At 60.5% G+C, this 115,343-nt stretch carries 100 protein-coding genes, 2 tRNA genes and 1 pseudogene (1 of these 103 running past the window's edge); 52 read left to right on the top strand and 51 right to left on the bottom strand.

The genetic code is table 11. The features are described 5' to 3' along the window. Nucleotides 1-341 precede the first annotated feature (341 nt). The 4 genes from JTP94_RS28130 (at nucleotide 342) to JTP94_RS28145 (ending at nucleotide 3,196) form a co-directional block, all read left to right on the top strand. Complete coding sequence (locus tag JTP94_RS28130; protein WP_204853729.1) at nucleotides 342-1,115, top strand: amino acid ABC transporter substrate-binding protein; 774 nt, start codon at nucleotides 342-344, stop codon at nucleotides 1,113-1,115. An 87-nt stretch (nucleotides 1,116-1,202) separates the two neighbouring features. Beyond that, entirely contained in the window at nucleotides 1,203-1,883 is a 681-nt protein-coding gene (locus JTP94_RS28135; RefSeq protein WP_204853730.1) for an amino acid ABC transporter permease, read from the top strand. Next, nucleotides 1,880-2,641 carry an amino acid ABC transporter ATP-binding protein gene (locus tag JTP94_RS28140; RefSeq protein WP_204853731.1) on the top strand — a complete coding sequence of 254 codons (762 nt, stop codon included), beginning with the start codon at nucleotides 1,880-1,882 and terminating at the stop codon, nucleotides 2,639-2,641. Before JTP94_RS28135 ends, JTP94_RS28140 begins: the two co-directional genes overlap by 4 nt. Nucleotides 2,642-2,758: 117 nt before the next feature. After that, nucleotides 2,759-3,196, top strand: a complete 438-nt coding sequence (locus tag JTP94_RS28145; protein WP_204853732.1) for a hypothetical protein — start codon at nucleotides 2,759-2,761, stop codon at nucleotides 3,194-3,196. Between the two features lie 124 nt (nucleotides 3,197-3,320). Here JTP94_RS28145 and pyc read toward each other — a convergent pair whose 3' ends face one another. Beyond that, on the bottom strand, nucleotides 3,321-6,782 hold the full coding sequence (gene pyc, locus JTP94_RS28150; protein ID WP_204853733.1) for a pyruvate carboxylase: 3,462 nt from the start codon (nucleotides 6,780-6,782) through the stop codon (nucleotides 3,321-3,323). 115 nt (nucleotides 6,783-6,897) lie between these two features. Next, nucleotides 6,898-7,638: an autoinducer binding domain-containing protein gene (locus tag JTP94_RS28155; protein WP_034511068.1), complete on the bottom strand. Its 741-nt coding sequence runs from the start codon at nucleotides 7,636-7,638 to the stop codon at nucleotides 6,898-6,900. A gap of 43 nt (nucleotides 7,639-7,681) precedes the next feature. Here JTP94_RS28155 and JTP94_RS28160 point away from each other — a divergent pair, with 43 nt between their 5' ends. Continuing rightward, nucleotides 7,682-7,951 carry a hypothetical protein gene (locus JTP94_RS28160; RefSeq protein ID WP_204853734.1) on the top strand — a complete coding sequence of 90 codons (270 nt, stop codon included), beginning with the start codon at nucleotides 7,682-7,684 and terminating at the stop codon, nucleotides 7,949-7,951. Nucleotides 7,952-8,006: 55 nt separating this feature from the next. Next, nucleotides 8,007-9,776, top strand: a complete 1,770-nt coding sequence (locus tag JTP94_RS28165) for a glucan ABC transporter ATP-binding protein/ permease (protein WP_204853735.1) — start codon at nucleotides 8,007-8,009, stop codon at nucleotides 9,774-9,776. A gap of 403 nt (nucleotides 9,777-10,179) precedes the next feature. On the opposite strand, the gene JTP94_RS28170 is transcribed toward JTP94_RS28165, so the two are convergent. From JTP94_RS28170 to JTP94_RS28235, 14 genes are all read right to left on the bottom strand, one after another. Next, entirely contained in the window at nucleotides 10,180-11,271 is a 1,092-nt protein-coding gene (locus tag JTP94_RS28170) for a porin (RefSeq protein WP_204853736.1), read from the bottom strand. A gap of 344 nt (nucleotides 11,272-11,615) precedes the next feature. Then, a complete protein-coding gene (locus tag JTP94_RS28175) occupies nucleotides 11,616-12,830 on the bottom strand; it encodes an OpgC domain-containing protein (RefSeq protein WP_204853737.1) in 1,215 nt (404 codons plus the stop codon). A 91-nt stretch (nucleotides 12,831-12,921) separates the two neighbouring features. Then, a complete protein-coding gene (locus JTP94_RS28180) occupies nucleotides 12,922-21,432 on the bottom strand; it encodes a GH36-type glycosyl hydrolase domain-containing protein (protein WP_204853738.1) in 8,511 nt (2,836 codons plus the stop codon). 1,234 nt (nucleotides 21,433-22,666) lie between these two features. After that, nucleotides 22,667-22,855 carry a hypothetical protein gene (locus tag JTP94_RS28185; protein ID WP_204853739.1) on the bottom strand — a complete coding sequence of 63 codons (189 nt, stop codon included), beginning with the start codon at nucleotides 22,853-22,855 and terminating at the stop codon, nucleotides 22,667-22,669. Nucleotides 22,856-23,015: 160 nt separating this feature from the next. Then, entirely contained in the window at nucleotides 23,016-23,765 is a 750-nt protein-coding gene (locus tag JTP94_RS28190) for an ABC transporter ATP-binding protein (protein ID WP_204853740.1), read from the bottom strand. After that, a complete protein-coding gene (locus tag JTP94_RS28195) occupies nucleotides 23,762-24,595 on the bottom strand; it encodes an ABC transporter ATP-binding protein (RefSeq protein ID WP_204853741.1) in 834 nt (277 codons plus the stop codon). Before JTP94_RS28195 ends, JTP94_RS28190 begins: the two co-directional genes overlap by 4 nt. Continuing rightward, nucleotides 24,592-25,524, bottom strand: coding sequence for an ABC transporter permease (locus JTP94_RS28200; protein ID WP_204853742.1), 933 nt, complete (start codon nucleotides 25,522-25,524; stop codon nucleotides 24,592-24,594). Before JTP94_RS28200 ends, JTP94_RS28195 begins: the two co-directional genes overlap by 4 nt. Continuing rightward, nucleotides 25,521-26,588: an ABC transporter permease gene (locus JTP94_RS28205; RefSeq protein ID WP_204853743.1), complete on the bottom strand. Its 1,068-nt coding sequence runs from the start codon at nucleotides 26,586-26,588 to the stop codon at nucleotides 25,521-25,523. The genes JTP94_RS28200 and JTP94_RS28205 overlap by 4 nt, the downstream gene beginning before the upstream one ends. A 21-nt stretch (nucleotides 26,589-26,609) precedes the next feature. After that, complete coding sequence (locus JTP94_RS28210; RefSeq protein ID WP_204853744.1) at nucleotides 26,610-28,250, bottom strand: ABC transporter substrate-binding protein; 1,641 nt, start codon at nucleotides 28,248-28,250, stop codon at nucleotides 26,610-26,612. A 28-nt stretch (nucleotides 28,251-28,278) separates the two neighbouring features. After that, nucleotides 28,279-29,355, bottom strand: coding sequence for a dipeptidase (locus JTP94_RS28215; protein WP_204853745.1), 1,077 nt, complete (start codon nucleotides 29,353-29,355; stop codon nucleotides 28,279-28,281). A gap of 177 nt (nucleotides 29,356-29,532) precedes the next feature. Continuing rightward, nucleotides 29,533-30,558, bottom strand: a complete 1,026-nt coding sequence (locus tag JTP94_RS28220; RefSeq protein WP_204853746.1) for an ABC transporter permease — start codon at nucleotides 30,556-30,558, stop codon at nucleotides 29,533-29,535. 32 nt (nucleotides 30,559-30,590) lie between these two features. After that, the gene (locus tag JTP94_RS28225) at nucleotides 30,591-32,132 is read right to left on the bottom strand and encodes a sugar ABC transporter ATP-binding protein (RefSeq protein ID WP_204853747.1); all 1,542 of its coding nucleotides are present in this window, start codon (nucleotides 32,130-32,132) and stop codon (nucleotides 30,591-30,593) included. 72 nt (nucleotides 32,133-32,204) lie between these two features. Continuing rightward, nucleotides 32,205-33,134: a sugar ABC transporter substrate-binding protein gene (locus tag JTP94_RS28230; RefSeq protein WP_204853748.1), complete on the bottom strand. Its 930-nt coding sequence runs from the start codon at nucleotides 33,132-33,134 to the stop codon at nucleotides 32,205-32,207. Between the two features lie 38 nt (nucleotides 33,135-33,172). Continuing rightward, nucleotides 33,173-33,319, bottom strand: a complete 147-nt coding sequence (locus JTP94_RS28235) for a hypothetical protein (RefSeq protein ID WP_204853749.1) — start codon at nucleotides 33,317-33,319, stop codon at nucleotides 33,173-33,175. Nucleotides 33,320-33,504: 185 nt separating this feature from the next. Here JTP94_RS28235 and JTP94_RS28240 point away from each other — a divergent pair, with 185 nt between their 5' ends. Further along, a complete protein-coding gene (locus JTP94_RS28240; RefSeq protein ID WP_204853750.1) occupies nucleotides 33,505-34,011 on the top strand; it encodes a DUF1993 family protein in 507 nt (168 codons plus the stop codon). A gap of 21 nt (nucleotides 34,012-34,032) precedes the next feature. Here the strand turns inward: JTP94_RS28240 and JTP94_RS28245 are convergent, their stop codons facing one another. The 4 genes from JTP94_RS28245 to JTP94_RS28260 form a co-directional block, all read right to left on the bottom strand. After that, entirely contained in the window at nucleotides 34,033-35,604 is a 1,572-nt protein-coding gene (locus JTP94_RS28245; RefSeq protein ID WP_204853751.1) for an alkaline phosphatase family protein, read from the bottom strand. Next, nucleotides 35,582-36,565, bottom strand: a complete 984-nt coding sequence (galE, locus tag JTP94_RS28250; protein WP_034510998.1) for a UDP-glucose 4-epimerase GalE — start codon at nucleotides 36,563-36,565, stop codon at nucleotides 35,582-35,584. Before galE ends, JTP94_RS28245 begins: the two co-directional genes overlap by 23 nt. Before the next feature lie 139 nt (nucleotides 36,566-36,704). Then, complete coding sequence (locus JTP94_RS28255; protein WP_204853752.1) at nucleotides 36,705-37,388, bottom strand: YoaK family protein; 684 nt, start codon at nucleotides 37,386-37,388, stop codon at nucleotides 36,705-36,707. 126 nt (nucleotides 37,389-37,514) lie between these two features. Further along, entirely contained in the window at nucleotides 37,515-37,703 is a 189-nt protein-coding gene (locus tag JTP94_RS28260; protein WP_204853753.1) for a hypothetical protein, read from the bottom strand. A 260-nt stretch (nucleotides 37,704-37,963) separates the two neighbouring features. Between JTP94_RS28260 and JTP94_RS28265 the strand changes: the two genes are divergently transcribed. Beyond that, complete coding sequence (locus JTP94_RS28265; protein WP_204853754.1) at nucleotides 37,964-39,250, top strand: nucleotide sugar dehydrogenase; 1,287 nt, start codon at nucleotides 37,964-37,966, stop codon at nucleotides 39,248-39,250. 31 nt (nucleotides 39,251-39,281) lie between these two features. Here the strand turns inward: JTP94_RS28265 and JTP94_RS28270 are convergent, their stop codons facing one another. Then, nucleotides 39,282-40,217 carry an SDR family oxidoreductase gene (locus JTP94_RS28270; RefSeq protein WP_204853755.1) on the bottom strand — a complete coding sequence of 312 codons (936 nt, stop codon included), beginning with the start codon at nucleotides 40,215-40,217 and terminating at the stop codon, nucleotides 39,282-39,284. Nucleotides 40,218-40,405: 188 nt separating this feature from the next. On the opposite strand from JTP94_RS28270, the gene JTP94_RS28275 reads away from it, so the two are divergent. After that, nucleotides 40,406-40,981, top strand: a complete 576-nt coding sequence (locus JTP94_RS28275) for a sugar transferase (RefSeq protein WP_204853875.1) — start codon at nucleotides 40,406-40,408, stop codon at nucleotides 40,979-40,981. A gap of 159 nt (nucleotides 40,982-41,140) precedes the next feature. Next, a complete protein-coding gene (locus JTP94_RS28280) occupies nucleotides 41,141-42,526 on the top strand; it encodes an O-antigen ligase (protein ID WP_204853756.1) in 1,386 nt (461 codons plus the stop codon). A gap of 5 nt (nucleotides 42,527-42,531) precedes the next feature. On the opposite strand, the gene JTP94_RS28285 is transcribed toward JTP94_RS28280, so the two are convergent. From JTP94_RS28285 to JTP94_RS28340, 12 genes are all read right to left on the bottom strand, one after another. Continuing rightward, the gene (locus JTP94_RS28285) at nucleotides 42,532-43,647 is read right to left on the bottom strand and encodes a glycosyltransferase family 1 protein (protein WP_204853757.1); all 1,116 of its coding nucleotides are present in this window, start codon (nucleotides 43,645-43,647) and stop codon (nucleotides 42,532-42,534) included. A gap of 28 nt (nucleotides 43,648-43,675) precedes the next feature. Further along, nucleotides 43,676-46,531 (bottom strand): glycosyltransferase family 1 protein, encoded by a 2,856-nt coding sequence (locus JTP94_RS28290; protein ID WP_204853758.1) that lies wholly within the window; start codon nucleotides 46,529-46,531, stop codon nucleotides 43,676-43,678. Nucleotides 46,532-47,074: 543 nt separating this feature from the next. Continuing rightward, nucleotides 47,075-48,040: a GDP-mannose 4,6-dehydratase gene (locus JTP94_RS28295; protein WP_204853759.1), complete on the bottom strand. Its 966-nt coding sequence runs from the start codon at nucleotides 48,038-48,040 to the stop codon at nucleotides 47,075-47,077. 28 nt (nucleotides 48,041-48,068) lie between these two features. Beyond that, the gene (gene gmd / locus JTP94_RS28300) at nucleotides 48,069-49,043 is read right to left on the bottom strand and encodes a GDP-mannose 4,6-dehydratase (RefSeq protein ID WP_204853760.1); all 975 of its coding nucleotides are present in this window, start codon (nucleotides 49,041-49,043) and stop codon (nucleotides 48,069-48,071) included. A 352-nt stretch (nucleotides 49,044-49,395) separates the two neighbouring features. Beyond that, entirely contained in the window at nucleotides 49,396-50,529 is a 1,134-nt protein-coding gene (locus JTP94_RS28305; protein WP_204853761.1) for a glycosyltransferase family 4 protein, read from the bottom strand. A gap of 123 nt (nucleotides 50,530-50,652) precedes the next feature. Beyond that, nucleotides 50,653-51,201 carry a dTDP-4-dehydrorhamnose 3,5-epimerase gene (rfbC, locus tag JTP94_RS28310; RefSeq protein ID WP_204853762.1) on the bottom strand — a complete coding sequence of 183 codons (549 nt, stop codon included), beginning with the start codon at nucleotides 51,199-51,201 and terminating at the stop codon, nucleotides 50,653-50,655. A gap of 62 nt (nucleotides 51,202-51,263) precedes the next feature. Beyond that, complete coding sequence (gene rfbA, locus JTP94_RS28315; protein WP_204853763.1) at nucleotides 51,264-52,151, bottom strand: glucose-1-phosphate thymidylyltransferase RfbA; 888 nt, start codon at nucleotides 52,149-52,151, stop codon at nucleotides 51,264-51,266. Between the two features lie 83 nt (nucleotides 52,152-52,234). Then, complete coding sequence (rfbD, locus tag JTP94_RS28320) at nucleotides 52,235-53,134, bottom strand: dTDP-4-dehydrorhamnose reductase (protein WP_204853764.1); 900 nt, start codon at nucleotides 53,132-53,134, stop codon at nucleotides 52,235-52,237. Further along, nucleotides 53,131-54,198 (bottom strand): dTDP-glucose 4,6-dehydratase, encoded by a 1,068-nt coding sequence (gene rfbB, locus JTP94_RS28325; protein ID WP_204853765.1) that lies wholly within the window; start codon nucleotides 54,196-54,198, stop codon nucleotides 53,131-53,133. The genes rfbD and rfbB overlap by 4 nt, the downstream gene beginning before the upstream one ends. Nucleotides 54,199-54,722: 524 nt before the next feature. Beyond that, a tRNA-Gln gene (locus tag JTP94_RS28330) sits at nucleotides 54,723-54,796 on the bottom strand. A 241-nt stretch (nucleotides 54,797-55,037) separates the two neighbouring features. Beyond that, entirely contained in the window at nucleotides 55,038-55,673 is a 636-nt protein-coding gene (locus JTP94_RS28335; RefSeq protein ID WP_204853766.1) for an NrsF family protein, read from the bottom strand. Then, nucleotides 55,660-56,226, bottom strand: a complete 567-nt coding sequence (locus tag JTP94_RS28340; protein WP_204853767.1) for a sigma-70 family RNA polymerase sigma factor — start codon at nucleotides 56,224-56,226, stop codon at nucleotides 55,660-55,662. Before JTP94_RS28340 ends, JTP94_RS28335 begins: the two co-directional genes overlap by 14 nt. Nucleotides 56,227-56,469: 243 nt before the next feature. Here JTP94_RS28340 and JTP94_RS28345 point away from each other — a divergent pair, with 243 nt between their 5' ends. The 5 genes from JTP94_RS28345 to JTP94_RS28365 all read left to right on the top strand — a co-directional run bounded on the left by JTP94_RS28345 (nucleotide 56,470) and on the right by JTP94_RS28365 (nucleotide 59,277). After that, nucleotides 56,470-56,736: a DUF2282 domain-containing protein gene (locus tag JTP94_RS28345; RefSeq protein WP_034510955.1), complete on the top strand. Its 267-nt coding sequence runs from the start codon at nucleotides 56,470-56,472 to the stop codon at nucleotides 56,734-56,736. Nucleotides 56,737-56,783: 47 nt separating this feature from the next. Next, a complete protein-coding gene (locus JTP94_RS28350) occupies nucleotides 56,784-57,068 on the top strand; it encodes a DUF2282 domain-containing protein (RefSeq protein ID WP_204853768.1) in 285 nt (94 codons plus the stop codon). A gap of 85 nt (nucleotides 57,069-57,153) precedes the next feature. Then, nucleotides 57,154-58,008: a DUF692 domain-containing protein gene (locus JTP94_RS28355; RefSeq protein WP_204853769.1), complete on the top strand. Its 855-nt coding sequence runs from the start codon at nucleotides 57,154-57,156 to the stop codon at nucleotides 58,006-58,008. Between the two features lie 9 nt (nucleotides 58,009-58,017). Beyond that, nucleotides 58,018-58,773, top strand: coding sequence for a DUF2063 domain-containing protein (locus tag JTP94_RS28360; protein ID WP_204853770.1), 756 nt, complete (start codon nucleotides 58,018-58,020; stop codon nucleotides 58,771-58,773). 18 nt (nucleotides 58,774-58,791) lie between these two features. After that, entirely contained in the window at nucleotides 58,792-59,277 is a 486-nt protein-coding gene (locus tag JTP94_RS28365) for a DoxX family protein (RefSeq protein WP_204853771.1), read from the top strand. 75 nt (nucleotides 59,278-59,352) lie between these two features. On the opposite strand, the gene JTP94_RS28370 is transcribed toward JTP94_RS28365, so the two are convergent. Then, on the bottom strand, nucleotides 59,353-60,309 hold the full coding sequence (locus JTP94_RS28370; protein ID WP_204853772.1) for a phytanoyl-CoA dioxygenase family protein: 957 nt from the start codon (nucleotides 60,307-60,309) through the stop codon (nucleotides 59,353-59,355). Between the two features lie 480 nt (nucleotides 60,310-60,789). On the opposite strand from JTP94_RS28370, the gene JTP94_RS28375 reads away from it, so the two are divergent. Next, nucleotides 60,790-61,707, top strand: coding sequence for a DUF1003 domain-containing protein (locus tag JTP94_RS28375; protein WP_204853773.1), 918 nt, complete (start codon nucleotides 60,790-60,792; stop codon nucleotides 61,705-61,707). Nucleotides 61,708-61,835: 128 nt separating this feature from the next. On the opposite strand, the gene JTP94_RS28380 is transcribed toward JTP94_RS28375, so the two are convergent. Then, nucleotides 61,836-62,498, bottom strand: a complete 663-nt coding sequence (locus tag JTP94_RS28380; protein ID WP_204853774.1) for a flavin reductase family protein — start codon at nucleotides 62,496-62,498, stop codon at nucleotides 61,836-61,838. Between the two features lie 216 nt (nucleotides 62,499-62,714). Next, nucleotides 62,715-63,176 carry a winged helix-turn-helix transcriptional regulator gene (locus JTP94_RS28385; RefSeq protein ID WP_246755394.1) on the bottom strand — a complete coding sequence of 154 codons (462 nt, stop codon included), beginning with the start codon at nucleotides 63,174-63,176 and terminating at the stop codon, nucleotides 62,715-62,717. Nucleotides 63,177-63,335: 159 nt separating this feature from the next. On the opposite strand from JTP94_RS28385, the gene JTP94_RS28390 reads away from it, so the two are divergent. Then, nucleotides 63,336-64,256, top strand: a complete 921-nt coding sequence (locus JTP94_RS28390) for an alpha/beta fold hydrolase (protein WP_312038196.1) — start codon at nucleotides 63,336-63,338, stop codon at nucleotides 64,254-64,256. Between the two features lie 215 nt (nucleotides 64,257-64,471). Further along, nucleotides 64,472-64,867 carry a cupin domain-containing protein gene (locus tag JTP94_RS28395; protein WP_204853775.1) on the top strand — a complete coding sequence of 132 codons (396 nt, stop codon included), beginning with the start codon at nucleotides 64,472-64,474 and terminating at the stop codon, nucleotides 64,865-64,867. A gap of 64 nt (nucleotides 64,868-64,931) precedes the next feature. On the opposite strand, the gene JTP94_RS28400 is transcribed toward JTP94_RS28395, so the two are convergent. Beyond that, nucleotides 64,932-65,021, bottom strand: a tRNA-Ser gene (locus JTP94_RS28400). Nucleotides 65,022-65,326: 305 nt separating this feature from the next. Between JTP94_RS28400 and rplU the strand changes: the two genes are divergently transcribed. The 11 genes from rplU (at nucleotide 65,327) to modC (ending at nucleotide 74,924) form a co-directional block, all read left to right on the top strand. Then, complete coding sequence (rplU, locus tag JTP94_RS28405) at nucleotides 65,327-65,644, top strand: 50S ribosomal protein L21 (protein WP_034510937.1); 318 nt, start codon at nucleotides 65,327-65,329, stop codon at nucleotides 65,642-65,644. Nucleotides 65,645-65,676: 32 nt separating this feature from the next. After that, a complete protein-coding gene (rpmA, locus tag JTP94_RS28410; RefSeq protein ID WP_034481233.1) occupies nucleotides 65,677-65,946 on the top strand; it encodes a 50S ribosomal protein L27 in 270 nt (89 codons plus the stop codon). Nucleotides 65,947-66,074: 128 nt separating this feature from the next. Next, on the top strand, nucleotides 66,075-66,710 hold the full coding sequence (locus JTP94_RS28415) for a GNAT family N-acetyltransferase (RefSeq protein ID WP_204853776.1): 636 nt from the start codon (nucleotides 66,075-66,077) through the stop codon (nucleotides 66,708-66,710). Further along, nucleotides 66,707-67,294 carry a GNAT family N-acetyltransferase gene (locus JTP94_RS28420; protein ID WP_204853777.1) on the top strand — a complete coding sequence of 196 codons (588 nt, stop codon included), beginning with the start codon at nucleotides 66,707-66,709 and terminating at the stop codon, nucleotides 67,292-67,294. The genes JTP94_RS28415 and JTP94_RS28420 overlap by 4 nt, the downstream gene beginning before the upstream one ends. Nucleotides 67,295-67,563: 269 nt before the next feature. After that, nucleotides 67,564-68,646: a GTPase ObgE gene (gene obgE / locus JTP94_RS28425; protein ID WP_204853778.1), complete on the top strand. Its 1,083-nt coding sequence runs from the start codon at nucleotides 67,564-67,566 to the stop codon at nucleotides 68,644-68,646. After that, nucleotides 68,643-69,812, top strand: a complete 1,170-nt coding sequence (proB, locus tag JTP94_RS28430) for a glutamate 5-kinase (RefSeq protein ID WP_204853779.1) — start codon at nucleotides 68,643-68,645, stop codon at nucleotides 69,810-69,812. The genes obgE and proB overlap by 4 nt, the downstream gene beginning before the upstream one ends. Beyond that, the gene (locus JTP94_RS28435; protein ID WP_204853780.1) at nucleotides 69,805-71,088 is read left to right on the top strand and encodes a glutamate-5-semialdehyde dehydrogenase; all 1,284 of its coding nucleotides are present in this window, start codon (nucleotides 69,805-69,807) and stop codon (nucleotides 71,086-71,088) included. The genes proB and JTP94_RS28435 overlap by 8 nt, the downstream gene beginning before the upstream one ends. A 37-nt stretch (nucleotides 71,089-71,125) precedes the next feature. Beyond that, a complete protein-coding gene (locus tag JTP94_RS28440; RefSeq protein ID WP_234903911.1) occupies nucleotides 71,126-71,707 on the top strand; it encodes a nicotinate-nucleotide adenylyltransferase in 582 nt (193 codons plus the stop codon). A gap of 559 nt (nucleotides 71,708-72,266) precedes the next feature. Further along, nucleotides 72,267-73,064 carry a molybdate ABC transporter substrate-binding protein gene (gene modA, locus JTP94_RS28445; RefSeq protein ID WP_204853781.1) on the top strand — a complete coding sequence of 266 codons (798 nt, stop codon included), beginning with the start codon at nucleotides 72,267-72,269 and terminating at the stop codon, nucleotides 73,062-73,064. 88 nt (nucleotides 73,065-73,152) lie between these two features. Then, the gene (gene modB / locus JTP94_RS28450) at nucleotides 73,153-73,854 is read left to right on the top strand and encodes a molybdate ABC transporter permease subunit (protein WP_204853782.1); all 702 of its coding nucleotides are present in this window, start codon (nucleotides 73,153-73,155) and stop codon (nucleotides 73,852-73,854) included. After that, nucleotides 73,851-74,924 (top strand): molybdenum ABC transporter ATP-binding protein, encoded by a 1,074-nt coding sequence (gene modC, locus JTP94_RS28455; RefSeq protein ID WP_204853783.1) that lies wholly within the window; start codon nucleotides 73,851-73,853, stop codon nucleotides 74,922-74,924. The genes modB and modC overlap by 4 nt, the downstream gene beginning before the upstream one ends. A gap of 7 nt (nucleotides 74,925-74,931) precedes the next feature. Here modC and JTP94_RS28460 read toward each other — a convergent pair whose 3' ends face one another. After that, nucleotides 74,932-75,315, bottom strand: a complete 384-nt coding sequence (locus JTP94_RS28460; protein WP_204853784.1) for a winged helix-turn-helix domain-containing protein — start codon at nucleotides 75,313-75,315, stop codon at nucleotides 74,932-74,934. A 175-nt stretch (nucleotides 75,316-75,490) separates the two neighbouring features. On the opposite strand from JTP94_RS28460, the gene JTP94_RS28465 reads away from it, so the two are divergent. From JTP94_RS28465 to JTP94_RS28495, 7 genes and pseudogenes are all read left to right on the top strand, one after another. Beyond that, nucleotides 75,491-75,790, top strand: coding sequence for a DUF1330 domain-containing protein (locus JTP94_RS28465; RefSeq protein WP_204853785.1), 300 nt, complete (start codon nucleotides 75,491-75,493; stop codon nucleotides 75,788-75,790). A 164-nt stretch (nucleotides 75,791-75,954) separates the two neighbouring features. Then, nucleotides 75,955-76,397: pseudogene (rsfS, locus tag JTP94_RS28470) on the top strand (ribosome silencing factor). Between the two features lie 115 nt (nucleotides 76,398-76,512). After that, nucleotides 76,513-76,995: a 23S rRNA (pseudouridine(1915)-N(3))-methyltransferase RlmH gene (rlmH, locus tag JTP94_RS28475; protein WP_204853786.1), complete on the top strand. Its 483-nt coding sequence runs from the start codon at nucleotides 76,513-76,515 to the stop codon at nucleotides 76,993-76,995. 182 nt (nucleotides 76,996-77,177) lie between these two features. Continuing rightward, nucleotides 77,178-78,635, top strand: a complete 1,458-nt coding sequence (locus JTP94_RS28480) for a murein hydrolase activator EnvC (protein ID WP_204853787.1) — start codon at nucleotides 77,178-77,180, stop codon at nucleotides 78,633-78,635. After that, on the top strand, nucleotides 78,625-79,953 hold the full coding sequence (locus tag JTP94_RS28485; RefSeq protein ID WP_204853788.1) for a S41 family peptidase: 1,329 nt from the start codon (nucleotides 78,625-78,627) through the stop codon (nucleotides 79,951-79,953). The genes JTP94_RS28480 and JTP94_RS28485 overlap by 11 nt, the downstream gene beginning before the upstream one ends. A 227-nt stretch (nucleotides 79,954-80,180) precedes the next feature. Beyond that, nucleotides 80,181-81,356 carry a divergent polysaccharide deacetylase family protein gene (locus JTP94_RS28490; RefSeq protein WP_204853789.1) on the top strand — a complete coding sequence of 392 codons (1,176 nt, stop codon included), beginning with the start codon at nucleotides 80,181-80,183 and terminating at the stop codon, nucleotides 81,354-81,356. Nucleotides 81,357-81,371: 15 nt separating this feature from the next. Further along, on the top strand, nucleotides 81,372-81,911 hold the full coding sequence (locus JTP94_RS28495) for an RNA pyrophosphohydrolase (RefSeq protein ID WP_204853790.1): 540 nt from the start codon (nucleotides 81,372-81,374) through the stop codon (nucleotides 81,909-81,911). Nucleotides 81,912-81,956: 45 nt separating this feature from the next. On the opposite strand, the gene bfr is transcribed toward JTP94_RS28495, so the two are convergent. Both bfr and JTP94_RS28505 read right to left on the bottom strand, forming a co-directional pair. Then, nucleotides 81,957-82,442 carry a bacterioferritin gene (gene bfr, locus JTP94_RS28500; RefSeq protein WP_075853386.1) on the bottom strand — a complete coding sequence of 162 codons (486 nt, stop codon included), beginning with the start codon at nucleotides 82,440-82,442 and terminating at the stop codon, nucleotides 81,957-81,959. Continuing rightward, complete coding sequence (locus tag JTP94_RS28505) at nucleotides 82,408-82,680, bottom strand: (2Fe-2S)-binding protein (RefSeq protein ID WP_312038197.1); 273 nt, start codon at nucleotides 82,678-82,680, stop codon at nucleotides 82,408-82,410. The genes bfr and JTP94_RS28505 overlap by 35 nt, the downstream gene beginning before the upstream one ends. Between JTP94_RS28505 and JTP94_RS35965 the strand changes: the two genes are divergently transcribed. Continuing rightward, nucleotides 82,567-82,809, top strand: a complete 243-nt coding sequence (locus tag JTP94_RS35965; RefSeq protein WP_312038198.1) for a hypothetical protein — start codon at nucleotides 82,567-82,569, stop codon at nucleotides 82,807-82,809. The two genes, JTP94_RS28505 and JTP94_RS35965, sit on opposite strands and share 114 nt — an antisense overlap. A 49-nt stretch (nucleotides 82,810-82,858) precedes the next feature. On the opposite strand, the gene JTP94_RS28510 is transcribed toward JTP94_RS35965, so the two are convergent. The 3 genes from JTP94_RS28510 to JTP94_RS35670 are packed head-to-tail and all read right to left on the bottom strand — an operon-like array spanning nucleotide 82,859 to nucleotide 88,744. Then, entirely contained in the window at nucleotides 82,859-86,329 is a 3,471-nt protein-coding gene (locus JTP94_RS28510) for an error-prone DNA polymerase (RefSeq protein WP_204853792.1), read from the bottom strand. Next, nucleotides 86,326-87,753, bottom strand: coding sequence for a DNA polymerase Y family protein (locus JTP94_RS28515; protein WP_246755401.1), 1,428 nt, complete (start codon nucleotides 87,751-87,753; stop codon nucleotides 86,326-86,328). The genes JTP94_RS28510 and JTP94_RS28515 overlap by 4 nt, the downstream gene beginning before the upstream one ends. Nucleotides 87,754-87,793: 40 nt before the next feature. Continuing rightward, nucleotides 87,794-88,744 carry an ImuA family protein gene (locus JTP94_RS35670; protein WP_246755396.1) on the bottom strand — a complete coding sequence of 317 codons (951 nt, stop codon included), beginning with the start codon at nucleotides 88,742-88,744 and terminating at the stop codon, nucleotides 87,794-87,796. Between the two features lie 163 nt (nucleotides 88,745-88,907). On the opposite strand from JTP94_RS35670, the gene JTP94_RS28520 reads away from it, so the two are divergent. Further along, nucleotides 88,908-89,345: a metallopeptidase family protein gene (locus JTP94_RS28520; protein ID WP_034510894.1), complete on the top strand. Its 438-nt coding sequence runs from the start codon at nucleotides 88,908-88,910 to the stop codon at nucleotides 89,343-89,345. A gap of 53 nt (nucleotides 89,346-89,398) precedes the next feature. Here JTP94_RS28520 and JTP94_RS28525 read toward each other — a convergent pair whose 3' ends face one another. Both JTP94_RS28525 and JTP94_RS28530 read right to left on the bottom strand, forming a co-directional pair. Continuing rightward, the gene (locus tag JTP94_RS28525) at nucleotides 89,399-89,605 is read right to left on the bottom strand and encodes a DUF1737 domain-containing protein (protein ID WP_204853793.1); all 207 of its coding nucleotides are present in this window, start codon (nucleotides 89,603-89,605) and stop codon (nucleotides 89,399-89,401) included. A 28-nt stretch (nucleotides 89,606-89,633) separates the two neighbouring features. After that, a complete protein-coding gene (locus JTP94_RS28530) occupies nucleotides 89,634-90,554 on the bottom strand; it encodes a CoA ester lyase (RefSeq protein ID WP_204853794.1) in 921 nt (306 codons plus the stop codon). A gap of 111 nt (nucleotides 90,555-90,665) precedes the next feature. Between JTP94_RS28530 and JTP94_RS28535 the strand changes: the two genes are divergently transcribed. The 10 genes from JTP94_RS28535 to JTP94_RS28580 all read left to right on the top strand — a co-directional run bounded on the left by JTP94_RS28535 (nucleotide 90,666) and on the right by JTP94_RS28580 (nucleotide 100,218). Continuing rightward, complete coding sequence (locus JTP94_RS28535; protein WP_037195680.1) at nucleotides 90,666-90,896, top strand: hypothetical protein; 231 nt, start codon at nucleotides 90,666-90,668, stop codon at nucleotides 90,894-90,896. Between the two features lie 195 nt (nucleotides 90,897-91,091). Next, the gene (gene leuD / locus JTP94_RS28540; RefSeq protein WP_204853795.1) at nucleotides 91,092-91,700 is read left to right on the top strand and encodes a 3-isopropylmalate dehydratase small subunit; all 609 of its coding nucleotides are present in this window, start codon (nucleotides 91,092-91,094) and stop codon (nucleotides 91,698-91,700) included. A gap of 509 nt (nucleotides 91,701-92,209) precedes the next feature. Next, entirely contained in the window at nucleotides 92,210-93,028 is an 819-nt protein-coding gene (locus tag JTP94_RS28545) for a sugar phosphate isomerase/epimerase (protein ID WP_204853796.1), read from the top strand. A 376-nt stretch (nucleotides 93,029-93,404) separates the two neighbouring features. Next, nucleotides 93,405-94,517, top strand: a complete 1,113-nt coding sequence (gene leuB / locus JTP94_RS28550) for a 3-isopropylmalate dehydrogenase (protein WP_204853797.1) — start codon at nucleotides 93,405-93,407, stop codon at nucleotides 94,515-94,517. 207 nt (nucleotides 94,518-94,724) lie between these two features. Beyond that, complete coding sequence (gene lpxE, locus JTP94_RS28555; protein ID WP_204853798.1) at nucleotides 94,725-95,480, top strand: phosphatase PAP2 family protein; 756 nt, start codon at nucleotides 94,725-94,727, stop codon at nucleotides 95,478-95,480. A 224-nt stretch (nucleotides 95,481-95,704) separates the two neighbouring features. Then, nucleotides 95,705-95,995 (top strand): helix-turn-helix transcriptional regulator, encoded by a 291-nt coding sequence (locus JTP94_RS28560; protein ID WP_204853799.1) that lies wholly within the window; start codon nucleotides 95,705-95,707, stop codon nucleotides 95,993-95,995. A 151-nt stretch (nucleotides 95,996-96,146) separates the two neighbouring features. Next, the gene (locus JTP94_RS28565) at nucleotides 96,147-96,896 is read left to right on the top strand and encodes an SDR family NAD(P)-dependent oxidoreductase (RefSeq protein WP_204853800.1); all 750 of its coding nucleotides are present in this window, start codon (nucleotides 96,147-96,149) and stop codon (nucleotides 96,894-96,896) included. Nucleotides 96,897-97,191: 295 nt separating this feature from the next. After that, on the top strand, nucleotides 97,192-97,701 hold the full coding sequence (locus tag JTP94_RS28570; RefSeq protein WP_204853801.1) for a Dps family protein: 510 nt from the start codon (nucleotides 97,192-97,194) through the stop codon (nucleotides 97,699-97,701). 373 nt (nucleotides 97,702-98,074) lie between these two features. After that, entirely contained in the window at nucleotides 98,075-99,109 is a 1,035-nt protein-coding gene (locus JTP94_RS28575; protein ID WP_204853802.1) for an aspartate-semialdehyde dehydrogenase, read from the top strand. A 287-nt stretch (nucleotides 99,110-99,396) separates the two neighbouring features. After that, nucleotides 99,397-100,218 (top strand): lytic transglycosylase domain-containing protein, encoded by an 822-nt coding sequence (locus JTP94_RS28580; protein WP_204853803.1) that lies wholly within the window; start codon nucleotides 99,397-99,399, stop codon nucleotides 100,216-100,218. Between the two features lie 71 nt (nucleotides 100,219-100,289). Here JTP94_RS28580 and JTP94_RS28585 read toward each other — a convergent pair whose 3' ends face one another. Next, nucleotides 100,290-100,931 (bottom strand): carbonic anhydrase, encoded by a 642-nt coding sequence (locus JTP94_RS28585; RefSeq protein ID WP_204853804.1) that lies wholly within the window; start codon nucleotides 100,929-100,931, stop codon nucleotides 100,290-100,292. A gap of 72 nt (nucleotides 100,932-101,003) precedes the next feature. Next, nucleotides 101,004-101,879: a pyridoxal kinase PdxY gene (gene pdxY / locus JTP94_RS28590; RefSeq protein WP_204853805.1), complete on the bottom strand. Its 876-nt coding sequence runs from the start codon at nucleotides 101,877-101,879 to the stop codon at nucleotides 101,004-101,006. 293 nt (nucleotides 101,880-102,172) lie between these two features. Here pdxY and JTP94_RS28595 point away from each other — a divergent pair, with 293 nt between their 5' ends. Together JTP94_RS28595 and JTP94_RS28600 are read left to right on the top strand one after the other, a co-directional pair. Continuing rightward, entirely contained in the window at nucleotides 102,173-106,963 is a 4,791-nt protein-coding gene (locus JTP94_RS28595; RefSeq protein WP_204853806.1) for an NAD-glutamate dehydrogenase, read from the top strand. Nucleotides 106,964-107,013: 50 nt separating this feature from the next. Continuing rightward, nucleotides 107,014-108,402 (top strand): MFS transporter, encoded by a 1,389-nt coding sequence (locus tag JTP94_RS28600; RefSeq protein ID WP_204853807.1) that lies wholly within the window; start codon nucleotides 107,014-107,016, stop codon nucleotides 108,400-108,402. A gap of 198 nt (nucleotides 108,403-108,600) precedes the next feature. On the opposite strand, the gene purH is transcribed toward JTP94_RS28600, so the two are convergent. The 4 genes from purH to htpX all read right to left on the bottom strand — a co-directional run bounded on the left by purH (nucleotide 108,601) and on the right by htpX (nucleotide 114,579). Then, complete coding sequence (gene purH / locus JTP94_RS28605) at nucleotides 108,601-110,217, bottom strand: bifunctional phosphoribosylaminoimidazolecarboxamide formyltransferase/IMP cyclohydrolase (protein ID WP_204853808.1); 1,617 nt, start codon at nucleotides 110,215-110,217, stop codon at nucleotides 108,601-108,603. 173 nt (nucleotides 110,218-110,390) lie between these two features. Then, complete coding sequence (locus tag JTP94_RS28610) at nucleotides 110,391-112,037, bottom strand: heparinase II/III family protein (RefSeq protein ID WP_204853809.1); 1,647 nt, start codon at nucleotides 112,035-112,037, stop codon at nucleotides 110,391-110,393. A 149-nt stretch (nucleotides 112,038-112,186) separates the two neighbouring features. Then, nucleotides 112,187-113,602, bottom strand: coding sequence for an RsmB/NOP family class I SAM-dependent RNA methyltransferase (locus JTP94_RS28615; RefSeq protein WP_409456641.1), 1,416 nt, complete (start codon nucleotides 113,600-113,602; stop codon nucleotides 112,187-112,189). Further along, on the bottom strand, nucleotides 113,593-114,579 hold the full coding sequence (htpX, locus tag JTP94_RS28620; protein WP_204853811.1) for a zinc metalloprotease HtpX: 987 nt from the start codon (nucleotides 114,577-114,579) through the stop codon (nucleotides 113,593-113,595). The genes JTP94_RS28615 and htpX overlap by 10 nt, the downstream gene beginning before the upstream one ends. A 108-nt stretch (nucleotides 114,580-114,687) precedes the next feature. Here htpX and JTP94_RS28625 point away from each other — a divergent pair, with 108 nt between their 5' ends. Then, complete coding sequence (locus JTP94_RS28625; RefSeq protein ID WP_204853812.1) at nucleotides 114,688-114,915, top strand: DUF1674 domain-containing protein; 228 nt, start codon at nucleotides 114,688-114,690, stop codon at nucleotides 114,913-114,915. Between the two features lie 85 nt (nucleotides 114,916-115,000). Beyond that, nucleotides 115,001-115,343, top strand: the beginning of a protein-coding gene (locus tag JTP94_RS28630) for a hypothetical protein (RefSeq protein ID WP_204853813.1). Its footprint extends 650 nt past the window's final position; only the first 343 of its 993 coding nucleotides appear in the window; the start codon lies at nucleotides 115,001-115,003; its stop codon lies beyond the right edge, outside the window.

Genomic DNA, 115,343 nt, shown 5'->3' on the forward strand with positions numbered 1-115,343 from the left:
GGCCATTGAACGTTCCTCTCGTTGAAGGGAACGTCATGGTCAGGCAACACCAACAGCCTGCCTAGAACCTCAGATAATCATACCAAACTCACCGCGCGCGCCCTCCCGCGTAGCGGGTTCGTGCTTGGGCCGAAAGCGGAAGTATCGACAGTTTCCAAGCGCAGTAAAATACCACAGTGACCCGGTTCCGCTCCCACCCCAAAAAATCACCAACCCCTCCCCTTTGAGAAAAATATTCGCAATTGCCCAATCCTTTCGCAGTTTTCTACGCTTCCGCGATGCAATTTTTCTGCGATGTATGCGACATTGATTGAAACCGCTCTCAGAAACGGAAGAAAACGATGAACTGGTTGAAGACTGTTGCCGCCGCCGCCCTCGTGCAGGCCGCGCTCCTCGTGCCTGCCCATGCCGGCGATAACCTCAAGGCGATCCAGGCTGCCGGCGTGCTGAAGGTCGGCACGGAAGGTACCTACGCCCCCTTCACCTATCATGACGAGAGCGGCAAACTCACCGGCTTTGATATCGAGATCGCCGAAGCCATCGCCGGCAAGCTCGGCGTCAAGGCGCAGTTCCTGGAAGGCAAGTGGGATGGCCTGATCGCCGGTCTCGATGCCAACCGCTACGACACCGTCATCAACGAAGTCGGCATCACCGATGCCCGCAAGCAGAAGTATGATTTCTCCGATCCCTACATCGCCTCGAAGGCCGTGCTGATCGTCAAGGAAGGCAATAAAGACATCAAGGATTTCCCCGACCTCAAGGGCAAGAAGTCTGCGCAGTCGCTGACCAGCAACTTCGGCAAGCTCGCCGAGAAGTCGGGTGCCGAACTCGTCGGCACCGACGGCTTCGACCAGTCGATCCAGCTCGTGCTGACGGGCCGCGCCGACGCGACGATCAACGACAGCCTCTCCTTCCTCGATTTCAAGAAGCACAAGCCGGACGCGCCGGTGAAGATCGTCGCCCAGCAGGCCAATGCCGATTATTCCGCCGCCATCATCCGCAAGGGCGAGCCGGAATTGCAGGCTGCCATCAACAAGGCGCTCGCCGATATCAAGGCCGACGGCACCTATACCAAGATCTCCCAGAAGTACTTCGGACAAGACGTTTCGAAGTAAGTGGGAATAGGCAGAAACACCAATTTGTGAAAAAGATGCGTCCGGGGTCATCTCCGGACGCATTCTCTTATCGAAAGGCGCTTCTCCTTGGAGCACTGGTTGCAACTGATGTGGGACTCGCTGGGCTCGCTGCTTTGGGCAGGGCTCGTCTTCACCATCCCGCTCACCCTCATCACTTTCGTCCTCGGGCTGCTGCTCGGCCTCCTTACCGCCATTACCCGACTGTTCGGCCCCCGTCCGCTGGTTGCCGTCGCGCGTTTCTACGTCTGGGTGATCCGCGGCACGCCGCTGCTGGTGCAGCTGTTCGTCATCTTCTACGGCCTGCCGAGCATGGGCATCCTGCTGGACGCCTTCCCGGCCGCCGTCATCGGCTTCACGCTGAACGTCGGCGCCTACTCATCCGAAATCATCCGCGCCGTCATCTCCTCGGTGCCGAAGGGACAATGGGAAGCCGCCTATTCGATCGGCATGAACTGGCGCCAGGCGATGAGCCGCACCATCCTGCCGCAGGCAGCGCGCGTTGCCGTGCCGCCGCTGTCGAACACCTTCATTTCGCTCGTCAAGGACACATCGCTTGCCGCCGCCATCACCGTGCCGGAACTGTTCCAGGCAGCGCAGCGCATCGTGGCGACGACCTATGAGCCGTTGATCCTCTATATCGAGGCCGCCATCATCTATCTCGTGCTCAGCACCTTCCTCTCGACGCTGCAGGGCTATCTCGAACGCCGTTTCGCCCGCTCCGGCGGCACGCTGGAGGCGCAGACATGATCGAGCTGTCGCATATCGAAAAACGCTTCGGCGACAATGTCATCCTCAAAGATATCAGCCTGCTGATCCCGGAAGGCACAGTGACGGCGCTTGTGGGCCCCTCGGGCGGCGGCAAGAGCACGCTTCTGCGCTGTATCAACCTCCTGGAAATTCCAACCGCCGGCACCATCCGCATCGGCGAGGAGACGGCCACCTTCCGGCCGGGCAAGAAGCCCGCTTGGCAGGAGATCCAGAAAATCCGCCGCCAGACCGGTATGGTCTTCCAGAATTTTCAGCTCTTTCCGCACCAGACCGCGATCCAGAACGTCATGGAGGGCCTGACGACCGTGTTGCGCTGGCCGGCCGACAAGGCCCGCGCCCGCGCCGTCGAACTGCTGACCAAAGTGGGCATGGCGCACAAGATGGATGCCTGGCCCTCGACGCTGTCGGGCGGGCAGCAGCAGCGCGTGGCAATCGCCAGGGCGCTTGCCCCCTCGCCGCGCGTGCTGCTCTGCGACGAGCCGACCTCGGCGCTCGATCCGGAACTCGCCGCCGAAGTGGTCGATGTCCTCGGCAAGCTCGCCAACGAAGGCACGACCATGGTCATGGCGACACATGATCTGCGACTTGCCTCGAAGATCGCCAACAACGTCGTCTTCCTCGAGGCCGGCAACATCGTCGAAACCGGCTCCTCCCGCAGCATCTTCGGCTCACCGTCGCAGGAGCGCACCAAGCAGTTCATCTCGACGCTGAATGCCGGTCATAGCTACGATATTTGAATGGGCATTTCCGGCCGGAGATAAGAGGGGAATTGTGAGAACGAACCAACCCTTCTTGCTGCGGCCGGTGTGACAGCGGTCATCATAGTAACGACAACAACTTCAGGAGCGAACGACATGCAATCCCCGAAAGGCGACTGCGAGGTTCTATTAGGCGCCGTGATGCCTTTTGCCGAGCAAATGCTGAAATCCTATGGAGAATTTCTCCCCTTCGGCGCAGCAATGCAATCGGATGGCAAAGTCACCCAGGTCGGCGCCTCAGATGGAAATGAACATCCGCAGCCTGCTGATTTGATCGCCCTTCTCAAAGAAGGCTTTGCCGCTGAAGCTCGAAACGGCAAATATAAAGCAACCGCACTAGTCTACGACGCCCGTTACAAAAGTGCCGACGGCTCAGTGAGCGATGCGATCGCCGTCGCGCTAGACCATCGCGACAATTATTCAGTCGTAGTTTTCTTTCCCTATACATTGAGGGAGAGCTCGCTTTCCATTGGCCAAGCAAGAGCGGAAGCCGGCGTGAATGAGATATTCGGGCAATTAAGCTCGCCTAACTAGTCCCCTAATACGGCAAGATCACCTCAGACCGCCGCGAGCTTGGCCGCATGTAGTTCCATCGCATCAACTCAGCCATAAGAAGGCGGCTCAAGAGCCGCCTTTAACGCATCGCGGCGATGGGTGTTCAACCCCCATAAACCACCAGCAGGTCCTTGGCATCGATCTGATCGCCGGCGCGCACCAGCACCTCGGCGATGGTGCCGTCCTTCTCCGCGTGCAGCGCCGTTTCCATCTTCATGGCCTCGATGGAAACGAGCACGTCACCGGCCTTGATGGCCTGGCCGGGCACAATGAAGACGGTGGAGATGACGCCCGGCATCGGCGCGCCTACATGGGCTGGATTGCCGGCCTCCGCCTTGCGGCGGATGGCGCTGCCGGAAGCGCCATGGGCGCGATCCGGCACCTTGATGCGGCGCGGCTGGCCGTTGAGCTCGAAGAACACCGTCACCATGCCCTTGTCGTCGGTCGTCGTCATCGCCTGGTTGACGACGACGAGCGTCTTGCCGCGTTCGATCTCGGCAAACAGCTCGCCGCCTTCCTTCAACCCGTAGAAATAGGCTGGTGTCGGCAGCACGGAAACGGGGCCATAGGTATCGGCGGCCAGCGCATAGTCGGTGAAGACCTTCGGATACATCAGGTAGGAGGCGAACTCGAAGTCGTCGACCTTGCGCTCCAGCTTGGTCTCGATCGCCTTGCGCTCGGCAACGAGATCAGCCTCGGCAAGCAGCGAGCCCGGACGCACCGTATAGGGCTTATCACCCTTCAGCGCCTTCTTCTGCAGGGCTTCCGGCCATCCGGACGGCGGCTGGCCGAGATCGCCCTTCAACATGGAGACGACGGATTCCGGGAAGGAGACTTCCCGATCCGGGCTGACGACGTCGGCAACCGTCAGATCCTGGCTCACCATCATCAGCGCCATGTCGCCGACCACCTTGGAAGACGGAGTCACCTTGACGATATCGCCGAACATCTGGTTGGCATCGGCATAGGCCTGCGCCACCTGATGCCAGCGGGTCTCGAGGCCAAGCGAGCGGGCCTGTTCCTTGAGGTTGGTGAATTGTCCGCCCGGCATTTCATGCAGGTAGACTTCGGAAGCCGGTCCCTTGAGGTCGCTTTCGAAGGCGGCATACTGATGGCGCACAGCCTCCCAATAGAAGGAAATGCGGCGGATCCACTCGGGATCGAGGCCGGGATCGCGCTCCGTGCCCTTCAGTGCTTCGACGATCGAGCCGAGGCAGGGCTGCGATGTATTGCCTGACAGTGCATCCATTGCCGCATCGACCGCGTCGACGCCGGCGTCAACGGCGGCGAGCACCGTAGCAGCGGCAATGCCCGAAGTGTCATGCGTGTGGAAATGGATCGGCAGGCCGGTCGCCTCGCGCAGCGCCTTGAACAGCACCTTGGCCGCCGCCGGCTTCAACAGGCCGGCCATGTCCTTCAGCGCGATGATATGAGCACCGGCCTTTTCCAGCTCGACGGCCAGATCGGTATAATACTTCAGATCGTATTTCGGGCGGGCGGAATTGAGGATATCACCCGTGTAGCAGATCGCCGCCTCGCAGAGCTTGTTCTCCTCGGCAACGGCATCCATCGACACGCGCATGTTCTCGACCCAGTTCAGGCAGTCGAAGACGCGGAAGAGATCGATGCCGCCCCTGGCCGCCTGGCGGACGAAGTACTTGACGACATTATCGGGATAGTTGGTGTAGCCGACGCCGTTGGCGCCGCGCAGCAGCATTTGCAGCAAGAGGTTCGGCGCACCCTCGCGGATCAGCGACAGGCGTTCCCACGGGTCTTCGGTCAGGAAGCGCATGGAAACGTCGAAGGTGGCGCCGCCCCAGCATTCCAGCGACAGCAGCTGTGGCAGCGCCCGCGCATAGGTGCCGGCGACATGGGCGATATCGAAGGTGCGCATGCGGGTGGCGAGCAGCGACTGATGGCCATCGCGCATCGTCGTGTCGGTCATCAGCACCCGCTTTTCATTGCGCATCCATTCGGCGAACTTCTGCGGGCCGAGCTTGTCCAGCAGCTGCTTGGTGCCGTCAGGCGCCTTGCCGTCCATATAGGGCAATACCGGCGCCGAGGCCTTGGGCGAGGGCGCCGGACGGCCGCGCGTTTCGGGATGGCCGTTGACGGTGACGTCGGCAAGATAGGTAAGCAGCTTGGTTGCCCGGTCCTGGCGCTTGACCTGCTGGAACAGCTCCGGCGTCGTATCGATGAAGCGCGTCGTATAGCTGTTGTCGCGGAATTTCGGGTGGGTGATGATCGCTTCGAGGAAGGTCAGGTTGGTCGCCACGCCGCGAATACGGAATTCGCGCAGCGCCCGGTCCATGCGGCTGATGGTTTCCGCCGGCGTCGATGCCCAGGCGGTCACCTTGACCAGCAGCGGATCGTAGAAACGGGTGATGATGGCGCCCGAATAGGCCGTGCCGCCATCAAGCCGGATGCCAAAGCCGGCGGCCGAGCGATAGGCGGTGATGCGGCCATAGTCCGGAATGAAATTGTGCTCCGGGTCCTCGGTCGTCACGCGGCATTGAAGCGCATGGCCGTTAAGACGGATGTCCGCCTGCTTCGGAACGCCCGATTCCGGCGTGCCGATGGCAAAGCCGTCGAGGATATGGATCTGCGCCTTGACGATGTCGATGCCGGTGACGACTTCGGTCACGGTATGCTCGACCTGGATGCGCGGATTGACTTCGATGAAGTAGAACTTGCCGGTATCGGCATCCATCAGATACTCGACTGTGCCGGCGCCGACATAGCTGGTCGCACCGGCAATCTTCAGCGAATAGGCGGCCAGCTCCTGGCGCTGGGCGTCGGTGAGATAGGGTGCGGGCGCGCGCTCGACGACCTTCTGGTTACGGCGCTGAACGGAACAGTCGCGCTCGAACAGGTGAACGACATTGCCGTGTGTGTCACCAAGCACCTGGCTTTCGACATGGCGGGCGCGCTCAACCAGCTTTTCGAGATAGACCTCGTCCTTGCCGAAGGCGGCCATTGCCTCGCGCTTGGCTTCCGTCACTTCCTTGGCAAGATCCTTGGGATCGCGGATGGCGCGCATGCCGCGACCGCCGCCGCCCCAGGAGGCCTTGAGCATCACGGGATAGCCGATCTCCTCGGCCATCTTCGCGACTTCGGCCATATCGTCAGGCAACGGCTCGGTGGCCGGCACGACCGGCACACCGACAGAAATCGCCAGGTTGCGGGCCGCGACCTTGTTGCCGAGCTGGCGCATTGTATCGGCGCGCGGGCCGATGAAGATGATACCGGCGGCATCGCAGGCGTCGACGAACTCAGGGCTTTCCGACAGGAGGCCGTAGCCGGGGTGAATGGCGTCGGCGCCCGAAAGCTTGGCGACGCGGATGATCTCGTCGATCGACAGATAGCTTTCGATCGGGCCCAGGTCGCGGGCCAGATGCGGGCCGCGACCGACCTGATAGCTCTCGTCCGCCTTGAAGCGGTGCAATGCCAGTTTGTCTTCCTCGGCCCAGATGGCGACTGTTTTTATGCCGAGCTCGTTGGCGGCGCGAAAGACGCGGATGGCGATCTCGGAACGGTTGGCAACCAGGATTTTGGAAATGGGCAATGCAGTCTCCTCACGGCATCGAAACGGGCAATGCTGCACCCGCGAAGAGAATTCTTAACTTCTTGTCACGAGAAGTTCAATTTCCCCATCGCATCGGAGATCAAAATAGTTGCCGCTACGGAATAAGTCCGTTTCTGAAAGCAATGGCGACAATATGCTGTCGGTTCCTGGCCTTCAACTTGTCCTGGATGCTGTTCATGTACCAGTCGACGGTGTGGTTCGAGATTTTCAGAAGCTTGCTGATCTCGATCGACGTCAGGCCTTCGGCCAGATGGTTCAGCACTTCCATTTCGCGCTTGGTCAGATTGACGTCGCCCTTGGCGGCCTCTTCCAGCGATTGGGCCTCGTCGCGCAGCTCCAGAAGTCTCCAGAACGCCTTTTTGGCGACCGCATCGAAAAGGGAAAGCTCCGTCGGCGACAGGTCGACCGCATCGCCGCCGATCGTCATGCTTCCAAGCAGGCCGTTGCGTCCGTGAATGGGGAAGATATAGCCGTCGACGAGCCCATTGGCGCGGGCATCCGCCATCATCTGCTCCATCCGCCGCCGCAGAGGGTCTCCCTTCAGCGCAATCATGGCATCGCGCCAACGGAAGGGCCGCTGCGCCCGGCCGAGATGGCGCGCCACCGGGTCGACGAGCAGATATCTCTTATTGACGTAGGTCAGCGGCCAGTTATCGGGCCAACGACCCGCAAGTATGAACTTCTCGATATCGACATTCGGCCGCGGCTGCTTCAGCAGACCATAGAAATTGAACTTGTAGGAGCGGAGCACCAGCTCGAGCTCGACCACGACATTCTTGGCAAGCTTGCATTCTTCGATGACCACAAGCAATTGTAATAACGAATGGATAGACACATGCACCCCTTGGCTTTGCAGCCGAATTGTTGGCGGCCGGACATTGCGGACGATATCAGCTTATGCCCGCAACGCGCGCGATCGCCGGCAACATACTCAGCTCGGCACAAAATTGAACGCCTTTGGCGAAATTTTTATCTTTCAACCTGGAATGGCGGTACTTGCGCGACGCAACGGCGTGGCGGCGAAACCCTTCTCAAATTGTCACATTTCTGCGGCGACCGATAGCGTCACCTTCGCGCGAGTGCGCGCGGCGCGTGAAAATTCCCGTGAAAAAACAGCGTTGGATTCCGTTAATCGCCGGTTCAGGTAGCCATCTGTAGCATCGCAACATTCCTAGTTCTGCTTATGCACAGAGGGTGCCCAACGTGTCGCTGTTCAAAGTCTATGCAAGAGCCCTGAAGTATCTTGGCGCGTATCGCTACCGCGTCTGGATGGTCGTGATCGCAAACATCGCGTTGGCGATGACGACCATCTACGAACCGGTTCTGTTCGGCCGCATCTTCGACGCCATTGCCAAGAAACAGGCAGTGACGCCGACCATGATGCTGTGGGCCGGCTTTGCCGTATTCAGCGCTGTCGCCTTCATCGTCGTGTCCCGCGAGGCGGATCGTCTTGCGCATGGACGCCGCGCATCCTTGCTGACGGAGGCCTTCAGCCGCATTATTTCGATGCCGCTTTCCTGGCATAGCCAGCGCGGCACGGCGAGTGCGCTCAACACGCTGCTGCGCGCCTGCGAAGCACTGTTCGGCCTCTGGCTCGAATTCATGCGCAACCACCTGACGACGGCCGTTGCGCTCGTCGTCATGGTGCCGACTGCCATGGCTATGGACCTGCGCCTCTCGGCAGTGCTCATCCTGCTCGGTATCTTCTACTGGGTCATCGGCCAGATGGTCATGAGCCGCACGAAGGACGGCCAGACTTCGGTCGAAAGCCACTACAATACGGTCTTCTCGCATGTCAGCGACTCTATCAGCAACGTTTCGGTGCTGCATAGCTACAACCGCATCGAAGCCGAAACCAAGGCGCTGAAGTCGTTCACCGAACGTCTGCTTGCCGCCCAGTATCCGGTTCTCGACTGGTGGGCGCTTGCCGGCGCGCTGAACCGCACGGCCTCGACCGTTGCCATGATGGCGATCCTGATGATCGGCACCGTGCTCGTCCAGGACGGCAGCCTGAGCCTTGGCGCGCTGATCACCTTCATCGCCTTCGCAAACGTGCTGATCGGCCGTCTGGAACAGCTGCGCAACTTCGCCAACCAGATTTTCGAGGCGCGCGCCAAGCTGGTAGACTTCTATACGCTGGAAGATTCAGTCCGCGAACGCGAAGAGCCGGCTGGCCTGGCCGAAATCAAGGACGTGAAGGGCGAAGTCGAGTTCCGCAACGTTTCCTTCGGTTTTGCAAGCACCTCGCAGGGCCTGCACGACATCTCCTTCAAGGTGAAGGCCGGCCAGACCGTTGCCATCGTCGGCCCGACCGGCGCCGGCAAGACGACGCTCGTCAACCTGCTGCAGCGTGTCTTCGACCCGCAGGGCGGCCAGATCCTGGTCGATGGCCAGGACATCACCAAGGTGACGCGCCGGTCGCTGCGCCGCTACATCGCCACGGTCTTCCAGGATGCCGGGCTGCTGAACCGCTCGATCAGCGACAACATCCGCCTCGGCCGCGAAGGCGCGACCCAGGAAGAGATGATCCGCGCTGCCCAGGCGGCTGCCGCCAACGACTTCATCGAAACCCGCGAGAGCGGCTATGAAACTCGTGTCGGCGAGCGTGGCAACAAGCTTTCCGGTGGCGAGCGCCAGCGTATCGCGATCGCTCGCGCCATCCTCAAGGACGCACCGATCCTCGTGCTCGACGAAGCCACAAGCGCGCTCGACGTCGAAACGGAGAACAGGGTCAAGGCGGCGATCGACAACCTGCGCCAGAACCGCACGACCTTCATCATCGCCCACCGCCTGTCGACGGTACGCGAGGCCGATATCGTCCTCTTCCTCGACAACGGCCGCGTCATCGAGAACGGCAGCTTCAGCGAGCTCAGCCACAGCAACGGCCGCTTCGCCGCCCTGCTGCGCGCCAGCGGCATCCTGACGGACGAGGAAGTCCGCAAGGCACACACAACGGAAACCGAAGCCGCCTGATATTCGCAAGGGGCCCAAGATCGAAGCCGGGAGAGCACTGCTCTCCCGGCTTTTTGCTACCGAACTTCCGGCTGGGCGACGTTTATCAGGCCACCGCAGCTGCACCTGGCCCCTCACGCCAGCCCTCTCCCCGTTGAAACGGGGAGAGGGGGCTTACCGCACAAAGTCAGCACCTTCCCGTCCACAAGTGCCGCAAACATGAAGTGGGGTCCCCTCTCCCCGCCTGTGGGGAGAGGGTTAGGGTGAGGGGCTTTGCCTGCAAGAAACTTGCGTCCAGAATACGCGGCTAACCAAAAACAAAGAAAGGCCCGGCGGGAAAACCGGGCCTTTCCGCGTTTCTGATCGGAGGTCAATTCGGCTGGATGCTACCAGGAGTTAACATCGGCACCCAACCGAGATCGGATCAGAACTTGCGCTCGAAGCGGAGTACGCCGGCCCACTGGTCGCGGTTGGCGGCATCCCAATCGGTGTAGGAGACTTCCGGCTCGACCAGCAGATCCTTGACCGGGCGCCATGCGACGTTGGCGGTGGCTGCGAAGATCTTCGAGTCGGTGTAGGCCACCTGGGCATTGGCCTGCAGCTTCGGGGTCAGCTGATAGCTGGCGCCCGTCCAGAAGGCCCAATCGCCCCAGCCGCAATCCGCGCCGTTGGTCGGGCAAGCAGAACGGTTGCTGTTGAGGTAGGAGCCGGCATACTTGTTCAGCTTGTCGCCATCCGTATTCCAGCCACCCATGAGGAAGGCCTTGAAGGCGCCGAAGTCGGCGTCGATGCGGGCCTTGACAGCACCTTCCTCGACGACGGAATCATAGCCGCCGATCACCCTCAGCGACCAGGCACCCGTTTTGTAGCCAGCGCCCAGAACGACGTCCGGAGCATAGTGGTTGCCCTTACCGGTCTGCCATGCGCCGCCGTAGGACGAGGTGTCGCTCGAGGAGTTGGAATCTTCCAGCGAGATAATAGCCGTGAAGCCGTTGCCGGCATCATACTTGTAAGTGAGCTGGTTGAGTTCCTTCGGGCCGTCATAGATGACGTCGTCGTTGATGACGTTGCCGGCATAGCCCATGTAATAATTATACTGCGAGTCGGCCTTACCAACGAGGAAGCCGCCGAGGCTGATATTGGCCCAGAGCAGCTTGGTGCTGGTCGTATTGCCGTCATTCCAGTCCCAACGGATAACCGTGTTGGTCTTCAGCGGACCGTATTCGGTATCGGTTGCGGTGTCGACATTCAGCTCTGCGCGCGTGTGCCAGAGCGTGCCGTTCTTGCTGCGGGCGTTATAGGCATCGTACCATTCGCCTTCGGTGCGGACGCGGCCGCCGACTTTCAGGCAGGTTTCAGTGCCGGGAATAAAGAAGTAGCCGGCGCCATAGGCGTCGCAAATGCGAACATACTGAAGCGGTTCCGGCTCGGCGGCCACGATGGCGTCAGCCGCCTGTGCCCCCGATGCGGCTGCCAGGGCAGCGGCCGAACCGAGAAGAAGACTTCTGATATTCATAGATCACTCCAATCCAATATCGATTGGGCATGAGTTATCGCGCCGAAAACTCGACGATCCCTACCCCATTGCCGATTTTGACAATCCCCATGAAAGTGCGGCGCATCCTTTCGGATAGGCCGGCTGCGCGATGGCGACGCTCCCCGAGCGCCGTCACATCGCCGATATAACAATTAAATTTTGCACAACAAGATTTTGGGCACTCTAATTTCTGCTGCGCCGCATCCAAGTCATTTTGCGTTGCAGAAAAATCACGTCACACTTCCATCGCGAAAGTGTCACAAACCGAATTATGAATAAAAACCAAATGATTGAGCCGTACTCATGCACGGCTCGATGAAACGCTAACGGCGCTTTCCGATATGCATGGGCATGGTGATCGCCCTCGCCGGTGCCTTTTCAGGACGTTGGCCAGCCATCTGAAGCCGCTTGTGCTCGAGATGATAGGCATAGGCGAACTGTGCAGCGATACCGATGACGACATAGATCGCGCCGACGGTGGGGCTCTTGTTGGTCACGTAGAGAAGGACCTGGCCGGCCATGGCAAGGATCGTGCCTGCCACGAAGATGCTGAGCGAATGCCGCCCGAGGATCGTCAGCGGATGGTTCGCCGAGCGGCGCAGCAGCGCTGATAGGGATGGTATGCTGACGATCAGATAGGCCAGCGCCAGCACATGCAGCAATCGCGGCAGCGACAGGAACGTCTTGTCGAAGCCGGTGACGACAGTCGGCAGGCCGAACGTCGCAAGATAGTCGCCGATCACCCAGAGCTTGTCGGTCACCCAGATGAAGGACAGGAGCACATAGGCGGAAGCGAGCACGATCAGCACGGGATGAACGAGGATCCGCCCGCCCCGCTTCACATGCATGGTGGCAACGAAACCGATGACGAACAGGAACTGCCAGGACAGCGGATTGAGGAACCAGAATCCATCAAGCAACGTCGTGTGCGGCGCGATGTAATAGATGCCCGATACGAACCAGACGCCGGCGGACACGAGAAGCAGGAGCAGGGGATTTTTCGCCTCCAGCAGCATCATCAACGGCAGCATCAGAAACAGGGCGCCATACATGGGCAGGATATTGTTGTAGCCGATCTGATGCCCGAGCGTCAGCAGCGCCGGAATGCCGCGACCCGGATCCATCAGCAGCGCGAGGATATTCACCTCGCACAACAGGCCCTTCTGATGGAAGATCCACGCGCCGGAGATGAACAGCACCAGCGTCACGAAGGTCGTGATCATATGCGCGGTATAGAGGGTGAAGGCGCGCTTGACCGCCTTCCACATCATTGCCAGCCGATTGCCGGGAAGAAACTTCGTTCCGTAGGCGAGACCGACGGAGATTCCGGAAATCAGAACGAAAGCCTCCGCTCCATCGGAAAAGCCGAAGTTTTTCGTGGTCAGTTGTTCGAAGAACTGCCCCGGCACGTGATTGATGAAGATCATGATCAGGGCCAAGGCCCTGAGGACATCCAACCGAGTGTCCCGCATCGCCGCAGGCTTCGACGAACTGATTCGTTTTGCCGAAGTCGCGTCGATATTCACCCTCGAGTTCATCAAACTCTCCTGTTCCGACAATCAAATGCAATCGGGGCCAAAGAGTTCCCCCCTTGGCCCCGATCATCGAAGCAAAACAGTGCGGAAAGCACTACTGTCCGATCGGATAGCCCTCTTCGGGATGGGCGATTGCCCTGTCATTTATGGTGACCGAGTATCCCTCAGCATCGGGCGCTTTTGAGACGGAAATACGGTATTTTCCGCTCGGCAGTTCAAGGTCTGCCGCAAAGCCGTCCCATGTCGAAGGCAGCGCCGGCTTGACGTGGAGTCGGCCGTTTTTGACGCGAATGCCAAGAATGCCTTCGATTGCTACGCGATACAGCCAGCCGGCCGATCCTGTGTACCAGGTCCAACCGCCGCGGCCGGTCAATTCACCTTCGCCGTAAATATCAGCGGCAACGACATAGGGCTCTACACGATAGGTATCGGCCTGATCACGATCGCGTGCATGGTTGACCGGATTGAGCATATCGAAGCAATGCCAGGCGTCATCGCCGCGGTCCATTTCCGCCAGTGCCATCACGACCCAGGTGGCGGCATGCGTATACTGACCGCCATTTTCACGTACACCCGGCGGATAGGACTTGATGTAGCCCGGATCGCGCGCCGACTTGGCGAAGGGTGGCGTGAACAGCCGGATGATCCTGTTGTCGTCGTCCACCAGTCTGTCGAGAACGGCATTCATCGCCTTCTCGCCGCGTGCCTTATCGCCTTCGCCGGAGAGAATGTTCCAGGATTGCGCGATCGAATCGATCTGGCACTCGAAATTCTCGCTGGAGCCGAGCGGGCTGCCATCGTCGAAATAGCCGCGGCGATAATGACCGCCGTCCCAGCCCGCCGTTTCCAGCGCCTTGCGCAGTTCCGGCAGATGATCCGACCAGCGCTTGACGCGCTCCTTGTCGCCGCGTGCTTCGGCATAGGGCAGGAAGGCGCTGAGCGTGCCGGCCAGGAACCAGCCGAGCCAGACACTTTCGCCGCGACCCTGGATGCCGACGCGGTTCATGCCGTCGTTCCAGTCGCCGCCGAGAATCAGCGGCAGGCCGTTGCCGCCCTTGCGCTTGATCGCGAGATCGAGCGCCAAGGCCGCGTGTTCGTAGACGCTGGCTTTGTTCTCAGACACGGTCGGCTGATAGAAGACGTCGTGCGTGCCGGGCATCAGGGCAGCACCCTCGACGAAGGCAAGCTCCTCGTCCAGGATCGACCCGTCGTCGGTCACCGTGCAGTACTGGTTGATCGCATAGGCCAGCCAGACAACGTCATCCGAGATTTGCGTGCGCACGCCGGCGCCGCTGCCCGGCAGCCACCAATGCTGCACGTCGCCATCGCGGAACTGACGCTGCGCCGCGTTCAGGATCTGCTTGCGGGCAAGTTCCGGTGCATGCATCAGGAAGGCCAGCGTATCCTGCAGCTGATCGCGGAAGCCGAAGGCACCCGATGCCTGATAGAAGGCCGTGCGCGCCATGATACGGCAGCCGAGGCTCTGATACGGCAGCCAGGCGTTGATCATGTTGTTCATCGCCTTGTCCGGCGTCGAAATCTTCACGCGACCGGTGAAATCATCCCAGAAACCGCGGTTCGCCGAAAGCACCGCATCGAAGTCGGCCTTGCGGATATCCGCCACCAATGCACGCGCCTCTTCGAGCGAGGCGGTGTCACCCATATAGAAGCAGATCTCCTTCTGCTCGCCGGCCCCGATCGTCAGATCGAAGGCAAGAGCTGCGCAGGGATCGCCGTCCAGATCGGTCGAATTGGAGAGTGCCGCACCGGAGACGACGGCCTCCGGCAACTGCACCGTGCCATGGCGGCCGATGAATTCGCGGCGGCTTGCCGAGAAGCTCGAATGCGCCTCGCTTGCCGCCATGAAGGCGATCCGCTTGGAATAATCGATGCTGTAGGGGTTGTTGGCAAACAGCGCGCCCGTCTCCTCGTCCAGCGACGAGAGGATGAAGGGCTTGGTCTTGTGCGGATTGATGCCGAGCACCCATTCCGCATAATTGTAGACCCGCAGCCGCCGGCTGCCCGCGCCCTTGTTGCTGAGGCGCAGGCGGAAGAGCTTGACCGGACGCTCGCGATCGACCGTCTGGGTCAGCTCCAGCGCCACGCCATCCTCTTCGCTCGAGAAGACGGAATAGCCAAGGCCGTGACGGGCTTCGTACCGGACCTTCGGGTTTCGGGACTGGCCCGCATAGGGCGTCATGACCCTGTTGCCATCGAGATCGGCCACGTAGAGCGCCTCGCCCGGACGGTTGAGGACCATGTCGTTGGTCCAGGGCGTCAGCTGGTAGTCGCGCGAATTGTGGCTCCAGGTAAAGCCGCCGCCTTCGGCGGGCACGTGGAAGCCGAAACGCTCGTTGGTGATGACGTTGATCCACGGATGCGGCGTCGACTGTCCGCCGGCAAGCCGGACGACATATTCGCGGCCATCCTTGGCGAAACCACCGTAGCCGTTCCAGAAATCGAGATCGTCCTGCGCTTCGAGCGCATCGGCAACAAAGACCGACTTCTGCGGCGCCATCGGCACTGCAAGTCGATTGACCGGCACCGGTCCGTCGGACTGCGAGGAGGCAAACAGCGTCGCTGCACGGGCAATCTGGTCGACGAGCTTGCCGTTTCGTGCGTGGAAGATCACCCGCGAAGCCGCGAGGATCTGCTGGTAGGTCTCGTTCTCGATCAGATCCTTGCGAACCGAGAAGATATTCGGCCGCAGCCCGTCGCCCTGGTTGTGACGGACGTGCTCGACGAGCTTGTCCAACTCGCTCTGCATCTCCTGGACATGATCCGAGGTGCGTTCGTTGACGATGACAAGATCGGCATTGATGCCGCGCGAGCGCAGATAGTCCGCGGCACTCAGCGCTTCTCTCGCGATTTCGAGATCGATATCGTCGTTGATGCGCAGGGTGAAGATCGGGAAATCGCCCGATATGGTCACCGGCCAGAGCGCCGATTGCGAATGCAGGCCGGCCAGCACGGTGGAGCCGTCGGCGCGCAGGTGCATGTCCGGATAGACGAGGTAGCGGGCAAGCTTCTGGAAGGCTGCCGCCTGCTGCGAGGTGACGCCGACATGGCGCATCTGCATTTGCGTGCGCGTCCAGGCCTGCGTGAGCTCGACCCCGAAAGTATCGGGATTGCGATAGCGCTCGACCGCCTTGTCGACATCCTCGCGGCTCGGTGCTGCGATCGTCCAGAAGATCACGCTGACCTTCTTGCCGGCCGGAACGCGCACGACGCGGCGCAGCGACAGGCAGGCGTCCATGGTGAAGCCGTCCGTGCCGGAGAGCGTTGCCCCCGGATCGAAAGCCGCAGCTTCGGCAAGCGTACGGCCGCGGCCGAGGAACTTGCGGCGGTCCGTCTCGAATTCCGTCGGGCGTTCGGAGCCGGCATTGTCGACGACCAGATGGGCGACCGACATATCCGGCTCGTTATAGTCGCGCTTGTTGCGCTCCGCCCGGATCATGTCGCCCTTGCCGCCGATCTCGGTGCGCACGAACATGCGCGCGAAGACCGGGTGGCCCGAATCCACGTCATCGCTGGCGATGGCCGGCTCGAGATAGGAGGTGACTTCGATGAAGCGATCCTCCGAGCCCATGTTGAGCAGCGTCACGCGGCGGCCTTCGGCATCGTGTTCGGTTGCAACGATGCACTCGACCTCGCTGGTGAGATCGCCCACCGTCTTGCTGTACTCAGCCTTTTCGTCGCTGAAAGTGACCTTGACCTTTTCGCCTTCGACACTGCGCGGCTCTGCGGTTGCCGACCACCATTGGCCGGAGGCGGTATCGCGCAGGAAGATGAAGGTGCCCCAACGGTCTTCCGTCGGATCCGGACGCCAGCGCGAGACCGACAGGCTGTTCCAGCGCGAATAACCGGCGCCGGTTGCCGTCAACATGACCGAGTAGTGGCCATTGGACAGGAAGGCGAGCTCGCGATCCTGCGTGGCCGGATCGGCGATCTTGCGGATTTCCGGACGCAGCAGATCTTCCTGGATGTTGGCCGGCTGGTCGCTCTCGTGCTTGGCGGCCATGACCGGGATGTCGCGCGGAGCCTTCTCCTGCAGCAGCAGTTCGGCGGCTTCGATCACCGGATCGGCATGGAAGAGTTCACGCAGACGGCCGTTGAAGGCGACGTTGGCGATCGCGGCAATCGACATGCCGTGATGGTGCGCATAGTAGTTGTAGACAACAGCGCACTTCTTGCCTTCGGGAACACGGGTTGGCGTGTAGTCCACGGCGTCGTGGAAGCCGTAGATGCCGAGCGCGCCGACCTTGCGCAACTTCTGCAGATTCTCCAGTGCGGCGGCCGGGCGATACTGGCTGGCGAGGATCGAGGCATATGGCGCGATGACGGCATTCTGGCCGAGACCGCGCTTCAGGCCGAGCGAAGGCACGCCGAAATTGGTGTACTGGTAATGCATATAATGGTCGCGGGCGTTGAAGGCCGCTTCCGAAATGCCCCAGGGGATACCGGTGCCGAGGCGCTTGGCATAGTTCATCTGTTCCTGGACGATCAGATTGTTCGTCTGGTTGAGGATACCGCCCTGACGCTCCTGCATGACGAGCGGCGGCATCAGATATTCGAACATCGAACCCGACCAGGAGACCAGCGCGCCGCGCGACCCCACAGGCACGACCTGGCGGCCGAGACGATACCAATGCTCGGTCGGCAGATCGCCCTTGGCGATGGCGAAAAGGCTGGTGAGGCGGGCTTCGGAAGCCAGCAGATCGTAGCAGGCGGCATCGAGCTCGTTGGTCTCTACGCGGAAACCGATGGAGAGCAGGCGCCGCTCCGGGCGATAGAGGAAGCCGAATTCCATGCCGAAGGCGATATCGCGCATGCGGTCGCGCAGCTTCGTCAGGCGCTGGCGCAGCGAATCGACATTGGCGAGATCGAAGATGCTGTCGGCGATATGGCCTTCGCAGACCTTCACCAGCGTTTGCGTCCAGGTGAGCACTTCACCGCTCTGCGGAGACTTGACCTCGTGATCGAGGTTGCCCGCCAGCTTCTGGATATCCTGCGCCAGAACCGAAAGGTTGAAGACGCGGATGGACGCGAACTCATGCTCGCGCTTGACGGCCACGAGCGCGTTCTGGAAGCCGACGATGCGCTCCTCAAGGCGACGGCGCAGCGGCCGCACTGTCTTGCGGTCATCCGGGAGCTCGGCAAGCGTTTCGGCGAGAATGCCGGCGACGTCGCCGATACCGTCGAGGTTGCCCTGCATATGCGCGGAGGGCGCTTCCGCCCAGATGCGGCAGGCCGAGGACACCGCGATCAGATGGCCGGCGAAATTGCCGCTGTCGACAGCCGAGACATAGCGCGCGCCCATCGGCTTCAGCGTATCGGTGTGGTACCAGTTGCACAGGTGCCCGCGGAACTTTTCGAGCTTCTCGACGGTCGCCATGGTCTTTTCCATGCGGTCGATGGTTTCCTCGAAGGAAATCCAGCCGAAATGACGCGCCGAGATGACCGACAGGAAGTAGACACCGATATTGGTCGGCGAGGTGCGCGATGCCACAACCGCATTCGGGGTCTGCTGCACGTTGTCAGGCGGCAGATGGTTCTGCTGCTCGACCACGAACGTATCGAAATAACGCCAGGTGCGGCGAGCGATCTTGCGCAGCTCGGCCGAGACGCTTTCCGGCACGTCGAGCCGGTCTTCGGTTTCCGCCGACTGGCTGACATACCAGGCGATCGCCGGCGACAGCATCCAGAGCAGCGCAAAGGGAATGCCGACGAAGAAGGCGTTGTCGCCGGAAAGCGAGGCGAAGGCGAGGGCGAGCAGCGCCAGCACCGGCGCATGCCACATGACGCGGTAATGGCCGAGGATCGTCGTCTGCGCGGCGGCCTGGGCGCTGGCGGCGGTGCGCCATTGCAGCATCAGCTTGCGGCTGACGAAGGCACGGTAAAGCGAGCGGCCGATCGCATCGGCCATGATGCAGGCACTATCGGCGATGAAGACGATGCGCAGCGCCACTTGCGCGTTGGCGGCGCGAATGTCGGTCCAGACCGTATAGAGATGAGCGCGGGCGACGATGTCGCTGGTGCGGGGGATGATGCCGTTGATGAGCGACAGCGTCGGCGCCACGAACAGGCAGAAGATCAGCAGGATCTGCCAGAGGAGCGCGGCAAACGGTCCCATGAAATACCAACCGAGAACGGAGGCGAAGAACCAGGCGATCGGCGTCAGCGAACGACGCAGATTGTCCACCATCTTCCAGCGGCCGAGGCCGGTCACGCCGCGCTTCGGATTGAAGAGATAGGGAAGGAGCTGCCAGTCGCCGCGGGCCCAGCGATGCTGGCGCGAGACTTCGACTTCATAACGGATCGGAAAGTCCTCGACGAGCTCGCAGTCCGTGACCAGCGCGCAACGTGCCATCGAGCCTTCGAGCAGGTCGTGGCTGAGAACGGCATTCTCCTCGATCTTGCCCTTCAGCGAGGCCTCGAAGGCGTCGACATGATAGAGGCCCTTGCCGGTGAACGTGCCCTCTTCGACCAGATCCTGATAGACGTCGGAAACGGCGAAGACGTAAGGGTCGAGGCCGCGATTGACCGAGAAGACACGCTGGAACACCGACGCATCCTTGCCCGTCGTCAATGACGGGGTGACGCGCGGCTGCAGCACACCATAGCCGCGAACGACGCGCTTGCTGACGGGATCGAATACGGGCCGGTTGGTCGGATGATGCAGCTTGCCGACGAGCTTCGTGACCGTATCGCGCACCAGGCGCGTATCGGAATCGAGCGTCATGACATATTTCACGTCCTTCGGCACCGTGTTGGCGCCGGGCAGGAAGGTGGTGTCGCGGTCGCCGCGCAGGAGCATGTTCAGCTCGTGCAGCTTGCCGCGCTTGCGCTCCCAGCCCATCCAGGAGCCTTCGGCCGGATTATAGAGACGGCGGCGATGCAGCAGGTAAAAGCGCTGCTTGCCGTCCTCGTCATAGCGGGCTGCGAGGCTGGCCACTTCGCGGCGGGCGTAGTCCAGGATTTCCAGATCGCGCTCGCTCTCTTCCTCCTGGCTATCAGGCCAGTCGCTGAGCAACGCGTAATAGACTTCGCCGCGCGGATTGGCGAGGTAATGAACCTCGAGATTGCGGACGAGCTCGTCGACGCTGTCACGATTGCCGATCAGGGTCGGCACGACCACGAGCGTACGGGCTTCTTCGGGAATGCCTTCCTTGTACTCGTAGCCGACGAGGCGCGCTGGCGTCAGATACATGGTGACGACGAAATTGAAGAGACCGGTGGCACCCTCGGAAGCCGGCAGCGAGAACATCAGCAGCAGGATGAGGGTTTCAGCCAAGCCCATCCCGGCCTGGATCATGTAGTAGCCGACGACGGCCAGCACCACGGCGCTTAGAAACAGCACCGGCGCCGCGATCGCCAGCCAGTTCAATTTGCGCCATTGGCGCACGAAGCTCGTCGATATCAGCGGACGATAGCCGATCGCCTTCTCCAGCTTCTCCGTCTGCTGGCCCATGATGAAATCGCCGATATTCGGCTCATGCGGCTCATGTTCGCCGGACGCTGTCGCCGCCGCGGTCATCGCCATGGCGACCTGGGCGATCTCCATCTCGGTCTTCTCGGAACGGCGGGCAAGCTTTTCGATGCGGCGGCGGTAGCTGTTGCGCGAGCCCGGATCGAGCTTGGCGTAATCGGTCTCGTCCCACAGCAGCTTGTCGACGGCGCTGACGTCTTCCACCCAGACCGACCAGTCTGTGTCGTCGATCAGGCGCAGGCTCTTGATGATGTTGCCCATCGTCACGTTGCCTGATGACAGCCGATTGTGCTCGGCCATCATGACGCTTTCGGCGTCGGTGCCGGCTTCGGTCAGCCGCTTTTCCATCCAGGTGACGGCGAGGCCAGAAGTGTGCGAGCCGTCGCGCAGCCGATAGAGGAACTGCGTGGCGAAGGTATTGTCCGACGTATAGGGCTCGAGTGTCTTCAGGAATTCGGCGACCTTGGCCTCGTCGTTGAGGCGGATCAGCTCGTCGACGGCGGCATTGGCCTTCTTGCGCGTGAGACGGCTCTGCTCGACGCGGCTCGAAATGCGGCGCAGATTGTCGACAAGAATATAACGCACCAGCGATGGGACGGCCCAGAGCTCGCCGATCTTCAGCATCTCTACCGACTGGAAGCCTTCGACCAGCGCCAGCAGGCCCGGACCGGAAACCGTGCTGTGCGTATGAGCCACATAGAGCCAGGCCAGCGCCATCGTGCGCGGCATGACCATGCCGCCGAGGGTGATCGTCTGCAGCTGATCGTAGAATTTCTTCGGGAAATCGCGGCGGACTTCCTGAATGGCCTCTTCGATGATGTAGTGGTTGTCGAGCAGCCATTCGGCGGCCGGCGTGATCGATTCACCGGCGTCGACATCGGCGTTGGCCGAACGATAGACGCGCAGAATCTCCTTTTCGTTCTCCTTGTGCCGCGCGAAAAAGTCGAAGGGCGCAAAGCCAGGCAACTTTGTGCTGGCGCCGTTATGGGCAAAGGTCGCGCCGCATTCCCGTATCTGCTCGTTGGAGAAATAGGTCGCGCGGATCGCATCGTTGTGATCGATCTGCTTGGCTTCAGAGTCGCGCGGCGTAACGGTGGAGAGATTTTGAGATGTCATGGATTCGGGTTCTGGGTCCAAACAGAGTGAGTGGCATTGCCGCCTTTATCGTTTTTGCCCTGCCTGACACAAGAATTCACGCATCTGGACCCTTTTGCTTCGCTTCCCGGCGGGCGAAGGGGGTGAATTCGAAGTGACAGCTTAGAACAAACATATAGAGGCGAAGATTTTCACGGGGCCGTTCTTAAGGATGATAGTGATTTCCCGCTATCATCCCGAAGGAGTGTTCGTGAAACTGCATACGCGGCCAAATGGTTCCTGCCGCGATCCGCACACGTCAACGACAATCGATCAAGGTCATGAGGCATTCTCCTTCGGCTGATTCAGCTAAATCGCGGAAATTCAGCATGGTTCGGCATATTGAACCCTCAATATCCCGCAGAAGATGAACTTAAACTGAACCCCCTCAAAAGATTCGCAAATTCCTTTCGGGACGCATCGGTTCCGGAAGCGATTAAGGCCGATTGGCTGGCCATAAGCGAGCCGCCGCATGAAACGGAGACACCGCAAAACCTACTCGTCGCCATCCTGCGACGACAAAGTCACGCTCATTTCGAGCCTGGGAAGCGCGCCGCACCCGCGCGCAAGGGTTACTTGGCATTCTACATGCCGCCAAACGCCTGATCGCGCCCGGCCGCCTCCCGAAATCTCTCTTATCTTTGCGGGAAGCTTACTGTTTTCACGAGGCGTATACCATCGGGTCGGGCAAATTTTCTTTGTCCGGCGAAGTTCCGCCAGTCGTATGGGGAGGGATTGTCCAAAGTGGAAATGGAAGCTTGAAAAAGCAGCATACCCGAACGACGCGGCACGACCTAGCAGTCAGCCACGCTCGTCATCACTCGATATTATCAGGAATGGCCCGCATCGCTGCAGATGGCGATCATGCTGACCGCCTCAGCAAACAGCGTGTTTAAACAACGATGCCGCAGACAATGGCCGCGACAAAAAGAAATGCCGCGGAAAACAGAACGACATGAATCGCCATCTGTATCTTGTGCCGCGTCTTCGCGGCGCGCTTGGAACCATCGAACTGATTCACATGCGTATTAGATATACCCAAATTCGCCATGTGTTGCCTCCGTTCGTTTTTATTTATGTCTCAAGGGCGAAGCCCAGATGGGAGATTCATATATTTCCTATCAAATAGGTAGACATGAATTTCCGTCCAGAACACCGTCCGAGAAAAATTAAACCACTGGACTGCTAGGGGCCCGAAAGATCGGCAAAGCCAAAATCAGCAGAGAATGCGGCGAGCCCAAATCAAACTGCGCTCTATGGCGCTCGTATCAGCGACCTGCTCTTCGGCAGGACCTGTCTGGCGACGGCTGTTTTCCTCAGAAAGAGCGACAGCTCCTGTGCGTTCCTCTTTCGCCGGCACCGGCGGATGAAGATAGCCCATGGTCATGCCACCCATGAAAAACATGCCTGCCTCCACTTGCGTGTGACCCTTGATCGGGATCACGAAAGTTAACCGCCATTAACGAGATCATGACATAATTGCGGCGGGTGTCAATAGTCTATACGATTGGTCGTGTTTCGATAGGCCATTCGTTAACGAGGGCGCGGGTCTGGAGGCCGTCCGATCAGGCGCGGACGAAGCCCTTGCTGGCGATCATCAGATTGCGCGTATAGTCTTCCTTCACGTCGCCCGCCGCCAGGTCTTTTGCACTCAGCCGCTCGACGACGGCGCCGTTGCGCATGACCGCGAGACGTTCGCACATATGCGTGACGACGCCGAGATCGTGGCTCACCATGACGAAGGTCAGATGGCGGTCCTTGCGCACCTGTTCGAGCAGATTGAGCACCTCGGCCTGCACCGAAGCATCCAGCGCCGATGTCGGCTCGTCGAGCAAAAGGATGGACGGCTCAACGATCAGCGCGCGGGCAATGGCAACGCGCTGACGCTGGCCGCCGGAGAGCTGATGCGGATAGCGGAAGCGGAAGCCGGTGCCCAGACCGACTTCATCGAGCGCCCTGGCAATGCGCATTTCGCTGTCGCCGATACCGTGGATCGCCAAAGGCTCCAGCAGCAGCCGGTCGATCGTCTGGCGCGGATGCAGGGAGCCATAGGGATCCTGGAACACCATCTGCACCTGGCGATAGAAGGCCTTGCTGCGCCTTGCTCCCTTCAGCTGCTCGCCGCCGATGCGGATTTTACCGTCGCTGACGGGCGCAAGGCCCGCGACGGCGCGCAGCAGCGTCGACTTGCCGGAGCCGGATTCGCCGACCAGACCGAAGGATTCGCCCCTGTTCACCTCGACGCTGACGGCATCGAGAGCATAATAACCGTCATAGACGACGCTGAGGCCGTCAACCGCAAGCGCCACCGTCATGCCGCCCACTCCGGCTTACGATCGAGAACCGGCAATGGATGGCGGTTCTCGCCGATGACTGGCATGCAATTCAGCAGACCGCGCGTATAGGGATGCTGGGCGTTATTGAGCTCGGAAGCCTTGATTTCCTCCACCACCTTGCCTGCATACATGACGATCACGCGATCGCAGAAGGAGGAGACCAGCCGCAGGTCGTGCGATACGAAAATCAGCCCCATGCCGCGCTCCGACACCAGCTTGTCCATGATCCTGAGCACATCGAGCTGCACGGTGACGTCAAGAGCGGATGTCGGCTCGTCGGCGATCAGAAGCTCAGGCCCGGCAATCAGCATCATCGCGATCATCACGCGCTGGCCCATGCCGCCCGACACTTCATGCGGATGAAGATCGTAGACGCGCCTGGGATCGCGGATCTGCACGGCTTCCAGCATCGCCATGGCGCGATCTCGCGCTTCCCCCCTGCCCACCTTCTCATGCGTGCGCAGCGTCTCTGTGATCTGCCGGCCGATGGGCATGACAGGATCGAGCGAATATTTCGGATCCTGCAGCACCATGGCGATGCGCTTGCCGCGCAGCGACCGGCGTTCCCTGGCCGAGACCGACAGCAGCTCAAGGCCGCTGAAATTCAGCTTGTCGGCGCTGACGAGGGCGTGCGGCGGCGTCAGGCCCATGATGGCCCGGCCCGTCTGCGATTTGCCGGAGCCGCTTTCGCCGACGATGCCGAGCCTTTCGCGGCCGAGCGTGAAGGACACACCACGCACCGCTTCGATGACGCCCGTGCGCGTGGGATAGCGAACCCTGAGGTTTTCTACGGTCAACATCGTCGTCATTGCCCACTCTCCTTCGGATCGAGCGCATCGCGCAGGCCGTCGCCGAGCAGGTTGAAGCCGAGGCTGACGATCAGGATCGCGATGCCGGGCATGGCCGCCACCCACCACTGGTCGAGATAGTATTTGAAGCCGTTTGCGATCATCACGCCCCATTCCGGCAGCGGCGGCTGCGCGCCAAGCCCGAGAAAGCCGAGACCGGCGGCGGTCAGGATGACGCCCGCCATGTCGAGCGTGACACGCACGATCACCGAGGAGATGCACAGCGGCATGATGTGGCGGAAGATGATGCGCAATGACGAGGCGCCCATGAGCTGCACGGCGGCGATATAATCGGAGTGGCGCACCGTCATCGTCTCCGCCCGCGCCAGACGCGCATAGGGCGGCCAGGAGGTGATGGCGATGGCGATGATGGCGTTCTCGATGCCGGCCCCGAGCGCGCCGGCAAAGGCGAGCGCCAGCACCAGCTTCGGGAAGGCAAGAAAGATATCGGTGATGCGCATCAGCACGGTGTCGACCCAGCCGCCCAGGTAGCCGGAGACCATGCCGATGATCAGCCCGATCGGCGCCGATATGATCGCAACCAGCACGACGATGTAGAGCGTCCACCGCGAACCGTAGATGAGGCGGGAAAGGATGTCGCGCCCGAGATCATCCGTGCCGAGAAGATAGCCCGGCGTGCCCGGCGGCTTCAGATAGGCATTGGTCAGATCGCCGATGACGGGCGAATGCGGCGCGATGACATGGGCAAGCGCTGCCACCAGCACGAGCGCGATGATGATCAGCAATCCGACAACAGCCAGGCGATTGGCGGAGAATTGCCGCCAGGTGACATAGGCACGCCCGAGCCTTGCCTGCCGGCGCGACTGCGGCCGGTCGGACAACAGCCAGTCACGCCAGCTGAGTTGGGTGGTCTCAGCGGTCGCCGTCATTTACGTCGCGTCCTTGGGTCGAGGGTCCGATAGAGCAGATCGGAGAACAGGTTGATGCCGATGAAGACCGTGCCGACGACGATGGTGCCGCCGAGAACGGCGTTCATGTCGGCATTGCGCAGCGAACTGGTGATGTAGAAGCCGATGCCCGGCCAGGAGAACACGATCTCCGTCAGCACCGAACCCTCCAGCAGCCCGGCATAGGAAAGCGCGATCACCGTGATCAGCGGCACGGCGGCGCTGCGCAGGGCATGGCCCCAGATCACCCGCGTCTCCGAAAGACCCTTGGCGCGGGCAGCGACGATATATTCCTGGCCGAGCTCGTTCAGCATGAAGCTGCGCGTCATGCGGCTGATATAGGCGAGCGAGAAATAGCCGAGCAGCGATGCCGGCAGGATGATGTGGCGGAAGACGTCCCAGAAGACGTCCCACTGCCCCTGCAGAGCGCTGTCGAGCAGATAGAAGCCGGTGATCGGCGTGAACGTATATTCGTAGGCGATATCGATGCGGCCGGGATAGGCCACCCAGTTCAGCTTCGCATAGAAGATGACGAGCGACACCATGGCCAGCCAGAAGACCGGCACGGAATAGCCGACGAGGCCGATCACGCGGACGATCTGGTCAATGATGCTGTTGCGACGCACGGCGGCGAGAACGCCGAAGGGAACCCCGAAAATCGCACCGAGGATCGTGCCGACGGTCGCAAGCTCCATCGTCGCTGGAAAGACGCGCTTGATGTCGTCCATGACTGGATTGGTCGTCAGCACCGACGTGCCGAAATCGCCGGTGAGCGCGCCCACCAGGTAGTAGTAGAACTGCTGATAGAGCGGCTGATCGAGATGCATTTCGCGGCGCAGGCGATCAATCACCTGCGCAGGCGCATGGTCGCCGGCAATCGCCAGCGCCGGATCGATCGGGATCACCCGTCCGATGAAGAAGGTGACGGCCAGAAGCCCGAGATAGGTCGTGACGGCCACGACGAGGAACCGCAGCAGACCCATGAAGAAAGGTGCGGCACGGCCCTTCTTGGGCCGCACCTGCATTTTCCGTTCGACAGTGCTCAAAGGACTAATCCTGCCGGATTGTCACTTTGACACCGGCCAGACAAAGTTGGTGTCGAAGCTCGGACCGAGCTTGAAGTCCTTCACGTCCTTGCGATAGCCGGCAACTTCCGTCTGCTGGAACAGGATAACGAAGGGGCTGGCATCCAGGAACTTCTTCTGGATGTCCTGATACATGGCGGCACGCTTGGCGGCGTCGCCCTCAAACAGCGCTGCCTTGGTTTCCTTCTCCAACTCAGGCGTCGTCCAGGTGTTGCGCCAGGAAAGCGTCTTGTTCGAGCTGCCGTCAGAATTGTCGTCGTTGGTCGTGAACGTATCGGCGTTGGAATGGGGATCCCAATAGTCGTTGCCCCAGTTGCCGAAATAGATGTCGTGATTGCGGGCGCGATATTTGGTCAGCTTCTGCTTGCCGTCGCCGGGGATGATCTCCACCTTGATGCCGGCCTGGCCGAGCGTCTGCTGGATCGAAGTGGCGACACCGGTATCCGGCTCGATGCTGCGCACGTCCATGGTCACGGAGAAGCCGTCGGGCAAGCCGGCCTTGGCGAGCAGTTCCTTCGCCTTGGCAATATCGAGCTTGAACGGATTTTCATCCAGCGCACCAAGCAGGCCCTTCGGCTCGAAAGTCTGATGGACCTCGCCGATGCCCTTGATCAGCGTCTTGCCGATGGCATCGTAATCGACCAGGTACTTGAACGCCTGCTGCACTTCCGGCTTGGCAAGGTTCGGGTTCTTCTGGTTGAGGCTGACGTAGTAAATCGTGCCCTTCGGCGCGTTGGTGGAGGCAAGCTGGGCGTTCTTCTCGACGGCTGCGAGATCGGTCGGCGACAGGTTGCGGGCAACGTCGATATCGCCGTTCTCCAGCGCCAGACGCTGCGCCGAGCTTTCCTTCATGAAACGGTAGATGACGCGAGCAAGCTTCGGCTTTTCGCCGTAGTAATTGTCGTTGCGCTCGAGGACGATGGCTTCGTTGGCGCGCCATTCACGCAGCTTGAACGGGCCTGAGCCGGCAAAACCGGTCTTCAGCCAGCCATTGCCGAAGTCGTTGTCGTATTTGCTGTCGGCCGACGGCGTCACCGGCTTGACGTGCTGCAGCACCAGCTTCTTGTCGACCACTTCGGCGACGGTCGCGGTCAGGCAGTTCAGCACGAAGCTCGGCGCGTAGGGCTTGTCGACGGTAAAGACGAAGGTGTTCGGATCGGTGGCCTTGGCCTTTTCCGTCACGTTGTCGCCCGTCAGGCCGAACTGGGTAAGAATGAAGGCCGGGCTCTTGTTGATCTTGACGACGCGCTCGAAGGACCAGGCGACGTCATCGGCGGTGATCGGATTGCCGGAGGCAAATTTCAGGCCGGGCTTCAGCTTGAACGTATAGGTCAGATGATCATCGGAAACCGACCAGCTCTCGGCAAGATCGCCCTGGATCTTGGAAGTGTCATTGATATCGAGGCGAACGAGCAGGCTGTAGCTGTTGCCGGTGATTTCGGCAGCGGAAAGTTCGTAGGCTTCGGCCGGATCCATGCTCAGAATGTCGTCAAAGGAAAAACCTTCGACCAGCGTGTCCTTCGGCGTTGCGGCAAAAGCGCTCGGCACGGCCATTGTCAGAATAGAGAGAGCCACACCGGCCGTAAGGACGCGGAAGCTGCGGTTCATCCTGGTAATCATCATTGTTTTCGTTCCCTTATTTGAGCTTTTATCAATATTGCGACGCGCGTGTTGCACTGCCTTCCTTCCAAGCGGACGCCAGGATGCGAAGCCAGTTCTCCCTACACAGCTTTACAAGATCGGCCTCAGCATAACCAACGTTCCGAAGGGCGGCAATCAGCTTCTGGTTACCCGCCGCATCGCTGATTTCCTCTGGAATCGTCGCGCCGTCGAAGTCCGATCCGAGGCCGACGCAATCGATGCCGACGCGGCTGACCAGATGATCGACATGACGCACCATGGCCTCGATCGGCGTATTGGCATCCGAGCGGGCATCCTCGCGCAGCATGGCAGTCGCGTAGTTCAGGCCGACGATGCCGTGGCTTTCCTTGATCGCACCGAGCTGCTTGTCGGTGAGATTGCGGGCAACGGGCGTCAGCGCGTGCGCATTGGAATGGCTGGCAACGAGCGGCTGATCCGACGTCCTGGCCACATCCCAGAAGCCCTTCTCGGTGATATGGGCAAGATCGATAAGGATGCCAAGCCGGTTGCATTCTTGCACCAGCGCAAAGCCTGCATCCGTCAGGCCCGGCCCGGTATCCGGAGAGCTCGGATAGGCGAAAGGCACGCCGTGGGCGAAGACATTGTTGCGGCTCCAGACGGGGCCGAGCGAACGCAGCCCCGCCGCATAGAAGGTTTCGAGCGCGACGAGGTCGGCATCGATGGCTTCGCAGCCCTCCATATGCATCACAGCTGCGAAGATGCCCTTCTCCATGCAATCGCGGATTTCCGCGGTGGAGCGGCAAAGCTTCCAGGCGCCGGCGCGATCGAGTCGCTGCGCGATCGCCGCCATTTCCAGCGCGATATCGAGCGACGGCGCCCGCTCCAGGGGAACAGCAAGCGGCGTTGCGTAATGACCGTTGCGATCGGGATCGGCGAAGACGAGATCGCCTGATGGAATGTAGATGGCGCAGAGACCGCCGGCCAGACCGCCGGCCTTGGCGCGCGGCGCGTCGATATGGCCGCCCGATGTCCCATCCTTGAATTCGGCGATCGGGTCGGCGCCATCGCGCTCGTGATGCCAGAGTCTCAACAGAACGTCATTATGACCATCGAATACGGACTGCATCGTCTATCCTGGGTGAAGTGCTCATGGGGAGCAGATGGAAAGCGGCCAGAATAGAAAAGCTGACGGGATTCGCCATACCCAAATGAAAAAAATTTGCATTTGCATGGAATGCTGGATGCAAATGAAAAAGGCGGGGTAAAACCCCGCCTCAAGCTCACCAGTGGTGTTTCAAGCGTTTCAGCGTTTGGCTCGCTTCTTCTGGCGGTAGACGTCGATGGCGACGGCGGCGATGATGATGACGCCCTTGGCGATTTCCTGGTAATAGGCGTCGACGTTCAGGAAGGTGAAGCCGGAAATCATTACGCCGAGGATGACCGTGCCGATCACCGTGCCGGCGATGCGCCCGACACCGCCGGTGAGCGAGGTACCGCCGATGACGGCGGCTGCGATCGCGTCCAATTCATAGGTCACGCCCATGCCGGCCTGCGCCGTCTGGACGCGGGCGGCCGTTATGATGCCGGCAAGGCCGGCCAGAAGCCCCGCAATTGCATAGACCTTGACCAGATGCCCTTCGACATTGATGCCCGACACGCGCGCTGCCTGCATGTTGGCGCCGATCGCATAGGTGAACTTGCCGTAGCGGGTGTAGCGCAGCACGACATGGAACGCGACCGCGATGATCAGGAAGACGATGACAGGCCAGATTCCGGAACCGATGAAATTGAACTGATCGGTGAGACCGGAGATCGGTTGGCCCTTGGTGTAGAGCTTCGACAGGCCGCGCGCCGAGACCATCATGCCGAGCGTGGCGATGAAAGGAGGAATTTTCGTCCGGGTGATGAGCTGACCGTTGATATAGCCGGCAAGCAGGCCGATCAAAAGCCCGACGCCGATCGGAACGAAGAAGGGCATGTCGGTCAGCGCCGGATAGACGGCCCGCGCCCAGGTGGAGGACTGGGCAAAACTCGCCGCGACCATGGCGGTCAGGCCGACGACGGAGCCCGACGACAGATCGATCCCGCCCGTTATGATGACCTGCGTCACGCCGATCGAGATGATGCCGATGACCGAGACCTGCAGGATCATGATCTTCAGGCGCTGCACGTTCATCAGGAAGCTCTGCCCGACGAAGATCCAGCCGAGGATTTCGCAGACGAGCGCAATGCCGATCAGCACGAGGAAGATGCCGAGTTCCGGCGGAACGCGGCGACGTCTCGGACGCGTCAATGCCGGTGCGGCCGCCTCTGCAACTTTGCTAACCATGGTTCAATCCTCCCTTGCGATGATTGACGGCGTCACTGCGCCGCCAGCTCCATCACCTTCACTTGAGTTGCTTCCGCTCGATCCAGGAATCCGGTGACCCGTCCCTCATGCATCACCATGATGCGGTCGCTCATGCCGAGCACCTCGGGCATTTCCGACGAGATCATGACGACGGCCACGCCGTCGCGCGCCATTTCGGTGACCAGGCGATGGATTTCCGCTTTGGCGCCGACATCGATGCCGCGCGTCGGCTCGTCCAGGATCAAAATGCGGGGTTTGGTAAGCAGCCACCGGCCGATCAGCGCCTTCTGCTGATTGCCACCGGAAAGATTTTCGATCCGCTCATCAAGGTTCGGCGTCTTGACGCGCAGCTTGCGCGCCATCTCCTCGCAGGCCTGCTCCACAGAGCCCTCCTGCACGAAGCCGCCGCGCACGAACTTGTCATGCAGCACGGCGACCTGCATGTTTTCGAGCACGCTGAGGATCAGCAGACAGCCCGTATCCTTGCGATCTTCGGTCAGAAACGCCATGCCGTGGCGGATCGCCGCCGCCGGCGAGGAAACCGCGACCTTCTTGCCGAAAAGCTCGATCGTGCCTGAGGATGCCGGCGTCACGCCGAAGATCGTCTCGGCGACATTCGATCGCCCGGAGCCCACCAATCCTGCAACCCCGAGGATTTCGCCGGCCCTGACATCGAAGGAGACATTCGAAAAGACACCGTCGAGGCTCAAATCCTTGACCGAGAGGACGGTTTCGCCGATCGGCACCTCCTCCTTCGGGAACATCTGCGTGATCTCGCGGCCGACCATCATGCGGATGATGTCGTCGCGGGTGACATCGGTGGACGCATGCGTGCCGATATATTTGCCGTCGCGGAAGACCGAGAATTCGTCCGCGATCTCGAACAGCTCGTTCATCTTGTGGGTGATGTAGACGATACCGATGCCCTGTTCGCGCAGACCTCGGATGATCTCGAACAGATGCGCCACCTCGCGCTCGGTCAGCGCCGAGGTCGGCTCGTCCATGATCAGCACGTCGGAATCATAAGAGACCGCCTTGGCGATCTCGACCATCTGCCGGCTGGCAACCGAAAGCTCGCTTACCTGGATTTCGGGATCGATCGAAATATTGAGACGGCGGAACAGCTCTTCGGTCTTGCGGCTCATCTCGGTGTGATCGACGAAGCCGAAGCGGTTCTTCGGCTCGCGCCGGATCCAGATATTCTCGGCAACGGTCATGAACGGCATCAGGTTGAGTTCCTGATGGATCATCGCAATACCGTTTTCCAGCGCATCCAGCGGCGATTTCAGCCGGATCTCGACGCCCTTGAGGCGCACCTCGCCCTGGTCCGGCACGTAGATGCCGGCAAGGATCTTCATCAGCGTCGACTTGCCGGCGCCGTTTTCGCCCATCAGCGCATGCACAGTGCCGCGCTTCAGGCGGAAGGAAACATCGTCGAGGGCCAGCACGCCCGGAAATTCCTTGCGGATGCCTTCCGCGCTGAGCAAATAGGCGGCATTGGGGACGGCGCCGCTGGCGCGTACCGCAGCCATGGTGGATGGGCTTACAGCCATTTTTTCCTCCCGGGCAGCTCGGATTTGTGAGGATGCGGGCTTAAACGCCCGCATCCGTCGATCATCGTGCCGTCAGTTCTTCTTGACGAAGTCCTTGACGTTTGCCGGCGTCACGAGCTGGAAGGGAATGTAGACCTTCTTCTCGATCTTATCACCCTTTGCGAGCTTCAGCGCGGCATCCACGGCGCCCTTGCCCTGACCGGCGGCATCCTGGAACACCGTGACCTTCAGGTCGCCGGCCTGCATCGCAGCCAATGCATCCTGCGTCGCGTCGACACCGGCGACGACGATCTTGTCGAGCGACTTGCCAGAAGCCTTCAGCGCCTGGATGGCGCCGATCGCCATTTCGTCGTTATTGGAGATCACGGCATCGAATTCAATGCCGCTGGAGAGCCAGTTGGTCATCAGGTCGGCACCCTGGGTACGCTGCCAGTTGGCGGTCTGCTCCTGAACGATCGTGATGCCCTTGCATTCGTCGGTGGCGATAACGTCATGCACGTCCTTTGTGCGCATGCGGGCAGCCTGGTTGGACAATTCGCCCATCATGACGACGGCCTTGCCCTTGCCACCGAGAAGCCGGCAAACTTCCTTGGCTTCCAGCGTACCGGATTCCTGCTCGTTGGACGCGACGAAGGCCTGCTTGTCGGGAAGGCTGTCGACGTTCGCCGGCTCGCGGTTGACGTAGATCAGCGGGATCTTGGCTTCGGCGGCAAGCTTGGAGATGGCAGCCGTTGCATCGGTATCGACCGGGTTGACGATGATGGCATCGACCTTACTGGCGATGAAGTTCTGGATCTGGCTCTGCTGCTTGGCGATATCGTTCTGAGCGTCCTCGACCTGCAGGTTCACGCCCTTCAAGGTCTTGGCGTAGTCCTGCATGCCGTTGCGCAGAACGGTCAGGAAGTTGTCGTCGAACAGCGCCATCGAAACGCCGATGGTTTCGGCATGGGCCGCAGTCGACAGCATGAGCGCCATCGCCGAGCCAAGGATGAATTTCTTCATGTTTTTCCTCCCAGATACGGTGCCCGGCCGCACCCCTCCTAAATGCCGGAGCCCCCGGTTTCGACCGCAGGACCTACAATCAATTCGGCCGTCACTCCCATGGCGGCCACATTGAAAAACGGAACAAACAAACCGTAAAATTCTTTATGCGGAATATTCATTCCATTTTTCAACACAAAGGTCAACACTATTTTCTGACCGCCTCGCAGAAGCCGGCGATGACGGATTTCTCAGGGCGGATACTGCAAGAATCGACGATCGAACCTACATACGGGCACCCCCACAGGTGGAACGGACGTTCCATCGCCATACCAACAGGGTAGAACACCACTGATCCCGGCCGCCCGGCCGGCCGTAACGGAGAACAAGCATGCCTTCGATGTACAGTTTCTCGGTCCCCGTCTTTCAGCGCGGCCTGCAAAATCTTTCCGCCTATCTCGACAAGATCGAGGCCTATGCCGCTGAAAAAGGTATCGAGCCGAATGAACTCATTACGGCGCGTCTGTTTGACGACATGCTGCCGCTTTCCGGTCAGTACCAGCGCGCTTCCGATACCGCGAAGCTCACCATATCCCGGCTCGCCGGCATCGATGCCCCGCGCTTCGAAGACAACGAGACCACCGTCGCCGACCTGCGCGAGCGTCTGAAGAAAACGCAGGATTTCCTCGCGACGGTGACGCCGGAGGCTATGGAAGGCAGCGACGAGCGGGAGGTCACCATCTCGCCGGGAGGCAACAAGACGGTCTTCAAGGGCGAGGATTATCTTGCAAAGTTCGCGCTGCCGAACTTCTTCTTCCACGTCACCACGGCACACGGCATATTGCGCAGCCGTGGCCTGCCCGTCGGCAAGATGACCTATCTCGGACCGTTTGCCTGATAGCCTGCCAGTGAATCTCGATCAGGGCCGGCGCGAAACCGGCCCTTCTTCCGTCAGCTCCGTATAGGCAAGCGTCTGGTCCAGATGCTGTGCCCGCAAGGCCAGAAGCTTTTCGGCATAGGCAAGCCGGGTCGCCGCGTAGGCTCCATCAGCAGCGACATTGGAAAGCTCCATCGGATCTTGCGCCAGATCGAACAGGAGTGGCGGCAGGCCGGCGAAATGGACGTATTTGAAGCGCTCGTCCCTGATAACGGCGAGGTTGCAGGCATTGGATTTCAGGCCGAAATGCCGCTCAGGCTCGCCATTGGCAATGTCGCGGAAATCGAACTCCCAGAATGCCGCCTCGCGCCAGCCCTCCGGCACGGCACCCGTGAGAAAAGGCAGCAGCGTTTCCCCATCGACATGGTTTCGAGGCTCGATGCCGAGCCGGTCGCACAGGCTCGGGAAGATATCCGCAGCGCTGGTGAAATGCTCCACCTCCCGACCGTGGGCGGCGGACAGCGCGGGATCGCGAATAACAAGCGGAACATGATAACTGCCGTCGAAAAAGCCGCCCTTGCCGAGCATCCAGTGATCGCCCATCATTTCGGCATGGTCCGATGTGAAGACGATCACGGTGTCATCCCAGGCATCGGCATCCCTGAGCGCCTGCCAGATCCGCCCGAGCTGCGCGTCGACCTCGGCAATCATGCCGTAATAGATGGCGCGGATCGCCGACAGATCCTGCGCAGTCCAGTCTGCGATTGGACCTTCGCCGCCGTAGATGAAACTGCCCTTGCCGATCAGCGGCAGGGCGAAGGCAAGAAGCGGATGCGCTGCCTGCTCGGTCTCGCGGTCGGCGGCGCGCGCGAAGGCCGGGCCATCACTCGCGGAGAACATGCGATTATAGGGTTCCGGCACCGAGAACGGCGGATGAGGCCTCAGAAAGGAAACATGTGCGAACCAGGGCGCGTCCTGTTCGCCCAGCCAGCGGATGAATTCGCCGGCGAGGAAGGCCGTCTGCGTCTCATCCTTGGAATAGGCGGGCGCATTGCTTGAGATCTCGCCGGGCTTCGCGCCGACGGGAATATGGATTTCGCGGCTGACGGCATCGGCATGGCCGCGCGATCGCAGCCAGGACAGCCATTGTTTCTCATGCTCGGGCAGAAGCTGCCGCGCAGTGAAGCCCGGCAACACGCCCTCATAGGTCATCAGATGTGGGTCGTGAGGATCCCTGCTGCGCGGATCGGGCGCCGTGTCCGTGTAGCCAAACAGCGTCGGATCGTAGCCGGCCCGACGCGCGGCAAGCGCCAGATTGTCGAAACGGGCATCCAGCGGCGACCCGTTGCGGCAAACGCGATGGTTCATCTGATAAAGGCCGGTATAGAGCGTCGCCCGCGCCGGCGAGCAGGGTGCGGCCCCCGCATAATGCCGGCGAAACAGCACGCCCTCCCGCGCCAGCGCATCGACATTCGGCGTGCTAACGCAATCATGGCCGACGGCGGAAAGACAATCGCCCCGCCACTGATCAGCTGAAATCAACAAGACGTTGGGGCGCTTGCCCCCAATGCCACCCAGAGAGGAGTGGTGCTCAGTGCTGGTTGGACTTGGCATGCCAATTCCAGGCGGATTCGACGATCTCGGTCAGATCGTATTTCGGCGACCAGCCGAGGACATCGCGGGCCTTGTCGTTGTTGGCGACCAAGGTCGTCGAATCGCCCTCGCGACGGCCGACATATTCGACCGGGAACGGCCGGTCCGACACGGTCTCGATCGTTCCCAGCAGTTCCTTCACCGTCGTGCCGGTGCCGGTGCCGAGATTGAGTGCTACGGATTCGCCGCCGCGCAGCAGATATTCCACCGCCCGGACATGCGCGTCGGCGAGATCAAGCACATGGATGTAATCACGCACGCAGGTCCCGTCGCGCGTGTCGTAGTCGCTGCCGAACACCTTGAAGCCCTGGCGGCGGCCGAGTGCGGCGTCGATGGCCAATGGAATGGCATGGGTTTCCGGCGTATGCCACTCGCCGATACGCCCCTCGAAATCGGCGCCGGCGGCGTTGAAATAGCGCAGCACCACCGAGCGCAGCCCCTTGTACTGGTCATAGTCGGCAAGCGCCTGCTCGACGATATATTTCGTGCGGCCGTAAGGGTTGATCGGCACCTGCCGGTGGCTCTCATCGAGCGGCACGCTCTGCGGCAAGCCGTAGGTCGCGCAGGTGGAGGAAAAGACGAAGGCCCCGACACCGGCCGCCTGCGCTGCCGAAAGCAGGGTCAGCGTGCCGATGACGTTGTTTTCATAAAAGGAAACGGGATCCTTGACCGACTCGCCGACTTCGATCAGCGCGGCGAAATGCAGGATGGCGGCGGGCTTGTGTTTGGCAAGCACCTCGTCGAGGCGCGCGCGATCGCGGATATCCCCCTCCTCGGCCGGCCCCCATTTGACGAATTCGCGATGGCCGTTGGAGAAATTGTCATAGACGACCGGCTGAAATCCCTTGTTCGCCAGATCCAGACATGTATGCGAGCCGATATAGCCGGCTCCACCTACTACAAGCACCGTTTCTCCTGCCATAAACACCCCTTCTCAACCTTCAACGACATCTAACCCAAGTGCGGCGGACCGTGTTCGATCCGACGCGTAGAGTTAGAGAGCTGTAGCCGACTTGCAAGGCCGGAGAAAGACGCAAGATTGGCGGGATCTTGACGAAAAGCTAAGCCGGCTTCGCCGCAGCCCTGCCGGTATGCATGAGAATTCCGACGAGCGCCAGAACCGGCGGCAGCAGGAAACATTGCATCCCGGCGAGCAGAAAAAGCGCCGCGGCTGTCCCGCAGCCGAGGGCAAAACCGCCGACGGCAGCTCCCATGCGGACAAGCCGGGCGGTCATTGCCGCCCGTGCCTCCGGCTCGGCCCCGCGCAGCATATCGGCAATATCGATCATGATCTGCGTCGTCGTCCCCGTCATCATCGTCGTCGGTGGCGTCGAACCAAGATGGACGCGATGAGCCGTCGTCTGGATCGCCATCGCCGAGACCAGTGTCATGCCTGTGAGGATCGCCTGCCAGCCATCCCCGTCGGCGAACGGGCCGAAACGGATGGAGAAGATGGCGGCAAGCACCAGCAGCAGGAATTTCAGCGACAGGATGATCTGCAATGTCGGCAGGTTGCGCCGCGACAGATCACTGCCGATGAGGCGCGCGAGAATGACGACGATGCAGAAGACCGGCAGCGCCAGAAGCTTGGCCGCGGCACCGGACGTTCCGAGCGCCATGGCGGCGCCGAAGGTCACGAAATTGCCTGTGACGTGGGCCGTGAACAGGCCATGCAAGGCAAGAAATCCGGCGGTATCGACATAGCCGCCATTGATGCTCAGGAGAGTGGGCAGGCTCGGCTTCATCGGCTCCTCGTCTTCGCGTTGATCGCTTCGATCTTATCGCGCCGAACAGTCGCCGATGTCGAGATAATTGCACATTCGCGCTGTGCAAGCTTGTGACGATTTCTCCGACGAAATCGCCGCTCACACCTATTCGCCGCGCGCGCTTTCGAGCACGTCGATCTCGTCGGAGATTTCTGTAATCCTTTGCTGAAGCTCTGCTTCGGTGCCGTCCTCGACGTCACCTTCGCCAAAACAATAGCGCGCTATATGCAGCTCAAGCTTGGCCTCGAGTTCCTCGCGTTGGGCACGGAGATGTTTGAGATGGCTGTTTCGCATCGCGAACCACGCTTTCCGAGAAAATAAGTCTCACTCTTATAAATAGGTTCGAGACCAGAAAGTTTCGATGCACATGTCAGGCGCATCGCCAAAACTGCTTCCGCAACAGGCTGTAACACCGTATCCCCCGCCTATTGCAAAGCCCTCACCCGATATTCACATTCATGCGACCTGCACCTGAAACCGCGCTGAAGACAAATATTGGCACTGACACGGGCCATGGATTTGGGCTAACTCAGGTGGATTGTTCGAGGTATGGTGTGTTGAACGAAAAAATTGCCGTCATCGGCCTGGGTTATGTCGGATTGCCCGTTGCGATCGCGCTGGCCGAAAAATTTCATGATGTGGTCGGTTTCGACATCAAGGCATCTCGCGTCGCAGCCCTGAAAGCGGGCGAGGACGATACCCGCGAAGTGTCGTCCGAACGGCTGAAGGCGAGCGGTCTGCGCATCAGCAGCGACCTGCAGGACCTGCAGGATCGCGAGATGTTCATCGTCGCCGTGCCGACACCGATCGACGGCAACCGGCAGCCGGATCTCAGGCCGATGATCTCCGCCTCGCGCACGGTGGGCAAAGCTTTGCGCAAGGGCTCAGTCGTCATCTACGAATCGACTGTCTATCCCGGCGTGACGGAGGACGTCTGCGGCCCGGTGCTGGCGGAGGTTTCCGGCCTGCGGCAGGGCGAGGATTTCCATGTCGGCTATTCGCCGGAACGTATCAATCCCGGCGACAAGGAACACACCTTCGAGCGCATCGTGAAGGTCGTCGCCGGCGACAGCGAGGAAACGCTGGAGAGGATCGCCGCCGTCTATGGCGCCGTGGTCGAGGCCGGCATTCACCGCGCCCCCAGCATCAAGGTCGCCGAAGCCGCCAAGGTGATCGAGAACACCCAGCGCGACGTCAACATCGCCCTGATGAACGAGCTGTCGATCATCTTCGAAAAGATGGATATCCGCACCGCCGACGTGCTCAAGGCGGCAAGGACGAAATGGAATTTCCTGCCTTTCACCCCCGGCCTCGTCGGCGGCCACTGCATCGGCGTCGATCCCTATTATCTCACAGCCAAGGCGGAGGAGCTCGGCTATCACCCGGAGGTCATTCTTTCCGGCCGCCGCATCAATGACGGCATGGGCGCCTTCATCGCCCAGAAGCTTATCAAGATGCTGGTATCGGCAAAGAAGCCTATCAATGGCGCCAGAATCGGCATCTTCGGCCTGACCTTCAAGGAGAACGTGCCCGATCTGCGCAACAGCCGAGTGCCTGACATCATCCGCGAGCTACACCAGTTTGGCCTGGAGCCGCTGGTGCATGATCCGATGGCCAGCCATCCGGAAGCGGAAGAGGAATACGGCATACGCCTGGCGCAACTGAAGGATTTCGGCAAGCTCGACGCCCTCGTTCTTGCCGTTCCGCACAAATCCTATCTGGCCGAGGGTGCTGCCGATATCCTCGATCTGCTGACCGAGAACGCCGTGGTTGTCGACGTGAAAGCGGCGCTCGACCCCAGCAATCCCCTGCTGGTAGGCCACTCGGTCTGGAGCCTGTAGAGATCTAGCGGAAGACCCGGCCCGACGCCGATCAACCTTCTTTCGCGTCGGAACCACCGACTGTCAGCGCCAATCCCTCCTCGACGGAATAGGGTGGCGACCAGCTGGCGATCGCTATCGTTTCGCCGATATCGACCTGAAGCGAGCCAAGAAGACGCTGCGCCGCCGCACGGCGGCCGAGGAGCGCTGCTAGTCCTTCCAGCAAACTCGGTGGCACCGGCAGCATCAGAGCTCTTCGCCCAGCGGCCGCGGACAGCTTGGCAATCAATTCCCCGATCGAAAGATCCTCGCCGTCGCTGATCAGGAACACGCGATTTCCGACGGCCGGATGACGAACGCAGAGCAGCATGAAATCGACGAGATTGCCGACGAACACGAGAGACCGCCGATTGACGACATTGCCAAACGGCCAGGGGAACGGACGCTTGGCCCATCTCATCAGGCTTGCGAAATTCGCTTTGACGCCAGGCCCGTAGACCAGCGGCGGCCGGATGATGACGACATCCATGCCCGTCTCGGCAGCCACGGCCTGCAGAGCCTCCTCCGCCTCCAGCTTCGAGCGGCCATAGGCATCTTCCGGACGCGGCACATCCGATGCCTTGAAGGGCTTATCCCGCGCGGTTTCCTCGCCGTTGACCTTGATCGAGCTCAGGAAGAGGAAGCGCCTGACCCCGGCTCTCGCCGCCTGCCGCGCCAGATTGACCGTGGCATCGACATTGACGGCGCGAAATGCGGCCAGCGGATCGGCTGCACTCTCGTTCATGACATGAACGCGGGCAGCCAGATGCATGACGACATCGACGCCGACAAGCGCATCCGACCAATCCGTCCCGCCATCGATCGCGCCGATGGCGACGAATCCCGACCTCGGCGCGCGGCTCACCGGCCGATACTCCATCTGCCGCCGGGAAAGCTCGGCACAAAGCGCCTGTCCGACAAAGCCCGTTGCACCGGTGACCAGGATCATGCGTCCATTGCCTCTGTTCGTTCGTCTGTTCGTTTTGTCGGACATGCTTTGCATAGGACATCAGCTGAGAACAAGCCCGGGGAATTTTGAGCAGGGCGGTTGTGCGCCAATCCGCGATATGAGATGCACAACGGAACAATGGCTATCATCGCGACCGCAAACCGGTGCCGATGCAACTCAACGAGACGATGCTCTATACGATCGCCAAACGCCTTTTCGATTTCCTTGCCGCTCTTGCCGCGGCCATCGTCTTTTCCATTCCGATCCTGATCGTCGCCATCGCCGTTCGCGTGACATCGCCGGGCCCTATCCTCTACTGGTCGGATCGCGTCGGCCGCGGAAACAAGATTTTCCGCATGCCTAAATTCCGCAGCATGCGCACGGATACCCCCGCGGTCGCCACGCATCTGCTGAAGGATCCCAAGATCTATCTGACGCCGATCGGCTCCTTCCTGCGCAAATCCAGCCTGGACGAGCTGCCACAGCTCTGGTGCATCCTGAAGGGGGAAATGAGCATCGTCGGGCCCCGCCCCGCTCTTTTCAATCAGCACGACCTGATCGCGCTCCGCACCGAGCGCGGCGTCGATGCCTTGCTGCCCGGCCTCACCGGCTGGGCGCAGGTCAATGGCCGCGACGAACTGCCTATTCCGCAGAAGGTGGCGCTGGACGAGGACTATCTGCGCCAGCGCTCCTTTCTCTTCGATCTCAAGATCATCATTCTGACGGCATTGAAGGTGGTTCGACGCGATGGAGTGACCCATTAGCAAGCATCGGACGGAAATCGCTATGGCGGAGGGGCTGGGGCGCAAAAATGCCGTATTCCTGCCCCTTTGCAACCCTAGGGGCCGTCATGGGGGTTCCGGAATGCCGGATAGTCAATCGAATGTGGACGAAGGCGGACGACGACATTGGACGACTCGCGCATGAACAACCTGCATGCTGATCTCGCAACCGAAACTCCTGGCGTCACCAAAGCTGCGAGCACAATGCCAAAAGCTGTGGCGATCATCGGCGGCTTGCTTTGGCTTTTCCTGGCTTCTCCGACCGTCGTCGAAAGCGACGCCTATCGCTATGCGGCCGCGCTCCTCTCGCTGATCGCCCTCTATTACTATATGAGAGCGCCCGTGCGGCCGCGCACGGACTGGATCGGCTGGCTCTGCATCGGCTGGGCTTTCTACGTGATGGCCCGCTTCGGCATCAACTATTGGCTGACGCCGGAGCATGATATCGGCGCATCGGACTGGCTCTACGCCTTTACCTTCTTCTTTCCCATCATGGGCGTCGCCTTCCTGATCTATGAAGAGCTGATGGAAAAGATCGTGGCGGCCTATTTCGCCATGGTCCTCATCATGCTGGTCGCCACGCAGCATTTCCGCGAGGTTTTTGCCGGCGAGACCATCCGCCCGCTGATCATGAACAATCAGATCCACGGCGCCGTCGCCTGCGGTATGATCATCATCTTCACGCTCTTCTGGCTGCTGTACTACCTGACGGAAAAATCCGGCGATCGACGGATCGCCCGCTTCGCCTACATCGTTTCGCCCTTCATCTTCGCTCTCTGCTTCATCGCCATCTACGGTGCCAAATCGAAGGGCGTCTGGCTGGCTCTCGGCATTACCCTACCGCTGATGGCGCTTATCACGCTGACCTATCTGCGCATGAAGAGCGGCATCATCGCCATCGTCGCCGTAGCGGTCTTGCTGATCGCCGGCGTCTATGGCGTGCGGCACAATCTCGACAAGACGGCAGGTCCGACCGTATCGGCGGCTCTTGCCATGGTGGAGAATGTGACCGGCGGTCACGATCTGGGCGGCGTGGTCTCAAGCACCATCAGCTCCACCAATACCCCGGTGTCGATGGACGAGCGCCTGCAGCTCTGGTCGAACAGCTGGGAGGTCTTCTCCTCCGCGCCCGTTTTCGGCTGGGGCAGCAAATGGCTCGAGCGCTGGTACCAGACACGCTACGCGCATATCCAGTACACGCTGCTGCACAATGGCTATCTGGAGATTTTGGTGCGCTACGGCCTCTTCGGCGCGGCCGTCATGGCATTCATTCTCGGCGTCTTCATCCGGGCAGTCTGGCGCGCCCGCAAGGCAGGGATCATCCCCCGGGCCGCATGGCACGCCTATATCGTATGCATTTTCTTCTTCTCGCTGACGCTGCTCAGCAACTCCAACAACCGTCTCGCCATCGGCGAAGGCTTCGCCTTCGCATCGTCAGCCTTCGCCTGCTGGTGCCACATGCGCACCAAAGGCGAATATCTGGCGACGTCGAAGCCGGTGCTGCAGGGCGCCGCAGCCGGCGCTTGAGTTCATCAGCCGCGGCGTTTGGCGATCGCCTTTTCAAAGATGCGCTCCAATTGGCGCGCACTTTCCATCCAATCGAAGCGAGCAGCATTCGGCCTTGCCTTCGCGGCAAGGCGAGCATGAAGCTCGCTATCGGTCGCAAGGCTCTCCAAGCCGCCAAGGATAGATTGCACATCATTGGGATCGACGAGAATACCCGCCTCCCCGGCAGCCTCCGGCATGGACGACGTATTTGATGTCACCACGGGTATGCCCATCGCATTGGCTTCGATGATGGGAAATCCAAAACCTTCATAAAGCGACGGCATCGCCAGAAATCGGGCCTGGCCATAGAGCTGCGCCAAATCGGCATCGGATACATAGCCGGTCAGCCGAACGAACGGCTCGATCTGCAGGGTCGCGATGTGCCCCTTGAGATCACCAAGCCTCCAGCCTTGGCCGCCGGCGAGCACGAGCAGCAGCTCTTGCCGTATCGCCCCCGGCAAAGACGCGTAGGCCTGCAACAGCCGCAGCAGATTTTTGCGCGGCTCAAGCGTCCCCACGAAAAGAATATAGGGGCGATCGACGCCAAAAGACGACAGAGGCTTGGGCTCGGTCGTCCCGCCGATGGCCGTCAGACCGGGATAGACCACGTTGAGCTTTTCGCCGCATGCCGGAAACTGAACCTTCAGCACATTGGCCGTGGCGGCGGAAACGGCAACGACTTCGTCCGCAACGGCAATCCCCGGCTTCATCAGCCAGCGATCGCCCATCCATGTCTGCCAGCGCATGGTTGCGGCCATGTCTTTCCAGACGAGGTCGTGGATCGTGATGACACGCGCGATCCGGCGATCAAGAAAGGACGGCAGACGGTGAGCCGGTCCCCAGAAGACGTCGATCCCGTCCTGTGCCGCGCGGCGTGGCAGCTCCGTCTGCGCCCAGATCATTCGCCTCACACCGCCCGGAAAGCGCGCGACGCGTAGCTCCGCGGGGGGTAGATCCTTCACGTCCCCATGCGGCTCCTGCGGAAAATAGAGATGGAGCTGATGGCCAAGAAGCGCGAGATGCCGGCTCATTTCCAGCACATACCGGCCAATACCGGTCATGCTCGTCACCAGATTGCGCGCGTCGATACCGATCTTCATTCTGAAACTACCCTGTGCCGACGGATCATCACAACGGGACCCGCAGCGGATTACTCCACCAGCCGGCCGACTCTTGAACCAGGCCTATCTCGGCAAAGACCGTACCCCGTCGCTTGAACTCCAAGGGGATCTCGATCGCCAAATGGACGGTGTCGCCGGGTGGCAGCACAAGTGGAATAGCAGATTTATAATTGTCGGGGACGATGAAGCCGCCGTCTTTCGACAGGATGCGGTAGCTCGCTGCCACTCCAAACGATCCATCAGAGGTGCCGGCGCTCGCCCATGATTTTGGGGAGAGGTTTGTTACGCGGACGAGGTATTTCAGAACCCTGTTGTCGATCGCGATAGGCCCTTCGACCAGCTCGATCTTATGCCGGGTGTCCTCCTGAGCAAGCGGCTCGGACATTTTCGTATTGCCGATATCGGTAATCGGGACATAGGTCTTGTCCACGGTTGGCTTGTATATCCGATACCAGTCTTCAGCGAGGACAACCCGCTGCAATTCCTCAGCGCTTTCCCTCCAGCTTGTCCCTCTATTCATCATTGGCTGCGAAGAGGAAGAGAGGACGCTATCGGTGGAAGTATTCAGGAATGAACGGATCGTTGCCGCAAGAGAATCGGCGGAACCGCTGGTGAAGAAGCGACAATTTTGGTCACTCGCCGTGACTTCGCGAAAGACGGGAATGTCACTTGCGATCACGGCTTTGCCGAAGTGCGCCGCTTCCACGATTGGAAGACCGAAACCCTCCGCATAGGAGGCCGCAATCAGCGCATGACTGCTCGCATAGGCCTGCTGCAGCTTTTCATCGGAAATGCCATTGAGCCAGACGAGACGCTTTCCATATTCACGATGCTGCTCGATGCGCCGAACAAGATGCTCGACGCCCCAACCAGGCTTCCCGACGATCGTCAGCCCGACATCCTGACCCTCGTCCCACAATCTATCGAAAGCGTCCAAGGCGATCGCATAGCCTTTGCGCGGCTCGAGTGTCCCGACCATAAGGAAGTCAGGACGCTCGTTTTGGCGATCAGCGGTGATGCTTGTGGAAACGGCCGCTTTGCCAAAATCGGCACCGAGATGCCAATAGCCTACCTTCATCTCTCGCGGAAACTGGATAGCCTCGAGTATCGTGATCAGCTCATCGGCAACGGCCTTCGAGATACAGACAAATGCGTTCGAATAGGCAAGTGCCGTCTGAAACCATGCCGAGAAGGTGGGGGGCATCCCGGGATCGCAAAAGCCGGGAAATCTCAACGGAACCGTGTCGTAGAGACACGAAATGACTGTCGCGCCTCTGAGCCGCGCGGTGCGCAGTGTTTTATAGTGATGTCTGAAAAACTCCCAGGAACTGTCGAGCATCAAGATGCGGTCATCTACGGAAAACTCCAGACGCGCATCTTCTGCGAATGTCGTCGCACCCTTGGGTTTCTCCAGCGTCCTCGGAATAGCGAACCAACCGTCGGGGGAATCGCTATAGGCCACGATCCGCTCGACACCCTGGCTGTCTGCATCCTGCAACGCTGGCAGATTGGCACATATGTTCTTGACGACCCGCTGAATCCCGGTCTTGTGATCGACGCGATATGTAGATGTGGCGTCGATGATCAGCCGCGAGCCTGTCGACCTTACGATCTCCGCGCGCGCAAGCGCCTCCGAAATCAGGTCCGGCGGGAGATCAATACTTTGAACCTGGTGCAAAACCGCTTGCTGAGCCGTTGAAAGCGGTTCAGCACCACCTTTGCTCCGGGCAGCCGCAATGGCATCCTTCAATGCGGCAACGGCAATGGCGGCGGATCTCGTCCAGCTGAAGTCCAGAGCGTGGCTCCGCTGCCTCTCGGCCGCAACTCTTGTCGCCTCGCGGTCGCTCAGCGCATGCTGCATGACCCGCGCTATGTCAGACACATCGGCTGGGTCGAAGAGGAATTCTTGATCTCCAATGACTTCGGGCAGGGCGCCGGTGTTCGACGCTATCACGGGGGTGCCGCAAGTTGTCGCTTCCAGCGCCGTCAGGCCGAACCCTTCCAGTAGAGAAGGTTGGATTGCCAGGTCCGCTTCCCTGTAGAGCGCCACGAGCTGGCTGTCAGTCACATGTCCAACAGCCACAAAGTCCTGCTCGGGAAGCCCCAGCTTCCGCCATCTCTCCTCTTCTTCTTTGAGGGGCGATTTCGGATGATCACCGGCCAGCACGAAACTGTATTGCGCTCGCAGATCTGCCGGCAACCGCGCAAATGCCGCGATGGCGGATTTCACATTCTTTCGCCAATCCAGGCCACCAACATAAAGGATGAAACGCTTCTCGGTTGGCCTGGGGAACTTTCCTTCAGCATGGTCGATTGCATCCCTGAAATCTTTCGATATTCCCGCGAGCATGTTGATGGCATGAGAATTTTTCGAGATTTCGACGCACTCGCTGCGGGAATATTCGGAAATGCAGAGATTGAGATCAAATTGCGAATAAAAGGCAAGGCGCCGCTCGTAGCAGGTGCGCGTCGCCGACGTCAGCAGATACTGCTGGGGGTAGCGGTGAGGTATCGCATCGTAGAATATGGATGCGACGGGAATTTTTGAAATATCATTAGGAAGAAGCGGAACGGCCCTGTCTCTGAAACCTTCGAAAGGGCTTGCGGAGAGGGCAATATCCGGATTGAGCGACGCCACATGATATGCCAGCGCGATCTCGCTGAGCCGCCGCCGCTCGGAATAGCCGTCGATCCCTTCCCCACCTTCGGCAACGCCATGCCACATGAGGATGTTGGCGGGTTTTATCCATTGTTGAAGATGATTGCGGGCAGCAAGCGCATCCTGCGGCATGCCGGCATTGAGCGAGACGAGAAGATCGATCTCCGGGTGATTATCGATGATCCCCAGAAGCAGTTCCTGCACATATCGACCAATTCCGCGCCACTTGCTCGCCGTCTGAAAGCATTGCCCATCAATCCACAATCGCATCAAAGACGATCTTTCATATCGATTTTGAGATGCCCTGAAGCAACATGTTCCATTCAGTCACAGCGCCCTTCGGCGCATCGATATACCATTGCCCCTCCTGGTCGCCGTCCAGGAATTCGAGCGTTGGAACTCCATATCCCTGGGCTCTTGCGAACGCCGCAAGCCTTCCCCTCAACATTGGAAAGCGCTGCGCCCACCGGAGGCACGCGTCCTTTAACCGCGGCCTTTTGGCAAGCCAACCCAGGAGCCTTTCCAGAAAGACAGCGACGATACGTTTCAGTAACCTCTTCATCTCCGCTAGCTTTCGATTTCCTGCCCGAAGCGGGCGAGTAAAACACCATGAACTGCTATTGTGCACCTGTTCGAGTTGGTGGCGAAGAACACTCTCCGGACTGCTCGCATCCCAGATAGCGTCCTCCAGATCGCAGACTTGATCGTCCCTCTGCTGATGAGCACGCTCCGCGCCGGTTGGCATTATCAGCGCGCGATCCGGATCTTCCAGTCCTCGAGCACGTCGCCAAGGGTGCGACGCAGGTCTATTTCCGGCTTCCAGCCCAAGGCTTCGAAGGCCGCCTTGTTATCACCGGCGGCGACGGCAATTTCCGATCCGCGCAACCGCTTCGGATCGACTTCAACTTCGACATCCGATCCCGACAGCTCGATCAGCATATCGAGTATCGACTGAACCTGCACCGGCCGGCCCGACGATAGATTGAAGACTCCACCCAGAACCTCGGATGTCACCTCGTTCAGCGCAGCATCGGCATAGGCGCGCACGACATCGCGAACGTCGAGAAAGTCGCGGTATGCCGAAAGATTCCCGACGCTGATGCGAGGAGCTATGGCACCCGAGGCGATTTCGGCGAGTTGCTTCGCAAAAGCCGGCACGACATAATCGACCGTCTGGCCGGGTCCGGTATGGTTGAACGGACGGAACCGGATCGCTTTCAATCCATCATAGGCAAGTTGGCCGATCAAAATATCGGCTGCCGCCTTCGTCGCGCCGTAGACATTCATCGGCTTGAGCGCTGCGGTTTCCTTTATCGGCACCTTCGCCGCGTCAATGAACGAGGCGCCATAGGCTTCAGAGCTGCCGACGAAGACAAACCGCGCCTCCGACGCATATTCCATCACGGCATAGGCGAGATTCATCGTGCCCTGGAAATTCACATCCCAGGCTCGCTGCGGCATTTTTCGCGCATCCCCCGGGGCGGCGATGGCGGCGAGATGGATGATGGCCGTCGGACGGCAATCGCGGATCAAGGTCGCCACCTGCTCCCGATCCGCAATTTCGGTCTTCCAGTCCGATACATCGCTTTGACCGGCGGTCAGAACGGTCAGCTCCGCACCCAACTCCAGCCGTCGCTTGTTGAGTTCATGCAACAGCCACGAGCCCACGAAGCCGCTCGCGCCTGTTACAAGAATTCGATGTTCCCTCGGCATGAGCTGCCTCGCCATTCGCCAGAAAGTCTTACTTGTCCAACCGCTTGAGGTCGGCCTCGACCATTTCGACAATCATCTCTTCGAGGCTGATTTTCGGCTCCCATCCGAACGTCTTGCGAGCCTTCTCCGGGTTGCCGAGCAGCACATCCACTTCGGCCGGGCGGAAGAGTTGAGGATCGATCACCAGATGATCCTCCATCTTCAGGCCGACATGCTGAAAGGCGATGGCACACATGTCGCGCACGGTCGTTGTACGGCCGGTCGCAATGACATAGTCGTCAGCGACATCCTGCTGCACCATCAGCCACATGGCACGAACATAATCCTTCGAATGCCCCCAATCACGCTTGGCATCGATATTTCCGAGCCGGAGCTCCTTTGCCAGGCCAAGCTTGATGCGAGCGACCGCATCCGTCACCTTGCGCGTGACGAACTCGATGCCGCGAAGCGGAGATTCATGGTTGAAGAGAATGCCGCTCGACGCATGCAGGCCGAAGCTCTCGCGGTAGTTGATCGTGATCCAATGGCCGTAGAGCTTGGCGACCGCATAGGGCGAGCGCGGGTAGAAGGGCGTTTGCTCCGACTGCATCGGCTCCTGAATGAGCCCGTACATTTCCGAGGAAGATGCCTGATAGAAGCGAGCCTCGGGCCGCTCGAGACGGATGGCCTCCAGGACATTCGTCACGCCGAGAGCCGTTACCTGGCCGGTGAGATAGGGCTGCTGCCAGGAGGACTTGACGAAGGATTGAGCGCCGAGATTATAGACTTCGTCCGGCTCAACGTCTTTTACGGTACGGACAAGACCGGAAAGATCCATCAAGTCACCGTCGACGATACGGACGTCTTGCTCGATGCCAAGCCATTGCAGGCGGCTGAGATTGACATCCGAAGTGCTTGAACGACGGGCAAGTCCGTGGACTTCATAACCGTTCTTCAGCAGCAGTTCCGCCAGATAGGCGCCGTCCTGACCCGTAATCCCCGTTACCAGTGCTTTCTTCGCCACTTACATCTCCATTCTCACCACGTTTGACCAACCTGCTTACAGCAAGGTACCGCTCTCTGCCGAACACATAGTCACGTCCGGGTGCCAATTTTTCCAGCGCCATTTAGCCGTTATATAAGCCGATGACAACGACTGGCGGCAAGTTCCCTCATGGCGTGCGTTATTGATAGCAAAAACCACCTATGAGAAAGTCCATACTGCAATCGTTCGATCTATGTCAAAACCTGACTGCGCAACAAGTTTGGGGATCCTGGGGCCGCAGCATTCGTCAGCCGTAACTAAGCACCGAAGACAGGCCGCGTCAGAATAGGCCGAACGAGCTTAGTTGAAGACTTCCGCGATCGAATTTTCCCTAGATGCGCTCGCTCTGGATCGGCAATTCGCCCACCAGTTCGCGATAGAGACCATAATAGGCCAAGCACATTTTCTCCGCGGTGAAATGCGAGAGATAGCGATCGCGGGCCGCAGCACCCATCGCAACAGCCTTTTCCTTGTCCTGCCAGATGCGCTTCATCGCATCCGATAGGGCATCGATGTCATTCGGCGGCACCACGAATCCCGTCTCGTTGTTCAAATTGACGAAACTTGTCCCGGTGCCGATTTCACAGGAAATCATCGGCTTGCCGAACATGGCAGCCTCGACGAGCGACAGGCCGAAAGCCTCCGAACGGAGCGGAGACGGGAAAACCAGCGCCTCACAGAGTTCGAGCAGGGCGATCTTGTCGTGATCCGGCAGGGCGCCGACAAAGTGGACATTGTGGACACCTTGTTCGGCCGACTGCTTCAACTCCGCTTCCATCGGCCCGCTGCCGACGACGACGACGCTTAGGCCGTTCCTCCTTGCCGCCTCCAGCAGGATGTGGACACCCTTGTAATATCTTAGAACGCCGACAAACAGGAGAAAGCGGTCGGAAAAGCGGTTGCGCCACCGCACGCGGGTCGCCTCATCCACCCTTGGATAGTCCGCCTCGTCGAGACCCAAGGGAATGACTGTCGTCTTCGATTCGAACCTTTTCAGGACGTCGCTCGACGCCAGATAGTTGGGGGACGTTGCAACGATACGATCGACACTTTTCAAAAAGCGAGACATCAACGGCTTGTAGAACTGCAGCAGGACTTTCTGCTTCACGATATCGGAATGATAGGTGACGACCGTCGGCTTGTCGGTATGGGCCGCAAGATGGACGATATCCATCACCGGCCAGGGGAAATGATAGTGGACGATGTCAGCCCTGCTGCTCAACTCCCGAAAACGTCCGAACACCTCGCGCGAGAAGCCGGTGGAGGCGAATTCGAAATCGAGTCTGGCCTTGTGAGCCATATGGCCATCGAATTCCACGCTGTTTTCGCTGGGCTTTTTGCTAAGTGACAGAACATCGGACTCGACGCCGTATTTGGCAGTCCCTTTGGCAATCGCGTGGATCGTCCGCTCGACACCACCAAATGTATCGGGCCAATATGTTTTGAAGAAATGTAGAACGCGCATGCTATCCCTGTATCGAAAAGCGATGGCGGCGTCACCTACGGCATCGTTTGGCCTGTCAAAAACACATGACGCGTCGCATTGCCTTGCGTGCATGCCCCGCTGGCGAGCGGCCCGGATATCGTCTCAATCGAATAACTCTGCATCCGCGAGCAATGGCTGGCGTTGATCCTTGGCGGAGAGTGTCGATACGTCGGCGGTTTTCCAGTCGATGGCGATTTGCGGATCGTCCCAGCGAATTCCGCGATCGCTCTCGGGCGCATAATAATCCGTCGTCTTGTAAAGGAATTCGACATGGTCGCTTAGCGTCAGGAACCCATGGGCAAATCCTTCCGGGATCCAAAGCTGGCGTTTGTTTTCCTCCGACAGCAAAACCCCCACCCATTGCCCGAATGTCGGCGAGGACTTCCGGATATCGATAGCGACATCATAGACTTCGCCGACCACGACCCGAACGAGCTTGGCCTGGGCATTCGGCGGCAGCTGATAATGCAGACCGCGCAAGACGCCCTTTCCCGACCGGCTGTGATTGTCCTGCACGAAATCGGCGCGTCGCCCGATCGCCGCCTCGAACTTGGCCTTGCTGAAGCTTTCAAAGAAGAAACCGCGGTCGTCGGCAAATACCGTGGGCTCGATGATCTTGACATCCGGAATGGCGGTATCGATGGCTTTCATTCGTCTTCCTGCTTCGGTTGATCGCATTGCGGAGGCAAGCTGCGGGAGATGTCACGGCGCGGTCAGAATATCCGCTCGCGCAGCATTCCGAGGAGATATTGCCCGTAGCCGTTCTTCTTGAGCGGAAGGGCCAGCGCCTCGACCTGCGATGCATCGATCCAGCCGCTGCGATAGGCGATTTCCTCGGGACAGGCGACTTTCAGGCCCTGTCGGTTTTCGATGGTGGCGATATAGTGACTGGCCTCCAGCATGGATTCATGCGTGCCGGTGTCGAGCCAGGCATAGCCACGCCCCATCGTCTGCACATCCAGTTGTCCGGTGTTCAGATAATGCATGTTGACATCGGTTATTTCCAGTTCGCCGCGCGGCGAAGGGCGTATGGATTTCGCCACGTCGACAACGCCCGCATCATAGAAATAGAGCCCGGTGATGGCATAATTGCTCTTCGGCAGCTCCGGCTTTTCCTCCAGGCTGATCGCCCTGCCCTGCTCATCGAATTCGACCACACCGTAGCGATGCGGATCCTGCACGTGATAGGCAAAGACAGTTGCTCCGGCCTCTTTGTCGCCCGCCTGATGGAGCAGCCCGGAGAAGTCATGTCCGTAGAAAATATTGTCCCCGAGCACCAGGGCGGACGGTGCTCCATCCAGGAATTTCTCGCCGATCAGGAATGCCTGCGCCAGACCATCCGGGCTCGGCTGAACCGCATACTCAAGCTTGATCCCCCACTGGCTGCCATCCTTCAACAGCTGCTCGAAACGGGGCGTGTCCTGCGGCGTCGAGATGATGAGAATTTCTCGGATGCCGGCCAGCATCAAGGTCGTCAGCGGATAGTAGATCATCGGCTTGTCGTAGATCGGCAGGAGCTGCTTGCTGACGGCAAGCGTAACCGGATAGAGGCGAGTGCCCGATCCACCAGCGAGTATGATGCCTTTGCGTGCCTTGTTCATGGTCCAGCGTCTCGTCTCTATCGCGTTCTCGTTCCGTCAGGCCATGGAGGGTGACCACAAGCCTTCATGAGATCTTGCCAGTTTCAATGCGTCGAAGGCTTCAGCCTGTCGATGACGTCCTCGACACCCTCCTGCCAGGCAGGAAGACCGAGGTCGAAGCCATCCATAAGCTTTGTGCAATCCAGTCTCGAATTGTGCGGGCGCTTTGCCGGCGTCGGGTATTCGGCGGTCGGGATAGGCTTGAGCGCGTCGATGGTCAGCGCAAGCTTGACGTTTCTGGCAGACGCCTCGCGGACGATATGCGCCGCATAGCCGTGCCACGACGTGTTGCCTTGCGCGCTGAGATGATAGGTGCCCGACAGATTCGACGCATCCGGGCGGGCGATACGCTCGACGACCGTGCGCGTGACATCGGCGATCAGGGCCGCCGATGTCGGCGCCCCCACCTGGTCGGCAACGATATTCAAGGAGCTGCGCTCTTGCGCGAGCCGAAGGATGGTCTTCAGGAAGTTGTTGCCGTGATGGCCGTAAACCCAGCTCGTCCGCAGGATGAGATGGCGACCGCCGGCCACGCGGACGGCCTCTTCACCCAGCCACTTGCTTTCGCCATAGACCGATTGCGGATTGACCGTATCGCTCTCCACATACGCATTCGCTTTTGTGCCGTCGAAAACATAGTCGGTCGAATAATGCACCAGCCAGGCGCCGTTGTCGGCGGCCCAGCGCGCCAATATCCCCGGCGCCACGGCATTCACGGCCATCGCCTGCTCCGCATCGCTCTCGGCACGATCAACAGCCGTATAGGCGGCCGGATTTACGATGACGCGAGGCCTGTGCGTCTGGAGTGCCGAGAGAATGCTTGCCTCATTGGCAAGATCCATCTCGCCGCGGGTCATGGCCACCACGTCGCCCAGTGCTGCGAGCGAGCGCTGCAATTCGAACCCAACCTGTCCGTTGGCGCCCGTCACCAGAATTACGCTCACAGCTGCACCTCATATTGCTTGCCGACCCATTCGCGATAGGCGCCACTGGTGACGTTTCGCACCCAATCCTGGTTGCCGAGATACCATTCGATCGTCTTGCGAATGCCCGTCTCGAACGTCTCCTCGGGCTTCCAGCCCAGTTCGCGTTCGAGCTTGCGGGCATCGATCGCATAGCGGCGATCGTGACCTGGCCTGTCCTTCACGAAGGCGATCTGATCGCGGTAACGAGTGCCATCGGCCTTTGGCCGCAGCTCATCGAGGATGGCGCAGATGGTATGGACCACGTCCAGATTGGGCTTTTCGTTCCAGCCGCCGACATTGTAGGTCTCGCCGACCCTGCCGGCTTCCAGCACGCGACGAATGGCGCTGCAGTGATCCCTGACATAAAGCCAGTCGCGAATCTGCTGACCGTCGCCATAAATGGGAAGGTTCTTGCCCGAAAGCGCATTCAGGATCACCAGAGGGATCAGCTTTTCCGGAAAGTGATAGGGGCCGTAATTGTTGCTGCAATTCGTCGTCAGCACCGGCAGCCCATAGGTATGATGCCAGGCGCGAACGAGATGATCCGATGCAGCCTTACTGGCCGAATAGGGGCTGTTCGGCTCATAGCGATTGAGCTCGTTGAACGGCGCGTCGTCCTTGGACAGCGTACCGTAGACCTCGTCGGTCGAGACATGGAGGAAGCGGAAGGCCGGCTTCTCGTCGCCTGGCAAGCCATTCCAGTGGCCACGGACCGCTTCCAGCAGATTGAACGTGCCGACGACATTCGTCTGGATGAAATCGCCGGGTCCGTGAATGGATCGGTCGACATGGCTTTCCGCCGCAAAATTGATGACGGCGCGGGGATTGTGGGTCGCAAGCAGCGTATCGACCAGTCTGCGGTCACCGATATCGCCATGCACGAACACGTGACGATTATCGCCGTTCAATCCCCTCAGCGTATCCAGATTGCCGGCATAGGTCAGCTTGTCGAGGTTGATGACCGTTTCATCGTCCCGCCTGAGCCAGTCGAGAATAAAATTCCCGCCAATAAAGCCGACGCCTCCGGAAACCAATATCGTCATTTAATATCCATTTGTGCCGAAAATTTTGTAATAAAACTGCAGCCGAAGCCTGCAGCACGGAGAAATAAACAGCGATGGCAATGTCCCCGCCACCTGAACCCTGCTCGAGCGTATTGGAGAACGGTCGGCAGCGTGCAAAAGATGGCCAGGATCGATCCGCCGGTCTCACCGAGTTACTCTGAGGACGTTGTACGCAGAACCGTCGCCGGAGAACCCCTATGGGCTCGGGCTGGAATCAATTCCATTTGTCGGGAGACAATCATCCCTTCTTGAAATGTTCGCATAGGAATAACGACGCGGCTCTTCATGTGCCGCAGCAATTGGCTAATCAGGCTACCTTATTATCTGGCGATACCACCAAACACAATATATCATGACAAGCAATGGTTGAGAATCGCAAGTCCTTTGAGAAAAATTTTAATCGAACTTCAGCGTGATCCGGAAGCATCAACCGGCTTCGAAAACAACTAGAGCAACCCGGCTCGAGCCAAGGCTGCTAACTCTATTGATTGGAAACCGAGAATTGGCTGGGGAACCTGGACTCGAACCAAGATTAACGGAGTCAGAGTCCGTCGTTCTACCATTGAACTATTCCCCAACGGCCGCCACGTGATGAAATCGTTCGCGGCGAAGGTGGGGCCTCTATAATAGAATTCGCCGCGGATGCAAATAGTTTAACGCGGACAAATGCAAATTTTTGAAAGCGGAAGGCCGAAGTCCAGGATGGCCAGCGAATACGTGCGCTTCCGGCGGATTCTGCGAATATCACCGTCCGCGTCGCCCATAACAGCTGACCAGGGATAACCCAGCGTCTCTCAAGACCAGCATTCTCGGCCGGTTTACCAGCGCAAGATGCGTCGGCCGAGCACATAACCCACCGCGGTCACCATGGCGATCGCGATTGGATACCAGAGCAGGACGAAAAGCGGGCTGTCATCCGTGCAGTTGGATGCATAGAAGGTCGCGGCGATGCCGCTGGCGGCAAGCCCCGCGACAGCGCCGGCCAAACCCGGCCGCTCCGGCGCCCCATGACGCAATGCAAAGAGGAAGCAGGCGAGCGGGCCGATCGACAATAATGGGATGAGCGTCAGGCAAAAGCGGGCATTGTGCCCGATCATCCGTGCGCTCCAGCTGTCGGCCGGCATGACCGCCATCTCCACGGCAGCCGCCACCAGCGCCAATAGCGGCGCTGCCAGAAGCGCCCAACCCCAGACGCGCAAGGACACGCCCGGACGGCCGATACGGAAGACCACCGCGCAGGCCGTCGCGGCGAGAGCGATCGTGACAACGAATTTGAACAGGAAACGGACGGTCTCGATCGCGCTGCCCATATCGGCGCGGAAACCGATCATCGCGAAGAAAATGCCACCGCTGATCAGGATGCCCGCGATGACCGACAGAGCCAGGGCCTTGCCGATCCGCGTGCGGACCGGCGCATCCTGCGCCAAAAGATTGATGAGGTCATCGGTTTTCACTGGTCTCACTCCGGTACAAGGCCGCAAGCACCTTCAAAGCACGATGCAGTGCCACACGCACCGCACCTTCCGTCATCTGCAGCCGATCCGCCGTCTCCCGCACGCTGGTTCCCTCGACGGAAATCGAACGCACGATCGTCTTCTGCGGATCCTTCAATTGTTCCAACATACGATCGACGTCTAACCGATCCAAGGCATCCGTCTGGTCTTCCGCCTCAAGGATATCGATCACGTCATCGATCGGTACGCTCGTATGCCGTCCACGTCGCCTGAGACCGTCGATCAGCTTGTTGCGCACGATCGTCGATATCCACGGGCCGATCGGGCGCGATGCGTCCCAGGTTCCGCGCTTCAGATGGATGGTCAGCAGCACTTCCTGAACCACGTCCTCGGCCTCGCTTACCGGCGCGCCGAACTGTTCGCAACGCCGGCGCGCCATGGCGCGCAGATGCGGCGTCACTGCGGACAGAAAACGATGGTAGGCCTGCACGTCGCCGCTGATGGCGGCACGCATCCAGACTGCCCATTGCTCTTCGCGCGCCGAATGACTCACCCGACATCTCCTCTACGCAGGACCGCAGGCTTTCGTTACCGGCAACGGCCATTCTTTTTCAAGTCTTTTCGGCTTTTAGTCAAAAGCTGCCATGCGGCGGGCAGGTCGGCAAACATATAGCCGGCGCAGAATAATTCGGTGCCACTTAAAAAAATTTCGTACCGCCTGTAACATCACCCCAGGAAGCTCCGTAGACCTTGATGCAAGCCAATGACGGCTCGCACCCATCAAGGAGACAGTCCCATGAAGAACAGCCTCATCACCCTGGCCATTGCCGGTTCGATCGCCTCAGCACTTGCCTCCGTCGCAGTTCCCGCCGCAGCTGCCGACACCAAGGAAAAATGCTATGGCGTCGCCCTCAAGGGTCAAAACGATTGCGCTGCCGGCAAGCATGATTGCGCAGGCAAATCGACCATGAGCTATGATAAGATGTCCTTCAAGCTCGTTCCGACCGGCACCTGCACCTCCATGAAGACCCCGAAGGGCCACGGCACGCTGACCCCGGCTTGACCCTAACCCGGATCACCGATCCAATTACAGGATGTAAGGAGTTTGTCATGAGCAAGATTTCCGCAGTCGCCTTGGCCGCGTCGGTCGCGACGGCAATAACATTGGTCGCCGGCGTCACCACCGCCGCGGCCGCCGACGCCAAGGAAAAATGCTACGGCGTCGCCCTGAAGGGCCAGAATGATTGCGCCGCCGGTCCGGGTACGACCTGCGCCGGTACATCGAAAGTCGATTATCAGCGCAACTCGTGGAAGCTCGTTCCCGCCGGAACCTGCGAAACGATGAAGACGCCGAACGGCCATGGCACCCTGATGCAGGGTCCGGCGCCCGTCTGACCCGAGCGCGGAAACGCAGGGCGGCGCACATTCCGCGCGCGCCGCCCTCCTTCCGAGATCAAGCATATCCAAACGGAGGCTTGCAATGAAACCGTCAGAACTTCCCCGCCGCGCCGGCGTCGGCTTCAAGCCGGAACATTTCGCCGCCATAGATGCCGTAAGCCAGCCCATCGGCTTTTTCGAGGTCCATGCCGAAAACTACATGGGCGCCGGCGGTCCGCCGCACGCTCAGCTCGGCAAGCTGCGTCAGGACTATGCCCTATCCATTCATGGCGTTGGCCTTTCCATCGGCTCGATGCAGCCGCTCGATGCCGATCATCTCGCCCGCCTGAAGATCGTCTGCGACCGCTACGAACCGGAGAGCTTTTCCGAGCATCTCGCGTGGTCGAGCCACGACACGACCTTTCTCAACGATCTCCTGCCTTTGCCCTATACCGAAGCGACCCTCGCCCAGGTTTGCGCCCATATCGATGAAGTGCAGACGCTGCTCGGCCGCCAGATGCTGCTCGAGAATCCGGCTACCTATCTGCTGTTTGAGGAAAGCACGATCGAGGAAGTCGATTTTCTTTACGAAATCGCTCGCCGTACCGGCTGCGGCCTGCTGCTCGACGTCAACAACGTCTTCGTGGCCGCCACCAATCACCGGCTGGATCCGCGCGATTACCTCAAACGTTTTCCGGTACAGTGGGTGCGCGAGATACATCTGAGCGGCCATTCGGAAACCACCGACGATGCCGGCGCGCCGCTTCTGATCGACAGCCACGACACGCCGGTGAAGGATCCGGTCTGGGAACTCTACGAGGAGCTGATCACCCGCACAGGACCGATCGCCAGCCTGGTCGAGTGGGATAACGACGTCCCGGAATGGCCGGTTCTGAGGGCCGAGGCGGAGGCCGCCGGCGCCATCCTGCGGCGCGGCGCCGAACGCCGGGCGGCATGAGGAGGAGTGATGTCTCTCTCGACACAAACCGAATTCGCCGCAGCGCTTGTTGATCCCGACCGGTCCGTTCCTGAGGGCCTCGCGGCCTGGAACGGCCCCCGTCCCGAGCGACGCTTCGGCGTCTACCGCAACAATGTCGCCATCGGCCTGATCGGCGCGCTCGCCTCGCGCTTTCCGGCCGCCGAAAAGATTGTCGGCGCGGAATTCTTCGCCGCCATGGCGCATGAATTCATCCGGCAGCATCCGCCTCAATCGCCGTTGCTGCTGGCTTATGGCGACGACTTTGCCGATTTCGTCGCGATATTCGAACCCGCGCGCGAAATTCCTTACCTGCCCGATGTCATCAGACTGGAGGCTGCGCGCGGCAGGGCCTATCACGCCGCCGACGCAACACCGCTCGACGCCGCCTTGCTGGCAACGGTCGAGCCGGAAGGGCTGGCAAGTTTAAGCTTCGTGCCGCACCCCTCCGCCTCGATCATTCGCTCGGCCTTTCCGGCGGTCACCATTTGGGCGATGAACGTCGGGGAGATCGAGCTGACGGACATAGAGGATTGGAGCGGCGAGGATGCGCTCGTCGTCCGCCCGCAGATGACGGTGGAAGTACACCGCCTGCCGGTCGGTGGCGTCGCCTTTCTCGAAACGCTCGTTGCCGGCGGCGATCTGGGCAGCGCCTTCGAGACGGCTCTCGCTGAAACTGCGGACTTCGATCTTTCCGCCAACCTCGCCGGTGCGCTCGCGGCCGGCGCATTCTCAGCCATTCGCTGAACGCCAGGGAGAACCAACATGCAAGACCAGATGATGACGGCCGCCATGGCCGAACGCGAAACCGTGCCGCAAAGGCTCCACGGCGCCCTCAGGCTTCTCGACCGCATTCCGCATGATCTGATCGCACTCGTTGCGCGCCTGTCGATTGCCGCCGTCTTCTGGCAGTCCGGCCAGACCAAGGTGGAAGGCTGGCATGTGACCGATAATGCCGTCTATCTCTTCCAGACGGAATACAAGCTGCCCTTCGTCGATCCCTGGATCGCCGCCCACATCGCCGCCTTCAGCGAGCATTTCTTTCCCTTTTTGCTGGTGATCGGCCTGGCCAGCCGGCTGTCGGCGCTGGCACTGCTCGGCATGACGCTTGTCATCGAGATATTCGTCTACCCCGACGCCTGGCCGACGCACGGCACATGGGCGACCTGCTTCCTGGTGATCATCGCCGGCGGTCCGGGCCGTATCGCGCTCGACCATTTTATCGCCAAGCGGTTCGGCCGGTCGTCATAATGCCGAAACGACCAGGAGCGCCGGTTGTCGACGGACGGCGCTCCATGATCTGGACAACTCAAGGCCGCCAGCAACCTATCGCAGCACGGGTTCCCCATGGAAGCGGCGCTGCGATGGTCTCGAGACGCCGAAGCCGACTTCCATCATCAAACGCGGCTTCTGCGTGGGGACGGTGCCCATGTGAAAACCGAAGGGATCCTCGACAAAGCCGGAGCCGGCCTTTCCCGTCAGCGTGACAGCGCTCTCTTCTCCATAATAATCGAGCACTTCATCCGCGGGATGACCGACCAGCAGCGTCAGCTGATGTTTCATGCTGCGACGCCTGTGGCTGCCTTTGACGAAGACGTGCGGACCGGTGCCTTCATCCACGTCGACCAGGTTGAAGAAGAACTTCAGCATGCGCCAATCGTCGAGATCGAAATGATATTTGTCGAGCGAAGCCATGCTTCTGTCCACTTCCGAAGCCTGCGTCGGAAAGCTCCACCAGATTCGCGTGGTAATCACCTTCGCCTGCCCGCCAAGATATTGCCGGGCGACGTCGATCAGCAGCGGATCGCGTTGAACCGCGAGGACCGCATCGCAATCGAGCGAACGCTCGAAGAAATGCCCGCTGAGGATCGGACGTCCGAAACGGGCTTCCGCCTCCGTGTGTTCGCCCGCGACGAATTCGAGCTTCCTGTTGAAATTGCCGAAGCAACGGGTGGTCTGGGCGAATTCTGTGATCTCGCGATGAATGTGCTCCGGCAGCATCAGGCCGGAATGAAGCCCATCGGTTCGCAACGCATTGACGACAGCGCTGCGCTCCACCCCGGCGAACATGGAAGCGCCGGAAACGGGAAGCGTGACGGCTTGCCTGGTGGCGAACCAATGCATGCGCCGAAACGGCAATGTTCGCGCCAGCAGGAACATGGGCAACCAGGCTGGATTTTCCCGAAGATCGGTCAGGTAGGTGGGTATCCTAACAGCCATTCGCTTGAAGCGACCGCCTTGCCGGGCGATGGACTCCAAGTCTTTTGCCTGGGGATTGTGCATAGCTATCCTTTCCGCACATGTGCAAAAGCCACGCAACAGGCCCAACATCCTGTTGATGTAATTCTTTGAACATAAACATTTATTCGCTACAGCGGGGGTCTCTGCTGCACTGCGGCAAATAGAAGCCGACGGACCCCGGTCAAGGGGGCGGAAATTCACAATCTTGATTTAAATGGTAGAATTTTCCGCATTGACACGCTGAGATTTCGCAAACATTTGCGAAAGCGCACGGAATGGTTGTTTCTCGCGCCCTCCGGTCCGAAAGCAGCGGAGGTCGATGCATGGACGAGACATTTCATTTGCCGTTGCTTAGGACAATAGCGCTATTAAACACTTAGCAAGCGCACACTGAGCGCAGGATTGAGACCAGGCGGCAACACGGTTTGATGGCTGTTCCGATTTTAACAGTCTTCTAACAGTCACAATCCTGTTCGCATTATTGGCTAAACGAGCGGAAAACGTGAAAGAGGGCCCCCGTATATGACAGAAACGAAGACCGTTGACCCGGCGGACGGGATAGTCGACTTCGATGCCGGCGAAGGCGAAGCCGCAACCGTGGTGGAGATGGACGACTATACCAAAAGCCTCGCCCAGGCGAAGGCCAAGTCCGTCAAGCTCGTCGATGCCATCACCGGCCAGCCGCTGAAGAAGAAGGACGCCGTGCACGTCGATGACCTCCGCCCCTCGCTGGCGGATTTCATGCGGTTGAAACATCCCGCACTTCGCGCCGACGACTATATCAGCCGCAAGGCGATGGACGACTATCGCGCCCAGTATATCGCCGAGCTTTTGACTGACGAGCGCGGCGAGCTTTCGAACCTCGAGGACGAGGTCGTCGAAAGCCTGAAGACGCACGATACGCTGGCCGAAAACATCGAAGAGGATTACGAGGATCACCGCTCCATCGGCGACCGCATGGCCGACATCGTCGCGTCCTTCGGTGGCAGCTGGACCTTCATCATTTCCTTCTGTTTTTTCCTGGCCGTGTGGATGGGCATCAATGCCCTCATGGGCGAAAACAAGGCCTTCGATGCCTATCCGTTCATTCTGCTGAACCTCATTCTTTCGACGATCGCTGCATTGCAGGCTCCGATCATCATGATGAGCCAGCGCCGACAGGAAGCAAAGGACCGGCTGCGCGCGCTCAACGACTACAAGGTCAACCTGAAAGCCGAACTCGAAATCCGCCACCTGCATGAAAAGGTCGACCATCTCCTCAATCGCCAATGGGAGCGGCTCACCGAAATCCAGCAGATCCAGATTGAGATGATGCTGGAACAGGCCAAGGCCGCGACGCGCGCCATGAAGGCCAACAAGGCAGTGAAAGCCAAGACCAGTGCACTGAAGAGCCTCTTCGGCAAGGTCAAGGATCCCGAGCCGGACGATTCGCTGAACTGACGCGACGAAGACCGAAGCGACCATGGCCCTGCCCTCGGCCATGGTTGTGCCGGATAGCCGGCTATTCTCCAAAGTCGGTTCCTGCGGATCTCTATCCCGCAAGATAGTCAACCCAAGCGCGGAACGCGTCACGCCTCCGCTTTGAACGTGCGGCCGAGATCCGGCCCGACGCCGAAATAGTGCCTGAACACGTAGAGAAGCGGGCTCCATCTCGTCGTATCAATATGATTGCTGCCCGGTATGACGACGCCCCTCTGTGCATGAACACGGATCACCTTCGCCTCGATGATCCGGAAAGCCTCGGGCCGGTCCGAGGGCCATTCGCCACCGGGTTCGTGCGACGCCATGATCTCGGCCTCGAATTGAATCGGGCACTCCGCTATGCGCAGCGGCCGGACAAGATCGGCAAACTGAGGGGTAAAGCCGGCGACATCGAACTTGTCGGATTCGAACCGGTATCCGATTTTCTCCTTGTGGGGAGGAACGGGATTGCGACCCGTCGTCGGAGCGATCGCCTCGATCTTCTGCCACAGATCCGGAGAGGGAAAATTCAACACCAGTTGCCGCTCGCGCATGGCGTTTTCCCCACCCTTGCTTGTCGATGTCAGGCCCAGAACGATGCGATCGAAGAGCGCCCAGGCCGACGACATGGGTGAGATATTCGTGGTGCCATCGGGATTGAGACTGGTAACCAGCACGACAGGCGTGCCGACATAGAGCACGCTGGGCTTGATGACGATATGCTCGCGATCGCTCTCCACGGACTTGGATAAGGCTGCGTTCATCAACATTGCAAACTCTCCTTTGAGAGCCGCAGTGTAGCCGAAGAGAAGCATGAATAGTTCGGTCGTGGCCGAACTATGGACATCAGAGAACAGATCGGCCGATGCGGGCGGCGGCAAACATTGCCGGGCCTTCCTCGCGCTTTTGCGTCGATGCGGTCTGACCGCCGCGTAGATCGAGGCGCTATTGCCGGCTAGCCATTTGCCGGCTTAGTTCTGTGTCTTTTACGTTCGAGCGAGACTGGGCGGTGGAAGCACCATGGTATCCTCCACGCTGAGCATGCGCCCGTCTTGCGCGCGCAGTTCCAGTCGTCGCACCGGCAGGCCAGTCTGCTTGTCGACCAGCATCACATGCGGCTCTTCCCGCTCGAAGAAGAATTCCTCTCCCCATTGGCGAAGCGCGACGAGAAGCGGAAACAGGCCGCGCCCCTTCTCGGTCAGCACATATTCCTGATAGGGACTGCCATCCGATGCCGGCACAGTCTCCATGATGCCGTGCGCGACGAGATTGCGCAGCCGGGCCGAAAGAATGTTCTTCGCGAGCCCCAGGCTCTTTTGGAATTCGCCGAAACGGCGCAGGCCGTCGAAGGCATCGCGGATGATCAGCAGCGACCACCAGTCGCCGATCGCATCCAATGGCCGGGCAATTCCGCACATGGAATCCCTGTGACTTACTCTTTTAGCCATCGCGACCTGCCTGCGCTCCATTCCTGCATTCTGGTGATACCGCGCTGTAGGCATGCACAAGTGCCGCCACTACGCCTCACCAATATATCGGTTGCAAACTAAAACCACAAGCGGTACGAAATAGTGGTTTCAAACTAAAACCACATTAGGAGAGCAACCGTGATTCCTTCCGATGCGACTTTCGCCGGCACATTCCCCTTCGCACCCCATTTCACCGATGCACCAGGTTTCCGCATGCATTACGTCGATGAAGGACCGCACGACGGCGAGGTCATCCTCTGCCTTCATGGCGAGCCGACCTGGGGCTATCTCTTCCGTCACCTCATTCCGGCTTTGAGTGAGACGCATCGCGTGGTCGTCCCCGACCACATGGGTTTCGGCAAGAGCGAGACGCCAGCCGACCGTAGCTATTGGCTGCAGGACCATATCGATAATCTCGAGGCCTTCGTGCTTGCGCTCGGCCTCACCGATATCACCCTCGTCATGCATGATTTCGGCGGCCCTGTCGGCATGGGCCTCGCCGCCCGTCATCCGGACCGTATCCGCCGCATCATCTCGGCCAACGGACCGACGCCATTCGGCCAGGCGGATATTCTCGATCGTCTCACAGCAAATGCGGGCGTATCACCATGGTTCCAGTGGATCTCCGGCGCGCATGCAAACGGCACGCTGGAGCCCGTGCTGCAGCATCTCGGCTTCAATATCCTGAGCACCCTCAAACTCAACGGCTTCGAGAACAACACAATTATCACCAACACATGGATTGCCGCCTATGGCGCCCCGTTCGCAAGCCCGGCTGATTGTCTGGGTGCGCTTGGCTGGGCGAAGGGCTTCGCAACAGGCACCCATAGGTTCGAAACGCCCGCCCTCGCGGCCGACCGCGCCATCCGCGGCAAGCCTGCTCTTGCAATATGGGGAGAAGCAGACATCACCCTCCACGCAGACCATTTCCTGCCGCTCTTCTCCGCGATTTTCCCCAAGGCCCCCGTCAGGCGCCTCGCGGGCATCGGGCATTATTGCTTCGAGGATGCCCCGGATGTGGTTGCGGGCTTCATCTCGGACTTCGTTCGTCAGACCTGAGCGCCATTCGAGATAAAATCCGAAACGAAGGAACGAGAGAGCCTTCCCGCTCCTGATGCTCGCGGGGTTATCCGCGCCCAAATCTCAAGGAATACCGAGACGGATCTTCCCGAGCGCCACGCCGGAAGACGCGGATTCCGGGGCCTGACCAATTGACATTCGCTGCCGTTATGACACCGTTTCGGCTTGTTGCTGAAACACCGTTTTGAGGCAAAATGACAAAACGATCGCAAGCAGTTATCACCACGGCCGAAGAGCGCCCGCGCGACGGATGGGACGACCCGGTCCATGGCCGCATATCCTGGCACACGCTGCTGAGCAGCGACATCACCCCCACCGACAGCTTGAGTGCCGGCATTGCGGAACTTGTCCCCGGCGGCGAGCTCAAGCCGCACCGGCACGACCCGTCGGAGATCTATTTCGTCTTCGAGGGAACCGGCATCGTACGGATCGACGGGCAGGAAACCACGGTCAAGCCCGGCACGACAGTCTTCATTCCCGGCAACGCCGAACACGGCATCCGCAACGAATCAGGCGCAAACCTGAAGTTTTTCTACGTCTTCCCGACCGGCTCTTTTGCGGACGTGGTCTATCGTTTTCCGGAAAACTGACGAATCTCAAGACCGTTTTTATCTAGCAAGCGATCTGGGAAACATGGGCAACCAAGGCCCAATATGGCGGAGAGGGTGGGATTTGAACCCACGATGCCCTTGCAGGCATGCCGCATTTCGAGTGCGGTGCATTCGACCACTCTGCCACCTCTCCGGTTATGCTGGTCGGCGCGTTTGAGCGCGGGCGTTCTCATAGCGAGAGACGGGGGGGATGGCAAGGGCGAATATGAAAGCTTTTCATCCTTTTGCCTTGACAGATCAGGGGGGCTTATATATCCCGTGCGACGCAATAGGTGTGGATAAGTCCGCGCCTTGCCGCCTTGCTTTGCGCAAGGTTTCACCGGCAGATCTTCTTGAGGGCCTCAAGCCTTTGGAATCCCTGCTAAGTTTCGACTGATAAAAAGACGGCCGCTTGTCCTTGTTGGCAAGAGAGCCGGAACGAACATGAAAGGATAAAAAATGTTCGCAGTCATCAAGACCGGCGGTAAGCAGTACCGTGTGGCAGCCGACGACGTGCTGACCATCGAGAAGCTGGAAGTCACCGCCGGCGACATCGTAGAATTCACCGAAGTCCTCGTTATCGGCGAAGGCGCCGACGCTGCGATTGGTGCTCCCTTCGTCAAGGGCGCTTCCGTCAAGGCCGAAGTGGTCGAGCACAACCGCGGCAAGAAGGTCATCGCCTTCAAGAAGCGCCGTCGTCAGAACTCGAAGCGTTCGCGCGGCCATCGCCAGCATCACACGGTCGTCCGCATCACGGACATCGTGGCTGCCAAGTAAGTAACGGGATCAGGGTTTAAAGGAGAACTCCAATGGCACACAAAAAAGCTGGCGGTTCGTCGCGCAACGGTCGCGATTCCGAATCCAAGCGCCTTGGCGTGAAGAAGTTCGGCGGCGAGAACGTCATCGCAGGCAACATTATCGTGCGTCAGCGCGGCACGCAGTGGCATCCGGGCACCAACGTTGGTCTCGGCAAGGATCACACGATTTTTGCGCTTACCGCGGGCAACGTGAACTACCGTACGAAGGCCAATGGCCGCGTGTACGTGTCTGTAATGCCGAAAGCGGAAGCAGCGGAATAGCCGGAAGCGCTTTAAAACAGCCGGCGTCTCATCGACCCGGCTGACCGCATCAGGTTCAGTTCAGAAAAAAGGGGAGATGGGGCGCCATCTCCCCTTTTTCTTTACCCTCAACCAAGGAGGACTGAACCATGCAAGGCGAATTGTTAAGGGAAGACCAATCAAGGTCTCCCGAAGAGCGGCTGAGGCCGGAGCGGTTAAGGACCGATTGCCCTGTCTTACTGTCGGAAAGGCTCGTTCTGCGCGCGCCCCACGAAGAAGACATCGACGCCCTTGCCCATCTCGCCAACAACGCCAATGTCGCCACTATGGTATCGCGCATGCCGCACCCGTATACGACCAATGATGCCGCCGATTTCGTGCGACGCACGAAGCTTGGCGAGATTGGCAAGTGCGTCTATGCGATTACCAAAGCCGATAACGGCGCCTTTCTCGGATGCTGCGGCGTCGAGCCGACCGCCGATCCACGCACCGTCGAGATCGGCTACTGGCTGGGCGAACCGCACTGGAACCAGGGCTATACGACGGAAGCCGCCCATGCCCTGATCGACATGGTCTTCCGCACGCGCGAAAACGTCGGCCAGATCGACGCCCGTTGCCGGGTCATGAACGTCGCCTCGAGACGGGTCGTGCAGAAGTGCGGCTTCCAGTTCCAGGGGTCCGGCCTTGCCGCTTCCCTGGCGCTCGGCAGCACCGTGCCGGTCGAATGGTACAGGCTCGACCGGAAGACCTGGATATCGTTGCGTAGCTGGGGAGGTCTGAGATGAACGCGCTCGCTCTCAACCGCCGCAATGACAGGATCCTGATGCCAGGCCCGTCGCCGGTCATCCAGACCGGACGGCTGACGTTGCGCCCGCACCGGCTCAGCGATGCGGACGCGATTGCGGAATCGCTTTCCGATTTCGCCGTCACTCGCATGCTGGCCCGCGTGCCCGCGCCCTATGACCGGCAGGATGCGCTGGACTGGCTGGTCCAGCACACTTCCGGCCTGGGTATCGATTGGCAACTGGCCATCACCGAGGGGGACGATGCCCATATCGGCTGCGTCGCCGTCGAGCTCCGGCACGGCCGGTGGCATCTCGGCTACTGGCTGAACCGCTACTACTGGCGGCGCGGCATCATGACCGAGGCGGTGAAGGCTGCCTTGGAACGCTTTGCCCGCCGCATGCCCGAGGTCGCCGTCCATTCCGGCGCCTTCGCCGATAATCCGGCATCCTTGAAGCTGCAGCAGAAGCTCGGCTTCGAGATCACCGGATGCTCGGAGATCTACAGCTTTGCCCGCAACACCATGGTTCCGCATATCGAAACCGTGCTGAAGCCGGGCGCGCTGCGGCTCTCGCAGGCGGCGTGAAGCCCTGAAAACCAGCTATCGCCGGCCCGGCCGGCGATAGCGCCACACCAATCGCGCTGTTCTTCATGTTATGACAGGTCGACCGCACGATATTCTTTGACCTCAGCCCGAAGCGCCTATATCGAAGGCGACATGACGGGTAAATGGCCGCTCGATGCGTCCTTATGGATGCGCAAAAGGCGGCTGAAATCGATTAAAGAGCGCATAGGCTTTTCTAAATCCCATTCGATCCGAAGGGATATGCGCCGACACCGGGTGACGGACGTAAGATGAAATTTCTCGATGAAGCAAAAGTCTATATTCGCTCAGGCGACGGCGGTGCGGGCAGCGTCTCGTTCCGGCGCGAGAAGTTCATCGAGTTCGGCGGACCAGATGGCGGCGATGGCGGCCGAGGCGGCGACGTCTGGGTCGAGGCGGTCAACGGCCTCAACACGCTGATCGACTTCCGCTATCAGCAGCATTTCAAGGCGACGATCGGCACGCATGGCATGGGCCGGAACCGCGCCGGCGCCAAGGGCGAAGACGTAACGCTGAAGGTGCCTGTGGGAACGCAGATCTTCGAAGAAGACGGGGAAACCCTGATCTGCGACATCACGCAGGAGGGCCAACGCTTTCGCCTGGCGCCAGGCGGAAATGGCGGCTTCGGCAACGCCTATTTCAAATCCTCGACCAACCAGGCGCCGGATTGGGCCAATCCTGGTCTGCCGGGCGAAGAAAAGACCATCTGGCTGCGGCTGAAGCTGATTGCCGATGCCGGCCTCGTCGGTCTGCCGAATGCAGGCAAATCGACTTTTCTCGCCTCTGTCAGCCGTGCACGGCCGAAGATAGCCAACTATCCATTCACGACGCTGCATCCCAATCTCGGCGTCGCCACCATCGATGGCCAGGAATTCGTGCTGGCCGACATTCCCGGCTTGATCGAAGGCGCGCATGAAGGCGTCGGCATCGGCGACCGCTTTCTCGGCCATGTCGAGCGCACGCGCGTGCTGCTGCATCTCGTCTCCGCCCAGGAAGAGAAGGTCGGCAAGGCCTACAAGACGGTCAAGCACGAGCTTGAAGCTTACGGCAACAACATAACCGACAAACCTGAAATCGTCGCGCTATCGCAGATCGATGTGGTGGACGAGGAAACGCTGAAGAAGAAAACGCGCGAGCTGGCACGAGCCTGCGGCAAGACGCCCTTCCAGATCTCCGCCATCACCGGCCGCGGCATGACCGAAGTGCTGCGCGCGCTGCGCGACGTCATCGTCGAAGCCAATACGGGTGAGGCCGACAGGCCGGCAAAAACGCATAAGATACGCCATCGCGACCTGCAGAGTTCCGACGATGTGGACGAGGATCAGCAGGGATGACCGCCCGCAAGCCGCTCGACCGCTATCGCCGGATCGTCATCAAGATTGGCTCGGCTCTTCTCGTCGATCGCAAGACCGGCCTGAAGAAATCCTGGCTCGACGGCATGTGTGCCGACATCGCCGCCCTGAAAGCCAAGGGCATCGACGTCCTCGTCGTCTCATCCGGCGCCATCGCGCTCGGCCGTTCAGTGCTCGACCTGCCCTCCGGCGCCCTGAAGCTGGAAGAAAGCCAGGCCGCCGCAGCCGTCGGACAGATTTCGCTCGCCCGCGCCTGGTCCGAAAGCCTGTCGCATGACAATATCGTCGCCGGCCAGATCCTGCTGACGCTCGGCGACACGGAAGAGCGCCGCCGCTATCTGAACGCCCGCGCCACGATCAACCAGCTGCTGAAGATCGGCGCCGTGCCGATCATCAACGAGAACGACACGGTCGCGACCAGCGAAATCCGCTATGGCGACAATGATCGTCTCGCCGCCCGGGTCGCCACCATGACCGGCGCCGACCTTCTGGTGCTACTGTCAGACATTGACGGGCTCTATACCGCCCCGCCGCATCTCGATCCGCAGGCACAATTCCTCGATACGATTGCCGAGATCACGCCTGATATCGAGGCCATGGCCGGCGGCGCCGCATCCGAATTGTCGCGCGGCGGCATGCGCACCAAGATCGATGCCGGCAAGATCGCCACCGGCGCCGGCTGCGCCATGATCATCGCCTCCGGCAAGACCGATCACCCATTGAATGCCATTGAGAACGGCGCTCGCTCGTCCTGGTTTGCACCTTCGGGCACGCCCGTCACCGCCCGCAAGACCTGGATCGCCGGACAGCTGCAGCCGGCTGGCGAGCTGCATGTCGACGAGGGCGCGGTGACCGCGCTCGGCGCCGGCAAGAGCCTGCTGCCCGCCGGCGTGCGCAAGGTCGCCGGCCATTTCGGCCGCGGCGATACCGTGGCCGTGATCGGCCCTTCGGGCCGCGAAATCGCCCGGGGCCTCGCCGGCTACGACGCCGAGGAGGCGCGCCAGATCACCGGCCGCAAGTCGGCGGAGATCGAGGCTATCCTCGGCTATGCCGGCCGCGCCGCCATGGTGCACCGCGACGACCTCGTCATGACCGCGTCCGTCAAGACGAAGGCCGAGAAGTTGAAGAAGGATGAAGCCCATGCTTGATACTGTCGCACAAAGCCCCGACATCGAAGCGCTGATGAACGATATCGGCCGCAAGGCCCGGGCTGCGTCGCGACCGTTGGCTTTCGCCTCGACAGAGAGCAAGAACAAAGCGTTGAGCGCCATGGCAGACGCCATTCTGGCCGGCAAGGATCATATCCTTGCCGAGAACGCCAAGGATTTGAAGGATGTCGAGGGTACGGATATGCTCGCCTCCTTCGTCGATCGCCTGACGCTGAACGACAAGCGCGTCGCCGAGATGGCCGAGGGCATTCGCGCCATCGCCGCTTTGCCGGATCCGGTGGGCGAGGTCATCGCCGCCTGGGACCGTCCGAACGGGCTGAAGATCGAGCGCGTCCGCACCCCGCTCGGCGTCATCGGCGTCATCTTCGAAAGCCGGCCGAACGTAACAGCCGATGCCGGCGCGCTCTGCCTCAAGGCAGGCAATGCCGTGATCCTGCGCTGCGGCAGCGATTCGCGCCGTTCGTCGCAGGCGATCCACGACTGCCTGGTTGAAGGGTTGAAGGTCGCAGGCCTGCCGGAACATGCCATCCAGCTCGTGCCGGTCAGCGACCGCGCCGCCGTCGGCGCCATGCTGCGGGGCCTCGAAGGCAATATCGACGTCATCGTGCCGCGCGGCGGCAAGAGCCTGGTCGCGCGCGTGCAGACAGAGGCGCGCGTGCCGGTCTTTGCCCATCTCGAAGGCCTTTGCCACATCTATATCGATGCTTCGGCCGATCTCGACATGGCGAAATTGATTGTCGTCAACGCCAAGATGCGGCGCACCGGCATCTGCGGCGCGGCCGAAACGCTGCTGGTCGATTCGAAGGTCGCCTCTACCCATCTGAAGCCGCTGCTCGACGGGCTTACCGAAGCAGGCTGCGAAATTCGCGGCTCCGCCGAGGTGCTGCAGCTCGTGCCCGACCTGAAAGCGGCAACCGAGGAAGACTGGACGACGGAATATCTGGCGGCGATCATCTCCGTTGCGCTCGTCGACGGCATTTCCGGCGCCATTGCCCATATCGGCAAATATTCGTCCAACCATACCGAAGCCGTCATTGCCGAAGATCCTGATGTCGTCGAGCGCTTCTTCACCGAGATCGATTCGGCGATCCTTTTGCACAATGCCTCGACGCAATTCGCCGATGGCGGCGAATTCGGCATGGGCGCCGAAATCGGCATCGCCACGGGAAAGATGCATGCCCGCGGGCCGGTCGGCGTCGAACAGCTCACATCCTTTAAATACCGCGTGCGCGGCACCGGACAGATACGGCCCTGACGTGCTGAGAGAAGAGATCGATCAACGCTATCTGCGCATGCCCCATGCCGAGCGCGGCATGGTGGTCGGTCTTTTCGGCGGCTCGTTCAACCCGCCGCACCGCGGCCACGCGCTTGTGGCCGAGATCGCCATTCGCCGGCTCGGCCTCGATCAGCTCTGGTGGATGGTGACACCGGGCAACCCACTGAAGAATCACAATCATCTTGCGCCGCTTGCCGAACGTATCGCGCTCAGCGAAATGGTTGCCCGCGATCCGCGCATCAAGGTGACGGCATTCGAGCAGGCGCTCGGCATGAACTACACGGCCGATACCCTGGCTCACGTGAAAGCCCGCAACAGCCGGGTGCATTTCATCTGGATCATGGGCGCCGACAGCCTCAATACGTTCCATCGCTGGCAGAAATGGGAGGAGATCGCCCGCACCTTCCCGATCGCCGTCATCGACCGGCCGGGATCGACGCTGTCCTACCTCTCCGCCAAGATGGCAAAGACGTTTCACTACGCCCGCGTCGACGAGGATGATGCCCGGGTGCTTTGGAAAAAGCGTGCTCCAGCCTGGACCTTCATCCACGGACCGCGTTCGGCGCTCAGCTCGACAGCCCTGCGCGCGGCACAATAATTCACTGAATTTTCAGGAAGACCCCAAAAAGTGAAAAGCCCGACGGGGGAGGAGGATCCGTCGGGCTTTCAAACCTGATCAGCAACTGGGAGGAGGATAGTTACTGATCCATATCGAAAGGCATTGGGAGGAGGAGATTGCCGTTTCGATGATTCAGTTTTAGCAGATTTTGCCGATTGATAAATGGACGATTGCGCATTGCAGCAATGCACTAATCGCATAACTCTGAAAACTTCCTGCCCAAAAAACGCTTCTTTTTCAAATTGTCTGATTTTTTAACGTCACCCCAGCTCCAGAAGCGGGAGCGGAAAAGCGTCAGAACCCACGGTTCGTAACGTTACGTCTTGTTTCGTGAGCGTTCGCCAAACCACTGGGCGAATCCAGTCATGCGTTTTTGACGTAGCAAAATTCCCTCATATGCGCCTTTGGAAAGAAAACCCATAAAATTCGTGGGGTTACGTAGCAACAATGCGATATATTTTTCGAGATACATCCCTAGCCAAGCTTCGCGTGTCGTTATATCTCTCAAAACATGTCGACATCTTTGGGGAGAAATAAGATGGCCACCAGCCGACGCCGATGGATCAAACTTGCAACCGCCGCCCTTTCCGCCGCGTGGCTCGGCCTCTCGGTCAATCCAACGCCGGCACTCGCCGCCGACAAGATCGTGGTTTTTGCTGCCGCCAGCATGAAAAACGCGCTCGACAATGCCGATGCCGCCTTCACCAAGGAGACGGGCAAGGAAGTTACCGTTTCCTACGCCGCGAGCGGGCCGCTCGCCAAGCAGCTTGAAAACGGCGCCCCCGCCGATGTCTTCATTTCCGCCGACACCAACTGGATGGACTATGTCGCGGGCAAGAAATTGATCAAGGACGACAGCCGCACCAACCTCCTCGGCAATAAGCTCGTTCTCGTCGCCGCCAAGGAAAAGGCCAAGCCGGTCGAGATCAAGCATGGCCTAGATCTGGCCGGCCTTCTCGGCGACGGTCGCCTGGCGATCGGCCAGCCGGAATCGGTGCCGGCCGGCAAATACGGCAAGGCAGCGCTTGAAAAGCTCGGCGTCTGGGCTTCGGTTGAAAAGAAGGTCGCCGGCGCTGAAAGCGTGCGTGCGGCACTCGCTCTGGTTTCGCGCGGCGAGGCACCCTACGGCATCGTCTATCAGACCGACGTTTCAGCCGATCCGGGCGTTGCCGTCGTCGGCACCTTCCCGGCAGACAGCCACCCGCCGATCGTCTATCCGATCGCAATTACCAGCAACAGCACCAATCCGGATGTGCAAGCCTATTTCGACTATCTGAAATCGGCTAAGGCTGTTCCGTTCTTCGAGCACGAGGGCTTCACGATCCTGAAGCGGTGAGCATTCACACCGCATATCAGGCATTAGGAGTTCAATGATCCAGGCTCGCCGACCCATGGCGGGCTTGAGATGTTTTAAGGGGCGGGATTTGGACGCATTGGGTTTGAGCAGCGATGAATGGACGGCCATCGAGCTGAGCCTGCGCGTTTCCATTGTCGCCATGCTGGTCAGCCTGCCCCTCGGCATCGCAGCCGCGTATCTGCTCGCACGCGGCAGGTTCTGGGGCAAATCGATCCTGAACGGCATTATCCACATGCCGCTGATCCTGCCGCCTGTTGTGACCGGCTTCATCCTTCTCATCCTCTTCGGTCGCAAGGGGCCGATCGGCTCGCTACTCGAGCAATATCTCGGCATCGTCTTCTCGTTCCGCTGGACGGGCGCCGCACTCGCCTGCGGCGTCATGGGCTTTCCGCTGATGGTCAGAAGCATCCGCCTGTCGATCGAAGCCGTCGACCGCAAGCTCGAGGAGGCGGCCGGCACCTTGGGCGCCAACCCCATATGGACGTTCCTGACCGTGACCCTGCCGCTGATCCTGCCCGGCATCATCGCCGGCATGATCCTGTCCTTCGCCAAGGCCATGGGCGAGTTCGGCGCCACCATCACCTTCGTCTCCAATATTCCAGGCGAGACGCAGACCCTGTCTTCGGCCATCTATACCTTCACCCAGGTGCCGGGCGGCGATGCCGGTGCAATGCGGCTGACGATCGTCGCCATCGTCATTTCCATGGCCGCCTTGCTCGCCTCGGAATTCCTCGCCTATCTCGCCGGCAGGAGGGTGGATTTCGAATGACGCTCTCTGTCGACATCCGCCATCGCCTGGGCACTTTCTCGCTTGAAGCCGCGTTCACCTCCGACGGCGGCGTGACAGCCCTTTTCGGCCGTTCCGGCTCGGGCAAGACCTCGATCATCCGCATCATCGCCGGCCTCATCCGGCCCGATCATGGCCGCGTCAGCCTTGACGACAGCGTCCTTGCCGATACCGACAGGCAGGTGTTCGTTCCGCGCCACCGCCGCCGCTTCGGCTATGTCTTTCAGGAGGCGCGCCTGTTCCCGCATCTGTCCGTGCGGCAGAACCTCAACTACGGCCGCTGGTTCGCGCCTAAGAACGAGCGCAGCGAAAGCTTTGACGGGGTGGTCGATCTCCTCGGCATCGCCGCGCTGCTCGATCGCAGGCCGACCAAGCTCTCCGGCGGCGAGAAACAGCGCGTCGCGATCGGCCGCGCACTCCTCTCTTCGCCACGGTTGCTATTGATGGACGAACCGCTGGCCGCACTCGATGAAGCGCGAAAGGCGGAAATCCTTCCCTATCTCGAACGACTGCGCGACGAGACGAAGATACCGATCATCTATGTCAGCCACTCTATCGCCGAGGTGGCGCGGCTGGCCAACCGCGTCGTCGTCATGCGCGACGGCAAGGTGGAGACGATCGGCCCCGCCCTCGATATCTTCAGCCAGCTTTCCGGCCCGCTGGCGATCGACCGGCGCGAAGCCGGCGTGCTGCTAGAAGGCTGCGTCGAGCATATAGAGGATCGGCATCGCCTGACCGTCGTCGCCCTGAAGGCGGCGAAGCTCTTCGTACCCGGCCAGGCGGCCGCTATCGGCAAGACGGTGCGTGTCCATATCCCCGCTCGCGATGTCATGCTGGCGACAGCCAGGCCCGAAGGCCTCAGCGCACTGAATATTCTCGAAGGCGAGGTGCGCGATATCGGCGCGGCAGCCGATGGAACCGTGGAGGTGAAGGTCGATTGCGGCGGCGATATCGTGCTTGCCCGCATCACGCAGTTCTCGGCCGAGCGGCTAGGTCTGCGGATCGGCCTGCCGGTCCATGCGGTCATCAAGACCGTGGCGCTTGAGCAATAGGGATTGATCAAGACTTCTCGGACGAAGCCTCCGCCTGACTGCGATTGGCTTCGAGCCACTGTAGATCGGCGGCTATCGCCGCGCGCAGGGTCGTTTCCATGCCGCGAAAGCGCTGCAACAATTCTTCGCCGAACGGAGTAAGGGCAGCACCGCCGCCCTTCTGGCCACCGCGCTGCGATTCGACGACCGGCTCCCGGAACATATGGTTCAATTCGCTGATGAGCAGCCAGGCCCGGCGATAGGACATATCCATGGCGCGGCCGGCGGCCGAAATCGAGCCGGTTTCCCGAATATGCTCGAGAAGTTCCATCTTGCCGCGCCCGAGCCGATCCTGCCCAGAAAAACTGATGCGGAGAATAGGCTTCAACGATGGCTGCGGAGTGTCGGTCATGGCATCTGGGCGTTGTGGTCTGCCTTCGTGTATACGCGGCCTTCGCGCGCCTGTACATGGCGGCTGGAATGGACAAGCGACGGCACGGGCCTATCTGATCTTCAGCTCCATGACGCATCGATGCCGACAATATCGGCAACGAAAAACTGCGTTTTGCATACGGATTGGAAAAACGATGTCAGCCTATATCATCTCCGATGTCACCGCCAAGGATGCCGACGCCTTTCAGACCTACCGGACCCGCGCCGCTGCCTCCATAGCCCAATATGGAGGCCGTTATCTGGTCCGTGGCGGCCCGATCGAACAGCTGGAAGGAAACTGGACGCCGCGAGCGATCATCGTCGTGGAGTTTCCGGACATCGAACGGGCGAGAACTTGGTATCGTTCTCCGGAATACGCGTTTGCTCTCGAAGTTCGCGATCAGGCTCTGAGCCGAAACCTCATTCTTGTCGACGGAATAGGCCAGGAAGGCTGACGACGCAGCCGCCAAAGTGATCATTTGCCCATATATGGTGCGAATGCACGGGGTTTTGATACAAATCCTTGTCTTTGCAGCCGATAGATGACCGCCTGCGTCTTGAAACCTTAATGCTTTGATGCCTATCTTTGTAGCGTGATCGACTCAGATCGCGTATGAGCATGTTCTGTTACTCAAGGAAGGAAGAGCACTGACAACAGTACACGCCAAGGGGAGAACGCCTGTCGTTATCCCGAAGAGCTCGGAACGTGGCGCCGATGCCGCTGCCCGCGCCCTGCAAGCCGTCCTCGCAAGCCTCGAGGACTCCAAGGCCGAAAATATCGTTACCATCGACATTGCTGGCAAATCCGCGCTTGGAGACCATATGGTCGTCGTCTCCGGTCGCTCGAGCCGCCATGTCCTGGCGATTGCCGACCATGTCATGACCGACCTCAAGGACGAGGGCTTCGGCAATGCCCGCGTCGAAGGTCTGGATGGCGGCGACTGGGTGTTGATCGACACCGGCGACATCATCATTCACGTCTTCCGTCCCGAGATTCGCGAGTTCTACAACATCGAGAAGATGTGGGCCGCGCCTGACCTCGACGAAGGCACGCTGCACTAGCCGATCCAAGGGCGCTGTTCCCGGCCCCGGTTGGCAGCTTCGTATCGCCGGACATGACTGTCCGGCAAGAGTTTGGTTTTGTGCCGCCATCATGGCGGTAGGCTTGGGAGCGGGAATGCGGATAGGTCTTTTTGCCGTGGGACGGTTGAAAACCGGCCCTGAAAAGGATCTTGCGGCTCGCTATCTCGATCGTTTCGCCAAGGCCGGGCCGGCAATCGGCCTGGAGCTGGCGCGCATGACCGAGGTCGCCGAAAGCCGTGCCTCCAATGGCGAGACCCGCAAGCGCGAGGAGGCGGCTCTGCTGCAAAAGGCGCATCCGGAAGGCGGCGTTCTCATCCTGCTCGACGAACGCGGCAAGGCGCTTGATAGCGAAGCCTTCGCCGCCATGCTCGGAACGTTCCGCGATCAGGGCAAGCGCGACCTGACGATCGCCATCGGCGGTGCCGACGGGCTCGACCCCTCTCTCTACGACAAGGCCGACATGACCATATGCCTCGGCAAATTGACCTGGCCGCACCAGCTCGTGCGCATCCTCATTGCCGAACAGCTCTACCGCGCGGTCACCATCCTCTCCGGCCATCCCTATCACCGGGTCTGACCTCCAATCGCGGCAACTTGCCTCCTTCGAAAACAGTTTGGCTTTCGGTCATTTTGCGTTAACGAAACGCTCACACAGGCGTGTTTTGATTCCCGCTTCAAAAATGACGATGCTTCCTAGCTGATCGCGGCAAATCGGCTTATTTTCACGCGATCCGAAGGGACCAGGCCCGAACCGACTGGATGAGAAAAGCCCCGCCCATGCTTTCCCGGCTTCTGCTGCCATCTTTGGCCGCATGCTTTGGCGTGAGCATCTATGTGGCAGGTCCGTTTTCTCTCAAGGACATGGCCCTGGCGCAGGAGGCCGGTGCCGGCACGACACAAGCGCCCGACGAACGTCCTTCGACGACAGCGTCCACTACGCCTGCGCAACAGGCCCCCGACCCGGCCGCCGAACTCGCCCGCAAGCGCGACGAGACCCGTGCCGAACTGGAGACGCTGTCGAAGACGATCAACCTTTCCTCCGACAAGAAGAAGGAGCTGGAAGACAGCATCGCCTCGCTCGACAAGAGCACCACCAGCCTGCGCCAGGCATTGATCGACAGCGCCGCCCGCCGCAAGGAAATGGATAGGAAGATCCAGCAGAGCGAGAAGACGTTGACGGATCTCGCACTCAAGGAGGACAAGATCCGCGCCTCCCTGCACGACCGCCGCGCCCTGCTGGCCGAGGTTCTGGGCGCGCTGGAGCGCATGGGTCGCAATCCGCCGCCGGCGCTCCTGGTCACACCGGATGATGCGCTCGCCTCTGTGCGCAGCGCCATTCTTCTCGGTGCGGTCGTGCCCGGAATGCGCAAGGAAACGGACAAGCTCATCGCCGACCTGACCGACCTCAGCAAACTGCATGCCGACGCCGCTGCCGAAAAGGCCAGTCTCACCGCCACCATGACCAACAGTCTGGAGGAGGAGCGGCGCATGGACCTGCTGGTCGCCGAGAACGACAAGCACAGCAAGGAAAATGCCACCCAGCTCGAGGCCGAACGCAAGCGCGCCGAGGAGCTTGCAGGCCAGGCGACCAGCCTCGAAGGGCTCGTCGCTTCGCTGGAAAGCCAGATCGGCTCGGTCCGGGATGCAGCGGCCGCTGCCCGGGCGGAGGAGGCCCGCAGGGGGCAATTGACCGACCAGCAGCGCGAGCAGGCAAAGGCCTTGGCCGAGAACGGCGTGCCCGATAAAAACCGCATTGCGCCCGCATATCCCTTCTCCGATCTTAAACAGAAGTTGGAGTTGCCTGTGGCGGGCGATATTCTCCGCCAGTTCGGCGACGACGACGGCACGGGCCACACGGCGATGGGAGCAACCATTGCGACCGGCCCCGATGCGCTTGTCACCGCTCCCGCCGATGGCACGGTCGTTTACGCCGGCGCGTTTCGCAGCTACGGCCAGATGATCATTTTAGATACGGGCGACGGCTACCACATGGTGCTGTCGGGAATGGACGCGATCAAGACGCGTCCGGGCAGATTTGTCTTCGCCGGCGAGCCGCTCGCCGTGATGGGCCAAAAAAGAGTCGCGAGCGCGACCGCATTGGCGCTGGAAACGGATCGGCCAACGCTTTACATTGAATTCAGAAAAGATGGGAAGCCGGTCGATTCTCGACCCTGGTGGACCTCCAAAGACACTGGAAAGGCACGCAATGATACGTAGGGCTTCTCTTGTTCTCGTTGGCGCATTGATGGGTGCGACAGCGATGGGCGTTATCTACACGGCGGTCGTGCCGGCGGAAGCCGCTGGCGCGTCCACCTACAAGGAATTGTCGATTTTCGGCGATGTCTTTGAGCGTGTTCGTGCCCAATACGTGACGCCGCCGCAGGAAGACAAGCTGATCGAGTCCGCGATCAACGGCATGCTGTCCTCACTGGATCCGCATTCGAGCTACATGAATGCCAAGGATGCCGAAGACATGCGCACCCAGACCAAGGGTGAATTCGGCGGTCTCGGCATCGAAGTCACGATGGACAACGATCTCGTCAAGGTCATCACCCCGATCGACGACACGCCCGCCGCCAAGGCCGGCGTCCTCGCTGGCGACTACATCACCGCCATCGACGGCCAGTCCGTGCGCGGCCTGAAGCTGGAAGACGCTGTCGAGAAGATGCGCGGCCCGGTCAAGACGCCGATCAAGTTGACGCTCATGCGCAAGGGTGCCGACAAGCCGATCGAGCTCACCATCGTCCGTGACGTGATCGCTGTTGCCGCGATCAAGTCGCGTGAAGAAGGCGGCGATGTCGGCTATATCCGCATCATCTCCTTCACGGAAAAGACCACGCCCGACCTCGAATCCGCGATCGCCAAGATCAAGAAGGATATCCCGGCCGACAAGCTGAAGGGCTATGTTCTCGACCTGCGCCTCAACCCGGGCGGCCTGCTCGACCAGGCGATCAACGTCGCCGACGACGTGCTCGAGCGTGGCGAAATCGTTTCGACCCGCGGCCGCAATCCGGACGAGACCCGCCGTTTCAACGCCACCCCGGGCGACCTGACCGATGGCAAGCCGATCATCGTGCTCATCAACGGCGGTTCGGCTTCAGCTTCGGAAATCGTCGCGGGCGCTCTGCAGGATCTGCGTCGCGCCACGGTCCTTGGCACCCAGTCCTTCGGCAAGGGCTCCGTCCAGACGATCATCCCGCTGGGTGACGGCAACGGCGCGCTTCGCCTGACGACGGCGCTCTACTACACGCCGTCGGGCCGCTCGATCCAGGGCACCGGCATTACGCCCGACGTCAAGGTCGACCAGCCGCTGCCGGACGATCTGAAGGGCAAGCTGACAACAGAAGGCGAATCGAGCCTTCCGGGCCACATCAAGGGCCAGAGCGAAACCGACAAGGGCTCCGGCTCGTCGGCCTATGTGCCGCCGGATCCGAAGGATGATATCCAGCTCAACTACGCGCTCGACCTGCTGCGTGGCAGCAAGACGGATCCGTCCTTCCCGCCGAACCCGGAAAAGGCAGTTTCCTCCAAGTAAGGAAATGGCGCCGGGCTGGAAACAGACCCGGCGCTTTCATAAGGAGGGAGCGGAACTTGCGTATCGTTCCGCTCTTCTCGATCGAACGAGCGTGGTCTCGTTCAAAGGCTGTTTCGTTCATGTTTTGACACTTTGAGCCTGAGGCACGGTTTTCCGTTGTGGTGACAACGCTGGAAAGCGGAATGCTCAGGGCCGGAACAATTTCCCGTTTGGGGCGGATACGGACTTTGGGAACGGATTTGCATGCACCGCTGGGACAGAATCGCGGCCCCGGCCGTCAGCGGAGACTGCCGCCCTTCGGGCGCATTCTTGGCGGCTTCTGTCTGATCGCCATCGCCGGCTTTTCCCTTTATTCGGCGCTGCTGCGCGACGATCTCAAGAAAACCCAGCCGATCGAGACCGCCAAGAAGGAAGAACCCGCGCCCGCTGTCGAAGAGAAGCCGGCGGCAACGGGCCTGACGCAGGTCGATCCGCAATCCGGCGCCAATACCTCGCGCATCGTCACCGGTGACGGTTCCGTCGTCACGATGTTCAGCCCCAACAATCGCGATGGCAACGGCCCAGTATTGATCAACACCAACCAGGTCGGCCAGGACCCGCGCATGGCGGCAACGCCGAACGACAACCTGCTGGAAAACTCGCCCTTCGGCAAGTTGCCGATCACGGGACCGAGCGGCTTGAGGCCAATGGATCAATATGCGAGGCCCTGGTCCGGTGCGCGCGGCACGCGCGTCGCCATCGTCGTCAGCGGCCTCGGCCTTAGCCAGACCGGCACCCAGCGCGCCATCGAGAAGCTGCCGGAAGAGATAACGCTCGCCTTTGCGGCCAGCGGCAACAGCCTGCAGCGCTGGATGCAGGATGCGCGGCGCGGCGGCCACGAGATCCTGATTCAGGTGCCTTTCGAACCCTTCGACTACCCGGGCAACAATCCGGGTCCCGACACGCTCCTGACATCGTTATCCGCCGCGAAGAATATCGACAACCTGCACAAGGCGATGGGCGAGATCACCAACTATACCGGTGTGATGAACTATCTCGGCGGCCGGTTCCTTTCCAACACCGGCGCCATGGAGCCGGTACTGCGCGACATCGGCAAGCGCGGCCTGCTCTTCCTCGACGACGGTTCTTCCGCGCAATCGAAATCCGGGACGCTCGCCAAGACGCTGGAGGTGCCGCATGCCTTTGCCGACGTGCAGCTCGACGGAGAATTGCAGCAGGATGCGATCATGAAGAAACTCGACGAGCTCGAGCGCATCGCCCGGCGCAACGGTTCGGCGATCGGCGTCGCCTCCGCCTTCGACGAGAGCGTCGACGCCATCAGCAAGTGGAGTGAGGAAGCCGCCATGCGCGGCATCGAAATCGTCGCGGTCTCGGCGCTTGCCGACGACCCCAAGCATCCCTGATCTTTGGAGAGAAAGATGAGCAAGCCCCACGCGCCCGTGAAGGCCGAAGACCTGCCCTACCGCCCTTGCGTCGGCATCATGGTGCTCAACCGCGATGGCCTGGTCTGGGCCGGCCGGCGCATTCCGATCGGCAATTCCGAATATGACGGCTCTCCGCAGCTTTGGCAGATGCCGCAGGGCGGCATCGACGCGGGCGAAGATCCGCTGGAGGCCGCCTATCGCGAGCTCTATGAGGAAACCGGGATGAAGACGGTGACCCTACTGGCCGAAGCGAAGAACTGGATCAACTACGATTTGCCTTCGCAGCTGATCGGCATCGGCCTGAAAGGGAAATTCCGCGGCCAGACCCAGCGCTGGTTCGCCTTCCGTTTCGACGGCGACGAAAGCGAAATCGCCATCAACCCACCGCCGGGCGGCCATGACCCGGAATTCGACGCCTGGGAATGGAAGCCCATGGCAACGCTTCCCGGCCTCATCGTCGCCTTCAAGCGATCGGTCTACGAACAGGTCGTCGCCGAATTCCAGCATCTGGCGAGCCTGAAGGCTGAAGACTGAACGGGGGTCCGGCCGCTGAAAAAGCGGCCGGCTTCGTAATACCGGTTATTCTGCGGAATCGGCAGAATCTGCGTTCAGCTGGCCGTACTTGGCTTCGCCGATCTTTCCGAGCAGCTCGAGCTGGGTTTCCAGGAAGTCGATATGGCCTTCCTCGTCCGTCAGCAGCTCTTCGAACAGCTTCATCGAGACATAGTCGCCGGCGTCATGACAGATGTCGCGCGATTTCTTGTAGGCCGTGCGGGCGTCGTATTCGCCGGCGAGATCGGCCTCCAGCACTTCCTTGACATTCTGGCCGATACGCAGCGGTGCCAGCGTCTGCAGGTTCGGATGTCCCTCAAGGAAGATGATGCGGGCAACGAGGCGGTCTGCGTGCTGCATCTCCTCGATGGATTCCGCACGCTCCTTCTTGGCCAGCTTGGTGTAGCCCCAGTCTTCGAGAAGTCGGTAATGGACCCAATACTGATTGACTGCGCCAAGCTCGAGGAACAGTGCCTCGTTAAGCCGCTCGATGACTTTTTTGTCGCCTTTCAATGTCCGCTCTCCTGCTGTCTTCATGAAATTTTTTCAAGCGGGACATGAAATCAAATATTTCGGCTTCCGTCGAGTGGCGACGGGCATGATAATCCTCGGTTGTCTGTATAATGATATCAACGACATTCGGGAAACAGCCGCAGCAGCGACCGCGCTTCGACATGGCGTGATAAACCTTGGTGGGGACGATGAGCTGCCAACAGTCCTCATCGAGGAGTTCGGTGATGACCTCCCGGATTTCCTTGTCGGTGATGTAATTACAGCTACAAACCAGCATTCTTCGCTCAGCCCGTCAAACATGACATCCGCTGTCTTGTTATCTGCTAAAGAAGACGCCCTTTGTCAAGAAAGAAACGATTCATTTTGATGGCAGGCGAAACCGGTGGCACATGCCCCCGGATGCAAACCCTTGCATTTCAATGAAAGTTGCGGCCTCGCGGCATCACCTTCGCCGTTTCGACAATATCGGTGCGGCCTTCCGTCGCTGCCCCGGCATCGCGCTCCAGCGGGTCGGGCGATACACGCCTCTTCTTTTGTCGGTGGTCCATCGTCGGCCGCAGCGCCTCGTCCGCCCGGTCGCTGACGCCGAAACGCCGTGCCTCGCGCTGCAGAATACCGAGCGCCGCGGTCATGTCCTCGATGTAGTCGACCACCACATGGATGACGCCGCTCTCGCTTTGCAGGCGACCGCGAATCTTCACCAGCCGCGCACCCATGACGATGGCGCGATATTTCTCGAATATTTTCGGCCAGACGATCGCATTCCCGACGCCGGTCTCGTCTTCCAGCGTCATGAAGATCACCCCCTTGGCCGAACCCGGCCGCTGGCGTACCAGCACCAGACCCGCGATCGTCACCATCCGTCTATTCGCCACATTGGGCAAATCCCGGTTCTGCACGATGCCCATGTTGGCGAAGTCGGCACGCAGGAACGAAACCGGGTGCGCCTTCAGGGACAGCGACAGATAGCGATAGTCCTCGATAACCTGCTCGCCGGGCAGCATCTCGGGCAGCGCGACAGCCGGCTCGACCTGCAGTTCCGCATGGTCGCCAAGATCGAAGAGGGGAAGTGTTTCCGCAGCGCTGCCGGCATCGAGCGCCCGTACCGCCCATAACGCCTCACGCCGGCTCAAGCCGATGGAAGCGAAAGCATCGGCATCCGCCAGGCGCTCGATCTGCGACTTGGCAAGCCCGGAGCGCAGCCAGAGATCGCGCACGGACCGATAGCCATCGCCGCGACGCTCGACGAGCTGTTCCATCTCCTCATCCGACAGGCCCTTGACCTGCCGGAAACCGAGGCGGACGGCACGGTTCGTCTTGATGTGGTCGCGCATCGACGCATGGCGCGGCTCGATCGCATCTTGATCGAAGCGCGCTTCCTCCAGCAGGCAGTCCCAGCGGGAATGATTGACATCCACCGGCCGCACCTCGACGCCATGCTCGCGCGCATCGCGCACCAGCTGCGCCGGCGCATAAAAGCCCATCGGCTGGGCATTGAGGATCGCCGCGCAGAAGACATCGGGATAATAGGTCTTCAGCCAGGAAGAGGCGTAGACGAGCAAGGCAAACGAAGCCGCATGGCTTTCGGGGAAGCCGTATTCGCCAAAGCCCTTGATCTGCTCGAAGCAATTCTTGGCGAATTCACGATCATACTCCTTCGCGACCATGCCACTGATCATCTTCTCCTCGAAGGTGTGGATGGTCCCGGTTCGCTTGAACGTCGCCATCGCTCGGCGCAACTTGTCAGCCTCCGCAGGCGTAAACCCTGCTGCCGTAATCGCGATCTGCATGGCCTGCTCCTGAAACAGGGGAACGCCCAGCGTTCGCTTCAGAACCTCCTTCAGCTCTGGACTTGGATAATCGAGCTCCTTTCCCGCCCGATCAGCCTCCCGCCGCTTGAGATAGGGATGCACCATATTGCCCTGGATCGGGCCGGGGCGAACGATCGCCACCTCGATGACCAGATCATAGAATTCGCGGGGCCTGAGACGCGGCAGCATGCTCATCTGCGCCCGGCTTTCGATCTGGAAGACGCCGATCGTATCGGCGCGGCAGATCATGTCATAGACCGGCTTGCCATCGGGGTAATTGGCGTAACCAAGATCGGCGAGTTGCTTCTTCACGTCGTAATGCAACAGCAGCAGATCGAAGGCCTTGGCGAGACAGGTCAGCATACCGAGCGCCAGAACGTCGATCTTCAATATATTGAGGTTATCGAGATCGTCCTTGTTCCACTCGATCATGTAGCGATCGTCCATCGCCGTGTGCATGATGGGCACCACTTCGTCCAGCCGGTCCCGGGTGATGACGAAACCGCCGACATGCTGGGTCAGGTGCCGCGGAAACCCCATCAGCGTCGTGGCATAGGAAAGGACGTTCCGTGTCGTCATGTCGGTGAGATCGAGACCGGCGAGCTTAGCCTCTCGATCCGACAGCTCCTCCGTCGACCAGCCCCAGACGCCGCTGGCAAGAGCTGACTGCACATCCTCCGATAGGCCGAAGGCCTTGGCCACTTCACGCCCGGCCGAGCGTGCCCGATAGCTGGTGACCGCCGCCGTCAGGCCGGCATGCTCGATGTGATAATGGTCATAAATAAACTGGATAACCTGTTCACGCTTCTCATGCTCGAAATCGACGTCAATATCCGGCGGCTCCTCGCGTTCCGTCGAGATGAAACGCTCGAATAGAAGCGTCGTAATCTTCGGATTGACTTCCGTGATCCTGAGACAATAGCAGACCACGGAGTTGGCGGCTGAACCGCGCCCCTGACACAGAATATTCTGGCTACGAGCAAACTCCATGATGCGACGCACCGTCAGGAAATAGGGCTCATATTGCCGCTCACGGATAAGAGCGAGCTCATCATTGATCTGTTTCACGACCTCATCGGGAATTTTTTCGGGATAACGCCATCTCGCGCCCTCCCATGTCAGCCGCTTCAGCGTTTCCTCAACGGTTTCGCCATCAACGCTTTCGTCAGGATAATTATGCTTCAGCTCATCCAGCGAAAAAGACAGCCGACTAAAGAACTTCTGCGTATTGGCGATCGCCTTCGGATAATCCCTGAAAAGGCGCGCCATCTCGGCGGCACCCTTCAGATAACGTTCGGCATTGGCAGCGAGCCTGAAGCCAGCTTCGGCGATCGGCACATGCTCGCGGATCGAAACGACGATGTCGGCAAGCGGCTTGCGTTCGGTCGCGTGATAGAGCGGCTGGTTGCTGGCGATCAGCCGCACTCCGTTGCGCAATGCGATGATGGAGAGCGTGGCAAAGACCATCCGATCCCGCCCGTCATAGGCGGGCGACAAGACCATATGGAGCTTCCTGCCGAAGCGCATCCACAGCCGCGCCAGGCATTGCTCAAGCCTCTGCTGCCCTTCCGTCGTCTCGACGCTCTCGGCATCGGGAACGATCGCCAGCATCATCTCGTCACCCCATTCCATCAGGTCGGCTTCTTCAAGCTTACAGGAGCCTTTCTCAGCCTTGAGATTGCCGGCGCTCAACAGCCGGCAGAGATGCGCCCAGCCCTTGCGGTTTTGCGGATAGGCGAGAATGTCGGGTGTGCCGTCCGAAAAGACCAGGCGAGCGCCGGGCTGGAAAGCGACCGGCTTCAGGAGCGGCTTTTCCGGTTTCCCTTTGGCTCGAAGTTCAATGTTTTCCTTAACGGTCTTCTCATAGTCCGCCTGGAGAAGCTTGGTATGCGCATGCGCCTTGACCACGCCGGCAACCGAATTGCGGTCGGCAATTCCAAATCCGGAAAGCTTCAGGAGGGCAGCCTGTACCACCATCTCCTCCGGATGCGAGGCACCTTCGAGAAAGGAGAAGTTCGTTCTCACCCCGATCTCGAAGAAGGGCGCCGGTTCGTGAAAGCTCGGACGCGCGTTCATGCGAAAACTCCATGCATGTACCAGTCCGGCGCCGTCCCGCCTTGGCCGTAAAGCCCCTTGCGGAACAGCCAGAAACGATGGCCCTCCTCGTCTTCGACCTGGAAATAATCACGGGCAGGCGTTTCCTTTTCCTCGATCCACCATTCCGCCGAAAGCCGTTCCGGCCCTTCGGCGCGCAGGACCCGGTGCATGACACGCCGCCAGCGGAACTGCCGGGGCGGGCCGTCAGGCACTTCGGCGGCAACAGTTTCGATCAGCTCCGGCATGCGAAACAGCCGCAACGGCCGCTCACCGCGGAAAAAGCCGCGGCCGGCATAGTTGCTGCCCGTCCGCCTGCGAGCGGCAAGAATGTCCATGGCGGGCACCGGTCGAGCGGCCCTTTCGGGAATATGACTTTCCCTGAGCTCGAAACCCTGCAGGCAATCCGGTCCCAGCCGCGCCGCAACCCGGTCGGCGAAGGCGGCGAGCGACGTGCCCTGCCGGTCCTCCGCGACGAAATCGCCTTGCATCGCGTCGAAGGGCGCATGCTGCAGGACATTCAGGCGGACGATCTCGAAACCGTATCCCACATCGAGATCGTCATGAATGGCGGTAAAGCGCTCCGTAAACAGGCTGGCGATCCGCCTTGGTTCCCGCAGCGGCTGCGATGCCCCGGCGGCAATGCGGAATACCGCCCCATCCACCCTGAACAGCAAAAGCTCGAAGGAGCGGCCGCCGACACCACGCGCTTCCAACCCCGGTTTCAGCGTTTCGGCAAGCTGGCGGGCGAGCTGCAGAATATCGGCTTCCGCCTGTATCGGTTCCGCAAGCCGGCGCTCGACAGACAATTGCGCGACCGGCCGGCGCGGCGAAATCGGCTCTTCGACCAGGCCGACGGCCTGATCAAGCCGCAACAGCAGCTGCGCGCCGAAACGGCGGGCAAGCGGTGCGCGCGGTGCGATGAGAAGATCGCCCACCTGCTTCAACCCCAGCTTCTGCAACGCGGCGATGGTCTCCTCGCCGAGCCGCAGCGAAGCCACGGGCAGCGGCGCCAGCGCCTCCTCCATGGCTTCAGGGGGAATGATGCGGCTTTCCTCGAAACGGGCGACCGCCCAGGACAGGCCGGGCGCCGAGGAAATGGCGCCGCGCACATCGAGCCCCAGCCGGGAAATCCGGATCAATATATCCTCAAGCAGCGCCTCTTCGCCGCCGAAGAGATGGGCACAGCCGGTAATATCGAGAAACAACCCATCCTTGCCGTCGATCGCCACCAGCGGCGTATAGCGATCGCACCAGTCGGCGATCGCTTCCAGCAGCTTGCGATCCGCTACGTGATCTTCCTCGATGACATCGAGGGCAGGGCAGATTGCCCTCGCCTCGGCCACGCCCTGACCCGGCTTCAGCCCGATCATCTCCGCCCGCTCGTTGAGCGCGGTAAGCCGCATGGCATTGTTCAGCTTGCCGGCGCAGGCGAGCGGCGGCGTTTCAAGCCGGCCTGTCGAACGCCAGGACAGGCCCCATCGCTTGCGGGCGATCCGGTCGGTGGGCAGATGCGGAAAGGTCAGCGCCAGAATGCGCTGCGTGTTCGCCGGGAAAGGCAGGGTGCTGAGCATCGGGGACAGGGGCAAAGCGGCGGTCATGGGGATTCCACTCCAGGGTTATGGAAAAGGGCGCCGGATTGCGGCTCTTTTCCAAGGTGAGACGAAGGGCCGGATGACCGATGCTGCCGCCAAGCATCGATCCGTCCGGCAGGGGCCGCGCCTGCGCCGGCGCGGGTTCGACAGAGAAGCGGAAGAGGGCGCTGCTTGCCTCCTCCTCGCCTCCTTGCCGCAACAGAAACAAGGGCCGCTCCGCCGCCTTGGCCCTCAGCGCCAGCCGCCGGCTTTCGGTCAGCCCGAAGCGGGTGGGATTGCCGCGCACCTCCAGGATGACGACCGCAAAGGCGGCGCTGCCGAGCGCTGTTTCCGCCAGCCAGAGCGCTTCCTCCAGCTTGCGCGGCGATGCCTGCAGGAATGCCGCCGGCTCCAATCCGAAATCCCTGATACCGACGGCATAGGGCAGGCCCGCCTCCATCGTCGCGACCGTATCGCCGATCCACAGAACCGGAGATATGGCAGCACCCGTGCCGGCCACTTGCGCATGAAGCCGCGCGGCAAGAGCAAGGGTGAAGCCGCTGGCCGCCCCGGCATCGCGCAGGCCCAGCGAGCGGATTTCCGTCAGTGCATCGAGGGGAACCCCGCCCTGCATCGCGGCATCGAGGTCGTCGACCCCGGTCGCAAGCAATGGCTGGGCAACACCTGCAGAACCGGGTCTCGCCTTCTCCGCCAGCGTTTCATGCGCCGCCGCAGCCAGCGCCGGTATAGGCCTGCCTTCAAGTCGGGCAATAGTTTCACGCAGGGCAAAAAGCGTTTCCCGCGCCACGGCGGCTTCGGCCATGACGTTAGCTCCAGATCATTTATGTTCCTGTTATGTTCTTATGGATTCCAGAGGTCGGAAAAAGAGTCAACACCATTTTATAAGAAAATATTCCTTTGCCTTATTCCGCACTCGTAAAAGCGGCGCAAAGGCTCTATATGACCAGCGAAGGAAGGAAGCATTCATGGCTCGCATTGACCAGAGCGAGGATTGGCGGGACCGCCACGCGCCCTCAATCAGCACATTCGAATCTCTGGCCATGGAGGCTTACAGCCACTTGCCGGACGAATTTCGCTCGCTCACCGGCAATCTCATCATTCTCATCGAGGATTTTCCCGATGACGATGTGTTCGAGGACATGGCGCTGGAGACCCCCTTCGACCTGCTCGGCCTGTTCGAGGGGCGCGGCATATCGGAGCGCTTCACCGCCCAGACCGGAGAGATGCCCAACAAGATCCGCCTCTATCGCCGGCCGATCATCGATTACTGGGCGGAAAACGAGGAAACCCTCGGCGACATCATCACCCACGTCCTGATCCACGAGATCGGCCACCATTTCGGCCTGAGCGACGAGGATATGGAACGCATCGAGGAAAGCGCGGAAGAAGCGACGGACCGCTGACATCAGACCCCGACCGCAGGACGGTCAGGGAAAGGGCACGAGGTACCCCGTACTTATTGCTCCGAAAGTTTCATCTCAGGATCGTAATCCTTGCCCGCGACTTCTTTGATGACGGCCTGGCCGCACTCCATCCGGCCGCTTGCGGCATTGAAGGCATAGGTCGGCGAGCCCGACAGTTCCCAGCCCTTGTTCAACGCCGCAGACACCTTGTGGCAGAAGGAAGCGTCGTCGGGTCCGGTGAGGAAGCGATAGAGTTTCATTAAAGCGTCTTTCGTAGGATATCAGCCCTCACCCTGAGCGTGTCGAAGGGCGATGGCGTGCTGCGATCAGGCGAGCTTTATGAACCAGTCTCTCCGCCTGGACAAGATGCAGCCGCTCCGCCATCCGCCCGCCGAGGTTCACGACATTGAGATCGGCAGCGCCCGGCGCGGCGAAGGCGGCGATGATGGCCTCAGCCTCGGCAACGGCTGTTACATCCGGGCCGAAATGCCGGTTGGCGGCTTCGATCTGGTTCGGATGGATCAGCATCTTGCCGGAAAAGCCCATGCCGGCGCCCTGGCCGCATTCGGCGTCGAACGCCTCCATATCCTTGAAATCGTTGAAGACGCTATCGATGGCTTCGAGCCCGTAGGCGCTAACGGCCAGCACCACCTGCATCAGCCAGGGCACGAGATAGGCGCGGCGCGGCAGCGGCAGTACCCCCGTTTCCTTTCTGAGGTCGTTGAGACCGACGACGAAGCAATCGAGCCTGCTGCCCGACGTGCGTCCGGCCTCGGCGATCGAAGCGGCATTCAGGATGCCGCGCGGCGTCTCGATCATCGCCCATATGCGCAGGTTTTCCGGCGCGTCCGCCTCGGCGAGCCTGTCGCTGACATCAATCACGTCCTGCGGCTCGTCCACCTTGGGCAACAGCACCGCATCCGGCGCGAGTGCGAGGACCAGCTCCAGATCGTCGGCACCGAAATTGGAGGAAAGCGCATTGATGCGAATGATCCGCTCCTTTCCGGGGAGCGGCGAAGCGGCGAAAAATGCCCGCAAATTCTCCCGCGCCTCGGCCTTCTTCTCCGGCGAGACGGAATCCTCGAGATCGAAGATGACGGCATCGCAATCGAGGCTATCAAGCTTTTCCAGAGCGCGGCGGTTGATGGCGGGAACGCTCAGGAGCGAACGGCGCAAACGGGCGGGACGGGAAGAATAGGATTGGCTCATAGTGCCGTTTTGCCGCGCTTTTAATCGACAGGCAAGTCAACAAAAAGCCACGCTCCTCTTGCAGATGAGAAAGAACAGGACCACATTGCTATGAGTAGAGAGGTCTCGACCATGCAGAATATCCGTTCCCTGTTCATTGCGCTTGCCGGTATCACCGTGTTTGCAGCCATGGCGCTGTTTACCGTTTCGCTCACGCTTGCCGTCGGCGGTATCCTGACCGTGCTTATGGCAGCCCGTGCGATTTCGCTTCGCATGAAGCCGGCTCCGGTGCGCGCCAAGACGAACAGCCAGCGCGAAATGCGCATCTGGAACGACGGTCGCGGCACGATCATCGACCTCTGAGGCCGAAAACAGGGCAGGGGCAGCCTATTGCCCGCTGTCGAATGCGCTCGCACCAATACCCAGGCATGTTCCTGAAGGCAGATTGCGACCAAAGCGCCGGTTTTAGAGCATCTCCAAGATTCTCCTTCATTTCGGGCCGGATTTGCTCTATTGGCAGGATAATTCGTGCTTAGACTAAAATGAAGGCAGGACCCCATGGACAAGTTCGTGAAGTTGACCGGTGTCGCAGCACCGCTCCCGGTCGTCAATGTCGACACCGACATGATCATCCCGAAGGATTATTTGAAGACCATCAAGCGCACCGGTCTCGGTACGGGGTTGTTCGCTGAAGCCCGCTACAATGAAGACGGTTCGCCGAACCCGGATTTCGTGCTGAACAAGCCGGCCTATCAGAATGCCAAAATCCTCGTCGCCGGCGACAATTTCGGCTGCGGCTCTTCGCGCGAGCACGCTCCCTGGGCGCTGCTCGACTTCGGTATCCGATGCGTCATCTCGACCAGCTTCGCCGACATCTTCTATAACAACTGCTTCAAGAACGGCATCCTGCCGATCATGGTCAGCCAGGAAGACCTCGACAAGCTGATGGACGACGCCTCGCGCGGCTCCAACGCCATTCTGACGGTCGATCTGGAAAACCTCGAAATCACCGGCCCGGACGGCGGCTCGCTCAAGTTCGAACTTGACGAGTTCAAGCGCCATTGCCTGCTGAACGGCCTCGACGATATCGGCCTGACGCTGGAAAAGGCATCTGCGATCGACAAGTTCGAAAAGTCGAACGCCACCGCTCATCCCTGGGCCGCCTGATCGATTTCATCATCACATTTGCGTGTCGAAGCCGGGCCTTACAGCCCGGCTTTTTTCATGCGGAGGACTCCCTCTCCCCGCAAGCGGGGAGAGGGCTGGGGTGAGGGGCCGCAGGCTATCGACTTGATGAGGGGGAGTTACGATTTGTTCCGCACAGGAAGAGCTGTAAGGCAGGCGCCTCGACCGCCTCCGCAGGTTATTCATCGCAAATAGCGACAATGGTTTCCAGAACTGATGGCATCGCCGCTAGAGCGGCGGCGAGACCACGCAATTACCACCTTCGCAAACAGCCCCTCACCCTAACCCTCTCCCCGCAAGCGCGGAGAGGGGACTATCCCGCAATTACACGCTCAAGAACCGGGGAACGCAAATCTCGGAAAACGGATCAGGCATCATCTTTTCCACCCGCTGTAATATGATCGACAAGAAGGGGGTCCATATAGGCGTGCCGAGGCCGCTGCGGCCTCTCCTCCCGCCCCTAATTCTTCTCCACACAATGGAGCCTCTCCATGACCACCCTTCCCATTGTCGGCGCCGCCATGACGCTCTCCGACGTCGAAACCCATCGCAACTGGCTGCTCGAAAAGCCGCGCGATCTGGAACTGCAGAGCTTCGTCGAAGCCGAAATCCTGAACGGCGATTGGCAGCCGCTGGCCGAGCGTGCCCGCAAGCTGCTCGATGGCCATCAGGGCCGTCTCGGCATCCACGGCCCGTTCTGGGGTTTCGTCATCGCCTCGCAGGATCCGGAGATCCGCGCCGTCGTTTCCAAGCGCCTCCTGCAGGCACTCGACGTCTGCGCCAATATCGGCGCCACGCAGATGGTCATCCATAGCCCCTATACGTCCTGGTCCTACAACAACCTCGACAACAACAAGGGCGAGCGCGAGAAGATCATCGAATATACGCATCTGACGCTCAAGGATGCGGTGAAGCGCGCCGAAGACATCGGGCTGACCATGGTCATCGAAAATATCGAGGACAAGGATCCCCATATCCGCGTCGGCCTCGCCGACAGCTTCAATTCAACCGCCGTCGCCGTTTCGATCGACACCGGCCATGCCCATTATGCCCATGGCTACACCGGCGCGCCGCCGGTCGACTACTATGTCCACGCCGCCGGCAACCGCCTGCAGCACGTCCACCTGCAGGATGCCGACGGCTATGCCGACCGCCACTGGAGCCTCGGCGAGGGCAATATTCACTGGCGCGCCGTCTTTGCCGCCCTTGCCAAGCTCGACAGCAATCCGCGCCTGATCATCGAGATCAAGGACAAGTCAAAGATCCCGGCATCGGCAGCCTATCTGGCCTCGCTGGGTCTGGCTGAGTAAGTCGCGGGAAGGGCGGGGGCCACAAGCCACCCGCCCTCGTGGTTCGAGACGGCCCTGCGGGCCTCCTCACCATGAAGGCTAGTTTCTTGCGCCCGGCTTCCGGTTCGCTCCGCCTCACCATGAGGACTAACTCTCTCGCCCGACTCGCAACTCACTCCGCCCTCATCCTGAGCCTGTCGAAGGATCAGGGCGGCCCATGACCGAGCAAAAAGATCAGCTCCCATGGTAAGGACGCCCGAAGGGCCGTCTCGAACCACGAGGGCGGGTGACATCACAAAAGCCCGAAAACCGTACCGTTTCGCCGCCTTCTTCGCTTGAAAAGCCGTATTTGCAGGTCTAAGAACCCGCAACCTGTTTCTTTTGCGGAGGCTTTCCCATGACGGTACGCAATCTCTTTCTCCTGCCGGGTGACGGCATCGGCCCCGAAGCCATGGGCGAAGTTCGCAAGATCATCGCCTATATGAACGAGGCGAAGAACGCCGGTTTTGCCACCGATGAAGGCTTGGTCGGCGGCAGCGCCTATGATGCGCATGGTGCGGCCATCTCCGATGCCGACATGGCAAAGGCAATGGCGGCCGATGCCGTTCTCTTTGGCGCCGTCGGCGGTCCGAAGTGGGATGATGTGCCCTACGAAGTGCGCCCGGAGGCCGGCCTGCTCCGCCTGCGCAAGGATCTCCAGCTTTTCGCAAACCTGCGCCCGGCCATCTGCTATCCGGCGCTGGCATCGGCCTCGTCGCTGAAGCCGGAACTGGTCGACGGCCTCGATATCCTCATCATCCGTGAGCTCACCGGTGGCGTCTATTTCGGCGAACCGAAGGAGATCATCGATCTCGGCAACGGCCAGAAACGCGGCATCGACACCCAGGTCTACGACACCTATGAAATCGAGCGCATCGCCGGCGTCGCCTTCGAACTGGCGCGCACCCGCAACAACCGCGTCTGCTCGATGGAAAAGCGCAACGTCATGAAATCGGGCGTGCTCTGGAACCAGGTCGTTACCGCGACGCACAAGGAAAAATATGCCGACGTGCAGCTCGAGCATATGCTCGCCGATGCCGGCGGCATGCAGCTCGTTCGCCAGCCGAAGCAGTTCGACGTCATCGTCACCGACAACCTGTTCGGCGACATGCTTTCCGACGTCGCCGCCATGCTGACCGGCTCGCTCGGGATGCTGCCTTCGGCCTCGCTCGGCGCTCCCGACGCCAAGACCGGCAAGCGCAAGGCGCTTTACGAGCCGGTGCATGGTTCGGCGCCCGATATCGCCGGCAAGGGCATCGCCAACCCGATCGCCATGATCGCCTCCTTCGCCATGTGCCTGCGCTACTCCTTCGGCCTCGTGGCTGATGCTGATGCGCTGGAAAAGGCGATCGCCAACGTGCTCGACAGCGGCATCCGCACCGGCGACATCATGTCGGCAGGCAGCCGCCAGGTCGGCACCGCCGAGATGGGCGACGCCATCCTCGCCGAATTCAAGGCCTTGTCAGCATAGATTGTCAGCATAAATCGCCAGCTATATTTCACGTGAAACACCAACCCCGCTCTGCTGGCGCAGTGCGGGGTTTCTGTTGATTGCAATGAAACCTCCCTGAAGCCTCCACCCGGCGAATCGGTTGCCGGCAACCTTAAAATTACTGTTACAGGAGCCTGCTAGGCGTGGTCATCGACTTGATTGGAAGTTCGACGACGGACGGTGGATATGCAGGCGATCTTGACGTCCCTCGACAGGCGTTGGCGGCGAAGCGACGCGCGGCTTGCGCCATCCCATTGGAAGATCTGTCTTTTCCTGACGGCCAATATCGTTCTTCTCTCCGCCCTGCTGTTCGACTGGCCTGTCGGCGCAACCCTCAAGAACCTGTCGCCCTCGATTCGCTTCTTCGGCGGAATGCTGACCGATTTCGGCGATTCCGGCTGGATCATCCTCATCAGCGCCTTCCTGTTCTTTGAGGGCTGGGCCGGTAGCAGATTGCTCCACTCGCAACGCTGTCGCTGCCAGGCGCTGCGCATCTGCCAGATCGGCGGCTATCTGCTGACGACCATCGTGCTTTCCGGTCTCCTTGCCAATCTGCTGAAACGCGCCATCGGCCGCGCCCGTCCCACGCATTTTTCCGATTGGGGCCCCTTCGGCTTCTCGCCCTTCAACGGCCGGGCCAGCTTCGAGAGCTTCCCGTCGGGCCATGCGACCACCATCGGCGCGCTGTTCGTGGCACTCGCCTTCCTTTGCCCGCGCTATCGCTATATCTTCGCCGCATGCGCGCTTTGGCTGGCGATTACACGCGTCGTGATCGGTGCGCATTATCCGAGCGACGTCATTGCCGGCCTGGCGCTCGGCGGATGGTTCTCCTTCATGACGGCGATCGTCTATTCCCGCTACGGCCTGCTCTTCCGCATCGACAATGCCGGTTGGCCGACGCCAAGATGGCCGCTGCTGAAGACAAGCAAGCCTTTGATCTGAAATCGATCTGCGGCCATCGCGCCGCCTGCGGCATTCTCCGTCAAAACACCGGATCGGTCTCCGCACGGGGCAGGCGGGGTAGGACACTCCCTTTCGCCTGAGCACGCCTTCATGCCTGACCGCATCCCAAAGGTTGCCAAGGTCATCAGGCATTCATATATCTGGGAGGGTGGCAGCCGCGAAAAGCGGTCAACCCGATTTCGTTTCCACTTGCGGTAAAAACCATGGATGCCGGCCCGATACGTCTAAGCGAAAGGCAGCTGGGATTGATTTCCCGGGCGCTTGCCGAGCCGCGCCGCGTGCAGATCCTGAGGGAGATCGGCACACGAACCGAGCCTATGCCCTGCAGCATCCTCACCCAATGCCACACCGTCAGCGCCGCGACGATTTCCCACCATCTCAAGGAACTCGAAAACGCCGGTCTCATCGAGATCCAGCGTGAAGGCAAATTCGCAAACCTCGTGTTGCGACGCGACATCCTGGCCGCCTACATGGCGGAGCTTTCCAGAATCTGACAATTCCGTCGGCACCAATCAGCGTCTGCTCTTGTATCAGTTAGATAGTTATCTAAATATCAAAGGGACGATGCGGATCGGTTTTCGGGTCGCATGCGCTCAACAGTTCGACAATTATAAAATCGTCTAATAATTCTCTACAGGAGATAACATGAGCAAGCTGACAGGCAAGGTCGCGATCGTGACCGGAGCATCCAAGGGCATCGGTGCTGGCATCGCCAAGGCGATGGGCGAAGAAGGCGCGGCCGTCATCGTCAATTATGCCTCGAGCCGCGAAGGCGCCGACAGAGTGGTTGCTGATATCACCGCCAAAGGCGGCAAGGCGCTCGCCGTCCACGGCGACGTTTCAAAATCCGAAGACGTCAAGCGGCTCTTTGCAGAGGCGAAGCAGGCTTTCGGCGGCGTCGACATTCTCGTCAACAACGCCGGCGTCTACAAATTTGCAACGTTGGAAGAGATCACCGAGGAAGAATTCCATCGTGAATTCAACATCAACGTCCTCGGCACGCTGCTGACGACACAGGAAGCGGTGAAGTATTTCGGCCCGGAAGGCGGCAATGTCATCAACATCGCCTCGACCGCCGTCACCATGAACCTGCCGACCACCGCGGTCTATACCGCTACCAAGGCGGCCGTGACCTCGATCACCCAGATCCTTGCCAAGGAACTTGGCCCTCGCAACATCCGCGTCAACACCATCTCGCCCGGCGCCGTCGAGACCGAGGGCGTCATCGCGGCCGGCGTCATCGGCAGCGACTTCGAAAAGCAGATGGTTTCGCAAACGCCTCTCGGCCGCCTTGGCCAACCGACGGACATCGCCCCGATCGCCGTCTTCCTGGCTTCGCAGGATTCCGCCTGGCTGACAGGGGAAACCCTCTACGCCGGCGGCGGCCTCAAATAGGCTTCACGGCGAAGCCGCTCTCCAGGAGGAGGGCGGCTTTATTCGGCCGGCCATGGCGCCGAGCCAATATGTTAGCGAATGATTGCAAAACGACCCCGTTTTCCTATTTACTGCAGATGTTCGGGTTTTCCGCACGCCATCGCAGTCGACCGTGCCGCGAAGCGACATCTCGTCCGCGAAACCTCAAAACAGATCCTGTCTGCAATGCGATCCCACGCAACAGCGAATGTCATCGAATTCCTTCAAGATCCGCCGGCGATCACTGTCGCGAACATCAAAAACGGAGGACGTCTTTATGAATACCGCTAACACCAAATCGAAACTGGGCACCCGCACCAATCTCAGTGAAGAAGCGACACGCGATATTTCCGCAGCGCTCAACGCGCTGCTGGCGGATGTCTTTGCCCTCTATCTGAAAACCAAGAATTTCCACTGGCATATGAGCGGTCCGCATTTTCGCGACTATCACTTGCTTCTGGACGATCAGGGCGATCAGATCTTCGCCATGACCGACCCCATGGCCGAGCGCGTCAGGAAGATCGGCGGAACGACGTTGCGGTCGATCGGCAATATTGCCAGGCTGCAGCGCATTCCCGATAATGATGCCGAATATGTCGATCCCCAGGACATGCTCGCCGAATTGGGGGATAACAACCTCAAGCTTGCTGCCGAGATCCGCGCGACCCATGACGTCTGCGACGAATATGGCGATATCGCCACCGCCAGCCTGCTTGAGAACTGGCTGGACGAGACGGAACGCCGCACCTGGTTCCTGTTCGAAGCCACGCGCAACACCAACCGCTGACCGCGGCACTGCCCGCCCTCGGACACAACGGCCGCATGCGGGATGCCATAACCCCGATTTCCTCGCTCCCGCTTCTGCGGAGGCGAGGAAATCCTTGACTCCTGTGGAAAACCTCTTAGAACCGGCGACGGAAAAGGAAGACTTCCATGGTTAGCTTCGAACAGATCGACAGCTTCAGTCACCTGGCGGAATGTGCCGGGCGGGATGTCTATTTTCCGGTTTCTTCCAAAACCAAGGCCAAAACGACGACGAAAACCGTCTGACGTCTCTGGCCTGCCGCTCTCTCCCCGGCTCGGTCGGGGACAGGAACCGGTCGTCATGGCCGCAGTTCCCCCCTCGCCAAAGAGGAGAGAAGAGAAAGAGAGCTTGAGAAATGGGTTTCAAAGTTGCAGTAGCGGGCGCGACCGGGAATGTCGGCCGCGAAATGCTCAACATCCTGTCCGAACGCGGTTTTCCGGCCGATGAGGTCGTGGCGCTCGCGTCCGCCCGCTCCCAGGGAACCGAAGTTTCCTTCGGCGACCGGACGCTGAAGGTTTCCAACCTGGAGAACTACGATTTCTCCAACACCGACATTTGCCTTATGTCGGCCGGTGGCGATGTCTCGAAGAAGTACTCGCCGAAGATCGGCGCCCAGGGCTGCGTCGTCATCGACAACTCGTCCGCATGGCGCTACGACGCCGACGTGCCGCTGATCGTGCCGGAAGTGAATCCGGACGCCATCACGCAGTTCACCAGGCGCAACATCATCGCCAATCCGAATTGCTCGACCGCGCAGCTCGTCGTCGCGCTGAAGCCGCTACATGATTTCGCCAAGATCAAGCGCGTCGTGGTCTCGACCTACCAGTCCGTTTCCGGCGCCGGCAAGGACGGCATGGACGAGCTGTTCAACCAGACCCGCGCCGTCTTCGTCGCCGACCCGATCGAGAACAAGAAATTCACCAAGCGCATCGCCTTCAACGTCATTCCGCACATCGACGCCTTCATGGAAGACGGCTACACCAAGGAAGAATGGAAGGTGCTGGCCGAAACCAAGAAGATGCTCGATCCGAAGATCAAGGTCACCTGCACAGCTGTCCGGGTGCCGGTTTTCATCGGTCATTCTGAATCGGTCAATATCGAGTTCGAAAACGAGATATCAGCCGATCAGGCTCGCGATATCCTGCGCGAAGCGCCAGGTTGCCTCGTCATCGACAAGCACGAAAACGGCGGCTACATCACGCCTTACGAGTGCGCCGGCGAAGACGCGACCTATATTTCGCGCATCCGCGAGGATGCCACCGTTGAAAACGGCCTCAATATCTGGGTCGTCTCCGACAACCTGCGCAAGGGTGCGGCGCTGAACGCCATTCAGATTGCCGAACTGCTCATCAACCGCGGCCTGATCAAGCCACGCAAGCAGGCTGCATAAGCATTCCTAAACCAATTTACGGTTTATAAATCTTCGCTAGCTAAGCAGGATTAAACGGAAGCCTCGCCATTTCCCATCGAAAGGCGGGGCTTTTGCAAATGCCTTTGGCGGTAATGTTTCCCGTGAAGCGAAAACATCGGTCGCTAAAATGTGATAATGACAGGACGGTCGGATGCTGGCATGGTCCAGTGAAGACTAGACCGCGCATGAGCCCGGATTGGAGGGCTTATGCGCCATTCAAAAACGGTTACCGCGTTTGTGACGCGGTGAGAATTCGGGGAAACTGAATGCGCATCACAAAGTCTGGAATGGCAACTCTCGTGGCGGGCGGGTTGTTGCTGGTGACGCCGATTGCCGCAAATGCGGCATCCTGCGGCAACACTTCCGCCGGCTTCGAGAACTGGGTGCAGGAATTCAAGCGGGAAGCGCAGGGTCAGGGCGTCAGCCCTTCCGTTCTCGACCGGGCCTTCGCCAACGTCCGTTACAATCAGCCGACCATTCGCGCCGATCGCGGCCAGAAAAGCTTCAAGCTTTCCTTCGAAGATTTCATGAGGAAGCGCGGCGGCCAGTCGATCATCAATCGCGGCAAGAGCATGAAGCAGGCCAATGCCGCGCTCTTTTCCAAGATCGAGAAGCGCTTCGGCGTACCCCCGGGGCCGATCATCGCCATCTGGGGCATGGAAACCGGTTTTGGCGGCTTCATGGGCGATCAGCATACGCTCTCGGCCGTCTCGACCCTTGCCTATGATTGCCGCCGTTCCCCATTCTTCACCGAGCAGCTCTACTCCGCTCTCAAGCTCGTCGGCGAAGGCTATCTCAACCCGTCGGCCCGTGGCGCCGCGCATGGCGAAATCGGCCAGACGCAGTTCATGCCTAAGAACGTCGTCGCCTTCGGCGTCGATGAAGATGGCGACGGTAGGGTCGATCTTGTGGGATCGCGCGCTGACGCTTTGGCCTCGACCGCGAACTTCCTGCGTGGCCATGGCTGGCAGCCAGGCGCTGGTTATCAGCCCGGCGAGCCGAATTTCTCGGCCATCGCCGGCTGGAACGACGCTAGGGTCTATCAGCAGGCGATCGCCTATATCGGCCAGCAGATCGACGGCAAGTAAGCTGTACCAAACGAAAAAGCGCTGCGAACCAGTCGGTCGCAGCGCTTTTTTATTGAAGTAAATTTATCGTCTTAGACATCAGGCCGAATGAAATCGCGGGTTTCGGGATCCATGACCCACAATTCCCCCGTAGAAATATCGAACCATGCGCCGTGCAGGTTCAATTTACCTTCTTCTTCCCGCGCCTTGATCTCCGGAAAGCTGCGCAGATTGTCGAGCGAATTGCGGATCGAGATGCGCTCCAGCGCCGTCTGGCGCTCCGCCGGCGTCATGATGTCGTTGCTCTGGATCTGCTCGGCAGCGGGCTTCAGGAGGCCCATCCACCGGCCGATGAAATCACCCGGCGAAAGCGGCTCGGCGTTCGGATCGAGTGCCGCGCGAATGCCGCCGCAGCGACCGTGACCCATCACGACAATATCGGAGACTTTGAGCGACAGAACCGCAAACTCGAGCGCCGACGAGGTCGAATGGAAATTACCATCGGGCTCATAGGGCGGCACCATGTTGGCGACGTTGCGGATGACGAAGAGCTCTCCCGGGCCGGCGTCGAAGATGATCTCCGGCGCGGAACGAGAGTCGCAACAGGCAATCACGAGCGTCGACGGGTTCTGGCCGAGCTCGGCGAGAGTGCGATAGCGTTCGCGCTCATCGACGTAACGCCCGCTCATGAAGTTGCGATAGCCATTCAGAAGGGAGTCAGGAAAGCTTTGCATGATACTGGATTACAGCGCACTTCGGCCGATGGCAACTATTGCACTGCAAAAAGCTCCAGACGCTTCAAGCCGCTATTTTTTCCGCCGCTGCGCCGGATGCATGAGGTGCCGCAGCTGCACCATCGCCATCGGCGTCGACAGACTGGCCGCATCCGCGGCGAGCGTCAGCTCGTCGCTGCCGCGCTTGACGGCGCGCGCCAGCACCTCATAAACGCTGGCTGTAGCAAGCTGCAGCGCCCGTTCCTCGTCCATGCCGGACAGCAGGCGCGACAGAAACAAGGCGGATAGCAGGTCGCCGAGCCCGTTCGGGGCCTTCTCGATGCTGCGATGCTCGGCAAGCAAGGCGCTGCGGCCGCTGAGATAGAGATTTCCGATGCCGCCGGCCATCATCGGCACCGCCGACGTCACCAGCATGCGCGACGGCCCGAGGGCGAGTGCGGCTTCCATGATGGCATTGTTGTCTTCGAGCGGCGCGCCGGCAAGCCAGGCAAGCTCGTAGCGGTTCGGCGTTGCCAGCGACGCCAGCGGGATCAGATGATCGCGGATCGCTTCCGCCGTCGCTTCGGGCACATAGAGCCCGCCGGCATCGCCGATGACCGGATCGCAGGCATAGAGCAGATCGGGATTCTTCTCCCGCAAGGCCGTCACCAGCCGGGCAACGGAATGCGCCTGCGCTGCATTGCCAAAATATCCCGACAGCACCGCCTTCACCTCGGACAGCCAGGGCGCGGCGATCAGATCGTCAACTGCGCGGTCGAAATCCGCCTCGTTGAAGGTCAGCCGCGTCGAACGGCCATGGCCGGGATGCCATGGCAGGACGATGGTCGGCAGCGCCCAGACGGGATGGCCAAGCGTTTCCAGCGCAAAGACCGCGGCACGATTGCCGACGGAACCTCTGACGACATGGCTGGAGATGACGATAACGGCGCCGGCCGACTTTTGCGACATGATAGTGACTTCCAGTTCAGGGCTTCAAACTGCAATGGCGCCGTTGATGATCCCTTTCGCGCCACTCTGTCAACCGCGCTTCACAAAGTCATGAAAACCTCTGTTGAATAGCTGGGTTCGGCAATTTCACGTCAACGTCATCTGCTTTGGGGCGAGATCACACCTTTTGGCAAGATTTCTAAAAATTCGTGGCCAAATCGGTCGAAAAGCAATCTAATTCGCATTCATTTTGCCAGTTTTTTCGCTAAACCTTCTGCTACTGTGGTCAAATTTCGAAAATCGGGAGGAATTTCATGGCGTCCAGGACCAATCCGAAACGGGAAAAGCAGCTCGAGGCGGCACGCAAGATCGCGGCTGCGACGGGCAAGGCGCATATCGATCCCGAAATCCTGTTCGGCCGGGCAAGCAATGACGACATGGAGCGTTACAGCCCGGAAATGCTGGCCCTTGCTGCGGTGCACGCAGCGAGAGAGCTGGCAGCCTGGAACGGCACGTCTCCGCGCGTCACCATCGAACAGGTCGCCAATATCGAGCCCGATGGCGTCGCGGTGTCGATCCTCTCGATCACCGATCACAACATGCCCTTCCTCTACGAATCGATCATGGGCGAGGTAAGCAGCACCTACCGCGATCTCTACATGGCCGTGCACCCGATCCTGGTCATCGAGGACGGCAAGCAGCCCAGCCTCTATTCCGCCGATCAGTTAAGCGATCCCGCCCATCGCGTCAGCCATATCCAGCTTCATCTGTCGCCATTGACGGCAGCGCAGACAACGGACCTCACCAAGCGGGTGCAGACCGTGCTCGATCAGACGCATCTTACCGTTTCCGACTGGAAGCCGATGCTGGCGCGCCTCGATATCGTCATTTCGGAGCTCTCCACCTATGAGGCGACGGGCCGCCGCAAGGGCGATCGCGACGAGGCACTTGCCTTCCTGGCCTGGTTGCGCGACGGCAATTTCACCTTCCTCGGCATGCGCGAATATGTCTATTCCGGCAAGGGCGCCGACGCCAAGGTCGAGCGCGATCGCGGGGCCGGCCTCGGCATTCTTTCCAATCCGGATGTCCGCGTCCTGCGCCAGGGCAAGGATGCCGTCACCACGACGCCGGAAATCCTCGCCTTCCTCGACGGGCCGGATTTCCTGATCGTTGCCAAGGCCAACGTCAAGTCGGTCGTCCATCGCCGCGCCTATATGGACTATGTCGGCGTCAAGCGCTTCGACAGCGAAGGCAACGTCACGGGCGAACTGCGCATCGTCGGCCTCTACACCTCGACGGCCTATACCAGCGCTGCCATCGAAGTGCCGCTGCTGCGCTCGAAGGTACAGAAGGTCAAGGATCATTTCGGCTTCGACCCCACAAGCCATTCCGGCCGCATGCTGGATAATACGCTGGAATCCTACCCTCGCGACGACCTCTTCCAGATCGATACGACGCTGCTCGCAAGCTTCGCCGAGCAGATCAATGATCTGGCGGACCGGCCGCGCGTGCGGGCGCTGCCACGCATCGATCATTTCGATCGCTTCGTCTCTGTCATCGTCTATGTGCCGCGCGAGGAATATGATTCCGTCGTCCGCGAGAAGATCGGCAACTACCTGAAAACCGTCTATGACGGCCGCGTTTCCGCTTATTATCCGGCCTTCCCGGAAGGCGGCGTGGCGCGCGTGCATTTCATCATCGGCCGCAGCGCCGGCAAGACGCCCAATATTCCGCAAGCCAAACTGGAAGAGGCAATCCGCGCCATTACCGCCCGCTGGGACGAGCGGTTTGTCATGCTCGCCGGCCCGAAAGCGCCGCGCATATCCGTCAGCCAGGCCTTCCAGGAAGCCTTCTCCCCCGAAGACGCCTTTGCCGATCTCCCCGATATCACCGCAACGGCCGGTGCCGAGCCGATCCGCATCGGCTTCTATATCCGCAAGGACGAGGCAGGCGACATCCTTTCGCTGAAGATCTTCCACGGGCAAGGCAATCTGGCGCTGTCGCGCCGCGTGCCGCTGCTGGAAAACCTCGGCTTCAACGTCATCAGCGAGCGGACCTTCGACATCTATGTCACGGCCAAGGACGGCTCGCCGGGCCATGTCGTACTTCATGACATGGAGCTCGAGGCCCGTGGCGGCCTGACGATCGATCTCGCCCGCCATGGTGCCGCGCTGGAGGAAGCCTTCCTCGCCGCCTTCGGCGGTACGATCGACAATGACGCCTTCAACCGGCTGATCGTCTCGGCCGATCTCTCCGCGCGCGAAGCCAATGTGCTGCGGGCTTATTCGCGCTACCTTCGCCAGGCCGGCATCGCCTATTCCCAGGACTATATCGCCGCGACGCTCGACAAATATCCGCGCATTGCAGGATCGCTCTTCCGCCTGTTTCACGATACCCTCGATCCGAAGCTCAACGACAAGAGCCGTACGAAGAAGCTTGTCGAGCTGCACGCCGCCATCGAAACCGAGCTCGCCGATGTTCCGAGCCTCGACGACGACCGGATTCTCCGCCGCTACGTCAACGCCATCGATGCGACGCTGCGCACCAACTATTTCCAGAGGAGTGCCGACGGCACGCCGAAGGCCATGCTGGCCTTCAAGCTCGATCCGAAACTTCTGGACGGTCTGCCCGAGCCGCGGCCCTTCCGCGAAATCTTCGTCTACGGCGTCGAAGTGGAAGGCGTGCATCTGCGCTTCGGCAAAGTGGCGCGCGGCGGCTTGCGCTGGTCCGACCGTGCCGAGGACTATCGCACCGAAGTACTCGGCCTGGTGAAAGCGCAGCAGGTCAAGAACGCCGTCATCGTACCCGTTGGCGCCAAGGGCGGTTTCTATCCGAAGAAGCTTCCGGTCGGCGGTAGCCGCGACGAGATCTTCAACACCGGCCGCGAAGCCTACAAGACCTATATCCGCACGCTGCTGTCGATCACCGACAATATCTCCGGCACCGACATCATCCCGCCGGCCGACACTGTGCGGCTCGATGGCGACGACCCCTATTTCGTCGTCGCTGCCGACAAGGGCACGGCCACCTTCTCAGACACGGCCAACGCGCTGGCGCAGGAAGCCGGTTTCTGGCTGGACGACGCCTTCGCTTCCGGCGGCTCGGCCGGCTACGACCACAAGAAGATGGGCATCACCGCCCGCGGCGCATGGGAAACCGTGAAGCGGCATTTCCGCGAGATGGATATCGATATCCAGACGACGCCCTTTAACGTCGTCGGTGTCGGCGACATGTCCGGCGACGTCTTCGGCAACGGCATGCTGCTGTCGCCGAAGATCCGCCTTCTGGCCGCCTTCGACCATCGCGACATTTTCATCGATCCCGATCCCGACATGGAAAATACGCTCGCCGAACGGCAGCGCCTCTTCGACCTGCCGCGCTCCAGCTGGCAGGATTTCGACAAGTCCATCCTGTCGACGGGCGCGATGATCATCTCCCGCTCGGCAAAATCGGTTACGCTGACGCCTGAAGCTGCCGCCGTCATCGGCTTGGGCAAGTCTGTCGCCACCCCCTTCGAGATCATGACGGCGATCCTGAAGGCTCCCGTTGATCTGCTCTGGTTCGGCGGCATTGGCACCTATGTCAAGGCGCCGTCCGAAACGGATGCGGATGTCGGCGACCGTGCCAACGATCCGATCCGCATCACCGCCGAAGAGGTTCGCGCCAGGGTAATCGGCGAGGGCGCCAATCTCGGCGTCACGCAGAAAGGCCGCATCGCCTATGGCCTCAAGGGCGGACGCTGCAATTCCGACGCCATCGACAACTCGGCCGGCGTCAACACCTCAGACGTCGAGGTCAATATCAAGATCGCGCTCGCCAATGCCATGCACGACGGTCGCCTGACGCGAGCAAAACGCGATATCCTGCTGGCATCGATGACCGACGAAGTCGGGACCCTGGTGTTGCGGAACAACTATCTGCAATCCCTGGCGATTTCGCTGACGGAGCGCAAGGGCACCGGCAACGGCCTGGAACTCAGCCGCTTCATGAGCGTGCTGGAAACGGCCAAGCAGCTCAGCCGCAAGGTCGAGACGCTGCCCGACGATCAGACCTTCGCCGAGCGTTATGCCAATGGACGGCCGCTGACCCGCGCCGAAATCGGCGTGCTGCTCTCCTATGCCAAGATCGTCCTCTTCGACGCGCTTATTGCCAGCAACCTGCCGGATGATCCCTATTTCGCCGCGACCCTCAGCCGCTATTTCCCGGCCAAGATGCAGCGCTCGAATGCCGCCGATATCGACAGCCACCGGCTGCGCCGCGAGATCATCGCGACGGCGCTCGCCAACGAAGCGATCAATCGCGGCGGCCCGGGCTTTGCTGTGAGCATGATGGACGCGACGGCGGCCTCGGCTGCCGAGGTCGTCAAGGCGGCTGTGGTCGCCCGCGACGGCTTCGATCTCGATCGCCTCTGGAACGAGACGGACGCGCTCGATGGCAAGGTCGGCGGCCAGATGCAGAACCGCGTCTATGGCGAGATCACCGAGGTCTATACGGTGCTGACCCGGCTGCTTTTGAAGACCGGAGCTGCCAAGGGCGATATCGAGGAGACGGTTAGCCGGCTTCGAGCAGCACTGAAAAAGCTTCGTCCTGTCTTCCTCAGCCATATCCCGGCGGATTTCGCAGCCGAGATCGCCGCCCGCGAGGCGGAATACCAGGCTGCCGGCCTGCCGGAAAAGCTGGCTTCGGAAATTGCCACGATCTACGCGCTGGTCCTCGTTCCGGAGATCATGCAGATCGCTGAGCGCACCGGCGATACGCTGAACCGGGCGGCGGAAAGCTACTTCACCGTGTCGCAGACCTTCCGGGTCGGCCGCCTGCTGCTTGCCGGCAGCCGGATCGTCACAGGCGATCACTATGAGAGCCTCGCTTTGGCGCGCAGCCTCGACCAGATCGCCGGCGCCCGTCGCGATATCGTCATCTCGGCCCTGTCGAACCATCCGAAGGAAAAGCTGCCGGTCCAGGCATGGCACGCGGAAGACCGCATCCGCATCAACCGCATCGCCGAAGAGCTCGGTGGCCTCAGCGAAAGCGGCGATCCCAACCTTGCGAGAATCACCGTGGCCGCAGGCCTGCTGACCGATCTTGCGAACGGCCGGGCAAGGTGACACAGTCCGCCCCGACCCCGGCAGGCGGGTGAGGGAATCAGGGGCTGGATTTGGTGACGACCGGGATTGGTGACGACGTGCCGGCAAAAGTGCCGGCACGAGGCATTTGGGGCTGGATGTTCTTCGACTGGGCGGCACAGCCGTTCTTCACCGTCGTCACCACCTTCATTTTCGGCCCCTATTTCGTCGCGCGGCTGACGTCCGATCCGGTCTCGGCGCAGACGACATGGAGCAATATGGCGACGATCTCCTCGGTGATCATCGCCCTGCTCTCGCCGGTGCTCGGCTCGATCGCCGATCAATCCGGGGCGCGCAAGCCCTGGATCGCCTTTTTCGCCGTCATCAAGATCGCCAGCCTCTTCTGCCTCTGGGGTGCGGCACCGGGCTCGCCGCTGATCTATCCCGTCATCTTCATGATTCTCGCCTCGATCTCGGCCGAATTCTCGATCGTCTTCAACGATTCGATGATGCCGAGGCTGGTCGGCAAAGACGATGTCGGCAAGCTGTCGAATGCCGCCTGGGGTCTCGGCTATCTCGGCGGCATGATCGTGCTGATCACCGTCGTTGCCCTGCTCGCCGGCAATCCGCAGACCGGCAGGACCATCTTCGGCCTGATGCCGCTCTTCGGCCTCGACGCGACGCTCGGCGAGGATGCGCGCATCACCGGGCCGATTTCCGCCGTCTGGTACTTCCTCTTCATCCTGCCGATGTTCTTCTTCACGCCCGATGCCGCCCGAGGCCTGCCGCTTCGAGCCGCGGTTCGCTCGGGCCTGCGGGAGCTGAGAACGACGCTCGGTGAGCTAAAGCGCCGGCGCGGCATCAGCCTCTTCCTCATCGCCCGCATGGTCTATCAGGATGGCGTGAACGGCCTTCTGATCCTCGGCGGCACCTTTGCAGCTGGCATGTTCGGCTGGGCGACGATCGAGATCGGCATCTATGGCATCATCCTCAACGTCATCGCCATTTTCGGCTGCTTTGCAGCCAGCTATGTCGACCGCTGGCTGGGCTCGAAAATAACAGTCGTCATCAGCCTGACGCTGCTGCTCGTCGCGACCTTCGGTATCATCTCGACCGGGCCGGGCTTCACGCTCTTCGGCCTCGTCCCGCTTTCGACCGTCAGCACCGGCAGCCTGTTCGGCACGGCGGCGGAAAAGGCCTATATCGGCTATGGCCTGCTGATCGGCATCGCCTTCGGCCCCGTGCAGGCCTCCTCGCGCTCCTATCTGGCGCGCAGCGTCAGCCTCGCGGAAGCGGGCCGCTATTTCGGCATCTACGCACTCTCAGGCCGCGCCACCAGCTTCATGGCGACGCTGTTCTTCTCGCTGGTAACCTATTGGAGCGGCTCGGCACGCCTCGGCATGGCAACGCTGGTCATATTCCTCGCCGGCGGCCTGCTGCTCCTGCTGCCGACGCCTTATCCGGCTGACAAAGCGAAATAGGGATATTCCTATTTCGATGAGGGATATGCTCATCCCTTCTCCCCAGCGGGGAGAAGGTGCCCGAACGGTGGATGAGGGGGCCTCCCGGCATATTCGGAACCAGCCTATATCGTTGCGAACAATATATAACTTCCCGGTAACGCCCCCTCACCCCGCGCTACGCGCGACCCTCTCCCCGCTGGGGCGAGGGTAAAGTCATCAATGGCGGAAATGGCGGATACCGGTGAAGACCATCGCGACATCGTGCTCGTTAGCGGCGTCGATGACTTCTTGATCGCGCATGGAGCCACCCGGCTGGATAACGGCAGTGGCGCCTGCAGCAATCGCCGACAGCAGACCGTCGGCAAACGGCAGGAAGGCTTCAGAGGCCACAGCGGAACCGCGCGTCAGCGGCTCGGCGAGCCCCATCGCCTTAGCGGCTTCTTCAGCCTTGATCGCGGCGATGCGGGCAGAATCGACGCGGCTCATCTGTCCCGCGCCGATGCCGGCAGTCTGGCCGTCCTTGGCGTAAACGACGGCATTCGACTTCACATGCTTGGCGACACGGAAGGCGAATTTCATGTCTTCAAGCTCCTGTGCCGTCGGCGCGCGCTTGGTGACGACCTTCAGCTCCATGTCCTCGACCAAGGCATTGTCGCGGTTCTGCACCAGGAGGCCACCGGAGACGGTCTTGGCGGTCAGGCCGGGCGCGCGCGGATCGGGCAGGGCACCGACCGACAGCAGACGAAGGTTCGGCTTGCGGGCGATGATCGCCTTGGCTTCCTCGCTGATCTCGGGCGCGATGATGACTTCGGTGAAGAGCTTGACGATCTCTTCCGCCGTTTCCGCATCAAGCAGGCTGTTCAGCGCGATGATGCCGCCGAAGGCCGAAACGGAATCACAGGCGAGAGCCCGCTTGTAGGCTTCGACCAGGCTCGGGCCGGTGGCGACGCCGCAGGGGTTGGCATGCTTGATGATGGCGCAGGCCGGCCCGTTTCCCGGCAGGAACTCGGCAACGAGCTCATAGGCGGCATCTGTGTCGTTGATATTGTTGTAGGAAAGCTGCTTGCCCTGGATCAGCGTTGCCGTGGAAACGCCGGGACGGTTTTCGCCGGTGAGATAGAAAGCCGCCTTCTGATGCGGATTTTCGCCATAGCGCATCTCCTCGCGCAGCACGCCGCCGATAACGCGGTAGCTTGGCGTGGCGATATCGAGTGCTTCGGCGAACCAGTTGGCGATCATCGCATCATAGGCCGCGGTGCGGGCATAAGCCTTGGCGGCCATACGCTTGCGGAAGTCGTAGCTCGTCTCTCCGGCATTGGCAGAAAGCTGCTCCAGAAACGCCGGATAATCAGCCGGATCGGTGAGGATCGTCACATAGGCATGGTTTTTGGCCGAAGCGCGGATCATCGCCGGGCCGCCGATGTCGATATTCTCAACCGTCGTCGGATAGTCGCCGCCGGCCTTGCGCACCTCTTCGAAGGGATAGAGGTTGCTGACAAGGAGGTCGATGCCCTTGATGCCGTGCTCCTTCATCGCAGCCTGATGCTCGGCATCGTCACGGATGGCGAGCAGGCCGCCATGCACCTTCGGATGCAGCGTCTTGACGCGGCCGTCCATGATCTCCGGAAACTCTGTGACTTCAGAGACATCGGTAACGGCAAGGCCGGCCGCGGCGATTGCCTTGTGCGTGCCGCCGGTCGACAGAAGCCGCACGCCCTGTTCGCTGAGCGCGCGCGCCAGCTCGACGATGCCGGTCTTGTCGAAGACGGACAGAAGCGCGGTTTTCACCCTCACTTTGTCAGGGGCAGGGATTTTCTTGGAAACGACGGCCATGGGCTTTCTCCGGTCTGAAGCAATTCCAGGAAAAGTGTACGGCGGTTTTCCGTCCGGAATTGCGCGATAACAAAAAACAGAGCGGAAACGCTCTGGCATGAGGAGATGAGATGTCCGGCGGAAAGGGCGCGGGACGATAATGCCGCCCCGTTAGCATAGCTGACGCCGTTAGCCTATGGCCGATGGGATAAAAACCAGCGGATTTCCGGCTTTTCGGCAATCTGGAAAACGATCTCGAGCTGGTCGGAAGAGCGCATGCCGGAAGGGTCGGCGAAAAAGATATCCTCCGCGACAAGCACTTCATTACCCGGCGAGGAGAAGACCCAGGTCTCTCCATCCGGCGCGATCAGCAGGGCGCTATCCGTCTCGGTCTGCAAAAGGCTGATGGAGGGGTGGATATGGAAGCGGGCGGACGCGATGCCTTCGCCCTTCGGCGCCTGCTTCCTGCCTTCTGGCACGAGGAACCGGTCACGTCCCGCGAGAATCGTGCCTGTCGCGTTGAGGCTCAGCTCGCGCTCGTGAACATAGCCGAAGGCGGAGAGATAGCCGTCATGCGCGGCCCTGACATAATCGCGCCCGTCTTCCGTCTCGGCGCGCTCGATGATGACCTTCTTCACGCCGCCGACCATGATCGGCCCCAGTGACTTCGACTTGGAGAACAGGCTCGACGAGGTATCGTTGAGCGTAACGGTCGAATGCGCCGCGGTCGCCCGCGCGGCTTGTGCATAGCGCTCGCCGGCGAATTCCGGCGAACCGGAATTGATGATGAAGCGGGTCTTGCCCGACGACATCTCAAAAGAGAGGCAGCCTGCATTCGCCGTGCGGCTGAGATCGGCCGAGGCAGGAGCACCGACATCGACGATGACGACAGCCTGACCGGCCGCCAGCCGATGATATTTGGTATGCGGCAGCGCCTTGAACGCCTGACCAGCCGTCTCGTCGTAGCGCAGGACCGACATCAGCTCATTGGCAAGCGTCGACGTCGCGCCGTTGAACAGCGCCAGGTCACCGTCCTGATGACGAAAGAAACGCAGCGCCGGATACATGCGGTCTATGCCGGGAATAAGCCGGATCGGCACGTCATGGCCGAGATTGACATAGGTCTGGCGCAACGGCAGCAGATCGAGCAGCAGTTCCAGCGATACGCGCGGATTGCGGGAGATATGACCGCCATCGGGCAGGATCTGGCGGTCGATCTCGCGATCGAGCGCCTGTCCCGCGCGCTTCAGCGCAAGGGCGCTGTGAGGCATGGCAACAGAGGACATGGCAAGCGCGATGCGCACGCGAAACCGCGTCGTACCGTCCCTTGCCGTCGACGCCATACGGCGCAGATAGCGCACATGGAAGATGAGCATGCGCATGAAGCGGCGGTAGAAGCCGCTATCCGTACCATGCAGGAGCACGGGCGAATGCGACAACAGGGCAATCAGCCGCTGCGCCGCGATGTCAGGCGACCAGGCAAGGCCATGCAGCCGGCGGCCGTGAACGGCGATCCAATCGCTTAGAATAGAGCGCGCCAGCGCCGAAGCCTGGTCGCTCTTCTCTGCCCGCAAATGCCGCAGCCAGCGGAAATTGTGCAGACGCGCGGCGAATGCCCGTGACGGCAACTCCAGGGAAAAGGGCGATGCGCCCTGCATTTCCAGAACCCGTCCGGCGAGCAGGATGCGGCCGTTCAGAAGCTCCTCGACAAAAAACGGATCGACGCTGCGCAAGTCGGTCGGCGCCACGATCAGGCGTTCCGGCACACGCATGGTGTGGCGGGTGAGACGCAATCGCGCCAACGCCGCGCGGCGCGACATCCGCCGCCATGCTTCCCGCATGTATGAACTCACAAAACCCTGCCGCAGAACTGCATATTTGCTTCTGCTTACTCTTGTTACCCGTAGTTAAAAAGAGGTTACACATATACCAATTAAGGACATGTTACCGGATTTTTAACTAATGCGCGAAAGATGCGCTGGGAATGCGACTATCGCGTGCGTCGCAGCACGGCGGCGAAAAATCCGTCGAGGCCGGAGGCAAAGCCGCCGGTCAGCGGCAACATATCGGGCGTGGTGCGGAAAGCACCGAGAGGCGAGATCGCCGCCTCCAGGCCCGGCCAGTCACGCGGTTCGATCGGAACGCGCTCGACATTGTCTGTATCGGCCAGAAGGCGGGCAACCAGATCCTCGCCTTCTTCGGGATCGAGCGAGCAATTGGAGAAGACCACCAGGCCGCCGGGCTTGATCAGCGTCAAGGCGTGGCGAAGCAACCGCTCCTGCAGGCCGGCAAGCTTGGCGATATCCTCCGGGCCCTTGGTCCAGAGCACGTCGGGATGACGGCGCGTGGTTCCCGTCGAGGAGCAGGGGGCATCGAGAAGGGCGGCATCGAAAAGCGCGTCAGGCTGATACTTGCTCATATCGGCAACAACGGTCTCCGCCTCCAGCCCGAGACGCGCCAGATTGGCGGACAATCTCTTCAGGCGATTGGCGGATTGGTCGAGAGCCGTGACCTTGCCGCCCGAGAGAATGAGCTGCGCCGTCTTGCCGCCGGGCGCGGCACAGAGATCGACGATCCGCTTGCCGGTGAGCGAGCCGAACAATTTCGCCGGAATGCTGGCGGCCGCATCCTGAACCCACCACTCGCCGTCATCGAAACCCTCAAGCGAAGGAATGGATCCTTCGAAGGCGGCAAGCCGCACGCCACCGGTCGGCAGCACCACGCCATTGAGACGTTTCGCCCAGCCTTCGGCGTCTGATTTCACAGTCAGATCGATCGCGGCTGGCTCGAGTTGCGTGTCCGAAATTTTGAGTGCCGCCGGCGCGCCGTAAGCGGTTTCCAGGCGGGAGAGAAACCAGGCCGGCATGGCAAGGACACCCGCGACCCGATCGAGGATCTCCTGCTTCTCCCGCCCGATGCGGCGGAGAATAGCGTTGACCAGCTTGGCAAAGCGGCGATTGCGGGGATCGCGATTGGCCTGCTCGACAGCAAGATCGACGGCGGAATGATCCGGCACATCGAGATAAAGCATCTGCGCGGCTCCGACCACCAGCACGTGATGCAAGGCGCGAGCGCCTTCCGGCAGTGGCGCATCGAGGAGAGACGATATCGCCGCTTCGATGCGCGGCAGGTGCCGCAGCGCGCTGTTCAGGATGGCGCGCACCAGCGCCCGATCGCTGTCGCCGAGCGCCTTGTAGGCAGGATTGCCGCCCTCCGCATCCAGCATGCCGTCGAGCGGCGTCTTGCGGTCGATGACGGCAGCGAGGATCTTCGTCGCGGCCGCACGCGCGGCAAAGCCGGGCTTTGCAGGCGCCGAATCATGCGGGCGAGCCTCCGCCGGCCCCTTGCCCGATCCTCTTCCGTCCTTGTTGAAAGCTTTGTTTTTCTTGTCAGAACTCAAGACCAGGGTCCCTTCGGCGGTTGCGAACCACCGCGACCCGTATTCGGTACGGAGCGCGATTTGCGCTCCGGATTAGCAGTCAAGGCCGGTGCCGTCGAGCTAAAGCCGGGCTGTGTGCCCATTGGCGAGGCGCTGCCGCCGCCATGACGCGCCATTTCGTGCAATGCCGCGATACGATTTTCCGTGTTCGGATGCGTCGAGAACAGATTGTCCATGCGCTCACCCGACAGCGGATTGATGATGAACATATGTGCCGTCGCCGGATGACCCTCGGCCGCCTCGTTCGGAATATGCGCAGCACCACGGGCGATCTTGCCAAGCGCCGAGGCGAGCGACAGCGGATTGCCGCAGATTTCGGCGCCACGGCGGTCAGCCGAATATTCGCGCGTGCGGCTGATCGCCATCTGCACCAGCATCGCCGCGAGAGGGGCGACGATCATCGCCAACAGGACGCCGACCATGCCGAGCGGATTGTTGTTGTCACGGCGGCCGCCGAAGAAGAAGGCGAAATTGCCGAGCATCGAAATGGCGCCGGCAAGCGTCGCCGTGATCGTCATGGTCAGCGTGTCGCGGTTCTGCACATGCGCAAGCTCATGCGCCATCACGCCAGCCACTTCGTCAGGCGTCAGCGCATGCAGCAGGCCGGTGGAGGCGGCAACGGCGGCGTTTTCCGGGTTGCGGCCGGTGGCGAAGGCATTGGGCTGCGGGCTGTCGTAAAGATAGACCTTTGGCATCGGCAGGCCGGCATTGCGGGCGAGATCCCGGACGATCCGATAGAATTCCGGGGCGCTGCGCTCGTCCACTTCCTGCGCATTGTAGGTTGACAGTACCATGCGGTCGGAATTCCAGTAGGAAAAGAAGTTCATGCCGGCGGCGACGACAAATGCGATCAGCATGCCCGATTGACCGCCGATCAGATAGCCGACGCCCATAAAGAGGGCGGTCATGAAGGCAAGCAACATGGCGGTACGCATGAGATTCATCGAGGGGTCTCCAACACATCTGTCGTCCAAACCTTTTTCTTTGCGGCCGGACGCACTATGATTTGGCTATTCATCCGCCTATTTCAACGGTTCCGGACCGATCACCTCATGCAGACAGCAGATAACGACAATAAAATAGACACCGAAGCCGGTGAAATCACCCGCAAACCGCTCTCGCCCGCCGCCAGGCGCGCGCTGGCCGAAGCCGAGGAACGCCGCAAGGCGCAGGAAGCTCAGGCGCAGGCCGAACTCCCCCCCGAAATCGGCGGCCGCGGCGGCGCCGATCCGGCTCGCTTCGGCGATTGGGAGATCAATGGGCGGGCTATCGATTTTTGAGATGCCCTGCTCATCACTATGATGAGAAAGACCCAGCAGCAGCCCCGCGATCGGCACCGATGTCGCTGCGAAACAGAGGAGAATGATGCCCGTAGGTTTCTCTCAGGGACTGTCCTTCGACCGGAGCCGAACAAATTGGGATGGTACAGGCCCCCGGCCACTCGCTTGGTCTGTTTGGTATCCGGCCAACGATGAGGCGATCGAGACGCCGCCGTCGGCGCCATCATGGTTTAAGCAGGAAGCCATCGCGCACGATGCGCCGATTAAGCTGACTTCCGATCCGCTGCCGGTCGTCATGTTGTCTCATGGCTCGGGCGGCGTCGCCGGCGGATTGGGATGGCTTGGACATCGTTTGGCACAATCCGGCTTTGTTGCCTTGGCTATCAACCATCATGGCCACACGGGCTCCGAGCCGTATAGACCCGAAG

Origin of the sequence: Martinezella lusitana (assembly GCF_016901135.1) — a bacterium.
Lineage (GTDB): Bacteria > Pseudomonadota > Alphaproteobacteria > Rhizobiales > Rhizobiaceae > Rhizobium > Rhizobium lusitanum_D.

What these genes read in the sequence shown, in the direction of transcription:
- JTP94_RS28575 (WP_204853802.1), top strand. Translation starts at nt 98,075, where the DNA reads ATGGGTTTCAAAGTTGCAGTAGCGGGCGCGACCGGGAATGTCGGCCGC.
- JTP94_RS28520 (WP_034510894.1), top strand. Translation starts at nt 88,908, where the DNA reads ATGGCTCGCATTGACCAGAGCGAGGATTGGCGGGACCGCCACGCGCCC.
- proB (WP_204853779.1), top strand. Translation starts at nt 68,643, where the DNA reads ATGACCGCCCGCAAGCCGCTCGACCGCTATCGCCGGATCGTCATCAAG.
- JTP94_RS28565 (WP_204853800.1), top strand. Translation starts at nt 96,147, where the DNA reads ATGAGCAAGCTGACAGGCAAGGTCGCGATCGTGACCGGAGCATCCAAG.
- JTP94_RS28585 (WP_204853804.1), bottom strand. Translation starts at nt 100,931, where the DNA reads ATGCAAAGCTTTCCTGACTCCCTTCTGAATGGCTATCGCAACTTCATG.
- JTP94_RS28510 (WP_204853792.1), bottom strand. Translation starts at nt 86,329, where the DNA reads ATGAACGCGCGTCCGAGCTTTCACGAACCGGCGCCCTTCTTCGAGATC.
- JTP94_RS28145 (WP_204853732.1), top strand. Translation starts at nt 2,759, where the DNA reads ATGCAATCCCCGAAAGGCGACTGCGAGGTTCTATTAGGCGCCGTGATG.
- rfbB (WP_204853765.1), bottom strand. Translation starts at nt 54,198, where the DNA reads ATGACGATATTGGTTTCCGGAGGCGTCGGCTTTATTGGCGGGAATTTT.
- JTP94_RS28535 (WP_037195680.1), top strand. Translation starts at nt 90,666, where the DNA reads ATGCAGAATATCCGTTCCCTGTTCATTGCGCTTGCCGGTATCACCGTG.
- leuD (WP_204853795.1), top strand. Translation starts at nt 91,092, where the DNA reads ATGGACAAGTTCGTGAAGTTGACCGGTGTCGCAGCACCGCTCCCGGTC.
- JTP94_RS28395 (WP_204853775.1), top strand. Translation starts at nt 64,472, where the DNA reads ATGACAAAACGATCGCAAGCAGTTATCACCACGGCCGAAGAGCGCCCG.
- JTP94_RS28270 (WP_204853755.1), bottom strand. Translation starts at nt 40,217, where the DNA reads ATGATCCTGGTCACCGGTGCAACGGGCTTTGTCGGACAGGCGCTTTGT.
- JTP94_RS28515 (WP_246755401.1), bottom strand. Translation starts at nt 87,753, where the DNA reads ATGCGGCTTACCGCGCTCAACGAGCGGGCGGAGATGATCGGGCTGAAG.
- rlmH (WP_204853786.1), top strand. Translation starts at nt 76,513, where the DNA reads ATGCGGATAGGTCTTTTTGCCGTGGGACGGTTGAAAACCGGCCCTGAA.
- lpxE (WP_204853798.1), top strand. Translation starts at nt 94,725, where the DNA reads ATGCAGGCGATCTTGACGTCCCTCGACAGGCGTTGGCGGCGAAGCGAC.
- JTP94_RS28420 (WP_204853777.1), top strand. Translation starts at nt 66,707, where the DNA reads ATGAACGCGCTCGCTCTCAACCGCCGCAATGACAGGATCCTGATGCCA.
- rfbC (WP_204853762.1), bottom strand. Translation starts at nt 51,201, where the DNA reads ATGAAAGCCATCGATACCGCCATTCCGGATGTCAAGATCATCGAGCCC.
- JTP94_RS28255 (WP_204853752.1), bottom strand. Translation starts at nt 37,388, where the DNA reads ATGAAGCCGAGCCTGCCCACTCTCCTGAGCATCAATGGCGGCTATGTC.
- JTP94_RS28435 (WP_204853780.1), top strand. Translation starts at nt 69,805, where the DNA reads ATGCTTGATACTGTCGCACAAAGCCCCGACATCGAAGCGCTGATGAAC.
- JTP94_RS28195 (WP_204853741.1), bottom strand. Translation starts at nt 24,595, where the DNA reads ATGACGACGATGTTGACCGTAGAAAACCTCAGGGTTCGCTATCCCACG.
- JTP94_RS28440 (WP_234903911.1), top strand. Translation starts at nt 71,126, where the DNA reads ATGCCCCATGCCGAGCGCGGCATGGTGGTCGGTCTTTTCGGCGGCTCG.
- JTP94_RS28210 (WP_204853744.1), bottom strand. Translation starts at nt 28,250, where the DNA reads ATGATGATTACCAGGATGAACCGCAGCTTCCGCGTCCTTACGGCCGGT.
- JTP94_RS28220 (WP_204853746.1), bottom strand. Translation starts at nt 30,558, where the DNA reads ATGGTTAGCAAAGTTGCAGAGGCGGCCGCACCGGCATTGACGCGTCCG.
- JTP94_RS28345 (WP_034510955.1), top strand. Translation starts at nt 56,470, where the DNA reads ATGAAGAACAGCCTCATCACCCTGGCCATTGCCGGTTCGATCGCCTCA.
- JTP94_RS28525 (WP_204853793.1), bottom strand. Translation starts at nt 89,605, where the DNA reads ATGAAACTCTATCGCTTCCTCACCGGACCCGACGACGCTTCCTTCTGC.
- JTP94_RS28190 (WP_204853740.1), bottom strand. Translation starts at nt 23,765, where the DNA reads ATGACGGTGGCGCTTGCGGTTGACGGCCTCAGCGTCGTCTATGACGGT.
- JTP94_RS28380 (WP_204853774.1), bottom strand. Translation starts at nt 62,498, where the DNA reads ATGTTGATGAACGCAGCCTTATCCAAGTCCGTGGAGAGCGATCGCGAG.
- purH (WP_204853808.1), bottom strand. Translation starts at nt 110,217, where the DNA reads ATGGCCGTCGTTTCCAAGAAAATCCCTGCCCCTGACAAAGTGAGGGTG.
- JTP94_RS28170 (WP_204853736.1), bottom strand. Translation starts at nt 11,271, where the DNA reads ATGAATATCAGAAGTCTTCTTCTCGGTTCGGCCGCTGCCCTGGCAGCC.
- JTP94_RS28130 (WP_204853729.1), top strand. Translation starts at nt 342, where the DNA reads ATGAACTGGTTGAAGACTGTTGCCGCCGCCGCCCTCGTGCAGGCCGCG.
- JTP94_RS35670 (WP_246755396.1), bottom strand. Translation starts at nt 88,744, where the DNA reads ATGGCCGAAGCCGCCGTGGCGCGGGAAACGCTTTTTGCCCTGCGTGAA.
- JTP94_RS28485 (WP_204853788.1), top strand. Translation starts at nt 78,625, where the DNA reads ATGATACGTAGGGCTTCTCTTGTTCTCGTTGGCGCATTGATGGGTGCG.
- JTP94_RS28185 (WP_204853739.1), bottom strand. Translation starts at nt 22,855, where the DNA reads ATGTTTTTCATGGGTGGCATGACCATGGGCTATCTTCATCCGCCGGTG.
- JTP94_RS28360 (WP_204853770.1), top strand. Translation starts at nt 58,018, where the DNA reads ATGTCTCTCTCGACACAAACCGAATTCGCCGCAGCGCTTGTTGATCCC.
- JTP94_RS28295 (WP_204853759.1), bottom strand. Translation starts at nt 48,040, where the DNA reads ATGCCGAGGGAACATCGAATTCTTGTAACAGGCGCGAGCGGCTTCGTG.
- rpmA (WP_034481233.1), top strand. Translation starts at nt 65,677, where the DNA reads ATGGCACACAAAAAAGCTGGCGGTTCGTCGCGCAACGGTCGCGATTCC.
- JTP94_RS28595 (WP_204853806.1), top strand. Translation starts at nt 102,173, where the DNA reads ATGGCGTCCAGGACCAATCCGAAACGGGAAAAGCAGCTCGAGGCGGCA.
- JTP94_RS28215 (WP_204853745.1), bottom strand. Translation starts at nt 29,355, where the DNA reads ATGCAGTCCGTATTCGATGGTCATAATGACGTTCTGTTGAGACTCTGG.
- JTP94_RS28465 (WP_204853785.1), top strand. Translation starts at nt 75,491, where the DNA reads ATGTCAGCCTATATCATCTCCGATGTCACCGCCAAGGATGCCGACGCC.
- JTP94_RS28230 (WP_204853748.1), bottom strand. Translation starts at nt 33,134, where the DNA reads ATGAAGAAATTCATCCTTGGCTCGGCGATGGCGCTCATGCTGTCGACT.
- JTP94_RS28200 (WP_204853742.1), bottom strand. Translation starts at nt 25,524, where the DNA reads ATGACGGCGACCGCTGAGACCACCCAACTCAGCTGGCGTGACTGGCTG.
- JTP94_RS28545 (WP_204853796.1), top strand. Translation starts at nt 92,210, where the DNA reads ATGACCACCCTTCCCATTGTCGGCGCCGCCATGACGCTCTCCGACGTC.
- JTP94_RS28370 (WP_204853772.1), bottom strand. Translation starts at nt 60,309, where the DNA reads ATGCACAATCCCCAGGCAAAAGACTTGGAGTCCATCGCCCGGCAAGGC.
- JTP94_RS28305 (WP_204853761.1), bottom strand. Translation starts at nt 50,529, where the DNA reads ATGCGCGTTCTACATTTCTTCAAAACATATTGGCCCGATACATTTGGT.
- JTP94_RS28365 (WP_204853771.1), top strand. Translation starts at nt 58,792, where the DNA reads ATGCAAGACCAGATGATGACGGCCGCCATGGCCGAACGCGAAACCGTG.
- modC (WP_204853783.1), top strand. Translation starts at nt 73,851, where the DNA reads ATGACGCTCTCTGTCGACATCCGCCATCGCCTGGGCACTTTCTCGCTT.
- rplU (WP_034510937.1), top strand. Translation starts at nt 65,327, where the DNA reads ATGTTCGCAGTCATCAAGACCGGCGGTAAGCAGTACCGTGTGGCAGCC.
- JTP94_RS28350 (WP_204853768.1), top strand. Translation starts at nt 56,784, where the DNA reads ATGAGCAAGATTTCCGCAGTCGCCTTGGCCGCGTCGGTCGCGACGGCA.
- JTP94_RS28225 (WP_204853747.1), bottom strand. Translation starts at nt 32,132, where the DNA reads ATGGCTGTAAGCCCATCCACCATGGCTGCGGTACGCGCCAGCGGCGCC.
- JTP94_RS28285 (WP_204853757.1), bottom strand. Translation starts at nt 43,647, where the DNA reads ATGAAGATCGGTATCGACGCGCGCAATCTGGTGACGAGCATGACCGGT.
- JTP94_RS28530 (WP_204853794.1), bottom strand. Translation starts at nt 90,554, where the DNA reads ATGAGCCAATCCTATTCTTCCCGTCCCGCCCGTTTGCGCCGTTCGCTC.
- JTP94_RS28355 (WP_204853769.1), top strand. Translation starts at nt 57,154, where the DNA reads ATGAAACCGTCAGAACTTCCCCGCCGCGCCGGCGTCGGCTTCAAGCCG.
- JTP94_RS28570 (WP_204853801.1), top strand. Translation starts at nt 97,192, where the DNA reads ATGAATACCGCTAACACCAAATCGAAACTGGGCACCCGCACCAATCTC.
- JTP94_RS28140 (WP_204853731.1), top strand. Translation starts at nt 1,880, where the DNA reads ATGATCGAGCTGTCGCATATCGAAAAACGCTTCGGCGACAATGTCATC.
- leuB (WP_204853797.1), top strand. Translation starts at nt 93,405, where the DNA reads ATGACGGTACGCAATCTCTTTCTCCTGCCGGGTGACGGCATCGGCCCC.
- pdxY (WP_204853805.1), bottom strand. Translation starts at nt 101,879, where the DNA reads ATGTCGCAAAAGTCGGCCGGCGCCGTTATCGTCATCTCCAGCCATGTC.
- rfbA (WP_204853763.1), bottom strand. Translation starts at nt 52,151, where the DNA reads ATGAACAAGGCACGCAAAGGCATCATACTCGCTGGTGGATCGGGCACT.
- JTP94_RS28245 (WP_204853751.1), bottom strand. Translation starts at nt 35,604, where the DNA reads ATGCCAAGTCCAACCAGCACTGAGCACCACTCCTCTCTGGGTGGCATT.
- JTP94_RS28610 (WP_204853809.1), bottom strand. Translation starts at nt 112,037, where the DNA reads ATGCGGGAAGCATGGCGGCGGATGTCGCGCCGCGCGGCGTTGGCGCGA.
- JTP94_RS28415 (WP_204853776.1), top strand. Translation starts at nt 66,075, where the DNA reads ATGCAAGGCGAATTGTTAAGGGAAGACCAATCAAGGTCTCCCGAAGAG.
- JTP94_RS28480 (WP_204853787.1), top strand. Translation starts at nt 77,178, where the DNA reads ATGAGAAAAGCCCCGCCCATGCTTTCCCGGCTTCTGCTGCCATCTTTG.
- galE (WP_034510998.1), bottom strand. Translation starts at nt 36,565, where the DNA reads ATGGCAGGAGAAACGGTGCTTGTAGTAGGTGGAGCCGGCTATATCGGC.
- modA (WP_204853781.1), top strand. Translation starts at nt 72,267, where the DNA reads ATGGCCACCAGCCGACGCCGATGGATCAAACTTGCAACCGCCGCCCTT.
- obgE (WP_204853778.1), top strand. Translation starts at nt 67,564, where the DNA reads ATGAAATTTCTCGATGAAGCAAAAGTCTATATTCGCTCAGGCGACGGC.
- JTP94_RS28580 (WP_204853803.1), top strand. Translation starts at nt 99,397, where the DNA reads ATGCGCATCACAAAGTCTGGAATGGCAACTCTCGTGGCGGGCGGGTTG.
- JTP94_RS28495 (WP_204853790.1), top strand. Translation starts at nt 81,372, where the DNA reads ATGAGCAAGCCCCACGCGCCCGTGAAGGCCGAAGACCTGCCCTACCGC.
- JTP94_RS28280 (WP_204853756.1), top strand. Translation starts at nt 41,141, where the DNA reads ATGAACAACCTGCATGCTGATCTCGCAACCGAAACTCCTGGCGTCACC.
- JTP94_RS28460 (WP_204853784.1), bottom strand. Translation starts at nt 75,315, where the DNA reads ATGACCGACACTCCGCAGCCATCGTTGAAGCCTATTCTCCGCATCAGT.
- JTP94_RS28180 (WP_204853738.1), bottom strand. Translation starts at nt 21,432, where the DNA reads ATGACATCTCAAAATCTCTCCACCGTTACGCCGCGCGACTCTGAAGCC.
- JTP94_RS28625 (WP_204853812.1), top strand. Translation starts at nt 114,688, where the DNA reads ATGCAGACAGCAGATAACGACAATAAAATAGACACCGAAGCCGGTGAA.
- JTP94_RS28385 (WP_246755394.1), bottom strand. Translation starts at nt 63,176, where the DNA reads ATGGCTAAAAGAGTAAGTCACAGGGATTCCATGTGCGGAATTGCCCGG.
- JTP94_RS28260 (WP_204853753.1), bottom strand. Translation starts at nt 37,703, where the DNA reads ATGCGAAACAGCCATCTCAAACATCTCCGTGCCCAACGCGAGGAACTC.
- JTP94_RS28375 (WP_204853773.1), top strand. Translation starts at nt 60,790, where the DNA reads ATGACAGAAACGAAGACCGTTGACCCGGCGGACGGGATAGTCGACTTC.
- JTP94_RS28175 (WP_204853737.1), bottom strand. Translation starts at nt 12,830, where the DNA reads ATGAACTCGAGGGTGAATATCGACGCGACTTCGGCAAAACGAATCAGT.
- JTP94_RS28240 (WP_204853750.1), top strand. Translation starts at nt 33,505, where the DNA reads ATGCCTTCGATGTACAGTTTCTCGGTCCCCGTCTTTCAGCGCGGCCTG.
- htpX (WP_204853811.1), bottom strand. Translation starts at nt 114,579, where the DNA reads ATGAATCTCATGCGTACCGCCATGTTGCTTGCCTTCATGACCGCCCTC.
- JTP94_RS28560 (WP_204853799.1), top strand. Translation starts at nt 95,705, where the DNA reads ATGGATGCCGGCCCGATACGTCTAAGCGAAAGGCAGCTGGGATTGATT.
- JTP94_RS28275 (WP_204853875.1), top strand. Translation starts at nt 40,406, where the DNA reads ATGCTCTATACGATCGCCAAACGCCTTTTCGATTTCCTTGCCGCTCTT.